Source organism: Streptomyces rhizosphaerihabitans (assembly GCF_025399795.1).
Classification (GTDB): Bacteria; Actinomycetota; Actinomycetes; order Streptomycetales; family Streptomycetaceae; genus Streptomyces; species Streptomyces rhizosphaerihabitans.
The window spans coordinates 1-115,343 of sequence record NZ_JAODTZ010000019.1; the positions used below are offsets into that span (position 1 = coordinate 1).

The window sequence follows — 115,343 nt, forward strand, 5'->3', positions numbered from 1 at the left end:
ACGCTCCCGAGCCGTCAGCTTGCCCTTGGCATGCTGCGCCTCGGTCGCCTTCTCACTGGGGCCGGCCAGCGCCCGGCCACGGATCGCGTGCAGCTCGGCCACACGTCCGCGCGCGTCCGTCGGTTCACCTGTGGAGCTCGTGGAGCTGGCGGTGTCGGCTTCGTCCAAAACGGTCATGTAGCGACCATACGAAGTCCACCAAGGAAAGAGGCCCGTCGACTCTGCACAGTCTCCGGACCGTTTTCCTGGTGCTCCTGAACAGAACCGCCATCACATGCAGGCGATCCGACTGCCCAGAGGGGCTTGGGCTTGTTGAGATCACACAAACCGTTGGACCGAGAGCCACCTCACATTCATGAGCGGCACATGCCGTCACCGGGGTGACGCGGACCCCCGTTCGGCGGTCCGCGCACCCCGCAGGCACCGGCTCAGCAGCCGCCGCAGTTGTAGTAGAGGACGTCCCAGTGGCTGCCCTCGTCGGCGTAGATGTTGCCGGCACCGGACTGATACTGCGGGGCACCGTCGCCGCGCAGACCTATGTAGCTGAAGGTGTTCTTGATGTACGCGGTGACGCAGGTGTTCTTGCCGTAGTCCAGCTTGTAGCCGTTCCAGTGCGAGTAGGTGCCGCTCGCGTGACCGGTCTCGGTGCCGCCGGTGATGTTGAGCGCGCAGCCGCTGGCCCCCTTGAGGGTCTGGGCGCCCTGCGCTGTGGCGAGGTTCAGCTGCTCGAACGACGTACAGGTGGAGTTGTTGCGGTCGGAGCAGTTGCCGGAGGAGGACCAGGTGATGCCGGACTGCCGGAACATCGAGGTCGCGGTGGCGTGACTGATCTTGCTGACGGCGAAGGCATCGGTGGCGGTGCCGACGACGGCGACACCGGGGGCCACGACAAGGGCGAGAGCGGTCAGCGCTGACCTGAGTCTCATCTGGGGGGACCTTTCCTGCGGAGGACCGTCGGACGGCCGTACGGGCATACGGCCGTGATTCCTGTGGGGCGGCTGTGCAGGGGGTGCATGCAGATGGTGCCCGAGTTCTACGCGCGTTCGCCAGAGGCCGGACACGTGCAACCCACCGTGACGCTGGAGCCACTCTCCGGATAATGTTGAAAGTTGAACGGAATAGGTCTACGGTTGCCCTTGTTGAGCTCGTTGAACGTTCAACAGATTTGAACATTCAAAGAACTGACGCCGTGGCTCCCCCGGAACCGCGGCCCGTCCCCCAAGGAGCACCTCATGGGCATCTTCGGCCGCAAGACCACCGACACCGCCGAGTCCGCGGGCACCGCGACGGCCACCGCCGTGAACCCGGACCTGGCCGCGCTGACCGGCGACTACACCATCGACCCGGCCCACTCGACGATCGGCTTCGTCGCCCGGCACGCGATGGTGACCAACGTCAAGGGCAAGTTCAACGACTTCGAGGGCACGCTGCACCTGGACGGCGGCGACCCGGCCAAGTCGACGGCCTCCCTCGACGTCAAGATGGACAGCATCGACACCGGGTCCGCGGACCGCGACGGCCACCTCAAGAGCGCCGACTTCTTCAAGACCGACGAGTTCCCGGCGATGACCTTCCGCTCCACCAAGGCGGAGGCCCTGGGCGGCGACAACTACCGGATCACCGGCGACCTGGAGATCCTCGGCACCACCCGGCAGCTCACCATCGACCTGGAGTTCAACGGCGCCGCGAAGGACCCGTTCGGCAACGAGCGCGTGGGCTTCGAGGGCAAGGCCGAGATCCTGCGCTCGGAGTGGGGCCTCACCTGGAACGCGGCCCTGGAGACCGGTGGCGTCCTCGTCTCCGACAAGATCAAGCTGAACTTCGACATCTCGGCGATCAAGAACGCCGGCTGAGTCACCGGCTTCCGCCGGGCCGCGTCGGCCGGCTCCGGCCGACCCGTTCGCCGCGGCGACACCCCGAGCGCGCCCGCCCGCCCTCCCCGTACGGAGGGGACGGGCGCTCCGGTTTCCTCGCTCCGGTTTCCACACGCGGTCACTTCACCCGCGCCTGGGCATTTCACCCGCCCGAGAAGGCGGGCGCCGACGCCGAGATCTCGTGGTGGGTGGTGGACGAACGGGTCGGTACGGCGCTGGAGCGGGACCTGGATCTGCTCGTGCCCCGGTGGATCGCCGAGGACTGGCCCTTCCGCCGACCACGGTTCATCGGGCGTGATCCGTCCTGGCGCGACTGGCCGGCCCTGCCGGACGCGTAGAACCGGACGCCGGAGCCGGAAGCCCGGAGCCGGACGACTGGAGCCGGACAGCTGGAGTGGATCCTCCCCAGGGACCGGGGCGGGGCTCCCGCGTCCTCGGAGTCCCCTCAGAAGCCGCCGCCGAAGTCGCCGCCGCCACCGAAGTCGCCGCCCCCGCCGTCCCCGAAGCCGCCGCCGAAGTCACCGGGGTCGAAGTCGGCACCGGAGACGTCGCCGCCGTCGTAACCGCCGCCGAAGTCGCCATAACCGGTGCCGTAGGCGGCCCCGTACCCGGGGCTCGCCATCATGCTGCCGAGCACGGTCCCGACGAGGAGGCCCGGCAGCACGCCGCCGCCGAAGTAGCCGCCGGCCCAGGGGCCGTACGCCGGGCCCGCGTCCCAGTACGGACGGCGGCCGTGGTCGGTCTCGACCTCGCGGATCGCCGGGTCCTCGCCGCCGACGAGGCGGATCCAGTCGGCTTTGCAGACCGGGACCTCGCGGGGTGCGCCGCCGGCGGGAGTCCAGGCCGCGTCGGCGACGGACGGGCCGTGGCGGGGGTCGAAGAAGCAGGGCGCCCGGCGTTCGGGGACCGGGCGGCCCTCGCGGCGCGCGGCGAGCACGGCCAGCGAGAAGCGGCCCTCCTCCAGGGACTGGGTGACGGCGCGTACGTCCTCGGGGCGCTCGGCCTTGGCCATGAAGGACTTCGCCTGTTCGTACGCGTCCAGCCCGCGTTCGTAGTCCGCGCGCATCGCGTCGTCGGCACCCGCCTCCGCGGGGTGGAAGTCGAGCCGGTCCAGCTCCTCGCCGAAGGCGGTGATGTCCTCGTCCACGACCACGCGGAGCCTGTCGAGCGCCGCCCGCTGTTCGTCCTCCTTGCGGCGCCGGTTGCGGCGCACGACCGTGTACGCGCCCGCGCCGCCGACGACGGCCACCGCGCCGACCGCGATGAGCGCTCCCACCGGGACGCCTGTGCCGTTCGTGCCGCCGCCCCAGCTCGCGGGCGCCGAACCGTGGATGTTGGCGAGCGCGCGGTCGGTGAACTCGTTCAGCTGGGTGTTCGCGTCCGACACGCCCTGGACGCTGGTGACGAGGTTCTGCACGGCCGAGCGGGACATCACCGAGGAGTCGGCGCGGGCGTCGAAGCGGTCGCCGAGCCTGATCTCGTAGAGGCCGGTGACACCGGTGGCGGTGCGCAGGTCCTGGAAGAGGTTCCGGGTGGGGAAGTTCGCGGGGAGCACGGCGACGAAGACCGGCTTGTCCGCCTTCTTGATCTTGGCGGCGAGGGCGTTCGCCTCCGCCCCGGAGAGCTGGGCGGAGGCGGCCGGGTCCACATAGACGGGGCCCTTCCGCAGGGCCGCAGCGACGGTGGAGACGTCGGTCGCCGCATGGGCCCGGGGCGCCGGGAACCACACCATCGCCAGGGCCGCGAGTGTCAGTGCGACCAACAGGCCTGGAAGTCCTCGGGTGCGTGCGGCCCTCATGCCTTTGAAGCTACCCGAACCGGAGCAAAACTGGACATCGGGAGGGTGGCTTCCCACTACGGTCGGGGCCCGGCCGAACCCATCGGCGCCGGGCCCGCCCGCCGTGGAGCACACCATCGGGCCGGCGCCCCGCAACGATCCGATTCCGCCTACCGGAACTATGGCCTCCATCACAGCAATTTCTGGCATGGACCTGATGAAGTAGCCGGATGGTCGGACTCATCCTTCGCGTTCTCCCGTTCTGAGTTCGCGAGCCGCTGCTCATCGCCGTCGGCTTCCCCTTCAGCGGCGCTCTCTTCTATGCCGCGGCGCGGGACGGGTCGGCCTTCGGCGCGTTCCTCGGTGTCGTGATGCTCCTGGTCTCCGTGTTCCGCGTCTACATCGTGATCAAGGCTCTGAAGGCCCGCAAGCTGGCCAAGGAACTCCGGAGCGCCGCCGCGGCGACGGCGGCCACGGCGGCGACTGCACCGACCGCGTCGTAAAGAGCAAGGACCGGAACGCGGGCCGACCGGGGCTGATGTCCAGCCCCGGCCGGCCCTCCACGCCCTTCCTCACCCTGCCCGGTACGCCTCCGTCAGCTTGGCCACCGCCTGCGCGTAGTGGCCGGTCAGCAGAAGATGGTCGGCGTCCGCGAAGGGCCCCGCGTTCGCCGCGGTGATCGACGAACCGATCTTCCGCTGGACGAGCAGGCGGGCCTTCGTCACGGCGGCGCGGCCGATCTTGTCGGCGCCGGACTGCTCCGCCGCCGAGGCGACCAGGGCGAGCGTCCGGAGTGCGGCCGTGCCGCCGCCCGGTACGTTCGTGAGCGTCGTGAGACCCCAGCCGTACGGGAACTGCGGGTCGTAGGAGGTGTCACCGACGTTGATCGGCACCTGGGCCGCCGACTTCGGCCAGGTGACCGGGAGCTGCCCGGTGAAGGCGCGCCTTCCGTAGAGGACGTCCGCGACACCGTCGCCCTCGGTGCCCGGCAACCAGGAGGCGACGAGGGCGTCGACGGCGCCGAGCCGGTCGCCGATGAGCTGCGGGCGGCCCGAGACGATCAGCACCGCGCACTTCATGGCCGCGCACACCTTGTCGACGGCGGCCTTGTCGGCCGCGGTCAGCTCCAGATCGTTGCCGTTGCCGACATCGCCGACACCCTCCGCGTACGGGGTCTCGCCGACGACGACCACACCGACGTCGTAGCCGCCGGTCGGTGCCGAGGCGTCCTTGGAGTAGGTGACGTCACCGCCGGCGTTCCGCATGCCCTGGAGGATCGTGGTGCCCTTGGTGATGGGGCCGGACGAGCCCTGCCACGTGAGGGTCCAGCCGCCGGTCTGGTTGCCGAGGTCATCGGCGTTCGAACCGGCGACGTACACCTTCTGGGACTTCTTCAGCGGCAGTACGCCGTCCGCGTTCTTCAGCAGGACCTGGGACTCGGCGGCCGCCTGCCGGGCCACGGCCCGGTGTGCGGCCGAGCCGATCTTCGACGCGCCGCTCGTGTCCGCGTACGGCTTCTCGAAGAGGCCCAGCTCGAACTTCTGGGTGAGGATGCGCGACACGGCGTCGTCGATCCGCCGCGCGCTGACGCGGCCGGCGTTCGCCTCGGCCGTGAGCGTCGTACGGAAGTCCTTGTACGAATACGGCACCATCATCATGTCGACGCCCGCGTTGACCGACGTGCGGACGTGCGAGGCGTAGTCGCCGGGGAGCTGGTCGATGGCGTTCCAGTCGCTGATGACGAAGCCGTCGAAGCCCATCCGGCCCTTGAGGACACCGTTGATCATGTCGGCGCGGGCGTGCATCTTCACCGGCCCCTGGCCGTCGCCGACGATGTCGAGCGAGGAGTAGGACGGCATGACCGAGCCGATACCGCGGTCGACCGCCGTCTGGAACGGGGCCAGGTGCACGGCCTCCAACTGCTGCCGGGTGACCGTGGTGACGCCCTGGTCGAGGGTGTACGAGCCCGTCGTGGACGTTCCGTAGCCGGTGCCGCCGTCGCCGACGAAGTGCTTGGCGGTGGCGAGGACCTTGTCGTCGTCCTTCAAGTCCTTGCCGCTGCGGGCGCCTTGGAGGCCCTGGACGATCGTCTCCATGGACTGGACGAGCGCCGGGTCCTCGCCGAACGACTCGTAGGAGCGGCCCCAGCGTTCGTCGCGGGACACGCACAGACAGGGGGCGAAGTCCCAGGGGATGCCGGTGGCGCGGACCTCGGAGGCGGTCACCGCGCCCGTCTTCTCGGCCAGTTGGGGATCACGGGTGGCGCCGATGCCGATGTTGTGGGGCATGACCGTCGCACCGGCGAGGTTGTTGTGGCCGTGCACCGCGTCCACTCCGTAGATCAGCGGGATCTGGAACCGCGTTGCCTGCGCCCGCAGTTGGTAGCCGTCGACCATCTTCGCCCAGGCCTCAGGGGTGTTGGGCGTCGGCGTGGATCCGCCACCGGAGAGCAGCGACCCGAGGTCGTAGGAGGCGATGTCGCCGCCCGCGCCGATCGCGCCGCGCTCGGCCTGGGTCATCTGTCCGGCCTTCTCCTCCAGTGACATCCGGGAGACGAGGTCGGCGACCCGCTTCTTCACGGGCAGTTTCGGGTCCAGGTACGGGAGTCCGTGGGCGTCGATGACGGCCTGCGGGGTCTCGGCGGGGGCCTTGGCACCCGTCACCGTGAGCTTGAGGGGGATCGTCTCGGCCGCTTCGGCGGACCGGTCCCGCAGGGTCGGGATCCTGATGATGCGGCTCGTGCCGGACGTCGTGCCCGCCGGGAAGGTGACCTCGCCCCGGACCTGGGTGTAGTCCTTGCCCGGCTCGGCGGTGCCGCCCGCGCTCTCGTATCCGACGGTCACGGGCTCGTCGATCGGGGCGGAGCCGGTGGTCGCGACGGAGACCTTCACGCTCGCGGTGCCGCCCTCCTTCACCGGGTAGACCGCGGCATCGGTCGTGACGGAGGCGCGCAGGGACTGGTCGGCCTTGCCGTACAGCTCGACGTCGTCCATGGCGAACTGCCCCTGGACACCGACCGGGAGGGTGAGGGCGTACCCCCACATCTGTGTCAGGCCGAGGACCTGGTCGATACCGCCGACCGGCTGGTAGTCCGTGCGATAAGTGAAGTCGGTGAAGGGGATCTCGATCTGTTTCCAGCCGGTGAAGTCATCGGTGAAGGAGGTCGTCCACAGCTCCGAGGCCTCGCCGTTCGCGCCGCCGTCCTTGATCTCGAAGGCGATCTTCTTGGCGTTGTCGTGGCCGTCCCACCAGAAGCGGATGCCCTTGTGCGCGGACCAGTCGTGGGCCGGCCGGCCGGCGTCGAAGTCGTGGGTGAACCCGCCGTAGCCGCTGATGTCGTAGTCGCCGGTGAGGACCTTGGCGCCCTCGGGCGCCTCCGACCGCGCGGTCAGGGCGAGCTTCGGCGGATCGTCGCTGTCGCCGCCCCAGGTGAAGATGCCCTCGGCGGGCTGGCTCGCGAAGGGCACCTCGCCCTCGAAGCGGTCGACCGGGACGGGAGCGGGATCATCGGCCGCCGCCGTTCCCGCCGAAGCGAGCGGAAGCAGTCCGGCGATCAGTGCGGCACCGGCCAGCAGAGCTGTTCTTCGTACGGAATTCCGATCGAGCCCTGTCAATGGGATCCCCCCTCGACTCTCACGTTCTTCTGACGACGTGCTTCTTCTGTTGACGTGCTTCTTGACGACGTACTTCTCGCGATCACTCACTCTTCTTACGACTTAGATCACGGCGTGAGTTAACTGACGTCCCGGCAACCCGTCAAGACTTCACGTCAGAACCGGTACACACTCAAGTCACGGCCGGATCAGGGCAGTTGTTCCTTCAAACTGTGAACGCGCGCCCCCTTGACGTGGCTCCGTAGTCGTCATTTACTCACGCCTCGCACGCCTTCCCCCCACCTCCAGAAGGGCGGCGCTCCATGAGGAGATCCACCAGAAGATCCACCCGGGCGGTCCGGCTGATCGTCGCGGGGCTGCTCGCCACCGCGGGATTCACGGCGGCAGCGCCCGCGCACGCCGCGGGCGAACAGGTCACCGCCTATCTGACGACGACCGACGACGACGGCGGACGCCATGTCGTGCGCGGGCTCCAGGCTCAGGCTCCGTTCGCCTTCCAGTCGGGCAGCGGCGGCAGCGGCGAGAACATCACCGTCGACGAGAACACCCGGTACCAGACCTTCACCGGCGGGGGCGCCTCCTTCACCGACACCGCGGCCTGGCTGATGAACAGCAGCGGCGCGCTGTCGCAGAGCACCCGCGACGCGACGATGCGCAAACTGTTCTCACCGACGGACGGGATCGGACTGTCCTTCCTGCGCAATCCGATGGGCGCCTCCGACCTCGCACGCTACGGCTACACCTACGACGACGTGCCGGCCGGGCAGAGCGACCCGAACCTGGCGCAGTTCTCCGTCGCGCACGACCTGGCCGACGTGGTACCGCTGACCAAGCAGGCGCTCCAGCTCGATCCCTCCCTGACGGTGATGGCCTCACCGTGGACGGCACCGGCCTGGATGAAGGACAGCGGGTCGCTCAACGGCGGCTGGCTGAAGTCCGAGGACTACGGCGCGTACGCCTCGTACTTCGTCAAGTACCTTCAGGCGTACAAGGACCAGGGCGTTCCCGTGTCGTACGTGACCGTCCAGAACGAGCCGACATGCTGCTCCGGCTATCCGTCGATGAGCTGGAACGCCTCGGGCCTCGCCTACTTCACGAAGAGCGAGCTGCTGCCGAAGCTCAACGCGTCCGGTCTGTCGACGAAGGTGCTGGCGCACGACTGGAACTGGGACGTGTACGACTCCTACGCCGCGGGGACCGTCGACGACGCCGCGGTCCGCTCGAACGCCAACTTCGGCGGGATCGCCTGGCACGGCTACGGCGGTGACGTCACCAAGCAGACGAGCGTGCACAACCAGTACCCGGGCCTCGACGCCTTCGGGACCGAGCACTCCGGCGGCACCTGGATCGCCAACCAGCAGCGCGAGGACATGCTCAACATCGTCGACTACACCCGCAACTGGGCGAAGTCGGTGACCAAGTGGTCGCTCGCCGTGGACCAGAACAAGGGCCCGCACAACGGGGGTTGTGGCACCTGCACCGGGCTCATCACCGTGCACAACGGGGACGGGGCGAGCGGGACGGTCGACTACACGGTCGAGTACTACACGATGGGGCATCTGACGAAGTTCGTCCGGCCCGGGGCGCAGCGGATCGCCTCCACGGCATCCTCGGCCGTCCCGAACGTCGCCTGGCGCAACCCTGACGGTTCGAAGGCGCTGATCGCCTACAACGACGGCTCGGCCGCCAAGTCGGTCACCATCAACTGGGGTGGCCAGCACGCGACTTATTCACTGCCGGGCAAGACCTCGGCGACGTTCACCTGGTCCGGGACGCAGTCGGGCGGGGGCAGCCGGTCGGGGGCGTTCGTCGGCCTGGCCGGCAAGTGCCTGGATGTGGCGGGCGGTTCGAGCGCCAACGGCACGGCGGTGCAGCTCTACGACTGCAACGGGTCCGCCGCACAGTCCTGGACGGTCCAGTCCGACGGATCGGTGCGCTCGCTCGGCAAGTGCCTCGACGTCACATCGGGGTCGACGGCCGACGGCGCGAAGGTGCAGTTGTACGACTGCAATGGAACCGCCGCACAGCAGTGGTCGTACAACTCCGCCACCGGTGATGTGGTGAATACGGCGGCCAACAAGTGTCTGGATGTCACGGACAACTCGTCGGCGAACGCCGCGCGGGCACAGATCTGGTCATGCACGGGGGCCGCCAACCAGAAGTGGCTGCTCCAGTAGGGCGGGCCCTGTCCCGCCGGTGAGGGGGACGGGCATGAGACGTGCGGGAACGGCGGCGGCCGGTGTCGTCGCCGGGGCACTGCTGCTCAGCGGATGCGGGGCGGTCGATCTGCCGCTCGCCGGGGTCCGGATGGGGGCGGACGGGGTGCCGTACGCCCTGATCCGGCCCTGTGGTGACGACACGTACCGCAAGCCGTCGCTCGACGGATGGGCCGGGGGCGACGGGAACGGACCGGCCACCACCGGCTGGGACGTACGGAAGGAGGAGCTGAGCGGGGACGCGGAGTTCCCGCTCTTCTCGCCGCCGGGCACCTGGCGGGCCCGGCACCGGGGTGCCCGGCGGCTGCTTCCCGGGCACCACTACTCGCTCGGCTTCGGCCACTACGTCACCGGCGACTCCTACAACGGGGTCGTCGACTTCTCCACCGGTGACATCGCCGCGCTGAAGCCCGGCCAGGTATGGGCCGACGACCGGGCGATGAGCCTCGGCGAGTTCGAGAAGCTCGCCGAGGACTCCTGCTGAGGCGGACCTACGCGGCCGGCTCGACGCCCGCGCGCAGCAGCCCGTAGGTGTACGCGTCCTCCAGGGCCTGCCAGGACGCGGCGATGACGTTCTCCGCCACGCCGACCGTGGACCACTCCCCCGTGCCGTCGGAGGTGGAGATGAGGACGCGGGTGGTGGAGGACGTGCCGTGCTTGCCCTCCAGGATGCGGACCTTGTAGTCGACCAGCTCCAGCTTGGCGAGCTGGGGGTAGAGCGTCTCCAGGGCCACCCGCAGGGCGCGGTCGAGGGCGTTGACGGGGCCGTTGCCCTCGGCGGTGGCGACGATGCGCTCGCCCTTGGCGAAGAGCTTGACCGTGGCCTCGTTGGCGTGGCTGCCGTCGGGGCGGTCCTCGACGATGGCCCGCCAGGACTCGACCTCGAAGTACGTGCGTGCCTTGCCCTCGGCCTCCTCGCGCAGCAGGAGCTCGAAGCTCGCGTCGGCCGCCTCGTACGTGTAGCCCTTGAGCTCGCGCTCCTTGACGCGCTCGACGACCCGGCCGACCAGTTCGCGGTCGTCGCTGATGTCGACGCCGAGTTCCTTGCCCTTGAGCTCGATGGAGGCGCGGCCCGCCATGTCGGAGACCAGCATCCGCATGGTGTTGCCGACCTGCTCGGGGTCGATGTGCTGGTACAGGTCGGGGTCGACCTTGATCGCGGAGGCGTGCAGGCCCGCCTTGTGGGCGAACGCCGAGACACCCACGTAGGGCTGGTGGGTGGAGGGGGTCAGGTTGACGACCTCGGCGATGGCGTGCGAGATCCGGGTCATCTCGCGGAGCGCGCCCTCCGGGAGCACCTTCTTGCCGTACTTCAGCTCCAGGGCGGCGACGACCGGGAACAGGTTGGAGTTGCCGACCCGCTCGCCGTAGCCGTTGGCGGTGCACTGGACGTGGGTGGCGCCCGCGTCGACGGCGGCCAGGGTGTTGGCGACGGCGCAGCCCGTGTCGTCCTGGGCGTGGATGCCGAGCCGGGCGCCGGTGTCCGCGAGGACGGTGGCGACCACGGCCTGGACCTGTGCCGGGAGCATGCCTCCGTTGGTGTCGCACAGGACGACGACATCGGCGCCGGCCTCCGCGGCGGCGCTGACGACCGCCTTGGCGTAACCGGGGTTGGCGCGGTAGCCGTCGAAGAAGTGCTCGCAGTCGACGAAGACGCGGCGGCCCTGGGCGACCAGGTGGGAGACGGTGTCGCGGACCATCTCCAGGTTCTCCTCCAGGGTGGTGCGCAGGGCGAGTTCGACATGCCGGTCGTGCGCCTTGGCGACCAGGGTGATCACCGGGGCCCCCGAGTCCAGGAGCGCCTTGACCTGGGGGTCCTCCGAGGCCTTGCCACCGGCCCTGCGGGTCGCTCCGAAGGCCACGAGCTGGGCGTGCTTGAAGTCGATCTCCTGCTGGGCGCGGGCGAAGAACTCGGTGTCGCGGGGGTTGGCGCCGGGCCAGCCGCCCTCGATGAAGCCCACCCCGAAGTCGTCCAGGTGCCGCGTGATGGTCAGCTTGTCCGCCACGGTGAGGCTGATGCCCTCGCGCTGCGCGCCGTCGCGCAGCGTCGTGTCGAAGACGTGGAACGCATCGTCGAGCTCGCTGGTTTCCGTCATGGTCTCAAGGCTCCTGTATTGAACTCGGTCTACCGGAATGACCGGCTCCACCGTCCCCCAATGATCCCTCGCGCTGCGCTCCCGGCTGAAGGTGGGCCAGAAATGCGAAAAACCCCTCGCGGGTGCGAGAGGTCTGCGCGCGGGTCGAGAACGACGGTGTCCGCCCGTACCTGGTCGTACGTGGCGGTCACTGCGGACCGGCGCGCCTGCTGCCAATAATCGTGGCGAACGAGAGCACGGGGGCAGTCTGGCACATACCGCCCCCGTGCTCACACGGTGTCTCAGGATGCGAGCACTGGGCTACGTGGTTGGTGCGGATGTACGACGAACACGTCCGCGCCCCGGAGGTACCGTCGGGCAGCGGATGCCCGGCGGGGACGAGCGCCGGGCCTGCCCAGGCGTCTGGCCGACTGTCCGCGAACGCCGTTCAGCCCAGCGACTCGTCGAGGAACTCCCGTACGTGGGAAAGGACTTGGTCACGCCCGGTGCCGCGCAGACCGATCGCCACATGGATCGAGAAGCCGTCGAGCAGGGCACGCAGCCGGGCGGCGAAGCGGTCCGGGTCGACGGCGCGGAACTCACCGCGCGAGACCCCCTCGGCGAGCAGTGCGACGAGGTCCCGGTGCCAGGCGCCCTCGATGGCCACCTGCCGTTCGCGGGCGTCGTCGTCCGCGTTCTGGGAGTGGTTCCAGACCTCCAGCCACAGCGTCCAGTGCGGGTCCCGGTGGCCGTCGGGGACGTACAGGGAGACGTAGGCGTCCAGGCGCTCGCGGGCGGTTCCGCGCGCGGCGAGCAGCCGGCCGCGCTCGGCGCCGAGGCGGCCCTCGCTCCACTCCAGGGTGCGCAGCAGCAGCTCGTCCTTGGACCGGAAGTAGTAGAGGAGGTGGCCGCTGCTCATGCCGACCTCGCGGCCGAGCGCCGCCATGGTGAGCTTCTCCAGACCGCGCTCGGCGATCATCTCCATGGCGACGGCGAGGACCTCCTCGCGCGGTGGCGCGTTCTTCCGCGCACCGGCCATCCGTGACTCCCGATTCTCAGACCTTCGGCTGCTGCTGGGTGATGCAGTGGATGCCACCGCCACCCGCGAAGATCGTACGTGCGTCCACCAGGGTCACGGTCCGCTCCGGGAAGAGCCGCCGGAAGATGCCCGCCGCGATCTCGTCGCGCGGGTCGTCGAAGCCGCACAGGACGACGCCGTCGTTGCAGAGGTAGTGGTTGATGTAGGAGTAGTCGGCCCAGTGGCCGTCGGCCTCCAGGACCGTCGGGGCCGGGACCTCGACGACCTCGATACGGCGTCCGCGCGCGTCGGTCTGCGCCTTGAGCAGCCCGATGACCTCCCGGCTCACCTCGTGGTCGGGGTGCGCCGGGTCCTGCTGGGAGTGCGCGACGATCACGCCGGGCCGGGCGAAGGCGGCGACGATGTCGACGTGGCCGAGCGTGCCGAAGCCGTACGGGGGGTAGTCGCCGGTCAGACCGCGCGGCAGCCAGATCGCCTTCCGGGTGCCGAGCTGGGCGTGGATCTCCGCCTCGACCTGCTCACGGGTCCAGCCGGGGTTGCGCTCGGGGCCGAGCTGAACGGTCTCGGTGAGCAGCACGGTGCCCTCGCCGTCGACATGGATCGCGCCGCCCTCGTTGACCAGCCGTGAGGCGTACGCCTTCGCCCCCGCCAGGTCCGCGACCTCGGCGCCGATCTTGGAGTCGTGCTCCCAGCGGGCCCACTCCTGGGCGCCCCAGCCGTTGAACGTCCAGTCCACGGCGGCGAGTTGCCCCTGCCCGTCAGTGAGGAAGGTGGGGCCGATGTCGCGCATCCAGGCGTCGTCCAGTTCCCGCTCGACGGTGTCGATGCCGGGGCCGAGGAGTTCGGCGGCCGGTGTGGACTGGCCCGGACCGCACACCACGGTGACCGGTTCGAAGCAGCGGACCGCGCGGGCCACCGCCGCCCAGGCCGCCCGCGACTCGGCGAGGTCCTCCGGGTTGTCGAAGGTGGGGTTGGGACCCGGCCACGCCATCCAGGTGCGCTCGTGCGGGGTCCACTCGGCGGGCATGCGGAAGCCGTCGGCGGCAGCAGACATGGGTGATCCTTAGAGGCTGTCGATTACAGGAAGTACAGGCGGTTGAGGGAGACCGAGTCGGCGGGATCGGAGCGCAGCGGTTCGCCGTCGAGGGTGACCAGGCCGGTGCGCCCGTCCACGTCGACCGCTCCGGTACGGGAGTTGAGGCGCAGGTCGGCGGGGCCGATGCCCCGGGTGCCGCGGACCGCGACACGGCGGCGGCGGGTCGGCATGCTGTCGTTGCCCTGGTCGAGCGCGGCCTGCGCGACGAAGGCCACCGAGATCTCGGCGGGGGTCGCGCCGTGCGCCCCGAACTGCGGCCCCAGGACCAGGGGTTCACAGGTGTCGGTGGCGGCGTTGGGGTCGCCGACGACACCGTAGGCCGGGAAGCCGGACTTCAGGACGAGCTGCGGTTTGGCGCCGAAGTACTCGGGGCGCCAGAGCACGATGTCGGCGAGCTTGCCGGTCTCGATGGAGCCGACCTCGTGGGCGAGGCCGTGCGCGATGGCCGGATTGATGGTCAGTTTGGCCATGTAGCGCAGGACGCGTTCGTTGTCGTGGTCCTCGGGGGCGCCGAACTGGGCCTTCATCTTCCCCGCCATGGCGAAGGTCCGGCGCACGGTCTCGCCGGCGCGGCCCATGCCCTGCGCGTCCGAGGAGGTGATGCCGATGGCGCCCAGGTCGTGCAGCACGTCCTCGGCGCCCATGGTCCCGGCGCGGATGCGGTCGCGGGCCATGGCGGCGTCGCCCGGCAGGTCGGTCTTCAGGTCGTGGACGGAGACGATCATGCCGTAGTGCTCGGCGACCGCGTCCCGGCCGAACGGCAGGGTCGGGTTGGTGGAGGAGCCGATGACGTTCGGGACGCCCGCCATCTTCAGCACGTTCGGGACGTGGCCGCCGCCGCAGCCCTCGATGTGGAAGGCGTGGATGGTGCGTCCTTCGAGCACCCTGAGGGTGTCCTCGACGGACAGGCATTCGTTCAACCCGTCGCTGTGCAGGGCGACTTGGACGTCGTGTTCCTCGGCGACCCGCAAGGCCGTGTCCAGGGCCCGGGTATGGGCGCCCATGTCCTCGTGGACCTTGAAGCCGCTCGCGCCGCCCTCGGCGAGCGCCTCGATCAGCGGCGCGCCGTCGGAGGACGAACCCCGGCCCAGGAAGCCGATGTTGACCGGCCAGGCGTCGAAGGCGCCGAAGGCGTGGCGCAGCGCCCAGGGCGAGTTGACGCCGACGCCCCACACCGGCCCGAACTCCTGGCCGATGATCGTGGTGACGCCGGAGGCGAGGGAGGCCTCCATGATGCGCGGCGAGAGCAGATGGACGTGCGTGTCGACCGCTCCGGCGGTGGCGATGAGTCCCTCGCCGGAGACGATGGACGTACCGGTACCGACGACGACGTCGACGCCGTCGAGCGTGTCGGGGTTGCCGGCCCTCCCGATCGAGCAGATCCGGCCCTCGCGGATGCCGATGGACACCTTGCGGATGCCCTGGACGGCGTCGATCACCACCACGTTGCTGATGACGACGTCGCAGGTGTCCCGGACGGCGGCGGCCTTGAGGTGCAGTCCGTCGCGGGCGGTCTTGCCGAATCCGGCGAGGAACTCGTCGCCGGGGAGCTGGGCGTCGGACTCGACACGGATGGTCAGCCCGGAGTCGCCGAGCCTGACCCGGTCACCGGCGCGGGGGCCGTGGGTGGCGGCGTAGGCGTAGGGATCGATACTCATCGGCCGGCTCCTTCGTCTCCGGGGTGTCCGTCGGCTTCTTCGACTCCGCGGTGCCCGGCGGCCTCTTCTGGTCCGGAGTGTCCGGCGGCCCCTTCCGCTCCGGAGTGTCCGGCGGCCCCTTCTGGTCCGGGGTGTGCGCCGGTTCCTTCCGCTCCGGAGTGTCCGGCGGCCCCTGCGGCTCCGGGGTGTCCGCCTGCTCCTACGGCTCCTTCTGCTCCGGAGTGTCCGCCTGCTCCATCCGCTCCGAGGTATCCGCAGGCGGCGGCCCTGCGCAGGGCCTCTTCCTTCGCTCCGGGCGCGTCCAGCGGGCCGTCGACCAGACCGGCGAAGCCGATCGCGATCCGCTCGCCGCCGATCGGCACGAAGCCGACCTCGGCGCTCTCGCCGGGGCCGAAGCGGACGGAGGACCCCGCGGGCACCGCGAGCCGCATCCCGTAGACGGCCGCCCGGTCGAAGGCGAGCCGCGGGTTGGCCTCGAAGAAGTGGAAGTGGGAGGTGACGGAGACCGGCACGCTCGCGGTGTTGGTGACCGTGAGCCGCAGGACGGCCGGGGGCTCGGCGTGGGCGGCCGCGGGCAGCAGCGCGCCGGGGGCCCGGTCGCCGAGTCCGCCGCCGATGGGGTCCGAGACGACCGCGAGCCGCGAGCCGTCGTCGAAGACGGCCTCGACGTGCACCTCGGTGACGACGTCCGCGACGCCGGGCAGGACGTCGTCGGGACCGAGGACGGACCGGGCCGCCTCGATGGCCTCGGCCAGCCGCCCGCCGTCGCGGGCGGTCTCGCAGACGGTGTCCGCGATCAGCGCGGTGGCCTCCGGCACGTTGAGCCGCAGTCCGCGCGCCCTGCGGGCACGGGCCAGCTCGGCGGCCGAGAACAGCAGCAGTCGGTCACGTTCCGTGGGGGTCAGTCTCACGCCACGACACCTCCTCGCCTTCCTCCAGTTAGAGCATCACTCTAAACGTCCGATTCATGGAAGGGAAACATTGACGGACAAGCATCGGAGACGCCACATTGAACGTCGCTCTAACTCTTGGTGCTTCCCGCACCACGCCAGGCGGCCGTCAAAGGAGACCAGCCATGCCGATCGAACAGCGCGGAGTCGACACCATCCCCGACGAGGAACGCACCAGCGGACCCCGCGACCTGGTGTCGATCCTGCTCGGTTCCAACCTCTGCCTCGGGGTGATCATCTTCGGCTGGCTGCCACCCTCGTTCGGGCTCGACTGGTGGTCCTCCGTGAGCTCGATCGTGGCAGGCACGGTCGTCGGAACGGCCCTCACCGCGCCGCTGGCCCTCGTCTCGCTGCGTACCGGCACGAACCTCTCCACCTCCTCCGGCGCGCAGTTCGGCGTACGCGGACGACTGGTCGGCTCGGTCGTCGGCCTGCTCCTCGCCCTCGGCTACACCGCGCTGACCGTGTGGATCGGCGGCGATGTGATGGTGGGCGTCCTCGGCCGCCTCTTCGGCCTGGAGGCGAACGGCCTGGCGTACGCCGTCGTCTACGCCCTGCTGGCCGCCGCCACCGTCGCGGGCGCCGTCTACGGCTACCGCGTGCTGCTCGCCATGTCCCGCGCCCTCGCGATCGGCATGACGGCCCTCCTGGTGGTCGGCGTGATCGCGTACGCCCCGCACTTCACCACCGCGGCGCTCCCGGAGACCGGCGGCTATCTGCTCGGCTCGTTCTGGCCCACCTGGCTGCTCGCGGCGGTGGCGGCCGGCCTGTCGGGCCCGATCGCGTTCATCACGCTGCTCGGCGACTACACCCGCTACATCTCCCCCGAGCGCCACTCCTCCCGCACGGTCCTGCACGGCACGTGGCTCGGTCTGATCGCCGGCCTGCTGGTCCCCCAGCTCTTCGGCACCTTCACGGCGTACGGGGCCCGCGCGGCCCTGGACTACGCGGGCCCGCTGGTCTCCACGTCCCCCGGCTGGTACCTGGTCCCGCTGCTGCTGGCCGCCTCCGCGGGCTCGGTGGGCAACGCCGGTCTGATGCTCTACTCGATGGGCCTCGACCTCGACGCGATCCTGCCCCGCGCCTCGCGTGCCCGCGCCACCTGCGCGGTCGCCGTCGTCGCCATGCTCTGTGTGTTCGTCGGCCACTACGCCTGGAACGCCCAGTCCGCGATGACGTCCTTCGTCCTGCTGCTGACCGCGATCGGCACCCCGTGGGCGGTCATCACGCTGATCGGCTTCGTCCGCTGCCGCGGCGTCTACGACCCCGACGCCCTCCAGGTCTTCAACCGCCGCTCCCGCGGCGGCGTCTACTGGTACAAGGCCGGCTGGAACCTCCGGGCCACGGCGGCCTGGGCGCTGGGCGCCTTCGTCGGTCTGCTGGCCGTGTCCCTGCCGTCGTACGAGGGGCCGCTGCTGTCCCTGACCGGCGGGGTCGACTGCAGCTTCGTCCTGTCGGGACTGGTCGGCGGCATCGTCCACCTGGCCCTCTCGCCGAAGCAGACGTCACACGGCGTCGAGTCCGGGCAGGAACCGGCTCGCGCCGAAAGCAGGCTTTAGATCGCTGAACCAGGTGGCGCGCTCGTCGTACGCCGCGAAGAACGGCCGCCCCACCAGGCCCGGATCGCGGGCCTGGATGAGGTGCAGCGCGAAGACCTTCTCACCGGCCACCTCCGCCGTCCCGTCCACGCAGACCTTGCCCGGCATCGCCGACATGACCGGGCCGCGCACGGTCCGCGCGAGGCCGGACACCTGGGCGTAGGCGTCTCGGAAGATCTGATGGCAGCGGGCCAGCGGCACCCCGAAGTAGCCCTGCGGGCCGGTGTCCCGCTCGACGAACTGGTAGTAGGGCACCGCGCCCAGCGCGGTCGTCTCGTTCCACAGCTCGGCCCACGCCCCGGCGCTGTCGTTGATGCCCCTGACCAGCGGCCCCTGGCAGCGGATCACGGCCCCCGTGTCACGCACCCTGCGCATCGCCGCGCGAACGGCCCGGGGCCGCAGCTCCTGGGGGTGGGTGAAGTGGGCCATCAGCGCGAGGTGACGGCCGCTCGCCACCACCTTCTCCAGCAGCCGCAGCAGTTCATCGGCGTCGCGGTCCGTGAGGAAACGGTACGGCCAGAAGGCGAGCGCCTTGGTGCCGATGCGGATCGAGCGGATCGTGTCGATCTCCAGGAGCGGTTCGACGTACCGGCGCAGCACCTCGGTGCTCATCACCATCGGGTCGCCGCCCGTGATGAGCGCGCTGGTGACCTCCGGGTGGGCGCGCAGATAGGCGGAGGTGGTGGCGATGTCGTCGGTGGCGATGCGCAGGTCGGACTCCCCGACGAACTGGGGCCAGCGGAAGCAGTACGTGCAGTAGGCGTGGCAGGTCTGGCCCTGGCGCGGAAAGATCAGCACCGTTTCCGGGTACTTGTGCTGGAGACCGGGAAGGCGACGGCCCTCGTGCACGGGGACGTTGGCGTCGAGCTGGCCGGAGGGATGCGGGTTGAGCTTCATCCGGATCTCGTGGGCCGCACGCAGCACATCTGCCTTCGGGGCCTCCTGGGCGAGCAGGTCCGCCATCTGCTTGAGGTCGGGCTCGGGCAGCATCTCGGCCTGCGGGAACGTCAGCCGGAAGATCGGGTCGTCGGGCACGGCCGCCCAGTCGATCAACTCGTCGACCACGTAGCTGTTCGTACGGAACGGCAGGACGGCCGCGACGGCCCGCAGGGCGAGTCGCCCGTCGGGCGGCAGTGACACGCGCTGGAGCAGGCCGTCCAGGTCACGCGGCGTGAAGGCACGGAAGCGGGGGCTCGTGCCGGAGGATCGGGGGCTCGCGTACGGAGCCGGGTGGAGCGCAGAACCCATTGGTGCCGGAGCCTCTATTCCGTGAACGAAGCCGCTGGCCGCAATTCGACGAAGGCGGTCGCCCGCGCATCGTACTTCTCCGCGAAGTGCTGGGTGAGCAGCGCGTGGAGGTGGCTTTCGTCGTCCACCACGACCAGTTCGTGCGCTCCGGGGGCGCTCAAGGCCTCGCTGTGCGCCGACAGTTGGTCCAACCGGTGACGGGCCATGTACGAAACGAGGTCGTGCCCGGCGACGTACAGGGCGTCGTCCGCGTAGACGAAGCGGCAGCTGAACTCCCGGCGTCCGTCGGTCGCGTCGACCAGGGTCACCGGCAGATGGGTGAACCGGTCCATCGGCTTGCTCTGCTGCCAGAGCTCGTCGAAGCGCTGTTCGACGAAGGTGCCGAGCGGGGAGCGGACGGCGACTTCGAGCTGGACGCCTTCGCCGGAGAGGCGGCCGACCGTGAGGAAGGAGACCAGGGAGCGGTCGTCCCAGCGGTAGAGGGTCACACCCGGGGACGTGGAACACAGGCGTACTTCGAGGAGTTGACGGCAGTCCTCGTCGAGCCGGAGCGCGAACCGGTCCAGGGTGCGCAGGTTGCGCATGATGTCGCGGCGGATGTCGGCGCTCTGTTCGCCCAGTTCACGGCCGCGCAGGATGACCGCCAGGGAGTCGGGGTCCAGAAGCAGGATCTGCACACGGGCGCCGTGCCCGGTGGCCGCCTTGATGCCACGGAACAGACGTTCGGAGAACTGCGGGCCGAACACGCTGGAGAACGTGTCGAGGACCTTGACGTTCGAGGTCGAGCCGTAGACCTGGGCACTGAACCACTCGTAGTCCAGCCGGGTGTGCTCGCGGACCCGGCCCTCCTGGGCGCGGCTGATCAGCGGACCGATCACGAAGACGGTGACGACGACACCGACGATGTCGGTGCCGAGGTTGAGGGCGAGGTTCTCCTCGTAGTTGTCCATCCGCGAGCTGCTCCAGAGCAGCAGTGCGGCGACGACGGCGAGCAGACCGAGAACCGTGAGGCTCTGGGGCCGGCGCGGGGTGCGCAGGGTGCGCAGCAGCCAGCGCGGTCGTGACAGCGGCGACCTCGCGCTCACCTGCGCTCCCTCCGTGGCCGTGCGGGCGCACAGGAGGACACGCTCCCCCCGTGGAATCTTTGGATACCCGTGTCGTCAGGACGCTACGCGTCGAACGAACAGCCGGTCCCCGTAACCCTGTTGGGGCGACGGGGACCGGCGGGGTGCCGCGGAGCCGCGGGCGGGGCGGAGTGTCGCCGACCTGGCGGGTCGGCCCGGCGGCTCGGCCCGGCAGGTTGATCCAGAGGGTCGGCCCGGCCCAGCGAGTCGGCCCGGCCCAGCGGGCCGACCCGTCGGGCTAGCCCGACGGGCTAGCCCAGCGGGTGCATCCAGCCGTGCTTGTCCTCGGTGATGCCGCGCTGGATGTCGAGCAGGGCCTCGCGGAGGCGGAGGGTGACCTTGCCGGGCTCACCGCCGGACTGGCGCCACTCGGTGCCGGCGCGCTTGACCGTGCCGACGGGGGTGATGACGGCGGCGGTGCCGCAGGCGAAGACCTCGGTGAGGGTGCCGTTCTCGGCGTCGGTCTGCCACTGGTCGATGGAGACGCGGCCCTCCTCGGCGGTGTAGCCGAGGTCGCGGGCGACGGTCAGCAGGGAGTCACGGGTGACGCCCTCCAGGATGGAGCCGGTGAGGGACGGGGTGACGATCTTGTCGCCGTACACGAAGTACAGGTTCATGCCGCCGAGTTCCTCGATCCACTTGTGCTCGACCGCGTCGAGGTAGCAGACCTGGTCGCAGCCCTTGGCGGCGGCCTCCTTCTGGGCGAGGAGCGAGGCGGCGTAGTTGCCGCCCGTCTTCGCGTCGCCCATGCCACCGGGGACGGCGCGGACGCGGTCCTCGGAGAGCCAGATCGACACCGGCTTCACACCGCCCGCGAAGTAGGCGCCGGCGGGCGAGGCGATCACGAGGAAGAGGTACTCGTTGGCGGGCTTCACCCCGAGGCCGACCTCGGTCGCGATCATGAAGGGGCGCAGATACAGGGACTCCTCGCCACCGTGCGCGGGAACCCAGTCCCGGTCCTGGTGGACCAGCGCGTCACAGGCCTCGATGAAGGTCTCCACCGGCAGCTCCGGCATGCCGAGCCGGCGGGCGGAGGCCTGGAAGCGCTTGGCGTTCTTGTCGGGGCGGAAGGTGGCGACGGAGCCGTCGGGCCGGCGGTAGGCCTTGAGGCCCTCGAAGATCTCCTGCGCGTAGTGCAGGGTCATGTTCGCCGGGTCGAGGGAGAGCGGACCGTACGGAACGAGCTGACCGTCGTGCCAGCCGCGGCCTTCGGTCCACTTGATGGTCACCATGTGATCGGTGAAGTGTCGGCCGAACCCGGGGTTGACCAGAATCGCCTCGCGCTCGGCGGCGGAGAGCGGACTGGCGGAGGGCTTGAGCTCGATCGTGGGCTGCGTCATGAGTGGTTTTGTCCTTCACCGGTTGTATGTGACGGGCCGCGCTCACGCCCGAACTGCCAGTGGCCAGTGTCAGGACGTCCGAGCATTCCCTCATTCCGCGGCTCCGCCTTCGATTATCGCGCGCGAAGAACCGTGGACGAAACGGTTTGACCCCTCCCTCGCCTGAAGGCGGGGGATTCCTGGATCAGGCGGCCTCCGGGAGCGGCGCTCCCGGAGGTCTTGGGCCCTCGACGCCAGCCGGGTTGAGACCAGCCCGGTGGAGCATCACGCGGGCGGAGTTCTTGTCCCTGGGGGACACGGCTCCGCACGCGGTGCAGTTGTAGGTGCGTTCGGACAGCGGGAGTGCGTGCTTGGTTCTCGCTCCGCACCGTGCGCAGTCCATAGTGGTGTGCGCGGGGTTGACCAGATGCACAATTCGGCCGTGCTTGCGGGCCATCTCGACCAGGGCCTTCTTGGTGGCGCCAATCGCCGCGTCAGCGGCCTTGCGGGCCATGCATGTCTTCGCCAGGAACTTCGGGCGGAAGTCCTCGACGGCGATCGCGTCATGGTCGCTCACGACAGACCTGGCCCACTTACGCGCCGTGTCCTGACGCTGCCGAGCGATCTTCGCGTAGGTCTTCGCCCGCCACCTCTTCGCCTCGCGGTAACCCTTCGAAGCGGCCCGCCCCTTCTTCGGTCTACGGCGGGCCACCATCCGGTCGTACCGGGTCAGCTTCGCCCGGGCCTTCATCCCGTGCTGCGGGTGCGGAAGGTCGTGGGCGTCCGAGGTGGTGGTCGCAATCTCCTTGACGCCCCAGTCGACCCCGAGCACCGCGCCAGTGGCCGGGAGCGGCTGGACTTCGGCCGGGACCACGAACGACGCCCACCAGTGCCCCACCGCGTCCCGGTGGACGCGGACGCTGGAGGGGTCGGCCGGAAGTTCACGGGACCACACCACCGTCAGCACGATGCCGCCCGCGAGGTGCAGCCGTCCGCCTTTCAGGCGGAACCCGCGCCGGGTGTAGTTCAGCGTCGGCAGGGCCTCGCGCTTCTTCTTGCACCCGGGCATCCCCGCGCGGCGGTGCACCGGCAGCCGGTCCTTGACGTCCTTCTGCGCTTTCGCGCGCGACGTACCGAAGTCCCGGATGATCTGCTGCTGCGGAACGCTTGCCCCGTCACGGAGCCACGGCGTGGTGCGGCGGGCCTCGGTCAGCATCCTGTCGAGCCGGGCCGGGCCGCACGTCAGCCTGTCGTCCGGATGTGCGTGGTTGTGGGCGTGCACGGCCCGGGACTTGGCCACACACTCGTTCCACACCCACCGGCAGCGGTCCCACTCCGCCATCAGCTCGGTGCGGGCCGTGGCCGAGACCCGCAGCCGGAACGTGTACCGGGCCTGCCCCAATCCCGCACCCCCTTCCCGCGCCGACATCTCCCACACCCCCGCCCGCATCCCGATAACTCCGCCCCACCTACTGGACGACCGTACGTACGAGCCCCGCACATCCGCACCCCATCCCCGCCACGACCACCCCCGCCAGCGAACACGGGCACACGCGTTCGCCCAGGCCTGGCCCCGCCGGGCAGACCGCAACGGCGCGCCGCACCCAGCCCCGGACACCTCGCAAGACATCTGGTGAATACGGCCAGAGGGGATGGCCCAGAGGACCGATGGTGGCACCCGGCGAGGGCACAGCAAAGCCGCCGAGTGCGGATGCGACCCGGCGGCTGCTACGGAACGTAGGTGGTGCGCCGGGTCAGCCGGCTACTCGCAGGGCCAGCGCGTCGCCGATTTCCTCGGTGCTGCGGGCGGGCTTGCCGACCCGCTCGGCGAGATCGACGGAGACCGCGTCCTCGATACGGGCGGCCTCGGCCTCGTAACCGAGGTGGCGCAGCAGCAGGGCGACGGACAGGACGGTGGCGCTGGGGTCGGCCTTGCCCTGGCCCGCGATGTCGGGCGCCGAGCCGTGCACGGGCTCGAACATCGAGGGGAACTCGCCGCTCGGGTTGATGTTGCCGGAGGCGGCGACGCCGATGCCGCCGGAGACGGCCGCGGCGAGGTCGGTGATGATGTCGCCGAAGAGGTTGTCGGTGACGATCACGTCGAAGCGCTCGGGCTGCGTGACGAGGAAGATCGTCGCCGCGTCCACGTGGATGTAGTCCGTGGTGACCTCGGGGAACTCCTCGGCCACCTTGTTGAAGACGTTGGTCCAGAGGTGGCCCGCGAAGGTCAGCACGTTGTTCTTGTGGACCAGCGTCAGCTTCTTGCGCGGGCGGGCCTGCGCGCGGGCGAACGCGTCGCGGACGACCCGCTCGACACCGAACGCCGTGTTGACGGAGACCTCGGTGGCGATCTCGTGCGGAGTGCCCTTGCGGATGGTGCCGCCGTTGCCGGTGTACGGACCCTCGGTGCCCTCGCGGACCACGACGAAGTCGATCTCGGGCTGACCGGCGAGCGGGGTCTCGACGCCGGGCAGGAGCTTCGACGGGCGCAGGTTGACGTGGTGGTCGAAGGCGAAGCGGAGCTTGAGCAGGAAGCCGCGCTCCAGGACGCCGGACGGGACCGAGGGGTCACCGATCGCGCCGAGCAGGATGGCGTCGTGCCCCTTCAGGGCGTCGAGGTCGGCGTCGGTGAGGGTCTCACCGGTGGCGTGGTAGCGCCGGGCGCCGAAGTCGAACTCCTTGGTCTCCAGCTTCACGTCCTGCGGAAGGGCGGCGGAGAGGACTTTGAGCCCCTGGGCCACGACTTCCTGGCCGATGCCGTCACCGGGGATCACTGCGAGATCGATGCTGCGAGACATGACGGCACCGTACTCCTTGTCCCATGGGATGACACGCGATGTCCGCCATACGGACAAGCGGTGTCGGAACACGTCTACCCTTCGACCGGTGTTCACCCGTACGCATGAACGCCGTTGGCGCGCGATGGGAACTTTCCAGACATGACCGCTCCCTCCAGGGGAACTCCCCCCGGACTCCCCGTTCCCGATGTCGGCATCCCGCACGAGCTCGCACGCAACATGAGCATGGCGGAGCAGTACGAGTACCTGAGGACGAGGCTCACGCGGCGCCGCGCGCTCGTGGCGGCGAGCGCGTTCGCGGGCGGCGGGCTGCTGGCCGGCTGCGCCACGGACACCAGGGCCCCCTCCCGGGTGACGTCCGGCTCCTCGCCGAACCCGGCCACCAGCCGGGTACCCGGCTCAGCCGTCGCGCCGTTCGGCCGCCACCTCGCCTTCGGCGCGGACCCGAAGACCCAGATGCGGATCTCCTGGCAGGTGCCGTTCGCGGTCAGGAAGCCGTACATCCGGGTGGGCCCGACGCCCTGGGCGCTGAGCCGCAGGATCGAGGCCGAGGTCCGCGATCTGCACACACCGGGCCTCGCCGGGCAGCGGGCGGCCCTGGACCAGTACTACCTGCACGCGGCACTCGACGGGCTGCGCCCCGGGACGACGTACTACTACGGGGTCGGCCACGAGGGCTTCGACCCGGCGAGCAAGGAGCGGCACTCCACGATCGGCCACTTCCGTACGGCGCCCGCGCACCCCGGGAAGTTCGTGTTCACCGCCTTCGGGGACCAGGGCGTCACACCCGACGCACTCGCCAACGACCACGTGCTCCTCGGCCGCGGTCCCGCCTTCCATCTGCACGCGGGCGACATCTGCTACGCGGACGGGATCGGGCTAGGCCTGGACTCGGACACCTACGACCCGGCGGCCTGGGACCTGTTCCTCAAGCAGACCGAGACGGTGGCGAAGACGGTGCCGTGGATGGTGACGACCGGCAACCACGACATGGAGGCCTGGTACTCGCCGAACGGCTACGGCGGCCAGTCGGCGCGCTGGACACTGCCCGGCAACGGCTTCGACGCCCGGCACGCGCCGGGGGTCTACTCGTTCGTCTACGGCAACGTAGGCATCGTCGCGCTGGACGCCAACGACGTGTCGTACGAGATCCCCGCCAACAAGGGCTACTCGGGCGGCAGGCAGACGGCCTGGCTCGACAAGAGGCTCGGGGAGCTGCGCGGGCAGGTCGATTTCATCGTCGTCTTCTTCCACCACTGCGCCTACTCGACGTCGACGCACGCCTCCGACGGCGGTGTGCGCGACGCCTGGGTGCCGCTGTTCGCCAAGCACCAGGTGGACCTGGTGATCAACGGACACAACCACGTGTACGAGCGCACCGACGCCGTCAAGGGCGGCAAGGTGGGCAAGCAGGTGCCGGTGGGTGCCTCGACCGATCCGACCCGGGACGGGATCGTCTACGTCACGGCGGGCGGGGCGGGCAAGAGCCTCTACCGCTTCCCCATCGGGGTGAAGGACAGTTACGAGGGCAAGGTCACGCGGAGCGAGTCCGTGGAGACCTTCCACTGGACGAAGTCGAAGCGGCAGAAGGCGGACACGGTGGAGTGGTCGCGGGTGCGGTACACCGGCTTCTCCTTCCTCTCGGTGGAGGCGGAGGCCGGTTCCTCACCCCGGCTCAAGGTGTCGGCGCTGGCCCAGAGCGGCGAGCGCATCGACCACTTCGAGGTGCGGCGCGGAACCTGATGCACCGCACGGCGGCCGGCACACACCGCTCGGCGCCCGGCGTCGGCGCACCGAGGTCACCCGGCGACGGCCAGGGCCGACGGGCGGCGCGGGCTGTCAGCAGGTCGAGGTGCGGCGCGGGGCACGACCCCGCGCCGCACCCCTGCGGGTGCGGCTCCCGGTCGAGAGGGCGGCGGGCCTCAGTGGCCCGTCGCTCCGCCGTTGTCCCTGCGGTCGAGGGCGCGCTGGAGCGCGGCGGCGGCGTTCTTGCGGTCGGACTCGCTGCTCGTGCGAGAGAGGTGACGGACTCGGCGGACGGTCGTCTCGGCCATGATGAATCGACTCCTTGCCTCCGGCGGGGCCCACACGGGCGGCCGGAAGTGCGGTGAGGGATTTACGAGACGCCGGAAGGGGCGGGGAGCGGTGCCGCAGGGGTTGCCTGCCAGGGGCTCCGGCTCACGACCGCCATTCGCTTGGTCGAGCGAGACGTTCGGCTCCTACAAAGCTAGGCGAGGACCGGGCATCTGTCTCCACAATTACTCGGACTTCCTACTATCTGAGACGGCGGATTACGTCACACCGCTCCGACCTGGGACTTCGGTCAGAGCACGTCGCCGTCCCGCCAGTCGAAGACCAGCGGGTACGCCGGGTCGAGGGGGCCCACGGCCGCGCCGGGACGGACGAAGGTGGTGCCCTCCTCGTCCGGGAGACGGACGGCTCCTTCCGGAGTGAGCACGCAGACGCGGCCCGGCCAGAGCTGCCAGCCCCGGACCGCGTACAGGGCAGCCCCGTCCTCACTCGCGGAGAGCGCGCCGAGCCCGTACGCGCCCTCGATGATCCGTTCCAGCTCGGCCATCACCCGTCCGCCGAGCCCCGTACGGCGCACGTCCTCGCGGACGCCGACCGCCTCCACGTATCCGACCCGCAGCGAGCGGCCCCGGTACAGGACGCGCCGCTGGATCACCGAGCCGTGTGCCGCGAGGCCCCGGCCGTCATGGACCAGGACGTGCAGGCCGCCGAGTCCGTGATCCCAGTCCTCGTCCCTGAAGTCCCCGTCGAAGGCGTCCTCCAACAGGGCGCGAGCGGAGCGGAGTTCGGCGGGGGCGAGGTCCGCCGTGTGGGCGGTCCGCAGTCGGATGGCCATCCGGCCAGTATTCACACGGGAGACAGGAATCCCAGCCCCCTCACGTCACCGCCCCGAAAAGGCGACGCCCACCCCGTACGGACATCGGGCATCCGGCACCCGATCCGAGCGCCTAACCGTTCAAAATAACTTGACCAGTTAGAGGCATGCATGGTGGACTAGCCCAACCATCAAAGACGCCTTCAGGGGTTAGGGGATCCGATCATGAGCAGTCGCCCGGTCCACCACGGCCACCCGGTGCACCACCGCACCACCACCGTCCGCGGTCACCGGATCGCCTACCGCGAGGCCGGCCCCGCGGACGCGCCCGTCCTGCTCCTCCTGCACGGCTTCCCGACCAGCTCGCACATGTTCCGGGACCTGCTGCCGCTGCTCGCCGACCGCTACCACCTGGTCGCCCCCGACCACCTGGGCTTCGGCCGCTCCGCCGCCCCGGCCGCCGCCGATTTCCCGTACTCCTTCGACCAACTGGCCGGGATCACCGACGAGTTCACCGAGCAGCTCGGCATCGAGGAGTACGCGCTCTACATCCAGGACTACGGCGCCCCGATAGGTCTGCGCCTGGCGCTCGCGCACCCCGAGCGGGTGACCGCGATCATCACGCAGAACGGCAACGCGTACGAGGAGGGGCTGGGCGCCGACGCCTGGGCGCCGGTGCTGGCGCTGATCGCGGAGCGCACGCCCGAGACCGAGGCGCCGGTCCGCGCGATCAGCAGCCCGGACGGGATCCGGTGGCAGTACCTGACCGGCGTGCCGGACCCGACACTGGTCAGCCCGGACGCCTACGAGCACGACGCCGCCCTGATGGCCCGTCCCGGCCAGCCGGAGATCCAGCTCGACCTGATCTCGGACTACGGCTCCAACTTCGCGCTCTACCCGGCGTTCCAGGAATACTTCCGCGCCGGCCAGGTCCCGCTCCTGGCGGTCTGGGGCGGCAACGACGAGATCTTCGTCCCGGAGGGCGCCCTCGCCTTCCGCCGGGACCTCCCGGACGCGGAGATCCATCTGCTCCCCACGGGGCACTTCGCCCTGGAGACGCACGCGGACCAGGCGGCCGCGCTGATCGGGGACTTCCTCGGCCGGCACGTGTGAGCCGGCGGCGCGGCGCACGGCCCCGACGCACCGCGGAAGCCCCGGCGCACCGAGGAACTGGAACCGCCCCCGCTCCACGGACGGGGGAGACCGTGGGGCGGGGGCGGAGTGGGTGACGGGCGGCCGGCCCGGGGGCCGGCCGCCGCGTTCGGCTGTCAGCCCATGTGCGGGTAGCCGTAGTCGGTCGGCGGAACCAGCGTCTCCTTGATGGCGCGGGTCAGCGTCCAGCGCATCAGGTTCTGCGGGGCGCCCGCCTTGTCGTTGGTGCCGGAGGCACGGCCGCCGCCGAAGGGCTGCTGGCCGACGACGGCGCCGGTCGACTTGTCGTTGATGTAGAAGTTGCCCGCCGCGTAGCGGAGCTTGTCCATCGTGTACGCGGCCGCCGCGCGGTCGCCGGAGATGACCGCGCCGGTGAGCGCGTAGTCGGACGCCGACTCCATCTGGGTCAGCATCTCGTCGTACTTGTCGTCCTCGTAGACGTGCACGGCGAGGAAGGGGCCGAAGTACTCGGTCGTGAAGACCTCGTTCTCCGGGTCCGAGCACTCGACGACGGTCGGGCGCACGAAGTAGCCGACGGAGTCGTCGTACGAGCCGCCCGCGACGATCGTGCAGGTCGGGTCGGCCTTCGCGCGGTCGATGGCCGCCTTGTTCTTGGCGAAGGACCGCTCGTCGATGACCGCGCCGATGAAGTTCGACAGGTCGGTGACGTCACCCATGGTCAGGTAGTCGACCTCGGCCGCGAACTCCTCCTTGAAACCGGAGTTCCAGATGGAGGCCGGGACGTAGGCGCGGGAGCTCGCCGAGCACTTCTGGCCCTGGTACTCGAAGGAGCCGCGGGTCAGGGCGGTCTTGAGGACCGCGCGGTCCGCCGACGGGTGGGCGACCACGAAGTCCTTGCCGCCGGTCTCGCCGACCAGACGCGGGTAGGAGCGGTACTTCTCGATGTTGTTGCCGACCGTCTTCCACAGGTACTGGAAGGTCTTGGTCGAGCCGGTGAAGTGGATGCCGGCGAGGTCGCGGTGCTCCAGGGCGACCTTGGAGACCTCGATGCCGTCACCGGTGACGAGGTTGATGACGCCCTTGGGCAGGCCCGCCTCCTCCAGGAGCTGCATCAGCAGCACGGCGGCGTGGGTCTGCGTCGGGGACGGCTTCCACACGACGACGTTGCCCATGAGCGCCGGAGCGGTGGGCAGGTTGCCCGCGATCGCCGTGAAGTTGAAGGGCGTGATCGCGTAGACGAAGCCCTCCAGCGGACGGTGGTCCATGCGGTTCCACACGCCCGGGGAGTTCGCCGGCGGCTGCTCGGCGAGGATCTGGCGGGCGTAGTGGACGTTGAAGCGCCAGAAGTCGACGAGCTCGCACGGGGTGTCGATCTCGGCCTGCTGGGCGGTCTTCGACTGGCCGAGCATGGTGGAGGCGGCCAGCGTCTCGCGCCAGGGACCGGCCAGCAGCTCGGCGGCGCGCAGGATGATCGCGGCGCGGTCGTCGAAGGCCATCGCGCGCCAGGCCGGAGCGGCGGCGAGGGCCGCGTCCACGGCGTCCTGGGCGTCCGCTTGCGTGGCGTTGGCGTAGGTGCCGATGCGCGCCTTGTGGTTGTGCGGCTGCACGACGTCGAAACGGTCGCCGCCGCCCATGCGCCGCTCGCCGCCGATGGTCATCGGCAGGTCGATCGGGTTCTCGGCCAGCTCCTTGAGCTTGACCTCCAGGCGGGCGCGCTCGGGCGAGCCGGGGGCGTAGCCGTGCACCGGCTCGTTGACGGGGGTGGGGACCTGGGTCACAGCGTCCATTTTTTCCGTAACTCCTTGAGTCGAGCGGGTGGTTCGGTCTCAGCCCTTGGTCAGGATCGAGCGGGCGAAGAAGAGCAGGTTGGCCGGCTTCTCCGCCAGGCGCCGCATGAAGTAGCCGTACCAGTCGGTGCCGTACGCGGTGTAGACGCGCATGCGGTGGCCCTCGGCGGCGAGCCGCACGTGCTCGTCGCTGCGGATGCCGTAGAGCATCTGGAACTCGTACTCGTCCAGTTTGCGCCCGGCCGTCCGCGCGAGCTCCTGGGCGATCGAGATGAGACGGGGGTCGTGGGACCCGATCATCGGGTAGCCCTCGCCCTCCATCAGGATCTTCAGGATGCGGACGTACGCCTTGTCGGTCTCGGCCTTCTGCTGGTACGCGACCTCGGCGGGCTCCTTGTAGGCGCCCTTCACCAGACGGACGCGGCTGCCGCTCCCGGCGAGGCGGCGGGCGTCGGCCTCGGTGCGGAACAGGTAGGCCTGGATCACACAGCCGGTCTGCGGGAAGTCCTTCCGCAGCTCCTCGTGGATGGCGAACATCGAGTCGAGGGTGGTGTGGTCCTCGGCGTCCAGCGTGACGGTGGTGCCGATGGCGGCGGCGGCCTCGACGACCGGGCGGACGTTGGCGAGGGCCAGCTCGTGACCGCCCTCCAGTGCCTGTCCGAACATGGAGAGCTTGATCGACATCTCGGCCTTGGTGCCGAGGCCGAGCTCTTCGAGGCGGCCGATCAGCTCCAGGTACGCGTCACGGGCGGCGTACGACTGCTCCGGGGTCGTGATGTCCTCGCCGACGACGTCCATCGTGACTTCCAGGCCCTTGCCCGTGAGGTCCTTGATGATCGGGACGACCTGGTCGACGGTCTCCCCGGGGATGAAACGGTCGACGACCGGCTTGGTCACCGGGGCGGCCGAGATCAGACGGCGCATCTTGTCGCTGCGCGAGGCGGCGAGAATCACGGGACCCAGCACGGGGCACCTCCACAACGAAGTCAGCAGGAGGCCGAATCCCGAGGACTCGGGTACGGCACGGAGAACCACCGTGAAACCTAGGGATCTCTCCGATCCTGGGCCATCGACAGCTGTCACGCATCCCTGCCCCAGATCTCAGACATTTGTATGAAGAGCCCTCGCAAATGCGCGAGAATGCCCGGGTGAGCGGTGAATACAGAGGCGACTACCAAGAGCTGGTCGACGAGATCTCGGCGCTCCTCGGCGTCCCCGCGACGCTGGAGAACCGTGATTTCGAGCTGATCGCCTTCGGCGCGTACGACAGCGAGGGCGACCTCGACCCGTCCGCCCTCGACCCGGTGCGCACCCGCTCGATCCTCACCCGCAGGTCCACCACGACGGTCCGCACCTGGTTCGAGGGCTTCGGCATCACCCGCGCGACCGGGCCCGTCCGTATCCCGCCGACCCCGGAGGCGGGCGTCTACCGGGGCCGGATCTGTCTCCCGGTCCGGCATCGGGGCGTCGTCCTCGGCTATGTCTGGCTGCTCGACGACGACCCGGGCCCCACCGACGCCCAGCTGGCCGGCGCCATGCAGGTGGCCTCCCGCATCGGCGCGCTGCTCGCGGACGAGGCCCAGGCCGGCGCGGATCTCACCCGCGAGCTGCGTGCCGTCCTGACCGCCGAGCGCGGCTGGCAGCGCGACATGGCGGTGGCCGAGCTGCGCACCGCGCTCGGCCCGCGCGGCGACGGCCTGCACACGGTGGTGTGCGTGGCTCCGTGGCCCTCGGCCGACCCGGACGACGCCCCTTCCGCCCGTACGGTGGCGGGGGCGACGGCGCTGTGCACCATCCCGTGGGGCGCCACCGGCCAGAGCCTGGCGCTGCTGGTCCGGCTGCGTTCGCCGGACGTCCTGACCCCGGCGCTGACGGCGGCCACCCGGTTCGTACGGGAGGCGGAGGGCGGGCGCGGCGAGGGCGGCCCCACCGGGTCCGGGCGTCCGGGCGGTGCGGCGGGAGCCGCCGCGAGGGGCGGCACTTCGGCGGCCACACCTCCGGGCGGCGCCTCGGGAACCTCCGCGGACGGGACGACGCCTGCCCCTTCCCCTCGCGGCACCCCGGGAGCGGCTTCGCCCGGTGGCACCTCGGGAGCGGCATCCCCTCGCGGGACCTCAAAAGCCGCTTCCCCCGGCGGGACGGTGGCTGCCGGGATCGCCGGGGCCCGGGTGGGGCTCGGGGAACTGGGTGCCGCCTGGCAGGAGGCGTCCGCCGCCGCGCGTGCCGTGCTGGCCGAGCCGCGGCTCGGCCCGGTCGCCGAGTGGGGGGCCATCGGCCCGTTCCGGCTTCTCACCGCGCTTCCTCCGGAGGCGGCCCACGATCCCGTCGTACGGGCCCTGTTGGCCCCCGCACACCGGGAACTCGCGCGCACCGCCGAGGCGTTCCTCGACCGGGCGGGCCAGGCCGGACGCACGGCGGCCGAGCTGGGCATCCACCGCCAGACGCTCTACTACCGCCTGTCCCGGGTGGAGCAGCTCACGGGCCTCGACCTGGACGACGGCGAGGACCGGCTGCTGCTGCACATGGCACTGAAGGGGGCGCGGCTCTAGGCGCCGTCAACAGCCCCTGGTTCCCGGGAGGTTCACTTGGCCTCGCGGACCCCTGCGATCACCCGTCGCAGACCCTCGGCGAGGTCGTCCGCGGTGGACGCGGTCGCCGGGTCGAAGAGCCACTGGACCATCAGGCCGTTGAGCAGCGCCTGGTAGAAGCCGCCGAGCGACTTCACGGTCTGCTCGTCGAGCGTCTCCTCGTCCTGCCCGGTGAACATCGCGACGAGTCCGGAGCGCCCTTCGATCTGTGCCTTGGCCATCAGATCCCGCAGCTCCGGTACACGCTCCCCCTGCGTCACGATCTCCATGCTGGCCGCCCAGACCGGCCGGTAGTCCTCGAAGGACTCCAGCATCCGGGCCCACACGCTGTGGAACCGCTCCATAGACCCCCCGGGCTCGACCTCGCGGGCCACGGGCGAGTCGAACTTCTCGCCCCATTCCTGGACCAGCTCCACGAAAGCCTGGGTCAGCAGCGCGTCCTTCGACCCGTAGTGGTAGCCGATGGACGCCAGGTTCGTCCCCGACTCCTTGACGATGTCGCGCGCCGTGGTGCGCACGAAGCCCTTCTCCAGCAGGCAGCGCTTCGCGCCTTCGAGCAGATCCTCACGGTGTCCCATGCCGGCCAGCCTACCGCGATTCAGACAACCGTCCTATACGGACGTCAAGTACGGACGTCTTACACGCTCGTACTAGACAAGCGTTTAAGACGTCCGTACAGTCCCTGCCATGACGAACCCGACGAGCACGACCACCTCCCCCGGCGCCCTGGCCGGCCGCCGCGAATGGACCGCCCTCGGCGTCCTGATGCTTCCGCTGCTCCTGGTCTCGATGGACGTCTCGGTCCTCTACTTCGCGATCCCCTCGATCAGCGCGGACCTGGAGCCGAGCGGCACCCAGCAACTGTGGATCTTCGACATCTACGCGTTCGTGCTCGCCGGACTGCTGATGACGATGGGCTCTCTCGGCGACCGCATCGGGCGCCGCAAGCTGCTCCTGTTCGGCGCCGCCGCCTTCGGCACCGCCTCGGTGCTGGCCGCCTACGCGAACAGCGCCGAGATGCTGATCGCGGCCCGCGCGGTCCTCGGTCTGGGCGGCGCGACCCTGATGCCGTCGACGATGGCGATCATCCGCACGATGTTCACGGACCCCGGACAGCGCGCCAAGGCGATCGGCCTGTGGTCCGGCGTCATGACCGGCGGCATCGCCCTCGGTTCGGTGATGAGCGGTGTCCTCGTCGAGTACTTCTGGTGGGGCTCGGTCTTCCTGGTCAACCTGCCCGCGATGGCGCTGCTGCTGATCCTCGGCCCGTTCCTGCTGCCCGAGTCGAAGAACCCGGAGCCCGGCCGCTTCGACCTGCTCAGCGTGCCGCTGTCGATGGCGGCCGTCCTGCCGGTGATCTACGGCGTCAAGGAGATCCCCTCCGAGGGCTGGAGGACCGAGTACGTCGCCTCGGTCCTCGTCGGCCTGGTCTTCGCCGCCCTGTTCGTCCACCGCCAGCGCACCGCGAAGTCCCCGCTGATCTCCCCCGCCCTGTTCCGCGGCCGCGGCTTCGCGCCCGCTGTCGTCCTCAACCTGATCTCGTCCTTCGGCATGATGGGCTCGGCGTACTTCACCACCCAGTACCTCCAGTCGGTGCTCGGCAAGAGCTCCATGGAGGCCGCCCTGTGGGCCCTTCTCCCCACGGTCCTGGTCGGTGTGGCCGCGCCGGTCTCCGCGCAACTCGTACAGAAGGGCGTGAACCGCGCCCATGTCGTCTCCGGCGGCTTCGTCATCGCCGCCTGCGGCTACGGCCTGCTGGCCTTCGCCGGCACCGACTCCCTGTGGCTCGTGCTGGCCGGAGCGGGTGTCCTCGCCTCCGGAATGGTCATCGTGATGTCTCAGATGATGGACCTGGCCCTCGGCACCGTCCCCGTCGGAAACGCGGGCTCGGCCTCCTCCCTGCTGGAGACCGGGGCCGAGTTCGGCGGCGCCCTCGGCATGGCCGTCCTGGGCTCCATCGGGACGGCGGTCTACCGCCACGACATCCCGGCCGGCGTCCCCGCCGCGGCCCACGAGACGCTGGGCGGCGCGCTGGCCGTGGCCGGACAACTGCCGGGCGACGCGGGCCGGGCCCTGGCGGGGGCCGCACGGGAGGCGTTCACCAACGGCATGCAGGCGGCGGCCGTCGCGGGCGCGATCCTGCTGCTGGGCGCCGCGGCACTGGCCACGGCGACCCTGCGCAAGGTGCCGGTCCGCGAGGCCGGCGGAGCCCCTGAGGCCGGGCCCGAGGGCCCCTTCGAGGCAGCGGCGTCCGAGCGGGCGACGGCCTGACATCCGCCTGGCACCCACCCTCCGTTCGGGCGACGGCCTGAACACCCGTCCGCCGGGCGGGCCGGACGACTCCGGCCCGCCCGGCACCGGCATGCGTACAGGGGGAGTCCGGCCACGCCGGGCATCCCCACCCGACGCCCCGCCCCGCGCGCGTGGGGCCGCCGCGGCTCGCGGATCTGCCCGGTGGCCGGGAACGGGCCGGAACGGGCCGGGATCGGAGCGGAGCCCCCAGGAGGCCGACGCCGGGGGGTTGTCGGCGGGGCATGCCAGGATGGGCTTGTGGCACAGACATTCGGTACGCCGTTCATCGGCCGGGGGGACGAACTCGCCCGGCTCACCGGCGTGCTGGAGCGCGCCAGGGACGGCGACCCGCGCGCGGTCCTGGTGGCCGGAGACGCCGGCGTCGGCAAGACCCGCACGCTCACGGAGGCCGCGGCGCGCGCGGCCGCCGCCGGGACGACGGTCCTGACCGGCCACTGCGTGGACCTCGGGGACGTGGGCCTGCCGTATCTCCCGTTCACGGAGATCCTCGGCGCGGCGGCGGCCGACGACCGCTTCGCCCCGGCCCTCGCGGCACACCCGGCGGTGGACCGGCTGACCGGCTCCGGTTCGGGAACCGGCACCGCACCGGACCCCGGCGGCCGGCTCCAGCTCTTCGAGGGCATCGCGGGTCTCCTCGCCGACCTGGCCGATGTCGCACCACTGCTGCTGGTCCTCGAAGACCTCCACTGGGCGGACCAGTCCTCCCGCGATCTGCTCCGCTTTCTGCTCAGCCGGGGCGTGCTCCAGCGGCCCGCGCCGGGCGGCCCCGCCCGCCGCCTCGCGGTCTTCGCCTCGTACCGCGCGGACGACCTGCACCGCCGCCACCCCCTGCGCCCGCTGCTCGCCGAGCTGATCCGGCTGCCCGCCGTCGACCGGCTGGAGCTGCGGCCGATGGCCGACGCCGATGTGGCCCGGCTCGTGCGCGCGCTCGGCACCGGCCCGGTCTCCGACACCACGGTCCGCCGCATCGTCGAGCGCGCCGAGGGAAACGCCTTCTACGCCGAGGAGTTGCTCGCCGCCCTGCCCGGCGAGGACGGCCCCGCCTCCCCCGCCATGCCCAGTGGACTGGCCGACGTCCTCCTCATCCGCGTCGAGCAACTCTCCGACACCGCCCAGCAGGTGCTGCGCACGGCGGCCGTCGCGGGGCGGCGTGTCGAGCACGAACTGCTGCGTGAGGCCGTACAACTGCCGGAGGACGAACTGGAGTCGGCGCTGCGCGAGGCCGTCGGCCACCAGCTGCTGGCGCCCGGGGACGAGGCGACGTACTCGTTCCGGCACGCGCTCACCCGCGAGGCCGTGTACGCGGACCTGCTGCCCGGCGAACGGGTCCGGCTGCACAGGCGGTTCGCCGAACTCCTCGCGGGGCACGCCCGTTCGGCACAGAACGCCGCTGAGCGCGCCCACCACTCACGCGAGAGCCACGACCTGGCCGACGCGCTCACCGCCTCCCTCGAAGCCGCCGACCACGCCCAGCACGTCGGCGCGCCCGCCGAGGAACTGCGCCATCTGGAGGCCGCGCTCGAACTGTGGGCGGCGGTGGACGCCTCCGCCCGCCCCGAGGACGGCGGCACAGTCACGCTCACGCTGCGCGCCTCGGCCGCCGCCGCCCGTGCCGGTGAACCCCATCGCGCGGTCCAGCTCACCCGCTCCGCACTGGCCCGGGCCGGCGCGGACGCCGACTCCGAACTCGCCGCGCGGGTGCGCTACACCCTCGCGGGCAACCTGATCCGGATCGACAGCCTGAAGGACGCGTTCACGTACAGCAGCGAGGCCCTCGCGCTGATCCCGGCCGAGCCGCCCTCGCACACCTGGGTGTGGGCGGCGGCGACCCACGTCATGGCCGCCCGGCAGGTGGGGCGCGAAGAGGACGCGGGGCGGATCGCCCGGCAGGCGCTGGAGATCGCCGAGCGGCTCCGACTCGGCGACGCCCAGGCCGACTTGATGATCTCGTTGGTCGGCATGGAGTCACACAACCGGCGGACCGCGCGGGGCCGGGACCGGCTGCGCCGGGCCCGCGAGCTGGCCCGCACCGCCGGGAACCTCCCGGTGGAGATGCGCGCCCTGTTCAACCTGGCCATCGGGTGCTACGAGTCCGGTGCCCTGGACGAGTGCCTGACCTGGATCGGCGACGGCCTCGACCGCGCCCGCCGCGCCGGACTCCTCTCCTCGCCGTACGCCCTGGAGCTGCGCTATCTGCAGTCCCTGCTGCTGTACACGCTGGGCCGCTGGGACGAGTGCGCGCGAGCGGCCGCCGAGGACGCCGAACTCCTCCCGTCCGCGGGCGGGTTCGCGACCGGACCCGCGCTGTACGTCGCCCTGGCGCGCGGCGAGCTGGACGCCGCCACCGCCGGGGCCCGCGCGCTGCTGGACCGCCCCTTCGACTGGATGGCGACGCTCGTCGCGAGCGTGGTGCTGACCGACGCCGCGGCACTGCGCGGTGACGGCGAGGAAGCCGTCCGCCGGATGAGCGCGTCGGTCGAGGCGCTCACGGACGCCTCGGTTTCCGAGCGGCCCGACGTGGTGGTGCGGCTCGCCGCGCTCACGCTGGCGGCGGTCGCGGACGCGGCGGAGGAGTCCCGCCTGTCCGGTGACTCGGCGGCCGCGAAGCGCTGGGCGGAGACCGCCGGGGACCTGGTGGAGCTGGCCCGGAGCACCGCCGCGCGCGGCGAGGACGGCACCGAACAGGGGCCCGAGGGACTGGCCTGGCTGGCCCGCGCCGAGGCCGAGGGCGTGCGCGCCGCCACCGGCCCGGAGGTCGACGCGTGGGACCGGGCGGTCACGGCGTTCGGCTACGGCGATCCCTACGAGCTGGCCCGGTGCCGCAGACGGCTGGCGGAGGCGCTGCTCACCGCCGACCGCCGTGAGGAGGCCGCCGAGCAGGCCCACACGGCCCGGGACACCGCCGTACGGCTGGGCGCGGTGCCGCTGCGCGAGGCGCTGGACGCCCTGGTCAGGCGCGGCCGCCTCTCCGGCGCACGGGCCGCCGGGGAGCGCATCGCCGCGCTGACCGCCCGGGAGAGCGATGTGCTGCGGCTGCTCGGCCGGGGGCGCACCAACCGCCAGATCGGCGAGGAGCTGTTCATCAGCGGCAAGACGGCGAGCGTTCATGTCTCGAACATCCTCGCCAAACTGGGCGCCGCGAGCCGCACCGAGGCCGTGGCCATCGCCTACCGCGAGGGCCTGATCGAGCCGGAGACGACACCGTCCGCGTGAGGTGCCGCAGGACGCGCGAGGGCCGGGACACCCTCGGGTGTCCCGGCCCTGTGCTCACTTGGCGGAAGCGTCGCGGGAGAACCTCAGACGAGGTTGACCGACCGCGCCGACGTCGCGCCGATCTCGTCGGAGAGCTCGGTAAGGACGCTCTGCGGCACCGTGTCGTCGACGGTGAGGACCGCGAGGGCCTCGCCACCGACCGCCGCGCGGGCGACCTGCATGCCGGCGATGTTGATGCCGGACTCGCCGAGGATGCGGCCGACGGTGCCGACGACACCGGGACGGTCCTCGTAGCTCAGCACGACCATGTGGTCGGCGAGTGCGAGGTCCACGTCGTACTCGCCGACGGCGACGATCTTCTGCAGGTGCTTCGGGCCGGCCAGCGTGCCGGAGACCGCGATCTCCTGGCCGTCGCTGAGCGTGCCGCGCACGGTGACGACGTTGCGGTGGTCGGGGGACTCCGAGCTCGTGGTCAGCCGGACCTCGACGCCGCGCTCCTGCGCGAACAGCGGGGCGTTGACGTACGACACGGTCTCGTCGACGACGTCCTCGAACACGCCCTTGAGCGCGGAGAGTTCGAGCACCTTGACGTCGTGCTGGGTGATCTCGCCGTACACCTCGACGTCGAGGCGGACCGCGACCTCGCCCGCGAGGGCGGTGAAGATGCGGCCGAGCTTCTCGGCGAGCGGCAGACCGGGCTTGACGTCCTCGGCGATGACACCGCCCTGGACGTTGACCGCGTCCGGGACGAGCTCACCGGCGAGGGCGAGGCGCACCGAGCGGGCGACGGAGATACCGGCCTTCTCCTGGGCCTCGTCCGTGGAAGCGCCGAGGTGCGGGGTGCAGACGACCTCGTCGAGCTCGAACAGCGGGGAGTCCGTGCAGGGCTCCTTCGCGTACACGTCGAGGCCGGCGCCGGCGACGCGGCCCTCCTTGAGCGCCGAGTACAGCGCCTCCTCGTCGACGATCCCGCCGCGCGCGGCGTTGACGATGCGGACCGTCGGCTTGACCTTGTGCAGTGCCTCGTCACCGATGAGACCGAGGGTCTCGGGGGTCTTCGGCAGGTGCACGGTGATGAAGTCCGAGACCTCGAGCAGCTCGTCGAGGGTGAGGATCTTGACGCCCATCTGCGCGGCCCGCGCGGGCTGGATGTAGGGGTCGTAGGCGACGACCTTCATGCCGAACGCGGACATGCGCTGCGCGACGAGCGCGCCGATGCGGCCGAGGCCGACGACACCGAGGGTCTTCTCGGCGAGCTCGACACCGGTGTACTTGCTGCGCTTCCACTCACCGTTCTTCAGTGCCGTGTTGGCCTGCGGGATGTGGCGCGCGGTGGCGAGGAGGAGACCACAGGCCAGCTCGGCCGCGGTCACGATGTTGGAGGTGGGGGCGTTGACGACCATCACGCCGGCCTTGGTGGCGGCGGAGACGTCGACGTTGTCCAGGCCGACACCGGCTCGTGCGACGACCTTCAGCTTCTTGGCGGCGGCGACGGCCTCGGCGTCGACCTTGGTGGCCGAGCGGATCAGAATGGCGTCGACGTCGGCGATGGCGGGCAGCAGCTCGGCGCGGTCTGCGCCGTTCACATGCCGGATCTCGAAGTCCGGGCCCAGGGCGTCCACAGTCGCGGGCGACAGCTCTTCAGCGATGAGTACGACAGGTTTCGAGCTCACGTGAGTCCTCACAAGTCCAATGCGGACGGCCGTCCCGACGGCCGCAGGCGGTGGAGGGTTTGTAGCGGCCCCGGGGCGTGCCTGCACTTCTTGGGGGGGGTCGCTTGAGCCGCGTGGAAGACGCACGACGCTGTGGGCCTGACGCGTTGTTGATGTGGAGCAGTGTAGTGGCGCCGCAGAGGTCGTCCTGCGCCTCCGCGGAAGGATCACCCGTCCGTGGCTGGACGGGATGTCCAAGACCGCGTCCACCGGTGTTACCCGGGGTTCGACGAAGGGGCCGGAGCATGCCGCCCCGGCCCCGCCGCGGGGCTTACGCCTCGTCGTCGTTCACCCACGACATGAGCTTGCGCAGCTCCTTGCCGGTGGTCTCCAGGAGGTGGTTCTCGTCCTGGGTCTTGTACTCGTTGTACTTCTTCAGACCCGAGTGGTACTCGTCCATCCAGTTACGGGCGAACGTGCCGTCCTGGATCTCGGCGAGGATCTGCTTCATCTCGGCCTTGGTGGCGTCCGTGATGATGCGCGGGCCGGTGATGTAGTCGCCCCACTCGGCGGTCTCGGAGACGGACCAGCGCATCTTCTCCAGGCCGCCCTCGTACATGAGGTCGACGATGAGCTTCAGCTCGTGCAGGCACTCGAAGTACGCGATCTCCGGCTGGTAGCCGGCCTCGGTCAGCGTCTCGAAACCGGCCTTGACCAGGGCGGCGGTGCCACCGCAGAGGACGGCCTGCTCACCGAACAGGTCGGTCTCGGTCTCCTCGGTGAAGGTCGTCTTGATGACGCCGGCGCGGGTGCCGCCGATGGCCTTGGCGTACGAGAGGGTGAGGGCGAAGGCGTTGCCGGTCGCGTCCTGCTCGACGGCCGCGATACACGGAACGCCGCGACCCTCCTCGTACTGGCGGCGCACGAGGTGGCCCGGGCCCTTGGGGGCGACCATGCAGACGTCGATGCCGACCGGGGGCTTGATGAAGCCGTAGCGGATGTTCAGGCCGTGGCCGAAGAACAGCGCGTCGCCGTCGTTGAGGTTGTCCTTGATGGACTCCTCGTAGACCTGGGACTGGATCGGGTCCGGCACCAGGACCATGATGACGTCGGCCTCGGCCGCGGCCTCCGACGGCGTGACCACGCGCAGGCCCTGCTCCTCGGCCTTCGCCTTGGACTTGGAGCCCTCGTGCAGACCGACGCGGACGTCGACACCCGAGTCACGCAGCGACAGCGCGTGGGCGTGGCCCTGGCTGCCGTAGCCGATGACCGCGACCTTGCGGCCCTGGATGATGGACAGGTCGGCGTCGTCGTCGTAGAACAGCTCGGCCACTGGGGTTCTCCTTGTTTTCCGGTGTTGCGTCCCACCGTACGGCGGGCGGGGGAAGTGAAGTTCTCGGGTCTCGGTATACGGGCGGACCTCGCGTACGGCCCGCCCGTGTACCGGCGTTTTCCTGGCCTAGGCGGACCGGTCCAGTGCGCGCAGCGACCGGTCGGTGATCGACCGCGCCCCGCGTCCGATCGCGATCGTGCCGGACTGGACCAGCTCCTTGATGCCGTACGGCTCCAGCATCTTGAGCATGGCCTCCAGCTTGTCGGCGCCGCCGGTGGCCTCGATGGTGACGGCCTCCGGGGAGACGTCGACGGTCTTGGCGCGGAACAGCTGAACGATCTCCACGATCTGGGAGCGCGTCTCGTTGTCGGCGCGCACCTTCACCAGAACGAGTTCCCGCTGAACGGCGGAACCGGGCTCCAGCTCGACGATCTTCAGGACGTTGACGAGCTTGTTGAGCTGCTTGGTGACCTGTTCGAGCGGAAGCTCCTCGATCACGTTCACCACGATGGTGATGCGCGAGATCTCGGGGTGCTCGGTGACACCGACCGCGAGCGAGTCGATGTTGAAGCCGCGCCGGGAGAACAGGGCGGTGATCCGGGCGAGGACACCGGGCTTGTTCTCGACGAGGACGGAGAGGGTGTGCTTGCTCATGGGTCTGACTCGGCTCTCTCTCAGTCGTCTTCGTTGTCGCCGAAGTCGGGGCGGACGTCCCGGGCGAACATGACCTCGTCGTTGGAGGTGCCGGCGGCGACCATCGGCCACACCATCGCGTCCTCGTGGACGATGAAGTCGACCACGACCGGGCGGTCGTTGATCGAGTTCGCCTCCTCGATCACCTTGTCGAGGTCCTCCGGGGACTCGCAGCGGATGGCGTAGCAGCCCATGGCCTCCGACAGCTTCACGAAGTCGGGGACGCGGGTGCCGGCGCTCGGCTGCTTGCCGTCGGCGTCCGGGCCGCTGTGCAGCACGGTGTTGGAGTAGCGCTGGTTGTAGAAGAGGGTCTGCCACTGGCGGACCATCCCGAGGGCACCGTTGTTGATGATGGCGACCTTGATCGGGATGTTGTTCAGGGCGCAGGTGGTGAGTTCCTGATTGGTCATCTGGAAGCAGCCGTCGCCGTCGACCGCCCAGACCGTGCGGTCCGGCCGGCCCGCCTTGGCACCCATCGCGGCCGGGACCGCGTAGCCCATCGTTCCGGCGCCGCCGGAGTTCAGCCAGGTCGAGGGCCGCTCGTACTGGATGTAGTGCGCGGCCCACATCTGGTGCTGGCCGACGCCCGCCGCGAAGATCGTGCCTTCCGGGGCGAGCTGTCCGATGCGCTCGATGACCTGCTGCGGGGAGAGCGAGCCGTTGTCCGGCTGCTCGTAGCCGAGCGGGTAGGTCTCGCGCCAGCGGTTGAGGTCGTTCCACCATGCGGTGTAGTCGCCGGTGATCCCCTCGCTGTGCTCCTTCTGCACCGCCTGCACCAGGTCGGCGATGACCTCGCGGGCGTCTCCGACGATCGGCACGTCGGCAGCGCGGTTCTTGCCGATCTCGGCCGGGTCGATGTCGGCGTGGACGATCTTGGCGAACGGGGCGAAGCTGTCCAGCTTGCCGGTGACGCGGTCGTCGAAGCGGGCTCCGAGGGCGACGATCAGGTCGGCCTTCTGCAGCGCGGTGACGGCGGTGACCGAACCGTGCATGCCCGGCATTCCCACGTGCAGCGGGTGGCTGTCGGGGAATGCGCCGAGCGCCATCAGGGTGGTGGTGACGGGCGCTCCGGTGAGTTCCGCGAGGACCTTCAGCTCGGCGGTGGCGTTCGCCTTGAGGACGCCGCCGCCGACGTACAGCACGGGCCGCTTGGCCTGGGTGAGCAGTTTGGCGGCCTCGCGGATCTGCTTGGCGTGCGGCTTGGTCACCGGACGGTAGCCGGGCAGGTCCATGGCGGGCGGCCACTGGAAGGTGGTCCGCGCCTGGAGGGCGTCCTTGGCGATGTCGACGAGGACCGGGCCGGGCCGGCCGGTGGAGGCGATGTGGAAGGCCTCCGCGATCGTCCGCGGGATGTCCTCGGCCTTGGTGACCAGGAAGTTGTGCTTGGTGATCGGCATGGTGATGCCGACGATGTCCGCCTCCTGGAAGGCGTCCGTGCCGATCGCCTTGGACGCGACCTGCCCGGTGATCGCCACGAGCGGCACCGAGTCCATGTGCGCGTCGGCGATCGGCGTGACCAGGTTGGTCGCGCCGGGTCCGCTGGTCGCCATGCAGACGCCGACCTTGCCGGTGGCCTGCGCGTAGCCGGTGGCCGCGTGGCCGGCACCCTGCTCGTGGCGCACGAGCACGTGCCGCACCCGGCGGGAGTCCATCAGCGGGTCGTAGGCCGGAAGGATCGCACCGCCGGGGATGCCGAATACGGTCTCGGCCCCGACCTCCTCGAGCGAGCGGATGAGGGACTGCGCACCCGTGACGTGCTCGGGGGCGGACTGGTGTCCTCCGGAACGGGGCCGCGGCTGCGGATGGTGGGCCCCGGTGGCCTGCTCGGTCATCGGCATTCTCTTCTCGATGCTGAGGGTTTTTGCGTCTTTTGTGCGATGTACGACTGGTGCCTGTGCAACAAAAAACCCCTCGTGCCGTGAGGCAAGCGAGGGGAGCGCGCCGGGTTCGGTCGCTGGGTGTTCCGGATATTTCCGGTGACCACCCAGCTTCAGCCGACGCGCTTTCCAAGTACGAGAATTCGGGTGCGCATGGCATTGACCCTCCCCCCGGCACGCACCGACTGTCAAGTGGGTGGGACGGGAGTCTCATTATGTGAGCGGAGGGCTGTTCCGCCCCCCAGGACAATGGGCACACCACTCGTATACACCCCCGAGCCGCCGCCACCGGCGAACACGGGCTCGACAGGTCCGTCGGGCACCGGATAGTGGCCGGAAGAGAGCGCTCTGCGCAGCCGGTACTCGTCCAGCGGCCCGGAGAACGCCATGCCCTGCCCATGGGTGCAGCCCATCGCGCGCAGGGCGACGACCTGCTCCGGAAGATCCACCCCGTCGGCCACGGACTGCAGCCCCAGATCGCCGGCGATCCGCAGCAGCCCGCTGGTGATCTTGTGCAGCCGGGCGGACTCGACGACTCCCTCGACCAGGCTCCTGTCGAGTCGCAGTACGTCGACGGGAAGCCGCCTCAGCGCCGTGATCGCCGCGTAGCCGCTGCCGAAGCCGTCCAGGGCGATCCGCACCCCGAGACGTCTGAGCGCGTTCAGCCGGCGCTCCAGCTCGTCCAGGGGGACGCGCGGATCGGTGTCGGACAGCTCGACGATCAGACCGCCCGAGGCCAGCCCGTGCCGGGTGAGCAGGGACTCCACGGAGCCCAGCGGCATCGAGCGGTCCAGCAGGCGCCGGGCGGTCATCCGGACCGCGACCGGCACCGCGACGCCCGCGGCGGTGCGCTCGGCGGCCTGCTCGACGGCCTCGTCGAGCATCCAGCGGCCCAGTTCGGCGGTCCGTTCGCTGTCCTCGGCCACCCGCAGGAACTCGGCCGGTGTGAAAAGCACCCCCTGCGAGGAACGCCAGCGCGCCTGTGCGGTGACCGAGGCGATCCGGCCGTTCTCCAGCGACACCACGGGCTGGTGCAACAGGGCGAACTCGCCGTCCTGGAGCGCGGAGCGCAGCCGGGTCGCCAGCTCCGCCTTGCGGACCACGTCCTGCTGCATCTGGGGCGCGTACAGCTCGACGCGGCCCTTTCCGGCCGCCTTCGCGCGGTACATGGCGAGGTCGGCGTTGCGCAGCAGCTCCCCGGCGCCCAGTCCGGGTTCGGCGAAGCCGACGCCGATGGACGCGGCGACCCGGACATCGTTGCCGTCGATGCAGTAGGGCTGCGAGAGCCTGATCCGCAGACGGTCGGCGAGCTCCAGTATCTGCTGCTCACGGGCGGTGCGGTCGCGGCCTCCGTCGCCGACGATGAGGGCCGCGAACTCGTCCCCGCCCAGCCGTGCGGCGGTGTCGCCGTGCCGGACGGAATCCTGGAGTCTGCGGGCGGCCTGGACGAGCAGCTCGTCGCCGGCCTGGTGTCCGATCGTGTCGTTGACGGCCTTGAAGCCGTCGAGGTCGATGAAGAGGACGGCGGTGCCCCGGTCCGAGGAGCGGCGCCCGGACAGAGCCTGCTGGACGCGCCGGGTGAACAGCGCGCGGTTGGGCAGGTCGGTGAGCGGATCGTGCTCGGCATTGTGCTGCAACTGGGCCTGGAGCCGCACGCGTTCGGTGACGTCACGGCTGTTGAAGATGAGGCCGCCGTGGTGCCTGTTGACGGTGGACTCCACGTTGAGCCAGCCGCCGTCGCCGGACCGGAACCGGCACTCGATGCGGGTGGTGGGCTCCTCGGCGTGGCTGGCCGCGAGGAAACGCCGCACTTCGTGGACCACGCAGCCGAGGTCCTCGGGGTGGATGAGGGAAGCGAGCTCGGAGCCGACGAGCTCCTCGGCGTCGCGGCCGTAGACCCCGGCGGCGGCGGGGCTGACGTATCTCAGGATGCCGTTCGGTGCGGCGATCATGATGACGTCGCTGGAACCCTGCACCAGGGAGCGGAAGTGGTTCTCCTTCTGGGCCAGCTCCTGGGTGAGGGTGATGTTGTCGAGCAGCATGATGCCCTGGCGCACCACGAGGGCGAGCACGACGAGGCCGGCGGTGACGAGCACCACGCGGTCCACATTGCGTCCGTTCAGAATGTTGTAGAGGATCCCCAAAGTGCAGACGGCGGCGGCCAGATAGGGCGTCAGCGCGGCCAGCGACCCGGTGATCGGACGTGTCGCCGGGTAGCGGCCCTGTCCGGGTCCCTGGGGGTTCGCGTGCGCGTGTCCGCCCTGCTGTCGCTCGTGCCGGTGCTCCGGCTCCCCCTGCCGCCCCGGGGATTCGTGGGACCCGGGGCCCTCCGGCGAGGCCGCCGGTGATCCGTACGGCGGGTGGGCCTCCTGTGATCCGTACGGCACACGGCTTCCCGGGGGTCCGTGCTGTCCTTCCCTGCGCTGCCCCGGGATGCGCTCGTGCACCACGCGCGCGTGCTCCTCCGGGCCCTGTCCGTCCGGGCCGCGCCGATCCGGACCGTGCTGCTGGTCCGGGCCGCGCTCGTCGGTGTCGTACTCGTCGATGTCGTGCCCGTCGGTGTCGTGTCCGTGCCGGGTGACGACCCAGGGGGCGTACGCGAGGAGCAGCGAGCCGGCGAACCAGCCCGCGTCCAGGAGCTGACCCGAGTGGTAGCTGTTGTGCAGGAGGGGCGAGGTGAACAGGGCGTCGCACATCACGGTCAGGGCGAGCGCCCCGATCGCGGTGTTCACCGCGGACCTGTTCACCGACGAGCGCCTGAAGTGCAACGCGAGAACCATGCTGACGAGCGCGATGTCCAGCAGCGGGTACGCGAGCGACAGCGCGGTGTGCGCGACGCTCGGCCCGTCGAACTTCGCGGCCTGGGCGAGCGCCAGGCTCCAGGACAGGGTGAGCAGCGATCCGCCGATCAGCCAGGCGTCCAGCGCGAGACACACCCAGCCCGCCTTGGTGACGGGCCGCTTGGCCAGCACCAGCAGTCCGACGATGGCGGGCGGCGCGAAGCAGAGGAAGAAGAGATCGGCGTAGCTCGGGGTGGGAACGGGGCGGTCGAGGGCGACCTCGTACCACCCCCAGACCAGGTTCCCGAGCGAGGCCATGGCCGAGGAGAGCGCGAACAGCAGCCACGCGGGTCGAAAGCGGCTGCGGCGGCTACGGGCGTACAGGAAGCAGGAGACCGCGGCGGTGCCCGCCGAGACGCTCAGTCCGAAGTCGCCCATGACCAACGCGAGACTCGTGGAGCCCCAGCCGAGCGCGGAACCGACGGCGTATCCCGCGCACACCAGGGCCAGCACGAGTTGCGAGAACAGGCCCGTCCCGCCGTCGAAGACCGTCCGACGGGTCAGCAGCACCCCTGGGGAGCTCACCGGGCCCACCCGGTCCGTGACCCGGGGTCCCGCTGATCCCGGTGTGCCGGGTGCGCATGCCTCCGGCGGCCTCCGTGCCTGCGGTGGTGATGGCCGCCGTGGCCGCGGCTGTGCGTGGCCGCGCGCCAGGGTCGTCGGCGGCGGCCCCGCCGCGTCGGATCGTTGGTCCATAGGCCGTGCATCGCCCGTCGCCCCCCTCGCAGTCTCAATGTCCGTCCCCGGCGCCGAACGGTGCGCGGCGCAGCCCCTGTCGGGACGATACACCAGTGTCGTCACTCAGGGACATAGTTCCTCTACGCTCCGTAACTACCAGGGACTATGCCGACACTGCCCGCGTTCGGGGAACTGCGGAGGGTGCCCGAAGCGGACTCGGAGCGAACGGGGAGTTGCTCAGGTGCCGGTGGTAAGGACCACGTTGCGCAGCGGCTCCCGGTTCACGAAAAGGGTGAGCTGATCCGCCAGCAGCCGCTTGGCACGCGGCCAGAACGCCGAGGTGGGCCCGCCGACATGGGGGCTGATGAGCACACCGGGCGCATGCCACAGCGGGTGCCCCGGGGGCAGCGGTTCGGGGTCGGTGACGTCGAGGGCGGCGGTGAGGCGGCCGCTCTCCAGCTCGGTGAGCAGCGCCGAGGTGTCGACGACGGGGCCGCGGGCCACGTTCACCAGGAGCGCGCCGTCCTTCATCCGGGACAGGAAGTCGGCGTTCACCAGGCCGCGGGTGGTGGCCGTGAGGGGCGTGGACAGCACGACGATGTCGGATTCGGGGAGCAGCGAGGGCAGTTCGGTGAGGGGGCGCACGGGACCGCGCGCCGTGGCACGGGAGGAGCGTGCGACGCGTGCAACCCGCGCGAGCTCGAACGGCGCGAGCCTGTCCTCGATGGCGGACCCGATCGACCCGTACCCCACGATGAGGACGGACTTGTCGGCCAGCGAGGGGCGGAAGCCCGAGGTCCACTCCTGCTTGTCCTGGCTCCGCACGAAGTCGGGGATGCCGCGCAGCGAGGCGAGGATCAGGGCGAGGGTGAGCTCCGCCGTGCTCGCCTCGTGCACTCCGCGGGCGTTGCACAACACCACGCCGGGGGGAAGGGACTTGAGGCTCGGCAGGACGTGGTCGACGCCGGCGGAGAGCGTCTGCACGACCCGGACCGACGTCATTTCGGACATCGGCCGCCGCGATACGGCGGGCGGCTTCATGTAGGGCACGACATAGAACGCGCAGTCGGCCGGATTCGCGGGAAAGTCCCGGCCGCCGTCCCAGAAGCGGTAGTTGAGGCCCTCGGGGAGTCCGTCGATCTCGTCGGCGTGAAAGGGAAGCCAGACATCGGAAGTCATGGTCAGGAGGTTATGCCAGGCGCCCATGCGCGCAGAGGTTAGGTTGGGGGGCCAATCGAGGGAGGATCACGGCCAGGTGGAGCGCAGAACGATCGGGGCCGCGGCGCTCGATGTGGGGGCGGTCGGGCTCGGATGCATGCCGATGAGCTGGGCTTACACCGGGTCGCAACAGCGCGGCGAGGAGTCGCTGCGCGCGGTGAACGCGGCCCTCGACCGGGGTTCGACGCTGCTCGACACGGCCGACATGTACGGCCCCTTCACCAATGAGCTGCTCGTCGGACGGATACTCAGGGAGCGGCGCTCCGAGGCCTTCGTGTCGACCAAGGTCGGCCTGCTGGTGGGCGATCAGCACATCGTGGCCAACGGCCGCCCCGGCTATGTGAAGCGGGCGTGCGACGCGTCGCTGCGCCGGCTCCAGACGGATGTGATCGATCTCTATCAGCTGCACCGCGCGGACCCGGAAGTGCCGGTGGAGGAGACCTGGGGCGCGATGGCCGAGCTCGTCTCGGCCGGAAAGGTGCGCTCGCTCGGGCTGTGCGCGGTGGGTGCCCGGTCCGCCCGCCGGGCGGGCGCGCGGTTGCACGACGGAACGATCCGGCAACTGGAGCGGGTGCAGCAGGTCTTCCCGGTGAGTACCGTGCAGGCCGAGCTGTCGGTGTGGTCGACGGAGGCGCTGGACGCGCTGCTGCCGTGGTGCGCGGCGCGCGGGGTCGGGTTCCTCGCCGCGATGCCGCTCGGCAACGGCTTCCTGACCGGCACGCTGACCCCCGGCGAGGGCTTCGAGCCCGACGACCTGCGGGCCCGCCATCCGCGCTTCACCGCCGAGATGATGGCCTCGAACCAGCCCGTCGTGGTCGGTCTGCGGCGCATCGCGCGGCGGCACGGGGGCGGCGGCCGTCCCGTCACGCCCGCGCAGGTGGCACTGGCGTGGGTGCTGGCGCAGGGTCCGCACGTGGTCCCGGTGCCGGGGGCCAAGCGCGAGCGCTGGGTGACCGAGAACGCGGGGGCGGCCGGGCTGCGGCTGACAGCGGAGGATCTGGCCGAGGTGGCGGGGCTGCCGGGGGCGCTGGGATCCTGGGACTGAGCGGCACTTCCGGATCTCGGTGCGGATTGCCCGTCCGTGATCGGGAACCCGTGGAACGCGAGCGGTGTATGAACAGGAGGACCGCCGCGTCGAAGGGACACTGATGGTGCAAGTACGAGCAGTGACAGTCGTGTTGGCCACGGCCGCGCTTCTGGGGACCGCCGGCTGCTCCTCCGGAGGCGGAGGGGGCTCGGCCGGTCCGCGCACGCTCCCGGGCTCCGGGAGTACGGCGCCGCACGCGTCGTCCTCCCGGAGCGCCGCCCCCGAGGAGACACCGCCGGCGAAGGGCTCGGTGAAGGTCCTGCGCACCGTCACCGAGGATCTCGACACTCCCTGGGGTCTGGCACCGCTGCCCGGGGGCGGGCTGCTGGTCTCCTCGCGGGACAAGGGGACGATCACCCGCATCGACGAGAAGACCGGCAAGAAGACGTTGCTGGGTGAGGTCCCCGGGGTGGCCCCGGCCGGCGAGGGCGGTCTCCTGGGGATCGCGCTCTCCCCCGGCTACGCCTCCGACCACATGATCTACGCGTACCTGACCACGGCGTCCGACAATCGCATCGTCCGCATGCTGTACGACGAGCGGAAGCCGTCCGACGAACAACTGGGCGCACCGGACACGATCTTCAAGGGGATCCCCAAGGGCGTGATCCACAACGGCGGCCGGATCGCGTTCGGTCCGGACAGGATGCTGTACGCGGGCGCGGGCGAGACGGGTGACCGGGGCCTGGCCCAGGACAAGAAGTCGCTGGGCGGGAAAATCCTGCGGATGACGCCGGAGGGCGAGCCCGCGCCGGGCAATCCGTTCCCCGACTCGGTCGTGTACTCGTACGGGCACCGCAATGTCCAGGGCCTCGCCTGGGACGACAAACAGCGGCTGTGGGCCTCGGAATTCGGCCAGGACACCTGGGACGAGCTGAACCAGATCAAGCCGGGCGACAACTACGGCTGGCCGGTGGTGGAAGGGATCAGCGACAACACCAAGTACCACAACCCGATCGCCCAGTGGCACACCGACGAGGCCTCCCCGAGCGGGATCGCCTACGCCGGGGGGTCCATATGGATGGCGTCCCTCAAGGGCCAGCGCCTGTGGCGCGTCCCGTTGAACGGCACCAAGGCGTCCGCGGCGCCCGAGGCCTTCCTGAAGGGCACGTACGGCCGTCTCCGCACGGTCGTCTCCGCCGGCGGCGACAAGCTCTGGCTGACCACGAGCGAGACGGACGGCCGCGGCACCCCCGTGAAGGGCGACGACCGGCTCCTGGAGCTGGAGGTGAAGTAGGGAGGCGGGGGGCTAAGGGGCCCGCGCGGACTCCGGGTCCGGTTCAGGACCCGGCCGGCCCTCGGGCTGGTCCTCAGGTCGGCTCTCGGGCTGATCCTCGGGCCGGTGCTCGGGCTGATCCTCGGGCCGGTGCTCAGGACTGATCCTCGGCCCGCTCTCGGGCCGGTCCTCCGGCCCGCGCTCCTGCCGTGGCACCCGTACGACCACCTTGCCCGAGGTCAGGTCTATCGGGCCGCGGCCCGGGTCGCCGTCGTTCAGGTCGACGCGGGTCAGTTCCAGTCGCTTGCGTTCGTCGTCGGTGTGCTTGCGCCCTGGTGCGAAAAGCTCCTCGAACATGTTGAACACGGCGCTCCTTCGGCCCGGATCCCTCGCGGCGTGGCCCTCAGCCGGCCGCTCGGGCGGCCGGGGCCTCCGGCGGGAAGAGCCGCAGTCTGTGGGCCACTGCCGCCGCCTCCCCCCGTCCTGAGACGTCCAGCTTGGCCAGAATGTTCGATACGTGGACGCTGGCCGTCTTCGGGGAGATGAAGAGTTCCTCGGCGATCTGGCGGTTGCTGCGGCCAACGGCGACGAGACGCAGGACGTCGCGCTCGCGGCTGGTGAGGCCGAGCGCGGCCGCGGGGTCGGCGGGAGCGGTCCGGGACCGTTCGGGGACGTGCTCCAGGGTGAGGCGGGCGCGCTGGGCGAGCAGGGCGACGGCGTCGGAGAGGGGGCGGGCGCCGAGATGGTCGGCGGTGGCGCGGGCCAGCCGGAGGAGTTCCGTGGCGCGGGCGCGCTCGTCGTCGTCCGTGCCCGTGAGCAGCAGGGCCTCGGCGAGGCGGAGGCGGACCCGGGCGAGGTCGTAGGGGCGCTCCAGGGGTTCGAGGGCCGCGAGCACCTCGAACCACTGCTCCGGGGTGCTCGCGCCGTCGGCCCGCTGGAGTTCGGCGCGGACCCAGTCGGCGTGGGCGAGCCAGATGGGCGCTCCGGTCGCCAGGGTCTTCGCGGCCGTACGGATGTGTTCCAGGGTCGGGGCGCGGCCTGGTTCGGCGACGGGCAGGCCGCGGGCATCGGCCTCCGCGGTCGCGGCGGCCAGCAGCAGGGGCCAGGCATAACGCTGGGTGCCGGGCGGAAAGCCCGCTTCCAGGGCCTGTTCCAGGACGGCGCGGGCGTCGAGGAAGCGGCCCTCGCCGGCGGCGATGCCGATGGTGGTGCACACCAGCGGCAGGGAATGCTGGGGCATCGGGTCGTGGGTGCCGAAGTGACCTCGGGCGGCGGCCAGTTGGCGTCCCGCCTCGATGAGGTCACCGCGGGCGAGGGCGACGGGAGCGAGGCGGGACGCGCCCACGCCGGAGGCCTTGCCGCCGAGTCCGATGGCCAGGGCGTTGCGCGCGGCTTCGGCGGCCTCGTCCCACCGGCCGAGTGCGTACAGCGACTCGGACAGATTTCCCCACACCCAGGCCTGGGTGTCCAACAGGCCGTTCCCGCAGGCGAGTTCGATGCCCTCGCGCAGGATCGTGACGGCCTCGCGGGAGCGGCCGACGGATTCCAGATGGGAGGGCAGGTTGATGTGCAGACGGCCGACGACATAGGCGGCGCCCTGTCGGTTCGCCCGCTCCCTGACCCCGTACATCTCCGCGAGCCCGGCCTCGACGTCCCCCGCGTCGACCATCAGGCCGCCGAGGGTGAGCCGGGCGTTCAGCTCCGTGTCCCGGGCGCCCACCATGTGCGCGTACTCCACGGCGCGTTCGGCCGCGGAGAGGGCGCCGTGGCCCGGCTGGTGCACCATGCACCAGGCGGCGACCATGGACAGGACCTCGGCGTGCACCTGGGAGGGCGGCAGACCGCGCACCAGGTCCTGGGCGGTGGCGAGTTCCTTCCAGCCGTCACCGCGGACCTGTGCCTGGACGAGCCGGGAGCGCTGGATCCAGAACCACGCGGCGCGCAGCGGGTCGCCCTCGTCCTCCAGGAGGTGCAGCGCCCGCTTGGTCGTCTTCAGGGCGCGCTCGCGCTCACCGCACAGCCGGCCGGCGACGGCGGCCTCGGCCATCAGGTCGAGGTATCGCAGGGGTGTGGTCGCGGGGCCGCAGCCGCCGGGGGTCCCCCCGTGCACTTCGGGCAGTGGGGGTGGATAGGCCTCCACGTAGTCGATGGGGCGCAGTTCGGCCCGTACGGCGTCGGGGACCGCCTCCCACAGTTCCATCGCCCGTTCCAGGAGCCGCAGTTGCTCGGAGTGGGCGTGCCGGCGGCGGGCCTCGACCGAGGCGTCGAGGACGGCGGGCAGGGCCTTGGCGGCGTCATGGGCGTGGTACCAGTAGCTGGCCAGGCGGGTGACGCGCTCGTCGGCCGGTACGAGTGCCGGGTCGGCCTCCAGGGCCTCGGCGTAGCGGCGGTTGAAGCGGGAGCGCTCGCCGGGCAGCAGGTCGTCGCTGACGGCCTCGCGGACCAGGGAGTGGCGGAAGCGGTAGCCGTCGCCGCCGGGCGAGGCGATCAGGATGTTCGCGCCGACGCAGGCGCGCAGGGCCTCGATGAGGTCGTCCTCGGCGAGCTGTGCCACGGCGGCGAGCAGCGGGTACTCGAGGGTGCTGCCGCCCTCGGCGACGATCCGGGCGACCCGCTGGGCGCTCTCCGGCAGTCCCTCGACGCGGACGAGGAGCAGGTCGCGCAGCGTGTCCGTGAGTCCTGTGCGACAGCCTTCGCGGGCGGCCACGGCGAGTTCCTCGACGAAGAACGCGTTGCCGTCGGAGCGGGCGAAGATCTCGTCGACCTGGGCGGTGTCGGGTTCACGGGCGAGGATCCCGGCGATCTGGCGGCCGACCTCGACCCGGCTGAAGCGGCCCAGTTCGATGCGGCGGACCGTGCGGAGGCGGTCGAGCTCGGCGAGCAGCGGGCGCAGCGGGTGGCGGCGGTGGATGTCGTCGGCGCGGTAGGTGGCGATCACGACGAGGCGGCCGCTGCGCAGCGTACGGAAGAGATAGGCGAGCAGATGGCGGGTCGAGGCGTCGGCCCAGTGCAGGTCTTCGAGGACGACGACGACCGTGCGGTCCGCGGCGACGCGCTCCAGGAGTCGGGCGGTGAGCTCGAAGAGGCGGGCCATGCCGTCCTCCTCGTACTGCCGTCCCCGGGGTGTCTGCGCGAGTTCGGGGAGCAGTCGGGCGAGTTCCTCCTCCTGTCCGGCGGCCGCGGCGGCGAGCTCGTCGGGCAGGGTGCGGCGCAGGGCGCGCAGGGCGGTGGAGAACGGTGCGAAGGGGAGGCCGTCCGCGCCGATCTCGACGCAGCCGCCACAGGCGACGACGGCACCCTCGCGGGCGGCGGCGGTGCCGAACTCCTCCAGGAAGCGGGTCTTCCCGACGCCGGCCTCGCCGCCGAGCAGCAACGCCTGCGGCTCCCCCGCGGCGGCGCGGGCGAGCGCTTCGTTCAGCACCCCCAGTTCGTCGGCGCGTCCGACGAACACCGGGCTGACGGACCTGGTCTCCACGGGCCCGAGCATGGCACAGGGGTCCGACAGGGCGGCAGCGGTTATCGGGACGGCGGGCAGTGCCCCGTCCGTCGGCGGGCCGCCGACGGACGGGAGACGGCCGACCGCCGTACGGCCGCGTTCCCGCACACCCTGTGGACGGCCTGGTGTCGAGCGGCCGTCCACAGGAGCCCCGGCGCTCATACGGCTCGGGCGAACCGGTGCCGGCGGGGACGGTCGCTATGGGACTGCCCCTCCGTGTCGTCCTGTGCGGACCGGTGGGCGGCCTCGCGGCGGGCGGCCCGGCGGCCGCTCGCGGCCTCCTTGGCGAGCCGGTAGGTCTGGGCCCTGCGGATCAGTTCCGCGGACCGGGTCTGATGAAGGTCGTACTCGAACATCTCGTACCCCTGGTGAAGAGTCGGTTTCGGCCTCGCTTGTTCGCGATGCCTCAACCCTCGTCTCCCAGGGGGGTGCGCCACATCGGGAGAGTTCCGCATCTTGGGAACGCGAAGGGCCTTAGGGCGGCGGTCGGTTTCCCGCGCCGGCCCTAAGGCCCCTCAGAGTTGTCGGGGTTCAGCCGGCGGAGGGCAGTCCGAGGATGACGTCGGAGTACTTGGCGACCGCGAGCACCAGTCCGACGACGCCGAGCGAGACGCCCGCCCAGGCGACGGACTTGATCCAGGCGGCCTGCGGCTTGCCGGGGGCGCCGAACGCGGGCCGGACCAGCACGACGACGCCGACGATCAGCGCGGCCAGCGCGAAGAGGCCGCCGATCAGCGCGGTGGTCGCCCAGGCATCGCCGTAGACCTCCTTGACCTGCGTGGCGACGCTCGCGTTCGACGAGGTCTGGAGCTGGAGCTGGCCGTCCAGGGACTCGCGGGCGGCGGCCACGGTGGCGACCCAGCTGCCGGTCAGCGAGACCACGCCGAGTCCGGCGGACACCACGGCGGCGGCACCCTGGCCGACACCGGTGTCCTGTCCCGCGTCGGCGGAGTCGGTGCCGTCCGCGAGGTCCTCGTCGGCCTCGTCCGGCTCCTCGACGTCGGCCGCGTTCCCGGCGGCCTCGGTCTCGTTGTCCGTGGACGCCTCGGCCTTGTCGGTCTTGGTGACGTCCACCGTCTGCTCGTCGCGCTTCGCCTCGGTACCGGTCTCGGCCCCGGCCTCGTCAACTGTCTTGGTTCCCATGAAGCGCACCGTACGGACGCTGTCTGAGAAGTTCCTTAATGGTCTCTGTGGGCGCCGTCCGCGCGTGCGGCACGCCACTCGGACGCGAGTACGGACCACACCTCGAGGTCGTGCCGGACCCCGCGATGGGGGTGCTTCTCCCGGAGTACCCCGTCCCGGCTCAGTCCCAGCCGCCGGGCCACGTTCAGGCTCGGGACGTTGCCCGCCGCGGCGACCCACTCCACGCGCTGGATGCCGCGCTCCTCGACCGCCCAGTCGATGAGGATCCTCATCGCCCGGGTGACCAGACCCCGCCCGGAAGCGGCGGGTTCCAGCCAGCAGCCGACCTCGCAGTTGCCCTGTTCCGCGTCGAAGTTCAGGAAGAGGACCCCGCCCACGAGCTTCCCCTCCAGCCACAGGCCGTGCAGGGAGCCCGTACCGGCGGCGCGCATGTCGGCGTACCTCTGCAGGTGCGCCCGCGCGGACGGCACGTCCGTGGACTTGGACCCGAAGGGGATGAACCGCCCGATGAACTCGCGCCCCCGGTCCAGGTGCGCGAGGAACTCCTCGGCGTGCCACGGCTCCAGAGGCCGCAGTTCCGCTCCGTCGTCACCCAGAGGTATCGCGTACATCCCGCTCCTTCGTCAGTACGTCCGTCACCTCGGCGTCCGCTGCCGCGCGGCCCAGTACGTCCGCAGCCTCTGCGTCCGTGGCCTCGGCCAGCCTCTCATGGGCGGCCCGGCACTCGGGCGGCTCGATGCTGATGCGCGGCAGCCTCCGGTCGAGCCAGCGGGGCAGCCACCAGTTGGCATCGCCGAGCAGGTGCATGAGGGCGGGGACGAGGAGCGTCCGCAGGATGAAGGCGTCCAGGGCGACGGCGGCGGCGAGGGCGATGCCGAACATCGCGATGACGCGGTCGCCGCTGAGCACGAAGGCGAGGAAGACCGAGATCATGATGACGGCGGCGGAGTTGATCACCCGGCTGGTCTCGGCGAGGCCGACCCGGACGGCGCGCCGGTTGTCACCGGTCTCCAGCCACTCCTCGTACATCCGGCTGACCAGGAAGACCTGGTAGTCCATGGAGAGCCCGAAGAGCACCGACACCATGATCACGGGCAGGAAGGGCTCGATGGGACCCGCGGCTCCGAGGCCGAGCAGTTCACTCCCCCAGCCCCACTGGAAGATCGCGACGACGACCCCGAAGGCGGCGGCGACGGCGGCGACGTTCATGACCGCGGCCTTGAGCGGGATGCCGATCGAACGGAACGCGAGCAGCAGCAGGACGCAGCCGAGGCTGATCACGACGCCGACGAAGAGCGGGAGCTTGCCGACGATGACGTCCGCGAAGTCGTCGTAGCTCGCCGTCACACCGCCGACCTGCACATCGAGGGAGGTGCCCGACTCGGCGCGCGGCAGGACGTCGGTGCGCAGCCGGTCGACGAGGTCGCTGGTCTTCTGGGACTGGGGCGCGGAGGCCGGGACGACGGTGAGGAAGGCGGTGTCACCGGCGCCGTTGTACGTCACCGGGGTCGCCGAGGCGACACCCGCCGTGGACTGCAGCGTGGCGTCCAGGTTGTCCAGGGCGAGCCTGTCCTCGGCGCCGCCGACCTTGGTGACGAGGGTCAGGGGCCCGTTCACGCCGGGACCGAAGCCCTCTCCGATGAGGTCGTACGCCTGCCGGGTGGTCGTCGCCTTCGGGTCGTTGCCCTGGTCGGAGGTGCCCAGGTGGAGCGAGAACGTCGGCAGTGCCAGCAGGGCCATCACGACGACGGCCACGGCGCCGAGCAGCTTGGGGTGGCGTTCCACGAAGGCGGACCAGCGGGCGGCGAACCCGGTGGCCATCTCCGGCTCGGGCCCGTGCTCCTCCAGTCGCCGCCGCTCGCGGCGGCTCAGTGCGCGTGGGCCGATGAGGGAGAGCAGCGCGGGCAGCAGGGTCACGGAGGCCGCGACGGTGAGGACGACGGTCAGGGAGGCGGCGATGGCGACGCCGTTGAGGAAGCTGAGCCTCAGGATGAGCATGCCGAGCAGGGCGATGCAGACGGTGGCGCCGGCGAAGACGACCGCGCGTCCGGTGGTGGCGACGGCGTTCTGCGCCGCCTCGGCCACCGGCAGCCCGCGTTTGAGGCCGCGCCGGTGTCTGGTCACGATGAAGAGCGCGTAGTCGATACCGACGCCGAGGCCCACCAGCATGCCGAGCATGGGGGCGAAGTCGGCGACGGTCATGGCGTGCCCGAGAAGCACGATGCCGAAGTACGCCGTGCCCACGCCGACCAGGGCGGTGGCGATGGGCAGCATGGAGGCGGCCAGCGAGCCGAAGGCGAGGAAGAGGACCACGGCGGCGACGGCCACGCCGACGATCTCGGCGAGGTGCCCGCCGGACGGTTTGGTGAGGGCGATGGCGGTGCCGCCCAGCTCGACGTCGAGTCCCTTGGTCTCGGCCGCCTTCGCGGCGCCGACGACGGCCTGGACCTCGCCCTTGTCGAGGTTCTCGGCGCGGTCGGCGAAGGTGATGGTCGCGTACGCCGTCCGGCCGTCCGGGCTGATCCGGCTGTCCGAGTTGATCCGGCCCGGCCCCTGGTGCGCGTACGGGCTGTCGACGGAGGCCACTCCGGGGAGCTTCTCGATCTTGTCCAGGGCGCTGGTCATCGACTGTTCGACGTCGGCGGAGCGCACGGTGCCCGAGCCGGTGTGCCAGACGACGGTGTCGCTGTCGCCGCCGAGGCCCCGGAAGCCGGTGTTCAGGAGCTGTGTCGCGTGGCCCGATTCGGTGCCGGGGACCTCGTAGTCGTTCGAGTACGCGGAACCCGTCACGGCAGCGGCGGCGGTCACGCCGCCGAAGGCCAGAAGCCAGAGCAGAACGGCGACGAGGCGATGCTGGACACACCAACGTGCGAGGGCTGCCACGAACGAGCTCCCTGGGGATATATGGATCTTTATCGGGAACTGCCCGCAAAGAACGCATGACTAATGCGTCATCACTCTTACAGCCGCAAATGATCCTTTGTCCCATTCGTGGGCTTACTCACAGGGCTGCGACGCACGTCACAGGGCATTCCCGGTGACTCTGCCGCCCCGCTCGTCGTCGCTGCAGCCCTGCCCGCCGTCGCTCAGTCGAGCTGGTCGCCCACGGCCATGACCATCACGCCGACGATCATCAGCCACAGCGCCCGCCGGGTGCGGCCCTTGGCGCCGAGCGCCGACGCGCCGGCGCACAGGACGGCCCCCGAGGCGTAGGAGAGGGGTATGAGGGCGGTCGTGGAGCCGCTGGAGCGCATCGCCGACGCGGCGAGCCCTGCGACGGTCAGCAGGACTCCCGTCCCTACCGCGGTCCAGCGGGCCCGGCACACGTCCGGGTCCTGAACCTCGCCGTCGGGATCCTCCGCGTGCTGGTCCTCGGCCGGGTTCTGAACCTCGGCCGGGTCCTCGTCGTCCGGGTCCTCCGCGTGCTGGTCCTCGCTGCCCGGGTCCTTCGGGTTCCGGTCCTCGCGGTCGCCCGTCTCGCGGCCCTGGATTTCTTCGCCTTGAACCTCTTGGTCCTGAACCTCGCGGGCGGGTGTCTCGCAGGCGGGTGTCTCGCGGCCCTGCTCCGCCTGGTCGTGAACCTCCGGGGCCTGATCCCCGCGGCCCTGCTCCTCCGGAGCCTGAATCTCCAGGTCCTGAACCTCGCGGGCGCGTGTCTCGCGGGCGTGCTCCTCTTGGTCCTGAACCCCGCCGTCACGCGTCTCGCGGTCGTGCGTTCTGTGTTCGTGCGTCTCGGAGTCGGTGCTTCCACTCATGGCGCGGGAGCGTAGCGCGTTGACCTGAGCACGCCGACACAGACCCCAGGGGGCGCGTCGATCGCGACGCACCCCCTGGGATGTGGGAAAACCCGGATCTCAGCCTTCGCCGACGCCCAGCTTCTCCAGGATGAGCTCCTTGACGCGCGCCGCGTCGGCCTGGCCGCGGGTGGCCTTCATGACCGCGCCGACGAGCGCGCCGACGGCCTGGACCTTGCCGCCGCGGATCTTGTCGGCGATGCCCGGGTTCCCGGCGATCGCCTCGTCGACGGCGGCGGTCAGCGCGCCCTCGTCCGAGACGACCTTCAGACCGCGCTTGTCGACGACCTCGTCCGGGGTGCCCTCGCCGGCGAGGACGCCTTCGATGACCTGACGGGCGAGCTTGTCGTTCAGATCACCGGAGGTGACCAGCTCGGCCACCCGGGCGACCTGCGCCGGGGTGATCGGCAGATCCTCCAGTGCCTTGCCCGACTCGTTGGCGCTGCGCGCCAGCTCGCCCATCCACCACTTGCGGGCGGAGGCGGAGTCGGCACCGGCCTCGATCGTCGCGACGATCGAGTCGATCGCGCCGGCGTTGAGCATCGACTGCATGTCGTGGGCGTTGACTCCCCACTCCTCGCGCAGCCGGTTGCGGCGGGCCAGCGGCTGCTCGGGCAGCGTGGCGCGCAGCTCCTCGACCCAGTCACGGGACGGGGCGACGGGGACGAGGTCGGGCTCCGGGAAGTACCGGTAGTCCTCGGCCTCCTCCTTCACGCGGCCCGAGGTCGTGGACCCGGTGTCCTCGTGGAAGTGGCGGGTCTCCTGGATGATCGTGCCGCCGGAGTTCAGCACCGCTGCGTGGCGCTGGATCTCGAAGCGGGCGGCACGCTCGACGGAACGCAGGGAGTTGACGTTCTTCGTCTCGGAGCGCGTGCCGAACTTGTCGCGGCCGTGCGGGCGCAGCGAGAGGTTCACGTCGCAGCGCATCTGGCCCTGCTCCATACGGGCCTCGGAGACACCGAGCGCCTTGATGAGCTCGCGCAGCTCGGCGACGTACGCCTTGGCGACCTCGGGGGCCCGCTCGCCCGCGCCCTCGATCGGCTTGGTGACGATCTCGATGAGCGGGATGCCTGCCCGGTTGTAGTCGAGCAGCGAGTGGGACGCGCCGTGGATACGGCCGGTGGCGCCGCCGACGTGCAGCGACTTGCCGGTGTCCTCCTCCATGTGGGCGCGCTCGATCTGCACGCGGAAGATTTCGCCGTCCTCCAGCTGGACGTCCAGATAGCCGTTGAAGGCGATCGGCTCGTCGTACTGGGAGGTCTGGAAGTTCTTCGGCATGTCCGGATAGAAGTAGTTCTTCCGGGCGAAGCGGCACCACTCGGCGATCTCGCAGTGCAGCGCGAGGCCGATCTTGATGGCGGACTCGACACCGGTCGCGTTGACGACCGGGAGGGCGCCGGGCATGCCGAGGCAGGTCGGGCAGGTCTGCGAGTTGGGCTCGGCGCCCAGCTCGGTCGAACAGCCGCAGAACATCTTCGTCTTGGTGCCGAGTTCGACATGGACTTCGAGGCCCATGACGGGGTCGTACGTAGCGAGTGCGTCCTCGTACGACACCAGGTCGGTCGTGGTGGTCACGGTGAAAACTTCCCTCTCAGCCCAGCAGGACGTCGTCGTCGCCCAGGCGCTTGAGCTCCCGGTAGAGGATGGCGAGGCCTGTGACGATGGCGGCGGCGGACACGGCCGCGTCGATGAGGCGCAGCGTGTCGTGTTCTTGGCGGGCCTTCTTGACCTGCTTCGCGACACCGAAGGCACCGAACGCCGTGCCGGCGATGGACAGATACGTGCCGGACTTGGACTTCTTGAAGCCCTTGGCCTTGGACATTGCCTTGCTCACAGCGACGGAGCCTCCTCAAGCAGCGGGTGCCCCCACTTTTCCACGAAGGCGGCCTCGACGGCGGCGCCGACCTTGTAAAGGCGGTCGTCCTTCAGCGCCGGGGCGATGATCTGCAGACCGACCGGGAGGTTGTCCTCCGGGGCGAGACCGCAGGGCAGCGACATGGCGGAGTTGCCGGCCAGGTTGGTCGGGATGGTGCACAGGTCCGCGAGGTACATCGCCATCGGGTCGTCGGCGCGCTCGCCGATCGGGAAGGCGGTGGTGGGCGTGGTCGGGGAGACGATCACGTCGACCTGCTCGAACGCCTTCTCGAAGTCGCGCGTGATGAGCGTACGGACCTTCTGGGCGCTGCCGTAGTACGCGTCGTAGTAGCCGGAGCTGAGCGCGTACGTGCCGAGGATGATGCGGCGCTTGACCTCGGGGCCGAAGCCGGCCTCACGGGTGAGGGCGGTGACCTCCTCGGCGGAGCGCGTGCCGTCGTCACCCGTACGGAGGCCGTAGCGCAGGCCGTCGAAGCGGGCGAGGTTGCTGGAGCACTCGGACGGGGCGATCAGGTAGTACGCGGAGAGCGCCAGGTCGAAGGACGGGCAGTCCAGTTCGACGATCTCGGCGCCCAGTCCCCTCAGCAGCTCGACGGCCTCGTCGAAGCGCTGCACGACACCGGCCTGGTAGCCCTCGCCGCGGAACTGCTTGACGACACCGACACGCATGCCCGTCACGCTGCCGTTGCGGGCGGCCTCGACGACCGGCGGGACCGGGGCGTCGATGGAGGTCGAGTCGAGCGGGTCGTGCCCGGCGATGACCTCGTGCAGGAGGGCCGCGTCGAGGACCGTACGGGCGCAGGGGCCGCCCTGGTCGAGGGAGCTGGAGAACGCCACCATGCCGAAGCGGGAGACCGCGCCGTACGTCGGCTTGACGCCGACCGTGCCGGTGACGGCGGCCGGCTGGCGGATGGAACCGCCGGTGTCGGTGCCGATCGCGAGGGGCGCCTGGTAGGAGGCGAGGGCCGCGGAGGAGCCGCCGCCCGAGCCGCCGGGGATCCGGGTGAGGTCCCAGGGGTTGCCGGTCGGACCGTACGCGCTGTTCTCGGTGGAGGACCCCATGGCGAACTCGTCCATGTTGGTCTTGCCGAGGATGACGACGTCGGCGGCCTTCAGCTTCTTGGTGAGGGTCGCGTCGTACGGCGGGATCCAGCCTTCGAGGATCTTCGAGCCGACGGTGGTCGGGATCCCCTCGGTGGTGAAGATGTCCTTGAGCGCGAGCGGCACACCGGCGAGCGGGCCGAGCTTCTCGCCGGCCGCGCGCTTGGCGTCCACGGCACGCGCCTGGGCGAGGGCGCCCTCGCGGTCGACGTGCAGGAAGGCGTGCACCTTCTCGTCGACGGCCTCGATACGGGCGAGGTGGGCCTCGGTGACCTCGACGGCGGTCAGTTCGCCCGTCGCGATCTTCTCGGCGATCTCGGCCGCGGTGAGCTTGATGATGTTGACGTTGGTGTCCGTCATGGTGATTAGTCCTCCCCCAGGATCTGCGGCACCTTGAAACGCCGCTGCTCCTGGGCCGGGGCGCCGGAGAGCGCCTGCTCGGGGGTGAGCGACGGACGGACCTCGTCCACGCGCATGACGTTCGTCAGCGGCAGCGGATGAGAGGTCGGCGGTACGTCTTGGTCGGCGACCTCGCTGACGCGGGCGACCGCGCCGATGATGTCGTCGAGCTGGCCGGCGAAGTGGTCGAGCTCTTCGCCCTTCAGCTCCAGACGCGCCAGCCGTGCGAGGTGGGCGACCTCCTCGCGCGTGATGCCAGGCATGCAGCGATCCTCTGGGGTGAGTGTGTGTGGTTTGGCCCAATCCTATGGGGCCGGGCACCGTGCCCGCGCCCGGGTTTACTCCCGGCACGCTCCGGAACACACCCTGCGGGACGGTTGGCGCCCTGAAAGAGCACGGTCAACCACGTGACCGACCACGGACGGAGACCGTGAGCGGGGCGGGGCCAACGGTGGGCGGGGCCGGCGACGGGTGCAGCCCGCGGGCGGGCCGGTAACCCACGGCGGAACCGACGCCGACGGCGGGTCGGCCCCGCGGGAGAGCTGGGCCTGTCGGGTGAGGGTCACGGGTGGTGCGTGGGCGGGAGACATTCGGCCGGAGGCCGGAATGTCTCCCCCTGAAAAGGGGACTACTCCGCCGCGGGCAACGCGGCGCGGGGCCGCTGCCATCCCCGGGACCCCCGGGCCAGCAGCCACGCGGTGGCCTCGTCGGGCGGCATCGCCGCGGCGACCAGCCACCCCTGCACGGCGTCGCAGCCGAGATCCCGCAGCCGCTCCCACGTCTCGTCGTCCTCGACGCCCTCCGCCACGACGAGCAGACCCAGCGAATGCGCGAGGTCGACGGTGCAGCGCACGATCTCGGCGTCCTCGGTGTCCACGGCGAGCCGTGCGACGAACGAGCGGTCGATCTTCAGCTCGCTGACCGGGAGCCGGCGCAGATGGACGAGCGAGGAGTACCCGGTGCCGAAGTCGTCCAGCGACATCTTCACGCCGTGCGCGGTGAGAGCCGCGAGGGTGTCGGCGGCCCGCTGCGGGTCCTCCAGGAGCACGTGCTCCGTTATCTCCAGTTGGAGCGCTCCCGCGGGGACTCCGTGCCGGGCGAGGCGGGCGGCGACGGCGCCGGCGAACCCCGGCGTATGCACGTCGCGCGGCGACACGTTCACCGCGACCGGCACGTACAGGCCCTGGGCCCGCCAGCGCGCGACCTGCCCGAGGGCGGTCTCCAGGACGTACTCGGTGAGGTGGGGCATCAGCCCGGACGACTCGGCGATGGCGATGAACTCGTCCGGCGGTACCTTGCCGCGCTCGGGATGCACCCAGCGGACCAGTGCCTCCAGTCCGGCCACCTGTCCGTCGAAGCGGACCTTGGGCTGGTAGTGCAGTTCGACGTCGCCGGTGTCCAGGGCCCGGCGCAGGTCGCCCAGCAGACCCAGCCGGTCGGGAGTGTTGGAGTCCCGCTTCGACTCGTACACCTCCACACCCGTCCGGTCCCGCTTCGCCTGGTACATCGCGATGTCCGCCCGGCGCAGCAGCCCCTCCGCGTCGAGCGCGTGGTCGGGGAAGACGGCGAGCCCGGCGCTGGCCTCCAGGACGAGGGTGAGTCCGTCGAGGTCGAGCGGCGAACCGAGGGCGGCGACCAGATTGCGGGCGACCCGAGTGGCCGACGTGGTGGAGTCCGCGACCGGCAGTAAGACGGCGAACTCGTCACCGCCGAGCCGCGCGGCCTCCGCCCCGCGTGGCAGTGCGAGCCGCAGCCTGTCGGCTATCTGGAGGAGCAGCCGGTCACCGGCGAGATGCCCCAGGGTGTCGTTCACCGAACGGAAGCGGTCCAGGTCGATCAGCATCAGGGCGGAGCGTGCGCCGATACGCTCGGCGTCGTCCAGCGCGGTCCAGGTGCGCTCCAGCAGCCACTGACGGTTGGGCAGCCCGGTGAGCGGGTCGCGCAGTTGCTCCTCGGCCCGTGCGCGGGCTATCCACAGAGTGGAGTCGAGGGCGATCAGCGGGATCGAGAACAGGGGCAGCAGCATCGGCTGGGCCACCGCGACGACGCAGATCAGCGGCGCGATGCCGAGCAGCGCCACCGCGACGAGTCCCTGTCTCACCAGGGCCGTACGGGCGACGGTGGGCAGACCGCCGCCGCGCGGTGCGTTCAGGTACCAGAGCAGGGCGCGGGTGACCGCGAGGTAGGCGCCCGCCACCAGCACCACCTGAGGGGCGGCGTACAACGTCCAGGCCAAGGGGTCCCAGGGCGCCTCGACGCTCGGGAACCGTCCGAACGACGCGAGGACCAGGGCTCCGGCCCCGATGCCGAGGATGTCGACCGCGCCGTGCAGCACTCCTTGGCGCCAGCGGTTGCGGCGGGCGGTGCCGACCAGGACGACGACGGTCAGGCTGACCATGCCGGCGGCAACCCAGCCGTAGAGCAGCAGGACGGCGAGGGTGAGTGCCGCGCCGGAGCCGGTGCCGCCCCACCAGCGGGCACGGCCGAGCGCGACCAGGTGGCCGACGATGACGCCGGTCAGCAGTGCCAGCGACCAGCCGACTGCGCCGCACGGAAAGAGCGCGTGGTGACCGGTGAACGCCCGGTAGAAGCCCGCGCCCAGGACGAACGCGGCGGTGGCCACGACCACCGACGGCAGTGCGGGCCAGGACATGTGGCGTTCGGGATCGTGGCCGGGCAGGCCGGCGCCGCGCTCGGCGGTGAGACGGCCGACGCCGGGGACGACGGGGGCGGCGAGCGGTGCGGCGCCGAACCCGCTCGGGGCGGGGCGCCCCGAAGGCCGTCCCGTCCGCAGGCCTGCCAGCCATGTGCCGGTCATCCGGCGCAGGCGCAGCCGCGAGTCGGGAGCGGCGCTCTCGGTCGGTTCCATTCCCGTCCCTCTCACTGCCGGCGGTGCCCACGCCACGCGGTCCGTTGCCGGCGACAACTGCCAACGGCGCCGCGGCGGAAAGCCCTTCCCCCGGCTCGTGCGGAGCTGGGGATGCGCCAACCGCAGCCGGGCACGGCAGGCGCACACGTCAACAGTAGGCCGCAGAAGGCTTCCACGGGCAGCGGTCGACCACGGTTGCCCGAATTCGACCTAGTCACCCGCATACAGCCGATATACGCCGAACGGGTGGCCTTCAACCGCTATTCCTCGATCGGAAGCGCGACCTCCGCCGCCGCGTCCGGTCCTTGTCCGAGCAGGACTGCGAAGCCCTCCTCGTTCAGGACCGGAACCTTCAACTGCATCGCCTTGTCGTACTTCGAGCCAGGATTGTCGCCCACCACGACGAAGGATGTCTTCTTCGAAACAGAACCGGTCACTTTTGCTCCACGGCTCTGGAGTTCCTCCTTCGCCCCGTCCCGCGTGTGGTGTTCGAGCGTGCCCGTGACCACGACGGTGAGTCCTTCGAGCGGACGGGGCCCTTCGTCCTCGCCCGCTCCCTCGTCCTCCATCCGGACTCCGGCGGCCTTCCACTTGCGGATGATCTCGCGGTGCCAGTCCTCGGCGAACCACTCCTTGAGCGAGGCGGCGATGATCGACCCGACGCCCTCGGTGGTGGCGAGCTCCTCCTCGGTGGCCTCCTCGATCCGGTCCACCGAGCGGAACTCGCGGGCCAGCGCCTCGGCCGCGACCGGGCCGACATGCCGGATCGACAGACCGGTGAGGAAGCGCGCGAGCGGGCGGTCCTTGGCGGCCGCGATGTTCTCCAGCATGGCAAGGGCGTTCTTCTTGGGCTCGCCCTGCTGGTTGGCGAAGACCGTGGCGATCTTCTCCTCGCCGGTCTTCGGGTCGCGCTTGGGCAGACCGCTGTCCTGGTCGAGGACGTACGCCCTGATGGGCAGCAGCCGCTCGATGGTGAGGTCGAAGAGGTCGCTCTCGTCCTTCAGCGGGGGCTCGGACGGCTCCAGCGGCTTGGTGAGGGCCGCCGCGGCGACGTACCCGAAGTGCTCGATGTCCAGCGCCTTGCGGCCCGCGAGGTAGAACAGCCGCTCGCGCAACTGGGCAGGGCAGGCCCGCGCGTTCGGGCAGCGCAGGTCGACGTCGCCCTCCTTCATGGGCCGCAGCGCCGTGCCGCACTCGGGGCACTCGGCCGGCATCACGAACTCCCGCTCGCTGCCGTCGCGCAGGTCGGCGACCGGTCCGAGGATCTCCGGAATGACGTCCCCGGCCTTGCGCAGCACCACCGTGTCCCCGATGAGAACGCCCTTGGCCTTCACCACGTCCTGGTTGTGCAGGGTGGCGAACTCGACCTCGGAACCCGCGACCGTGACCGGCTCGACCTGTGCGTACGGCGTGACCCGGCCCGTACGGCCCACGCCGACACGGATGTTGACGAGCTTGGTGTTGACCTCCTCGGGCGCGTACTTCCAGGCGATCGCCCAGCGCGGTGCGCGCGCGGTGGAGCCGAGCCGCCCCTGCAGGGGGATCTCGTCGAGCTTGACGACCACCCCGTCGATCTCGTGCTCCACGGAATGGCGGTTCTCGTCGTAGTACGCGATGAACTCCCGTACGCCGTCGAGGTCGTCGACCACCTTGGCGTAGCGCGTGGTCGGCAGCCCCCAGGTGTGCAGCAGGCCGTAGGCCTCGGAGAGCCTGCCGAGGCCCTCGAAACTCTCCAGGGCGCCGATGCCGTGGACGACCATGTGGAGCGGACGGGTCGCGGTGACGCGCGGGTCCTTCTGGCGCAGCGAACCGGCCGCCGCGTTGCGCGGGTTGGCGAAGGGCTTGTCGCCCGCCTCCACCAGCCGGGCGTTGAGCTCCTCGAACTTCTCCATCGGGAAGTAGACCTCGCCGCGGATCTCCACGAGGTCCGGGACACGGTCGCCCGTCAGACGGTCCGGAATCTCCTCGATCGTACGGACGTTGGGCGTGATGTCCTCGCCCGTACGGCCGTCGCCGCGGGTCGCCGCGCGCGTGAGGCGGCCGTGCTCGTACGTCAGGTTGACGGCGAGGCCGTCGACCTTCAGCTCGCACAGGAAGTGGTGTTCGGAGGCGCCCACGTCCTTGGCGACGCGCTCGGCCCAGGCGGCCAGCTCCAGATCGGAGAAGGCGTTGTCGAGCGACAGCATGCGCTGGCGGTGCTGGACCGAGGTGAACTCCGTGGCGTACGCTCCCGCGACCTTCTGGGTCGGCGAGTCCGGCGTCCGCAGCTCGGAATACTCCCCCTCCAGCGCCTCCAGGGAGCGCAGGAGCGTGTCGAACTCCGCGTCGCTGACGACCGGGGCGTCCTTCACGTAGTACCGGAAGCGGTGCTCCTCGATCTGCTCGGCGAGCTGCGCGTGCCTCTCCCGTGCCTCGGCGGGTACCGATGTGGGCTCTGCGTGCTTTTCGCCGGCCACCGTTGTGTCCTCCCGTTACTCTGGGTTGTCCGCGAGGGATCTCGCCGCCCGGACGCAGTGGGCCAGCGCCTTGCGCGCGAAGTCGGGGGAAGCCCCCGCGAGTCCGCACGACGGAGTGAGCGTGACCGCCTCCGCGAGAAGACCCGGCCGCAGCCCCAGCCTGCGCCACAGCGTCCTGACACCCATGACGCTACCGGCAGGGTCCGACAATGGGACGTCCGCGCCGGGGACGACACCGGCGAACAGACGCGTACCGCCCTCGACCGCTTCCCCGATCGCGTCGTCGTCACGATCTGTGAGGAGCGAGAAGTCGAAGGAGATGGCCGAAACGCCCGCCCTGCGCAACAGGGCGAAGGGGACGTCGGGCGCGCAGGAGTGGACCACGACGGGCCCGCCGCCGTGTACCCCGACGACGTCCCGGAGCCTGGCCTCGGCGACCTGACGGTCCACGGCGCGGTTGGTGCGGTAGCCGCTGGCGGTCGGTACCTGGCCGCGGAGCACGGCGACGAGGGAGGGTTCGTCGAGCTGCAGAACGATCTGGGCGCCGGGAATCCGTCGGCGTACCTCTTCGAGGTGCAGGCGCAGTCCCTCGGCGAGCGATCCCGCGAGGTCGCGGCAGGCGCCCGGGTCGGAGAGGGCGGACTCGCCGTTCCTCAGCTCCAGTCCGGCGGCGAGGGTCCAGGGACCGACGGCCTGCACCTTCAGCGGGCCCTCGTAGCCCTGGGTGAACTCCTCCAGGGCGTCGAGGTCCTCCCCCAGCCACGACCTGGCCCGCTTGGTGTCCCGGCCCGGCCGGTCCCCGAACCGCCAGCCGCTGGGCTCCACGCGCGCGTACAGCTCGACGAGCATTCCGGCGGTCCGGCCGATCATGTCCGCCCCGGGCCCCCGTGCGGGCAGTTCGGCGAGGAACGGGAAGTCGTCGAGGGAACCGGTGACGGTCTTCGCGGCCTCCCGCGCGTCACCGCCCGGCATGGACCCGACCCCGGTGGCGGAACCGAACCTGAACTCGCTGTTTTCGCTCACCCCGGAAGCGTACGTAATCCCCGGGGGCGGATCAGCCGCCCGGCGTCCCCGGGGAAGGTCAGCCGCCCGGCCGCACCGTCAGGTCGTTGACCTCGGCGTCCCGGGGCAGGTCGAGTGCCATCAGGATCGTCGTCGCCACCGACTCGGGGTCGATCCACCTCGCCGCGTCGTACTCCTTGCCCTCCTGCTGGTGGACCTTGGCCTGCATGGGACTGGCGGTACGGCCCGGGTAGACGGAGGTCACCCGGACCCCGGCCGCGTGCTCCTCGTGGCGCAGGGAGTCGGCGAGGGCCTTCAGTCCGTGCTTGGACGCGGCGTAGGCGGACCAGTCGGCGTGGGCGTTCAGGCCGGCGCCGGAGTTCACGAAGAGCACGTGTCCCTGGGCGAGGCGGAGCTGGGGCAGGAAGTGCCGGGTCAGCTCGGCGGGGGCGATCAGGTTGACGTTGAGCTGATGGCGCCAGGACTTCGGGGTCAGTTCGCCGACCGGGCCGAGGTCGACCACACCCGCGATGTGCAGCAGGGAGTCGACGCTGCCGGGGAGCGTCTGGTGCGAGAACGCCCAGGAGAGCTTGTCGGGGTCCGCCAGATCGCCGACCAGGGTCTTCGCCCCGGGGAACGCGGCGGCCAGTTCCTTCGCGCGGCCGGCGTCGCGCGCGTGGAGCACGAGTTCGTCCCCGCGCGCGTGAAGACGGCGGGCGACGGCCGCGCCGATGCCGGAACCGGCCCCGGTGATCACATGTGTAGCCATGGACGCCATGCTCGCATCACCGGGTACCGGCCTCGAACCGGGTTCCGGCACCTCAGCCGGTGCCGACGCGTCACGGACGCGGACGCCTCGGCGGGTATCGGCGCCTCAGCGGATGCCGGCGCTCTCCTCCAGGTAGGCCAGCGCCCCCACCGGCTCCTCGGCGAAGAACACCAGATCGGTGAGCGGGCGCGGCAGGAAGCCCTCGGCGTCCATCCGGCGGAACTGCTCCTTGAGGCCGTCGTAGAAGCCTGCCGTGTTGAGCAGGACCACCGGCTTCTCGGTCTTCCCGTGCTTCTTCAGCTCCAGGATCTCGGTCGCCTCGTCCAGGGTCCCGGTGCCGCCGACCATGACGACCACCGCGTCGGCCTTCGCCAGGAGCAGTGCCTTGCGCTCGGCCAGGTCACGGGCGATGACCATCTCGTCGGCGCCGGGCCGGGCCTTGGCTGCCAGGAAGTCCACGGAGACGCCCACGAGCCGTCCGCCCGCCTCCTGGACGCCGTCGGCGACCACCTTCATCAGCCCGACGTCGGAGCCGCCCCACACCAGGGTGTGGCCGCCCTTGCCGAGGAGTTCGGCGAACTCCCGCGCGGGGCGCGTGTAGCGGTCGTCGAGGTCGGCGGCGGAGAGGAAGACACAGATGTTCATGTCTTCACGGTACGCGGGAACGATTCGGGGCTCGCGAGCGCTTTCCCGGTATGGCTGAAGGACACACGATCACCATCGAGCAGGGCGCACAGCACGTCCGCGTCGTGCACGGCGGCCAGGTCCTGGCGGAGAGCGACCGCCCCCTGGTGCTGCGCGAGACCGGCTGTCCGGTGCGTTACTACCTACCGCCCGAGGACGTCCGCCTGGACCTGCTGACGCCCTCCGACACCCACACGTACTGCCCCTTCAAGGGCACCGCGTCCTACTGGTCGCGCCCCGACGCGGCGGATCTGGTGTGGGCCTATCCCGACCCCAAGCCCGATGTCTCCGAGATCAGGGACCATCTCTGCTTCTACGAGGCGGACGTGTCCTGAGTTCCGGGCGGACCTGGGCCGACGCGGGCGTGGTGACGCGATGAGTTCCCCCTCGCCCGGCAGTCTCTACCGACATGGACAAGAAGACGATCTCGCGCGACGGGACCCCCATCGCGTACGAACGCTACGGTGACGGCCCGACGGTCGTCCTGGTCGGCGGCGCCATGTGCACGGGTGCCACGCTGGCGCCCCTGGCCGAGGCCCTCTCGGACCGCTTCGGTGCCGTCACCTACGACCGGCGGGGCCGCGGCGCCAGCGGCGACACCGCGCCCTTCGCGGTGGCGCGGGAGGTCGAGGACATCGCGGCGCTGATCGAGGCCTCCGGGGGCAGCGCGGCGCTCTACGGCATCTCGTCGGGCGGCGCGCTGGCCCTGGCGGCGACGGCGATCGGGCTGCCCGTCCGCGAAGTCGCCGTCTACGAGACGCCGTTCGCCCTCGACGAGGGGGCCGGCAAGGAGCGGGCCGAGTACACCGAGCGGCTGACCGAGCTGCTCGGCCAGGACCGGCGCGGGGACGCGGTCGAACTGTTCCTGTCCCTGGTCGGCACACCGCCGGAGATGATCGCCGGAGTGCGCATGTCGCACGCCTGGCCCGGCATGGAGGCCATCGCGCCGACCCTGGCGTACGACAACGCCGCGATGGGCGACAGCCGGGTTCCCCGCGAGCGGCTGGCCGCCCTGTCCGTGCCCCTGCTGTCGATCGCCGGCGACGCGAGCCCCGCGTGGATGCGCGAGGCGACACGAGCCGTCGCGGAGGCGGCGCCGAACGGGTCGTACCGCACGCTGGAGGGACAGACCCACATGGTGGATCCCCTCGTGCTCGCGCCGGTGCTGGCGGAGTTCTTCCGTACGAACGGTTAGACGCGGGACGGCGGACGGTGCCCGATCACGGTCGACCGGTCGCGGAACGTGTCCGGTGCCGCAGTCCCCTTCACCGTGATCGACCGGATCAGCAGTGATCGACCGGATCCGTCGTGACCGAACGGACAGGTCCTAGACGTCCGCCGTCGCGCGCGTGGTCGTCGCGATCGTCGCCGACCCCACCACGCGGGTGCCCTCGTACAGGACGATCGCCTGGCCGGGGGCCACGCCGCGGACCGGCTCGGTGAAGCGGACGTCCAGGGAGCCGTCGATCAGTTCGGCGCTCACCTCGGTCTCGCCGCCGTGGGCGCGGAGCTGGGCGGTGTAGGTGCCGGGGCCCGTCGGGGCAGCGCCGCACCAGCGGGGCTTGACGGCGGTCAGCGCGGACACGTCCAGGGAGGCGGCCGGGCCGACCGTCACCGTGTTGTTCACGGGCGAGATGTCGAGCACGTAGCGCGGCTTGCCGTCGGATGCCGGAGTGCCGATGCGCAGCCCCTTGCGCTGGCCGATCGTGAAGCCGAACGCGCCCTCGTGGGTGCCGAGCTTGGCACCGGACTCGTCCACGATGTCGCCCTCGGACTTGCCGAGCCGGCCCGCGAGGAAGCCCTGGGTGTCGCCGTCGGCGATGAAGCAGATGTCGTGCGAGTCCGGCTTCTTGGCGACGGCCAGGCCCCGGCGCTCGGCCTCGGCGCGGATCTCGTCCTTCGTGGTGACCGTGTCGCCGAGCGGGAACAGCGCGTGGGCGAGCTGGCGGTCGTCGAGGACACCGAGGACGTACGACTGGTCCTTGGCCATGTCGGAGGCGCGGTGCAGCTCGCGCGTGCCGTCCTCGCGGACGATCACCTGCGCGTAGTGCCCGGTGGCTACCGCGTCGAAGCCGAGCGCGAGCGCCTTGTCGAGCAGGGCGGCGAACTTGATCTTCTCGTTGCAGCGCAGGCACGGGTTCGGGGTGCGGCCGGCCTCGTACTCCGCGATGAAGTCCTCGACCACGTCCTCCCGGAAGCGCTCGGCGAGGTCCCAGACGTAGAACGGGATGCCGATGACGTCGGCGGCCCGGCGGGCGTCGCGCGAGTCCTCGATGGTGCAGCAGCCGCGCGCGCCGGTCCTGAACGATTGCGGGTTCGCCGAGAGGGCGAGGTGCACGCCCGTCACGTCGTGCCCGGCCTCGGCGGCACGGGCGGCGGCTACGGCGGAGTCCACTCCGCCCGACATGGCGGCGAGGACGCGGAGGGGGCGCTGCGAGGTGTCAGTCATAACCCCTCCAGAGTACGGGGCCGTGGGAACCGGAGCCCGCGAGTATCCGTTGAAGATCGCATGGGGGCGAAAAAGGGGAAGCCGGGGAAGCCGCGGAGCCGTGGTGCCGGGGCGGGGGCCAAGGACGCGGACCAGCCGGTCGGGCGGCGGGTGCTGCTCATCGGCGGCGCGCTGGCCACCCTGAGCGCGGCCGGGCTCGCCCGGGAGAAGCTGTCGCACCTGTGGTGGCGGCTGCCGGGCGTGGAGAAGGCGCGGGTCGCGGGAGCGGTGGACTTCCGGGGCGCGCGGTGGGTGGCCGCCTCGGCGGCGAACTGGCGGCGGGCCGACCGCCCCGACGACTACCCGATAGACCGGGTGGTCGTGCATGTCACGCAGGGCGGCTTCGCGAGCGCGGTGAGGGCCTTCCAGGACCCGCGGCACGGAGCGGCCGCGCACTACGTCGTCCGCAAGGACGGTCATGTCACCCAGATGATCCGCGAGCTGGACGTGGCGTTCCACGCGGGCAACCGCGCATACAACGAACGCAGCGTCGGCATCGAGCACGAGGGTTTCATCGATCACGCCTCGTCGTTCACGGACGCGATGTACGAGGCCTCGGCACGGCTGACGGCCGGGATATGCGGGCGGTACGGCATACCCGTGGACCGAGAGCACATCATCGGACACGTCGAGGTCCCTGGCACGGACCACACGGATCCCGGACGGTACTGGGACTGGAACCGGTACATCCGGCTCGTACGGCGGGCACGCACAACCCTCGCGTAGTCCTCGTCCGGCGGGCGCACAACCGTCACGCAGGTCCTCGTCCGGCGGTCGCGCACAACCGTCGCGCAGGTATGGGAGGGCGTGGTCGCAGCGGGGGCACAGACAGCGGCGCCGAGGGCTCAGGGCGCCGAATCGTGATGCTGTGAGATACGTCCGGGAAGCGCGTGTCCGTTGCGTCCCGCGCCGTCGCCGTGACCAGCGCGAGACCAACTCGTCTCACTCTCAGGGGAGTTGAACCTGAATTTAAGTCATCGCTTTTCACAGCGCAGAGGGCGTTCTCCTAAGTCGGCCCCATACACCGCACAGCCCCCGGGTCGAGAGTCCACCGCCATGACGCACTCCACACAGCCCGCCTCCGGCGCGGGCAACGACAAGGGCCGGTCCAGGACCAAGGGCACGCACCGCCGCGCGTTCCTCGGCGGAATGGCGGGGACGGCCCTCGCGGCGGTGACCGCCGGCGGCACCGCCATCGCTCTGCTCACGAACGCGACGCAGACCAAGGCGCACGCGGCGGGCACCACGCTGACCATCCCCGACCTCCTGGAGGGGACCGCCTCGGGCGGCACCACGACGTACACCCTGGAGGCCAAGACGGGCACCAGCGAGGTGCTCAGCGGCGTGACCAGCACGACCGCGGGCTACAACCAGTCGTTCCTCGGCCCCACCCTGAAGTGGACCTCCGGCGACACCGTCCTGCTGAACATCACCAACAGCCTCACCGAGGACACCACCGTCCACTTCCACGGCGCGCACGTTCCGCCGAGCATGGACGGCGGCCCGCAGAACGCCTTCGCCTCCGGGAAGACCTGGTCCCCCACCTTCACGGTCAAGGACGAGGCCAAGACGCTCTGGTACCACCCGCACGCCCTGGGCACCACGGCCGAGCAGGCCACCCACGGGCTGGCAGGCATGATCATCGTCGAGGACGACTCCGCCGCGACCGCGGCCCTGCCCAGCACCTACGGAACCGACGACATCCCGATCATCCTGCAGTGTCTGGCCACCGACACCGCCGGAGAGATCAAGTACAACCTGACCGGCTACCTCGCCAACGGCCTGAGCTTCCCTCTTCTGTGCAACGGCACGAACGTCGACGCCACCACGCTCACCTTCACCGCCACCAAGAAGCGCACCCGCTTCCGGCTGCTCAACGCCTCACCGTCGGACATCATCACCGTCCAGCGCGGCGACGGCGGGACGCTCACCCAGATAGCCACCGACCAGGGGTATCTGACCGAGGCCACCGAGGTGAAGTCGATCCGGCTCGTGGCGGGCGCGCGCGCCGAGTTCGTGATGGAGCTCAGCGACGCGGTCACCCTGGAGGCGGTGGTGACGACGGGCTGGGTGCGCGGCGGGAGCGGCACCTACGAGTTCCTGACCGTCACTCCGGACGCCTCGGACACCCCGGAGGACCTGCCGGCCCTCAACACCATCACCCGGTACGACACCAGCGGCTTCACCGCCCGGACGATCACACTCGGCCAGAGCGGCACCTCGATGACGGTCAACGGCTCCGTGGGGACGAGCATGTCCTCGATGGCGATGATCAGCACCACGTTGGGCGCCGAGGAGGTCTGGACGGTCAAGAACAGCACGCAGCTGGAGCACTCGTTCCATCTGCACGACGTGCCGTTCCAGCTGATCTCGATCAACGGGGCGGATCCGACGGGCGTCCAGTTGGGCTGGTACGACACGTTCGAGGTGGTCGGCGGCGGCACCATCAAGATCGCCATGAAGTTCACCGACTTCGCGGACGACACCTACATGTACATGCTCCATTGTCATCTGCTCCAGCACGAGGACGAGGGCATGATGGCCGCCCTCATGGTGACGGAGAGCTAGGGCCTGTCCGGTACGGCGGGTGGGCGCGGCGGTGTCAGGTGAGGCCCGCCATGCGCGCCCGCTCCACCGCCGGGCCGATCGCCCGCGTCACGGCCGCGACGTCCGCCTCCGTGGAGGTGTGGCCGAGCGAGAATCGCAGGGTGCCCCGGGCGAGGTCCGGGTCGGTGCCGGTGGCGAGGAGGACATGGCTCGGCTGGGCCACACCCGCCGTGCACGCCGAGCCGGTGGAGCACTCGATGCCCTGCGCGTCGAGCAGCAGGAGCAGCGAGTCTCCCTCGCAGCCGGGGAACGTGAAGTGCGCGTTGGCGGGCAGCCGGCCGCCGGGTGCCGGGTCGCCGCCGAGGATCGCGTCGGGCACGGCCTTGACGACGGCGTCGGCCAGGTTGTCGCGCAGGGCGCCGATCTCGCGGGCGAACCACTCCCGCCGCTCGGCGGCCAGCCGTCCGGCGACCGCGAAGGACGCGATCGCGGGCGCGTCGAGCGTGCCGGAGCGGACATGGCGCTCCTGACCGCCGCCGTGCAGCACGGGTACGGGGCTGTACTCGCGGCCGAGAAGCAGCGCGCCGATCCCGTAGGGACCGCCGATCTTGTGACCGGACACCGTCATCGCGGCGAGGCCCGAGGCGGCGAAGTCGACGGGGATCTGACCGAAGGCCTGGACGGCGTCGGCGTGCAGCGGAATGCCGAACTCGGCCGCGACGTCCGCCAGTTCACGGACCGGCATGACGGTGCCGATCTCGTTGTTGGCCCACATGACCGTGGCGAGGGCGACATCGTCGGGGTTGCGGACGACGGCCTCGCGCAGGGCGTCGGGGTGGACGCGGCCGTACGCGTCGACGGGCAGGTACTCGACCGTGGCGCCCTCGTGCTCGCCGAGCCAGTGGACCGCGTCGAGGACGGCATGGTGCTCGACGGGGCTCGCGAGAACGCGGGTACGGGCCGGGTCGGCGTCTCTGCGGGACCAGTACAGGCCCTTCACCGCGAGGTTGTCGGCCTCGGTGCCGCCGGAGGTGAAGACCACCTCGCTGGGCCGGGCGCCGAGGGCGTCCGCCAGGGTCTCGCGGGCTTCCTCGACCGTCCGCCGGGCAGCGCGGCCGGCGGCGTGGAGGGAGGAGGCGTTGCCCGTGACGCCCAGTTGGGCGGTCAGAGCCTCTACTGCCTCGGGAAGCATGGGGGTGGTCGCGGCGTGGTCGAGGTAAGCCATGGTGGGCTCGATTCTACGGGCCCGCTCTCCCCTCGCCTCGGCCCCCACCGGTGTGGCCGTCCACCCCGGTCGGCGCAAGAGGTCGTAGTGCGCTCCCCGGCGTCGCGCCGGGACCCTTGTGCGGTGCGTCCGGCTGCGCCGCGGCCCGCAGCGGAGCCCCGGCCGTCGCGAGGGCCTCAGAAGCTCCAGGACACGGTGCTGTCGAACTGCATGAAGGCGATCAGGACGACCAGGTCGGCGATTCCCAGGCCGAGACCGAGGAAGGCGCGGCCCCGGCGGGCCGTGCCGCGCCAGAGGGCGACAGAGGCGAGGACGATGGCGATGGGGCCCAGGAAGACGTTCAGCACCAGGAGCCCGAGGAGGCCGAGGATGAAGGCGGCCACGGCCATGCCGTCCGCGTCCTGGACGACGGTCCGGCGCGTGGCACGGACGGGCTCCGTGGTGCCGGCGGTACGGGCGGCCTCGGCTGTGCGATCGATGCCAAGGGTGCGGGTCGTGTCGGCGGTACGGGTGGTGCCGGTGGTGCGCGTGGTGAGTTCCATGACGTGAGTCAGCTCCCAACGGTCAGTTGGTGAAGGTGTGGGACCAGCGGCCGGTCGGCAAAGGTGCGGGACCACCGGTCAGTTGGCGGAGGGGTGGCGCCGCCGGGCGCTGCGCTCACGCAGCGCGAAGACGACCAGCCAGACGCCGATGACGGCCGCGGCGACGAGGCTGACGGGCAGCGGGGCGTGCGCCACGGAGCCCATGACGACGCCGAGCAGCAGGAGTGCGGCCACGAGGAACAGCATGAGATGCCTCTCGAAGAAGTCTCGAAGTCCTGTCCCGGAACGTCCGGGACCTCAACGGTGAGGCCCCGATGTTTCCGGGACTTGACGGCTCAGTGAACGGTTGTAGTAACAGTTGTTCACTGACTCTTGAGTCTAGCGCGCTCCTCGGCTTTAAAATTCCAGAGAACAGTTGTTAACTGCATGGCATGAGTCACACTCTCGGCATCCGCCAGGCGCAGAAGCAGAAGACCCGGCAGGCGCTGCTGGACGCGGCGTTGGGGCTTCTGGAGGAACAGAGCCTGAGCAGCCTGGGTCTGCGCGAGGTCACCCGCGCCGTCGGAGTCGCTCCGACCGCCTTCTACCGGCATTTCCGCTCGACGGCGGACCTCGGCGTGGCGCTGGTCGAGGAGGCACTCGGCAGCCTGCACCCGATGATCGAGGACACGGTGTCCGCGGCCGGCGACACCGACGAACGCATCGCGCGTGCCGTGGAACTGATCGCCCACCACGTCGGGACGCACCCGGCACACGTCCGCTTCATCGCGCGCGAGCGGCACGGCGGGGTCCAGCCGGTGCGGGACGAGATCCGCGAGCAACTGGCCCGGTTCGCCGAGGAGGTCAAGGACGCGCTGGCCGAGCACCCCGAGTCGGCGGGGTGGAGCGACGACGATCTGCTGATGCTCGCGGGTCTGTATGTCGACCACATGCTGATGGCGGCCTCGGCGTTCCTGGAGGCGCTGGACGGCTCCGAGGCGGAGCGCGAGCGGGTCGCCCGGGTGGCGAGCCGTCAGATGCGGCTGATCAGCATCGGCCGCCGCCACTGGCTCGGCTGACCGCCCCGGCAGGCCGACGGACGGCCGCGCGCAGCACGCAGCACCGCCGTACGTCGTACGCCCTATGAGGGCGGGCCTTCCTGTCCGTCAGCCCTGAGCGGCCGCCGACTGACCCTGCCCCTGGCCCGTCCGGCCGCCGCCGGGGCCGCCCCCGCAGCCGCCCTGGCCGCCACCCATGCCGCCGCCGGGAGCGCCGCTCGGCATGCCCGAGGGATTGCCGGAGGGGCCTTCCCGGTGGGCATGCCCGAAGGGGCACCCGACCGCGTGGGCATGCCCGAGGGTGCACCGCTGGGGCGTCCGGAGGCGCCGCCCGGCATCCCGGAGGGACGCGTGCAGTTCTGCCCGCCGGAGGTCTTGCCGTCCGAGGACGACGTGTCGCCGGAGCCGCAGGCCGCCAGCAGGGGCGAGAGAGCGAGGAGGGCGACGAAGGGAACGAGTCGTGCACGACGGTTCATGGGGCAACTCCCAGTCAAGTCACGTGGGCCGGTTGACGAAAAGCCGGACGAGCGGGAGCCAGAGCACCAGATCCACGTAGGGCCGCGCTGTGCCGAACCTGTGCCTTGCTGTGCGGCGCGGCCCCGTCGCCGGGCTCAACCCCCCTCGTACACCGCGCTGATGGCGGCGGCCGTCGCGGCCAGCTCCTCCCGCGCCTCGGCCGGCGCGAGGACCTCCAGCGCATCGCCGAAGGCCAGCAGCGTGCGGGTCTCGCGCACCGAGCCGAGGGAGAGACGCGCGGTCACCCACTCACCGGCGCCGTCGTCCTCGGGCAGCTCCACGAGGGAGGCGGTGTTGAGGCGTACGAACATGTCGAGGCGGGAGCGCCGTACCCGAACCGTGACATCGACACCCCCCGGCCGCTCCTCGACCTGGCGGCGCAACACCTCCCAGGCGTCGGCCAGTTCGACGCCCGGACGGCGCCGCACCGGGTCCGGCAGAAGGGTGGCCCCGCGGACCCGGTCGGCCCGGAACAGCCGTGGCCTGCCGCGCCGGTCGGCGACCAGGTACCAGACGCCGGCCTTGGAGACGAGCCCGTACGGGTCGACGGTGTAGGTGCGCGGTTCGGTGTCCCCGCCGTGCCGGTAGCGCAGCCGCAGTCGGCGGTCGGTGAAGACGGCGTCCTGCAACACGTCCAGATCGACGGCCCGTTGGGGCCCGCCCTTCCAGCGGGTGGCGTCGACGAGGACCCGTCGGCTGGTGACCTCGGCGGCCGGCCGGAAGGGCGCGGGCAGCGCGGCCATCACCTTGCGCAGCGCGGAGCCGAGCGCCGCGTCGAGACCGAGGGCGGCGTGGGCGCCCTGCGCGGCCAGGATGAACAGCGAGCGGGACTCGTCCGCGGTCAGGCCCGTGACGTCCGTACGGAATCCGGCGAGCAGTTCGATGCCGCCGTGCCGCCCGCGTTCGGCGTAGACCGGGACGCCGGAGGCGGACAACGCCTCGATGTCCCGGTAGATGGTGCGCACGGACACCTCCAGCCGGTCGGCGAGTTCGTGCGCCGGAACGCGGCCGCGGGTCTGGAGCAGCAGCAGGATCGAGAGCAGCCGGTCGGACTTCACGGACCCAGGATCGCGCCCGCGGGAGGCCGTCCGCAAATGTTGACGGAAACTGTCAGGTTATGCGGCGAAAGTGAGGGCACACCGACACACGGAAGAGGTAGTCATGAACGCCATGGACCCCCGCCCCCTGTACACCCGAGCCGCCGAGCAGATCGCGTCGCTGATCGGAACCGTGCGGCCGGAGCAGCTGGACGGTGCCACTCCGTGCGCCGGGTTCGACGTACGCCTGTTGCTGTCGCACATGGTCGGCGGCACCCGGCGGATCGCCGTGATCGGGGCGGGCGGCGACGGGCTCGCGGTGCGGCCGTTCGCCGACGGTGTGCCGGACGACGGCTGGAACGCCGCGTACGACGAGGTCCGGGCGCAGGTCCGCGCGGGATGGGCGGACGAGGCCCGGCTGGACGCGCCGGTGCGGGTGCCGTGGGGCGAGGCTCCCGGGCGCATCGCCCTCGCCGGGTACGTCATGGAGGCCGTCACGCACACCTGGGACCTCTCCGAGGCGCTTGGCCGACCGCTCGAACTCGATCCGGAACTGGCCGAGTTCGCGCTCGCGATCGCCGGCCGTGTGCTGCCCGACGAGGGGCGCGAGGACCCCGAGCTGCCCTTCGGCCCGGTGGTGCCGGTCCCCGAAGGCGCCGATGCCTACGAGCGACTGGCCGCCTGGACGGGCCGCCGTCCACTGGTGACCGCCTGACGGCCCTGGACGTCGCTACTGAGCGCAGGCCGCGGGCACCCGACGGGGTGCCCCGAGCCCGCGACCGGGACACCGGCCGCGGGCACCGCAGGCACCACGCCAGCGGCACGGACCGCGGGTGCCGCCGAAGACCGGACCAGGGCACAAGGAACCCCGAGTCGCCCCTTGGACGCGGCGGTGCCGATCCCCGAAGGAGCCGGCCCCTGCCTGCGGACGGCAGCCCCGACCGGCCGTCGTCCGCAGGTGAAAGGTCCGTCGGTTTCCCGACGGAGGTGTGACGGGGTCACGGACGGCCGCGGGGGCAGCCGGGGAGCGCCGGAGGAAGCCGGCGGCGGGTCAGCGCAGCCGGGCCCGCGCGAGCTGCCGGGACTGGGCGACCAGGCGGTCCGCGCTGTCCCAGACTTCCGCGTCCTCCTCCAGGAAGCCCCCGGCGAGGTTGCGGGTGGTGATCGACACCCGCAGCGGGCCGGGTGCCGGGCGGCACCGCACATGCACGGTCAGCTCGACGGTCGGCACCCAGCCGGACAGACCGATCTCGAAGGCGGTCGGCGGCAGCGCGTCCACCGCGAGGAGCAGCGAGAGCGGGTCCGCGTCACGGCCGTCGGCGAGCCCGAACCAGGACCGCATCTCGCCCTTCCCGGACGGCGCGCCGAGCGCCCAGCCCAGGGTCGCGGGGTCGAGCTTGAGGAACAGCCGGTCGGTGATCGCCGAGCTGCCGGGGATGGGGGCGGGCGCGTCCTGCGGACCGAAGCACTGGTCCATGGGCGGGATCTCGGGCGGCCGCGCGGTCGTCCGGACGTCGTCGGGCAGGGTGTCGAGATCGCCGTACGAGGCGAGCACGCGGATCCGCTCGGTCTCGCGGCCCTCGTCGTCGTACTGGAAGAGGGACGCCTGTCCGGTCGACAGGGTCCGGCCGGTGCGTACGACGTCCGTGCGGATGACCGCGGGGCCCGGCTGGGACGCGGTCAGATAGTGCGCGGAGACCGTGAACGGGTCGGAGTGCGGGAGGGCGTCGGCGAGCGCGCGGCCGAGGACGGCCAGCAGATAGCCGCCGTTGACGGCGTTGATGATCGTCCACCCGGCGGAGAGGTCGACGTCGTAGACGCCGGCCTCGCGCGGGGTGACGGCCGTGTCCCGGTCGAACTCACTGTCGCCGATCGTGGCCCGTACGGCCTGTACCGAAGCTGCTTCTGGCATACGTGAACGGTACAACAGGAAATTACTAAGCGGTAGCTTTCACTGTTTCGGGCGTATGAACCCCGCGCCATCCAGCCATTCAGGTGAGGATTCGGCAATTTCTTGTCAAGTGTCCGCAATCACCCGTGACCAATCGGTCCGGCTTCTCCTCTGAAGGGGCATGAGCCTCACCGGGACACCTTTCCTCCTGACCTCGTTCGTGCTGTGCGCCGTCGCCCTCCTGCTGCCCCTGGCCCTGTGGTCCCGGGTGCGCGGACCGGCACCGGTGCGCGGGGCGGCGCGGCTCCTGATGCTGCTGTTCGCCCAGGGGACGGCGATCAGTCTGGTGTTCGTCCTCGTGAACAACGCCAACAACCTGTACGACAACTGGGCCGACCTCCTCGGCACCGGCAACCATGTCCAGCAGGCCGCCGACCTCGGCGTGGACGGCACCGGAGGGATCTCGCTGGAGAACCTGCCCAGGATGCGGCAGACCTTCCGGCCGGCCGACGGGCATCGCATGCGCCAGGCCGGCGGGGTGCTCTCCACCGACCTGAGGGGGCGGGTGTCGGGGGTGAACGCGGAGGTCTACGTCTGGCTGCCGCCGCAGTACAACGAACCCGCCTACCGGCACCGGAAGTTTCCCGTCGTGGAACTGTTCTCGGGATATCCGGGCTCCGCGAAGGCGTGGTTCGGATCGGCCAGGGTGCACGAGCAGCTGCGGCCGATGATGCTCGACGGACGCATCGCGCCGTTCATCCTGGTCGCGCCCCGCACCAACCTGCTGGCCCGCGCGGACACCGGCTGCGCGAACATCCCGGGAACGGTGAACGCGGACAGCTGGCTCAGCATCGACGTACCGCGGATGGTCATGGACAACTTCCGCGCCGAGTCCGCCCCGAACGGCTGGGCCACGGCCGGATACTCGGCCGGGGCGCACTGCGCCACCAAGCTGGCCGTCGCCCACCCCGACCGCTACCGGGCGGCGGTGAGCATGTCCGGCTACAACGACCCCAAGGGCGAACGCAGTTCACTCGCGGGGCAGAACCCTGAACTGCGCCGGCGGAACAATCCCTATCTTGAACTGCTCGCCGACCGCGTCCCGCCCCGGATCGCCCTCTACTTCTCCGGCGAGTCCGGTGACGGCTACCAGGCGGGCGCGGCGATCCGGGCGATCGCCAAGCCGCCGACGAGCGTGGACGTGGTGCTGCTGCCGCGCAGCGCGGGCGGCCACGACATGGGGCTGTGGCGACCCCAGCTGCCGGAGGTGTTCCGCTGGCTGACCGCGCAGCTCGACGCAGGGACGGGAGGTACCGGAAGTACGGGAGGCACGGCCGGCACGCCCGGCTCCGGCGGCGCTCCCGGAAGCGACGGCAAGGACGGCCCCCGAGACGCCGGCGGCACGGCCGGCGCCGACCGGGTCAGGAGTTCTCTTCCTCACGCACCGTCGAGCGGCGGTTCCACGCGCGCGGAGCTCGCCAGTGGTACCGCATCGCGAACAGGCGCAGCACGAAGGCCGTGACGATGGCGAGGCCGCTGGTGAACGGGGTGAGCGCGTCGTAGCGGATGCAGAGCACCACCATCGTGGCGCCGACGATCGCCGGGACGGCGTAGAGGTCACGGTCCCAGCGCAGCAGGGAGGGGACCTCGTTGGCGAGGACGTCTCGCAGCACACCGCCGCCCACGGCGGTCGCGAGGCCGAGGGCGGCGGAGGCGGTCAGGCCGAGCCCGTAGTCGTACGCCTTCACGGTGCCGGTGACGGAGAACAGTCCGAGCCCGGCCGCGTCGAAGACGTTCACGCCGGCCTGGATGCGCTCCACCTGGGGGTGCAGGAAGAACACGAGCAGGGCGGCGATGAGCGGTGTGGTGAAGTACCCCAGGTCGGTGAAGGCCGCCGGGGGTACCGCGCCGATGATGATGTCGCGCAGCAGCCCTCCGCCCAGCGCGGTGATCTCCGCGAGGACGGCGATGCCGAAGACGTCGAAGTTCTTTCGGACGGCCAGCAGAGCGCCGGAGATCGCGAAGACGAAGATGCCGATCAAGTCGAGCGTGTGCTGGACGGAGGGGTTGAACAGATGCTGGAACACCCCCACATTCTCACCTGTCGTGGGGAGTGCACCTTACAAAGGAAGGCTTAGACGGTGGGCTTGCCTGTGGTGAACAGCCACGTCTGGAAGAGGTCGTCGAGCTGCCGGCCGGAGATCCGCTCCGCGAGGGCGATGAAGTCGGCGGTACTGGCGTTGCCGTACCTGTGGAGCTTCGTCCACGCGGGCAGGAGCTTGAAGAAGGCTGTGTCGCCGATGCGCTCGCGCAGCATCTGGAGCGTCATCGCGCCCCGCTGGTAGACCGCCGAGGCGAACATCGTGTCCCGCTGCGGGTCGCCGACCGTGGTCTGCCAGAAGGCGGAGTCCGCGGGCCGCTGGTTGTACCCGGCGACGAACGAGTCGTGCGCCGAGCGGACGCCCTTGTGCTCGGCCCACAGCCACTGGGCGTAGGTCGCGAAGCCCTCGTTGAGCCAGATGTCCTTCCAGTGCGCCACCGAGACGGAGTCGCCGAACCACTGGTGGGCCAGCTCGTGCACGATGGTCGACTCCGAACGCACCGCCGAGTACGCGGGCTTCGACTGGACCTCCAGCGAGAATCCCGCCTCGGGCATGTCGTCGACGATGGCGCCGGTCTCCTCGAAGGGGTACGGGCCGAACACCTGCGACCAGTAGTCGGTGGCCTCCGCGGTGACGGCGTACACGTCGACGCTGTTGCTGTTGGCGAGCACCGGGTCGATGGCGACGTAGATCGGTGTCCCGGCCGGGGTCGTGCCGGTCCTCACGTCGAACTTCCCGATGGTCGCCGTCGCGAGATAGGTGGCCATGGGGCGGCTCTCGCGCCAGTGCGTGACCGTGACGGCGCCCTTGTCGCGGGTCGACACCAGGCGTCCGTTGGACACCCCCGTCAGGCCCTTGGGGGCCGTGATGCGGATGTCGTAGGTCGCCTTGTCGGACGGGTGGTCGCTGGAGGGGAACCAGGTGGAGGCGGCGTTGGGCTCGCAGGCGACGAACACGCCGTCCGTGGTCTTCATCCACCCGTAGTCGGAGCCGAACACGATCGGGCCGTTGAGGGCTTCGGGGATGCCGCCGTAGGTGACGGTCACCGTGAACGTCTTGCCTTTGGCCAGCGGGCCGCGGGGGGTGATGTGGATCTCGTCGCCCTCCCGCGTGAAGTGGGCCGCTCTGCCGTTCACTTCGACCCTCGTGACGTCCAGCTTCTGGAGGTCCAGGTCGAAGGCGGAGAGGTTCTGGGTGGCGCGGGCGGTGAGGGTCGTACGACCGTCGAGGCGGTCGGTGTCCGGGTTGTACGCCACGTCGAGGGCGTAGTGGCGGGCGTCGAAGCCGCCGTTGCCCAGCTGGGGGAAGTAAGCGTCACCGATGCCGTCGGCGCCCGGGGTGGGGGCGGAGGAGGCGGCGATGAGGAAGAAGGAGGCCGTCGCGGTCGCGAGAGCCCCTAAACGTGCCGAACGGGAGAGTGCCATGAGCGTCCCTTTCGTACGTGTGCCGATCATTTCCGATCAGACGGACACGCAGGACTCTGCACTCTCCCGTTCGAGCATGTTCATGACTTTGCCAAGTCGTCACGGCCTACTTGCCGGTTGACTCCTGACGATCGGCTTCCGCACCGCCGACGGCCGGTACCGATGGGTTCCGTCGGCCGGAAGCTCCAGGAGACCGGTTCCCGATCGACGAATGCCCCGCAAAAGGCGCAACCGCCGGCTTCGGCAACCGGTCCCGAGCACACCAAAACGTATGCCCCGGCAGCCGGTTACCCGGCTGCCGGGGCATACGTTCCGGCACACTCGCACCATCTTCGATGCCGCGTCCGACTACTTCTCGGGGTCGCTCGCCGACTCGTCGGAACCGGACGCGGCGGAGGGCTCCTCGGCCACGGTCTCCGTGGATCCCTCGGCGTCGGTCTCGCCGGTCCGCCGTTCCGCGGCCACCGCCGCCGACGTCTGCGCGGACTCCGCCAGCACCTCGTCGGCCACGAGTTCGGCCGCCCGCTTCGCAACCGTCAGCAGCACCGTGTCCTGCGGAGCCTGGTCCTCGAAGTTCTCCGGGTGGTGGCAGGCGACCTGCTGGCCGGGCCTCAGCTCCAGGAGCGGCGGCTCGGTCGTCTTGCAGATCTCCGTGGCCTTCCAGCACCGCGTGTGGAAGCGGCAGCCGCTCGGCGGGGAGATCGGCGAGGGCACGTCGCCCTGGAGCAGGATGCGCTCGCTCTTCTCGTTCTTGCGCCGCGGGTCCGGGATCGGCACCGCCGACATCAGAGCCTTGGTGTACGGGTGCATCGGCGCCTTGTACAGCGACTCGCGGTCCGCCAGCTCGACGATCTTGCCGAGGTACATCACCGCGATCCGGTCCGAGACGTGCCGGACGACCGAGAGGTCGTGCGCGATGATCACGTACGTCAGGCCGAGCTCCTGCTGGAGGTCGTCCAGCAGGTTGACGACCTGGGCCTGGATCGACACGTCCAGCGCCGAGACCGGCTCGTCCGCCACGACCAGCTTGGGGTTGAGCGCGAGCGCGCGGGCGATGCCGATGCGCTGGCGCTGACCGCCGGAGAACTCGTGCGGATAGCGGTTGTAGTGCTCGGGGTTCAGACCGACCACCGACAGCAGTCGCTGTACTTCCTTCTTGACTCCGCCCTTGGGCTCGACGCCCTGGAGCTTGAAGGGAGCACCGACGATCGTGCCGATGGTGTGACGCGGGTTCAGCGACGAGTACGGGTCCTGGAAGATCATCTGCACGTCCCGGCGCAGCGGACGCATGGCGCCCACGCCGAGGTGCGTGATGTCCCTCCCCTCGAACTCGACCTTGCCGCCGGTCGGTTCGAGCAGCCGGGTGATCAGTCGGCCCATCGTCGACTTGCCGCAGCCCGACTCGCCCACGACACCGAGCGTCTCGCCGGCCTTGACCTCGAAGTCGATCCCGTCGACGGCGTGCACGGCGCCGACCTGCCGCTGGAGCAGGCCCTTCTTGATCGGGAAGTGCTTCTGGAGCCCGGTCACCTTCAGCAGGGTCTCACCGGAACCGGCGAGCCGGGGGCCTGTGCTCTGCGCGGGGATGCTCACTGCTTTGTTCTCGCTCACAGCTTCGGCGCAATCTCTTCGGTCCAGATACGCTCCCGCTGCTCCTGCGTCATGTGGCAGGCGGCCCAGTGCTGGCTGCCGACCTCGGTCAGCTCGGGGCGGACCGTGCGGGTGACGTTGTCCTTCGGCAGGTCCGCGTACGTGCAACGCGGGTTGAAGGCGCAGCCGGACGGGATGTTGATGAGGGAGGGCGGCGAGCCCTTGACCGGGATGAGGCGCTCCTGCTGATCACGGTCGAGCCGCGGCATCGAGCCGAGCAGGCCCCACGTGTAGGGGTGGCGCGGCTCGTAGAACACCTTCTCCGCCGGACCGCGCTCGATGCAACGGCCGCCGTACATCACCAGGATGTCGTCGGCGAGCTCGGCGACGACACCCAGGTCGTGGGTGATGACGATGACCGCGGAGCCGAACTCCTTCTGCAGATCGCGGATGAGGTCGAGGATCTGCGCCTGGACGGTGACGTCCAGGGCGGTCGTCGGCTCGTCGGCGATGAGCAGCTCGGGGTTGTTGACCAGCGACATCGCGATCATCGCGCGCTGGCGCATACCGCCGGAGAACTCGTGCGGGTAGTTGTCCACCCGCTTGTCCGGCTGCGGGATGCCCACCCGGTCGAGCATCTCGACGGCCCGGCGCTTGGCGGTCTTCTTGTCGACCTTGTGGTGGATCCGGTACGCCTCCACGATCTGATGACCGATCGTGAAGTACGGGTGCAGCGCGGACAGCGGATCCTGGAAGATCATCGCCATCTCGCGGCCGCGCAGCTTGCGCACGTGGTCCGGATCGGCGGAGAGCAGCTCGGTGCCGTCCAGCCAGATCTCACCGGAGATCTGAGCCTTGCGCTTGCCGTACTGGCCGGCGGTGTGCAGCCCCATGATGCCGAGCGAGGTGACCGACTTGCCGGAACCCGACTCGCCCACGATGCCGAGCGTCTTGCCCTTCTCCAGCTTGAAGCTGAGACCGTCGACGGACTTGACCAGACCGTCGTCGGTCGGGAAGTGCACCTTCAGGTCACGCACTTCGAGGAAGGCGGTCGGAGAGGGCGAGGCGGCCACGGGCTCGCCCACGACCGCTCCGCTCTTGCTGAGTTCCGTCATGAGAGCCTCACTCGGGGGTCGATCACCGCGTACAGGACGTCCACCACGAGGTTGGCGATCAGTACCGCGAGAGAAGTGATCAGGGTGACGCCCAGAATGATGGGCAGATCCTGGTTCTTGATGCCGTTGAGCACGGCCTGGCCGAGACCGGGCAGGCTGAACGTCGTCTCGGTCAGGATCGCGCCGCCGATGAGGGCGCCGAGGTCCATGCCGAGCATGGTGAGGATGGGCGTCATCGTGGAGCGCATGGCGTGCTTGCCGATGACGACCGGCTCACCCAGGCCCTTCGCGCGGGCGGTGCGGATGTAGTCCTCGCCGAGGATCTCCAGCATGTTGGCGCGGGTGATCCGGGCGTACATCGCCGCGTACAGGAAGGCGAGGGTGATCCAGGGAAGGATCATGCCGCCGAACCAGCCGGTGAAGCTCTCGTCGAGAGGCACGTACTGCGCGTCGATCCATTTCAGACCGAAGGCGAAGACCGCCAGGCTGAGCAGACCGGTGAAGTAGATGGGAAGGGAGACACCCGCCAGGGCGACGACCATGGCACCGCGGTCCCACAGGCTGCCCCGCTTGAGCGCGGAGAGCACGCCCGCGGCGACACCGAAGACCAGCCACAGCACGGCGGCACCGAGCGCGAGTCCCAGGGTCACCGGGAAGCGGTCGGTCAGCACCGGCCAGACGGCCTGCTCGCTGCGGAAGGAGTAGCCGAAGCACGGCGCGGCACAGTGGGTGACGTCACCGCCGCCCGCATAGGTGCGACCCGCGAAGATGCCCTTGAAGAACGCCCAGACCTGCTGGTAGATCGGGTCACCCAGACCCAGCTTCTGCCGGACGGCCTCTACGGCGGCAGGGTCGGCCTGCTTGCCCACGAAGCTTGTGGCGACGTCGACGCCCGCCCACTTCGGGACGAGGAAGAAGATGCAGAAGACCACCATGATGATGACCGCGAGCATCACTGCGGCGGCGAACAGCCGCCTGATGAGATAAGCGAGCACAGCTTACGGCCCGCTGCGGGACCGCGGGCCATCGGAGGTCGTCCGATGGCCCGCGATCCACGCCGCGCCGGCCTTCACCTGCCTTTCGTGCCGTACGGCGGGTGTGCCGGGTTTACTTCGCGGACTTCAGGCCGAGGTTGACGAAGTCGTACGTACCGCTGTAGCCATCGGTGGTGTACACGTTCGCCAGGTTGTTCCCGCGCCAGTTGATGAACTTCTCGAAGGTGAAGGGCAGGTAGTACGCGCCCTCCATGACCTTGTGGTTGATCTCGGAGGAGATCTTGGTCTTGCCGGCGGCGTCGAGGGTCGTGACGTAGTCGTCGAACAGACCGTCGATCGCCTTGTCCTTGATCAGCGAGTAGTTCGAGTTACCGCTGTCGAGGATGTACTTGCTGTCCCACAGGGGGAGACCGAAGCCCTGCACGGACGGGAAGTCCGGGCCCCAGCCCATGATGATGATGCCGTAGCCCTTCTTCTTCACGTTGGCGGGGCTACCGATGATGCCGGTGGTCTGCGAACCGTCGTACTGGTCGATCTGCGCGGTGATGCCGATCTTCTTCAGCGACGCCTGCAGCGACTGGGCGGTGGCCACCTCGACCGGCTTGTTGTTACGCACGGCGATGGTGGTCGAGAAGCCGTTCGGCTTACCGCAGGCCTTCAGGGCTTCCTTGGCCTTGGCGGCGTTGCCGGTCTTGTTCTCGCCCGAGATGCCGTAGGGGTCGTACTGCTGGCCCTCGGCACCCGCGACGGACGGCGGCAGCATGTTGGTGCCGATGTCGCCACCGGCGACCGGGCCACCGCGAGCGGTCTGCAGCGACACGTGGTCGGCGCCGTAGATGACGGCCTTGCGGCACTCGACGTTGTCGAACGGCGCAACGCTCTGCGGGAAGGCGGCGTAACGGACGTAGCCGGAGACCGGGTTGTCCAGGTTGGCCTTGTGCTGCTTCAGGGCGGTGGTGCGGCCCTGCGGCGACATGCCGGTCTGGTTGATGTCCAGGTCCAGGTCATTGTTGATCAGACGCTGGTCCAGGTCGTTGGCGTTCGAGAAGAACTTGACCGTGATCTTGTCCGGGTAGGCCTTGCGGATCGGGTCCGAGGACGCCTTCCACGAGGGGTTGCGGACCAGGGTCAGGTCCTTGCCCGGGCTGTACGAGTCGAACTTGTACGGGCCCGAGGAGAACGGGTGCAGGCCGTACTTGGACTTGGTGTCCTTGTCCTGGCGGACCGGCGAGGCCGAGACCAGGGCCAGCATCTCCTCGAAGTCCGAGTTGGCCTTCGGGATGTGGAAGACGATGGTCTTGTCGTCCGGCGTGTCGATCGACTTCAGACCGAGCTTGTCCTTGGAGGTGTCCTTGTAGGGACCCTTGTACTCGCCCTTGGGGTCGAGGACGTCCTTCAGGTACACCGGACCGCCGGACAGAACGTCCTGCGCCCAGACGCGCTCGATGCCGTACTTGACGTCCTTGGACGTGATCGCCTGGCCGTCCTCCCACGTCACACCGTCACGCAGGGTGTACGTGTAGGTCTTGCCACCGTCGGTGACCTTGGCGACACCGGTCGCGAGGTCCGGGGTGATCTCGGCGCCCGCCTTGCCCGGCTCCGTCTTGTTCGTGACGAGCTGGCGGCTGTAGTAGCGGGCGAAGTCCCACATGAAGCCGTAGTAGCCACGCGTGGTGTCCCACGAGTCGGCGTCCTGGGCGCCACCGAACCGGAGCGTCCCGCCCTTCTTGACGAGCGAGGCCTGGGCGACCTTGTTGTTGGCGGCGTCGAAGCCGGCCGCGCCGTTCTTGGAGCCGCCGTCCTTGGTGTCGTCGCCGCCGCCGCACGCAGCCGTGGTCAGCAGCGCGGCGACCGCGACAGCGGCGGCCAGCGCCTGCTTACGCCGCCCTGAGGTGCGTTGGGTAGTCACGATCTCGGATCCTCCGGTTTTGATGAGAGACCCCGTGTAGGTGCCACGGGAGGCTTGGGGTACGGCAGTTCAGCGGGAACCCTTCGGGTCCAGCGCGTCCCGCACGCCGTCGCCGAAGAGATTGAAGGCAAGAACGGTGATGAAGATCGCCACACCCGGGACCACCATGTACATGGGGTCCGAGTCGTAGTAATCGATCGCGTTCGAGAGCATCTGGCCCCAGGAAGCCGTGGGCGGCTTGACGCCCACGCCCAGGAAGCTGAGCGCCGCCTCGGTGAGAATGTTGGTGGGGATCATCATCGTCGTGTAGACGATGATCGGGGCGACCAGGTTCGGCAGCAGTTCCTTGAAGAGGATGTACAGCCGCCCGGCGCCCAGGGATCGGGCTGCCTCGACGTACTCGCGCTCACGCATCGAAAGCGTCTGGCCGCGCACCACGCGCCCGATGTAGGGCCATCCGAAGAAGCCGATGACCAGGATCATCACGAACACCCGCACGCTGGAGCCGGTCAGGCCGAGCATCTCGTTCGGCATGACGGAGACCAGCGCGATGATGAACAGGAGCTGCGGGAAGGCCAGCAGGCCGTCCATGACGCGGCTGATGAGCGAGTCGACCCAGCCACCGAAGAAACCGGCCAGGATTCCGAGGACGGTGCCGAAGATGACGGCGACGACCGCGGACAGGAAGCCGACGAGCAGGGAGATCTGAGCGCCGTAGAGGATGCGCGCGAAGATGTCACGGCCGTTGACGGGCTCGACACCCAGCAGGTGGTCACCGCTGACGCCGCCCAACGATCCCGTGGGGGTACCGAAGAGCGGATCGATCAGGTTCTCGTGATAGGCGTCCGGGTCCTGCCCGACCAGGTTGGTGAGCACCGGCGCGAGCAGGGCGATCACAATGAGGACGAGCACGACCACGCCGCCCGTCAGGGCGAGCTTGTCCCGCTTCAGGCGCTCCCAGGCGATCCGGCCCAGGGAACGTCCCTGTACGGCCTTTTCGCCGGCGGTGGCAACCGCCGCTTCCTCGGCCGCGCTCGGGGCCGCTTCCGCGGTCGGCTCGTGCAGTGGTGCCGTCATCTGGCAGGGACCCCTCTCAACCGGCGGTAGCCGGCCCGCGCTTGCCGCTGTAGCGGCGTGATCAGTCCGTAGTACTCAGGAGTTAAACCCCTGGAGACCGGAAGTCTTCAATGCTTAGGTGATCCGTTGCCAGACTTGGCGGTGAATGGATGCGCAAACGTGACGCCATCTGGAAGGTTCCGTTATTCGGACGGCGGATATCAAGGAGCGAACTGTCGCAACCGGGACATCCCCGTGCACCGACGGACGATACCGGTCACGTTTACACCAAATCGCCACAAGGTCTCTTCCGGCCACCCACGGATCAGGATCGGCCACCTTCGTCATTCGAGGGCCCTCGAAGCCACGAAAGAGACGGAACTCACCATCGCGACTCGATCCGGACAAGTAGGGCTAAAGCGGGCTTCACCCGTCCGCGAACAGTTACTGAACCCACCCTTGACCCTGCTTCTCAAGGTGCAGATCCGGCCGGAGGATTCGCTCACGTCACCGACAGCGGTGGCAGCGTCGTGGGCGGGCTGACGTTCAACGACGACACGGACGTCGTCTTCGTCCTGGACGGGTACGCCGGCATCGAGGACCGGCACGCCGACATCGAGGAGGAGACGGAGGCGTTCTTGTGCCGACGTCGGACCGATCGCGTCGAGGGGTCCGCCTCGGGCTCGGTCCGGTCAGTACGCGGCACCGTGCGGCGAGGGGCCACCGTAACCGCGGACCGGGGCCGCGTGCGCCTCCCGGTCGTAGAACGGCCGGGCGTTGGCGCGCAGCCACATCGCCACCGGGTCGAACTCGTCCGACATCGCGACGGTGGAGACGGGCAGCCCGTCCGGGACCGCGCCGATGGACTGCTGCATCATCGCCCGCACCGAGTCCACGGCGGGCGGCGAAGTGTCGTACACGTCAAGGCCGATGGCGAGATACGGCGCCCCGAGCGCGGGCTGGACCCAGGCGCGGCGCAGTGAGCGCACGGCCGGGGTCAGATGGGCGTTCTGGGTCAACAGGGCGTAGAACTGCGGGATTTCGATGCCGGGTTCGGAGAGCCGGAGCGGGCCCGCGGGCTGCCGCTCCAGGCCCGTGGTGATCCGGCGCAGATCCAGCCAGGGGATGCCGAGGCCGCCGCCCGGGGCGTGCGGATTGAGCCAGAGGCCGAACTGGTCGGGGTACAGGGTGCGGGCGACGTCCAGCCCGTCCACGACCTCGTACGAGCGGTTCCAGCCGCTGGCCGAGAGTTCCTGGGCCGAGGTGACGCAGGGCGCGTAACCGAAGCCTTCCACCTGCATGTTCCCGTACTGGGCGTCCGGGGAGCCGGCCTGGCCGTGCCAGAGCAGCATCCACACCTGGCCGGACGACGGGGTCGCGAGCGCGCGAAGGAGCGCCTCGTAGGCGTCATAACGCCCGGGTGTCACCTGGCGCAGCATGTGCTCGACCTGCCCGGCCGCGGCCGTGCCCGACGCGCTCACCCTCAACCGCCCCTTCGCGAACAATTCACGACGAACTCATCCCTTACGCCCGAGGTGCCCGTTACGCACGGGCGTCAACACCTCGACCAGGCCATGAAACCAGCTTATGCGGCGATCGCGCTCCGCCGGGGGAAGCAGTCGAGAGCCGCGGCCCACCGCAGGAGGGGACCCACGGGCCGTGCGGGGCCGGGCGCACGGGTTCCCGGGCGCCCCCGAAGCGGGCGCCGTTCAATGACCGTGCTGGTAGAAGGGGCGCACCTGGGCCCGCATCCAGTCGCCGACCGGGTCCTGCGTCACATCGAGGAGAACCAGGTTCACCGCAATGTTCATCGGGACGCGGCCGAGGGCACGGCCCAGGGCGTCGAGGGGCAGGGTGCGGGCCTCGCCCTCCCACTGCGAGAGCTCGACGCCGATGAACATGACCGGATCGTCGCCCTCGATGCTGGCCAGACAGCGGCGGGCGCTCAGGACGACGCCGGTCCCGGCGAACTCGGCCGAGGCCGCGGCGAGGAAGTCCATCGGCTCCTCCTGCCAGTCGGGCTCGAAGAGCCGCACCCGGCCACCACTGGCCGACCCGTCCAGCGGGGTCCGCCCCGCCCGGCACAGCTCGGCGACGGCCATCGGCGGCAGCGGCACGCCGACCACGCCGTCCGGGTTGACCGCGATGCCCACCTGCGGCGGAAGTCCTCGGGCGAACTCCACGGCGGGCGCGATCGTGTACGACATGTGGCCACCGGTGACCTGGCGGAACTGCTCCTCGGAGCTGAAGACGGGGACGTACACCTGGCCCCCGAGATCCATCGTGGGCAGATCGAGCGGGCCGCTCTGCGGGCCGCCGCCGCTGGGCAGCGGCACCCATACGAAGCTGCGGCCGAGCACCTCGACGATCCGGGCGGCCGACGAGGGCCCCGCGGGCATGCCGAGGGAGGAGGACAACACCTCCTCCAACTCGTTGCCGGGCCAACCGCCGTGCGGATGGGGGTGCGCCTGTGCCGGAAAGTCCATCTGTCTACCGCCCGCTTCGAACCACTGTTCCGGCTGGAAAGGTTAGTGGGCCACCGCAACCGGTCAGTGGCCGAAGTCGATCCTGCGCAGTACGTCCGCCGCGTCCCGGTCGATGAGCACCGCCGAGCCGCACCCCTCGGGCAGGTCTCCCTTCTCGGCGGAGCGCAGCAGCCGGGCGACCGCGCCGCGATGACGGGCGAAGGCGTAGCGCGAGACGCCCCGGCCGCGCTCGCGCTGGCCGTCCAGCGCGGTGCCCGGCGTGACGTCGAGCAGCAGCAGGTGCAGCGCGCCGCCCCGGCGCCGGGCCTCGCGGGCGAGCCAGCGGCGCACCCAGGTCTGCGTACCGCAGTCGTGCACGACGAGTCCGCCGCCCGCGCGCAGCGCGCGGCGCAGGCCGGCGTAGTGCGCGAGACGGACGAGGGGACGGTAGAGGGCGTACGGCAGCAGGCGGGCCATCCGGCCGTCCCAGCGCTCGCGGGTGTCCTGCGAGTCGACGCGCGCGCCCCGCACGGCCCGCCGCATCAGCGTCGACTTGCCGCTGCCGGGCAGTCCGGTGACCACGACGAGGTCGTGCGCCCCGAAGCGGAGACCGTGCGGGCTGTGGCCGACCCGGTCGCGGAGATCCCGGACGACGGCCGCCGGACGCGGGCCGCGCGCCTTCCGGGCCGGTGCGCCGGGCTGCTCGGGCAGTGCGAGACCAGAGGTCGTCGCGTACACCGTGGTCCTGTTCACCGTGACCGTCCTCCCCTTGGACGTGGAGTCCCATCCCCGTCGAGTGTAAAGAGAAGGTAATGCCCCGCGCTTCTCTTTTCCGTGCTCGGACTGCCACAGCCCGGTTACAGATGCCGGACTGCCGGGATCGGACCGCGCGTGCGATGATGGCCGCGCCAACTGCATACCGGCCGCTTGAATCCGCGCGGGAGAGTCCTGGGTACGTGTACCCGGGCGCCGAAGGAGCAAGTCCCTCCCTTGAATCTCTCAGGCCCCGTTACCGCGCGGGCGAGGCACATCTGAAAAGCGGGCCGCTCACCGGCGGCTCCACCCAAGGTGCAAATCAGGACCACCATTTCGTGGGGTCGTGATGAACCTCTCAGGTTCCGATGACAGATGGGGAGGAACGACCTCGCCGTCATGCCTTGGGAGCCAGACCGATGAGCAGCACCGCACCCCGTCACACCGCGCTCGATGCCCTGCATCGCTCGCTCGGCGCGACGATGACCGACTTCGCAGGCTGGGACATGCCCCTGCGCTACGGCTCCGAGCGCGACGAGCACCTCGCCGTCCGCACGAAGGCCGGCCTCTTCGACCTCTCCCACATGGGTGAGATCACCGTCACCGGCCCAGAGGCGGCCGCTCTCCTGAACCACGCGCTGGTCGGCAACATCGCCACCGTCGGCGTCGGCCGCGCCCGCTACACCATGATCTGCCAGGAGGACGGCGGCATCCTGGACGACCTGATCGTCTACCGGCTCGCCGACGACGAATACATGGTGGTCGCGAACGCCTCCAACGCCCAGGTGGTGCTGGACGCGCTGACCGGGCGCGCCGCCGGTTTCGACGCAGTGGTGCGCGACGACCGTGACGCGTACGCGCTGATCGCCGTGCAGGGACCCGAGTCCCCCGGCATCCTCAAGTCGGTCACCGACGCGGACCTGGACGGCCTGAAGTACTACGCGGGCCTGCCGGGCACGGTGGCCGGCGTTCCGGCCCTGATCGCCCGTACCGGCTACACCGGTGAGGACGGCTTCGAGCTGTTCGTCGCCCCCGCCGACGCCGAGAAGGTGTGGCAGGCGCTGACCGACGCGGGCACCCCGGCCGGACTGGTCCCCTGCGGTCTTTCCTGCCGCGACACGCTGCGCCTGGAGGCGGGCATGCCGCTGTACGGGCACGAGCTGACCACCTCGCTGACCCCCTTCGACGCCGGTCTCGGCCGGGTCGTGAAGTTCGAGAAGGAGGGCGACTTCGTGGGGCGCGAGGCCCTGACCGAAGCCGCCGAGCGTGCCGCTTCCGAGCCGCCGCGCGTCCTCGTCGGACTGATCGCCGAGGGCCGTCGCGTGCCGCGCGCCGGGTTCCCGGTCGTCTCCGACGGCAAGGTGATCGGTGAGGTCACCTCCGGCGCCCCGTCCCCGACCCTGGGCAAGCCGATCGCGATGGCGTACGTCGACGCCGCGCACGCCGCGCCGGGCACCGCCGGTGTCGGCGTGGACATCCGGGGCAGCCACGAACCGTACGAGGTCGTGGCACTGCCGTTCTACAAGCGCCAGAAGTGACACTGGTCCGCACGGGCCGGAAGTGACACCGGCCCGCAAGGGCCGGACATGACACGGATGCCCGTCGGGCGCCGGCGCTGACGGGTGAGCCCGTCGGGCGCCGGACGTGACCCTGGGCACATCCGCCCGGGTCACCCACGCTTCCCTCCATCAGCACTCCACCGCGTACAGGAGAATTCAGGCCATGAGCAACCCCCAGCAGCTGCGCTACAGCAAGGAGCACGAGTGGCTGTCCGTCGCCGAGGACGGCGTCGCGACGGTCGGCATCACCGAGTTCGCGGCCAACGCGCTCGGCGATGTCGTCTACGCCCAGCTCCCGGAGGTCGGTGACACGGTCACCGCGGGCGAGTCCTGCGGCGAGCTGGAGTCGACCAAGTCGGTCAGCGACCTGTACTCCCCGGTCGACGGCGAGGTCGTCGAGGCCAACCAGGACGTGGTGGACGACCCGTCGCTGGTGAACTCCGCGCCCTTCGAGGGCGGCTGGCTGTTCAAGGTGCGCGTCGCGGACCAGCCCGAGGACCTGATGTCCGCCGACGAGTACACCGCCTTCACCGCCGGCTGAGGAGTCACCGCATGTCGCTTCTGAACACCCCCCTTCACGAGCTGGACCCGGACGTCGCGGCCGCCGTCGACGCCGAGCTGCACCGCCAGCAGTCCACCCTGGAGATGATCGCCTCGGAGAACTTCGCTCCGGTCGCGGTCATGGAGGCCCAGGGCTCGGTCCTGACCAACAAGTACGCCGAGGGTTACCCCGGCCGCCGCTACTACGGCGGCTGCGAGCACGTCGACGTGGTCGAGCAGATCGCCATCGACCGTGTGAAGGCGCTGTTCGGCGCCGAGCACGCGAATGTGCAGCCGCACTCGGGCGCCCAGGCCAACGCGGCGGCGATGTTCGCGCTGCTCAAGCCGGGCGACACGATCATGGGTCTGAACCTCGCGCACGGCGGGCACCTCACCCACGGCATGAAGATCAACTTCTCGGGCAAGCTCTACAACGTGGTCGCGTACCACGTGAGCGACGAGACCGGACAGGTCGACATGGCCGAGGTCGAGCGCCTCGCCAAGGAGTCCCGGCCGAAGCTGATCGTGGCCGGCTGGTCGGCCTACCCGCGGCAGCTGGACTTCGCCGAGTTCCGCCGCATCGCCGACGAGGTCGGCGCGTACCTCATGGTCGACATGGCGCACTTCGCCGGCCTGGTGGCCGCGGGGCTGCACCCGAACCCGGTGCCGCACGCCCACGTCGTCACGACGACCACCCACAAGACCCTCGGCGGCCCCCGCGGCGGCGTGATCCTCTCGACGGCCGAGCTGGCCAAGAAGATCAACTCCGCGGTCTTCCCCGGTCAGCAGGGCGGTCCGCTGGAGCATGTGATCGCCGCCAAGGCCGTCTCCTTCAAGGTCGCCGCCACCGACGACTTCAAGGAGCGCCAGCAGCGCACGCTGGACGGCGCGCGCATCCTGGCCGAGCGTCTGGTCCAGGACGACGTGAAGGCCGTCGGTGTGGACGTCCTGTCCGGGGGCACGGACGTGCACCTGGTCCTGGTCGACCTGCGCAACTCCGAGCTGGACGGGCAGCAGGCCGAGGACCGCCTCCACGAGGTCGGCATCACGGTCAACCGCAACGCCATCCCGAACGACCCCCGCCCGCCGATGGTCACCTCCGGCCTGCGCATCGGCACGCCCGCCCTCGCCACCCGCGGGTTCACGACCGAGGACTTCACCGAGGTCGCGGACATCATCGCCGAGGCGCTGAAGCCGTCCTACGACGTGGAGGGCCTGAAGGTCCGTGTGTCCGCTCTGGCCGACAAGCACCCGTTGTACCCCGGCCTGAAGTAGTTCCGTAGGCTTTCTGCCATACGTTGTATTCACCCGTACGGTTCCTTTCGTACGGACATCCGGGGCACCGCGCACACTGGAAGAGCGCGGTGCCCCGTTCCATGCGGTCCCGCACCACCTCCGCCGGACAACGGCGTCCGGCGAAACCACCAAGGAGTTCCCGTGGCCATCTCGGTCTTCGACCTGTTCTCGATCGGCATCGGCCCGTCCAGCTCCCACACGGTGGGCCCGATGCGCGCCGCGCGCATGTTCGCCCGGCGGCTTCGCAACGAAGAGCTGCTCGCCCCCGTCACCGCGATACGCGCCGAGCTGTACGGCTCGCTGGGCGCGACCGGCCACGGCCACGGCACCCCCAAGGCGGTGCTGCTCGGCCTGGAGGGCGCCTCGCCCCGGACGGTGGACGTGGAGGGCGCCGACGAGCGGGTCGAGCAGATCAAGGCCTCGGGCCGGCTCAACCTGCTCGGCGAGCACGAGATCGGCTTCTCCTTCGACGACGACCTGGTCCTGCACCGCCGCAAGGCCCTGCCGTACCACGCGAACGGCATGACGATCTTCGCGTACGACGCCTCGGGCGAGCTCGTCCTGGAGAAGACGTACTACTCGGTCGGCGGCGGCTTCGTGGTCGACGAGGACGCGGTCGGCGAGGACCGCATCAAGCTCGACGACACGATCCTGAAGTACCCGTTCCGCACGGGCGACGAGCTGCTGCGGCTCACCAAGGAGACCGGCCTGTCGATCTCCGCCCTGATGCTGGAGAACGAGCGGGCCTGGCGCACCGAGGAGGAGATCCGCGAGGGACTCATCGGCATCTGGCGCGTGATGCAGGCGTGCGTCTCGCGCGGCATGGCCCGCGAGGGCATCCTGCCGGGCGGCCTCAAGGTCCGCCGCCGCGCCGCCCACTCGGCCCGCCAGCTGCGCGCCGAGGGTGATCCGCTGGCCCACGCGATGGAGTGGATCACCCTCTACGCGATGGCGGTCAACGAGGAGAACGCGGCGGGCGGCCGAGTGGTCACCGCCCCCACCAACGGCGCGGCGGGCATCATCCCGGCGGTGCTGCACTACTACATCAACTTCGTGCCGGGCGCCGACGAGGAGGGCGTCGTACGGTTCCTGCTCGCGGCCGGAGCCATCGGCATGCTCTTCAAGGAGAACGCCTCCATCTCGGGCGCCGAGGTCGGCTGCCAGGGCGAGGTCGGCTCGGCCTGCTCGATGGCGGCCGGCGCGCTCGCCGAGGTGCTCGGCGGCAGCCCCGAGCAGGTCGAGAACGCCGCCGAGATCGGCATGGAGCACAACCTCGGCCTGACCTGCGACCCGGTCGGCGGCCTGGTCCAGATCCCCTGCATCGAGCGCAACGGCATGGCCGCGGTGAAGGCCGTGACGGCGGCCCGGATGGCCATGCGCGGCGACGGCTCCCACATGGTCTCCCTCGACAAGGTCATCAAGACCATGAAGGAGACCGGCGCCGACATGAGCGTCAAGTACAAGGAGACGGCCCGGGGCGGGCTGGCGGTCAACATCATCGAGTGCTGAGGAAGAGGGGCTGACCGGTCGGGCCCCGCCCGGACCGGTCCGCCCGGTCGGTCGGCGCCGCCCGTCCCGGTCAGCCCGGCCGCTCGCTCTCGGGGGCGGGCGCCGGGCCCGAGCCGACCAGGACGTCGCTGTGCGGGGAACGGGCCTTGGCCGGCGGGGGGACGGCCGGTCCCGGGGGGCCCGCGGGATCCGGGTACAGCAGACCGTGGCGTCGGCGGGCCTCGGCCGCGGCGTCGGAGCGCGGTACCAGGGTGTGTTCGGCCCGGCCGTCCGCCCGCAGGGTGGTGACCAGGCACAGGTCGCCGAGGCGGCGTGCGGTCCGCAGGTGCGGGGCCGCGCCGCGCGCTCCGGCCGGCACCGTCAGACACGCCTCGCTCGCGGTGTCGAACTCGGTGACCGCCAGGCCCTCGGCCCGCAGCCGTCCCCCGGCCGCCCGGCGTTCCCGGCCGGACCGGAAGCGCCAGACCTCGCTGTCCTTGTGCACGACGACCGCGGCCGCCTCCGGACCCGTCCCGACGGCGGTCCCGCCTCCCGGGCCCTCGCTCCAGGGAAAGGGACGGCACAGCAGCCGCACCCCGCCGCGCTCCGCCCAGTCCACGGCACCCTCGTGGACGACCTTGGCGCCGTGCCGGGACATCCGGCGCACTCCCTCGTAGCTGATCCGCGAGAGGGTGCGCGCCTCCGGCACGAGATAGGGGTCGGCGGTGCACACCCCGGGCACGTCGGAGAAGAGCTCGCACGACTCGGCGCCCAGCGTCACGGCCGTCGCCACCGCCGAGAGGTCCGAGCTGTTGCGGCCCAGCATGACGGTCCTCCCGGCCGTGTCGACCGCCTGGCCGCCGGGGACGACAGCGATCGGGCATTCGGCCAGAGCCCTGGACAGCGCCTCGGGACGGGCCGAGACGAGTTCCGCCCGATCACCGGGCCCCTGGGCGAGGAGCCCGGTGCCCGCCGCCGGCAGCGGGCACGCGGGCACGCCCTGGGCGTCGAGCGCGGCCGCGAGCAGGGCGACGCTCACCGTCTCGCCGGCGGTCAGGAGCATCGCCGCGGCGTGGGCGGGCGGATCGGCGGCCAGGGCGTCCAGCGTCTGCTGGAGTCTGCCCGTCGTACCGGACATCGCGCTCACCACGACGACCAGCGGGCGCCTGTCCTCGGTGCTGCGGCGCACCGCGTACCGGGCCACGCGGTGGTAGCCGTCGAGATCGGCGAAGGCGGAGCCGCCGAACTTCAGCACCAGCGGACGGCTGTCCGGCAGGGGGCGGCCCGTCATCCCAGCCACCCGTTCTTCGCGGCGAGTTCCACGATCTGCAACGCGTTCAGCGCGGCCCCCACCCACAGGTTGTCGGCGACCACCCAGAGCGCCACCGCCCGGTCGTCCTCCGGCTCGACGCGTATGCGGCCGACATGGACCAGGGCCCGGTCCTCGGGCCGGGCGAAGACCCTGCGGGGCATGGGGTACGAGGGGTTCTCCGAGCGGCGGTAGACCCGCAGGCCGGGCGTCGCGGCCAGGGCGGCCTCGACGGACGCGGTCGTGACCGGCTCGCGCAGCCGCAGGTGCGCGGCCTCGGAGTGGCAGTCGAAGACCGGCACCCGCACCGCGGTGGCACTCACCCGCAGGTCCGGCAGACCGAGGATCCTGCGTGGTTCGCGGACGAGTTTGCGTTCCTCGTGCGTGAACCCGGTGTCGTCCTGCAGCCCTATCTCGGGGACGAGGTTGAAGGACAGCGGCTGCCCGAAGCGCCCGCCGGGGACGCCCTGCGCATGGGGGTCGTCCAGGACGGCCCTGGACCCTTCCGCCAGTTCCCGCAGACCGCGCACCCCGCCGCCGGACGCCGCCTGGTAGGTGGCCACCACGACACTCTCCAGACCCGCCAGTTCGTGCACCGGGTGCAGGGCGCGCACCAGCTGGATGGTCGAACAGTTGGGGTTGGCCACGAGGTTGGACGCCGGCCGGTCGTCGAGCGCGCCCGGGTTGACCTGGGGCACGACGAGCGGGACGTCCGGTCTCATCCGGAAGGCGGAGCTGTTGTCGACGACCAGTACCCCCGCAGAGGCCAGTCGCTCCGCCTCCCGGCCGCTCACCTCCGCACCCGCGGAGAAGACGGCGACATCCAGACCCCGGAGGTCCAGGTCGTCGAGAGTGACCAGGTCCGCCATGGGCAGGGACAGCGCCAGCTCGGTGCCCAGGTCCCGGCCGACGCTGCGCGCCGATCCCACGGGCACCACCTGTTCCACGGGTACGATCCCGCCGTCGAGCAGGGCCAGGCACTCCCGGCCCACCGCTCCGGTGGCGCCCACTACAGCGATGCGCAGCATTCCCGTCCTCCTGTCGCCCCGCGCGGGGGCTCAGTGCGTGGTTGTGCCGGGTAACCGGCCCCGGAAGGCACGGCGGTACGCGTTGGGCGTGGTGTTGAGGAAGTGCACGAACTGGTACCGCAGGGCGGCCGCGTTGGCGAATCCCGTACGGGCCGCCACCGCCTCCATCGTCTCGTCGGTGTTCTCCAGCAGCCGCTGGGCACTCAGCACCCGCTGGGCCAGCAGCCACCGGTAGGGGGTGGTCCCCGTCTCCGCCCGGAAGCGGCGGGCGAAGGTGCGCGGCGACATGCAGGCCCGCGCCGACAGCTGCTCCACGCTGATCTCCTGGTCCAGGTGACGCTCGGCCCAGGTCAGCACCTCGCGCACACCGTCCTCCCCGTACTGCGCCACCGGCCGTTCGATGTACTGGGCCTGGCCGCCCTCACGGTGCGGGGGCACCACCATGCGCCGGGCGATGGCGTTGGCGACGTCGCTGCCCTGGAGCTTGCGCACCAGGTGAAGGCAGGCGTCGATCCCCGCGGAGGTGCCGGCCGAGGTGAGGATCGGGTCCTCGTCGACGTAGAGCACTCCCGGTTCGACCTGGGCCTTGGGGTAGCGCTCGGCCAGCGCGTCGGCGTACCGCCAGTGGGTGGTGCAACGCCGTCCGTCCAGCAGCCCCGCGGCGCCCAGGACGAAGGCGCCGACACAGACGCTGACCACCCGGGCCCCGCGGGCCACCGCCTGGCGCAGGGCCTCCAGAAGAGCGGGCGGAAAGTCCCGGGTGTGGAAGTCGTCCCCCACCGGGATGGCGATGAGATCGGCCTCCTCCAGCCGGTCGAGCCCGTAGGGCGTGCTGATGGTGAACCCCGGCACCGCCCGGACCGACGGGAATTCCGCGGCGACGAGCGCGAAGTCGTACGCGGGCAGCCCCTCCTCCCGGCGGTCGATCCCGAATACCTCACATACGACACCCAGCTCGAAGGGATGGACGTTGTCGAGCAGGACCGCGGCTACGTTCTTCAGCATGTTTTCCAATGTGGCAGTAATACATGGTGTTCTGACAGTCCCTCCGCTGTCCCCTGGCCGAATCAGCCCTCATACTCACGGCATGGACCCTGAAGCGGTTGGGATTCACTCACTCGCGCTCATGGGTGGAGACACACCGTTGACAGGCCCGCCGATGGACACGATCCCGCTGCGGATGCCCATGACGACGGCTTGCGTCCGATCGGACGCGCCGACCTTCATGAAGACCGCGGACAAATGGTTCTTCACCGTCTTCTCGGATATGCCAAGCGCCTTGGCCACGCGCCGATTCGAATTCCCCTGGGCGATAAGCACCAGAATTTGCCGTTCACGGGCCGTCAGCAGGGAGAGGGCCTCCCGTGTCGCGAGCGCTTCCTCGGAGGGCGGCGGGGCGGCGTCGGCCGTCCGTCGGCCGTCGGCCCGTAAGTCCTCGATCAACTGCTCCTGTGCCTCCAGGGCGTCCTGCGCCTCGCCCAGGGCCTTGTGCACCTTGGCGACGCCTTCGGCCAAGGCCGTCACGGGCTCCTTCGGCGCCCCGCAGACCTCGCAGCACTGCCGACCCCTCAGCTCCTCGACCGACCCGCGCGCAACAGGCGACATCAGATGAACTCCCTCCACCGATGTGAATTGACCGAACCGCTCTTCTCCGTAGGGCCGAGGGCTTGCGGGAAAATCGACGCACCGGGTCAGGAAGGAAGCTCCGCATGGATCGCCACCGTCTTGCACCGCGTGTATTCGCGCAGTGCCTCCAGCCCTTTCTCCACTCCGATTCCCGAGCGCCGGTAACCGCCGAACGGCAGCTCCACTCCCCCGGCCGCGCTGTAGTTGTTCACGAACACCTGCCCCACCCGCAGCCGCTGGGCGAGCCAGTGGGCGGTGGTCACGTCGGACGTCCACACTCCGGCGGCCAGTCCGTACGTGGTGTGTTCCGCGAGTCCGACCGCTTCCTCCAGCGAGTCGAAGACCGATACACACAGGACCGGACCGAATATCTCCTCGTTGAACACCCGGTGTTCCGGGGTGACCTGATCGAGGATGGTGGGCTCCACATAGAAGCCCTCGCCGTACGCGTCCCCTTCGGGTACTCCACCGCCCACGCGGACCACGGCGTCCCGTCGGCCCTCGGCCAGGTAGCCGAGCACCCGGTCGCGCTGTCTCGCGGAGATGAGCGGTCCCATGTCGGGATCGCTCGCCCCCGGCCCGATGGTCAGGGCGCGGAACCGTTCGACGAGCGCGTCCACCAGTTCGTCGTGAACGGACCGGTGGACGAGCAGCCGGCTGCCGGCCGAGCAGTTCTGTCCCGCATGCTCGGTGATCGACTCCACGATCTGCGGCACCGCGCGGGCGGCGTCGAAGTCGGGGAGCACGAGGTGCGGGGACTTCCCGCCGAGCTCCAGGGTGACCGGGACGATGGTGCGCGCCGCCGCGGTCATCACGGCTTCGCCCACCTCCCGCGAACCGGTGAAGGCCAGGCGGTCGAGGTCGGGATGCGCGGCGAGTGCGGCGCCCGCTTCCGCTCCGTAGCCCGGCACGATGTTCAGGGCCCCCGTCGGGAGTCCCGCTTCCTCGACGATGTCGGCCAGCCGGAGCGAGGTCAACGGCGCGTCCTCGGCTGGCTTGAGGACACAGCAGTTTCCGGCCGCGAGGGCGGGTGCCAGGGTTCTGGCCGCGATCTGCAGCGGGTAGTTCCACGGAATGATGTGGCCGCACACGCCGTAGGGTTCGCGCAGGGTGAAGGCCAGCCGGCCCGGCTGCTGCTGGATCGTTTCGCCGCCGAGCGCCTCGACGGCGTTGGCGTAGAAGTCGAAGTACCGGGCGGCGACGTCGGCGTCGACCAGTGACTGACTGAGCGGCTTGCCGGTGTCGAGCGTCTCCAGTGCGGCGAGCTCCTCGCGCCGGGCGCGCAGGACCTCGGCGATGCGATGGCAGACCCGGGAGCGGTCCACCGGTGTGGCGAACCGCCACACCGTCTCGTAGGTGTGACGGGCCGCCTCCACGGCCGCCCGGACCTCCTCCGGGCCGCAGCGGGCGACGCGGGCGACGCGGCGGGCGTTCGACGGATCGAGGACGTCGATCCACCGGGCCGTGGGAACCTGCTTCCCCGCGATGACAGCCGTGTACTCCGGTATTGATGCATCACTCACGGGTGCATCCAGCTCCTTGGCGTGGGGGGGCGCACTGCTTCGGTGTCAGGTGGTCATCGAACCGGCGATCACCCTTCCGAGATCGCGTGAGGCGACGTCACGCGGGCAGCACACCAGCAGCCGCCGCTGTTTGAGCGCGCCTTCGACGAGTTCGGGGAGATCCTTCGTGGAGTAGCCGAAGTCCCGCAGCCCGGCGGGTCCTCCGGTGTCCGCCACGATGCTCAGCAGCGTGGCCGGGAGCACGTCCGAACCGTTCGCCCCGGTCACGCCGTTGAGATTCGCTCCGAGCAACTCGGCGGCGCGCAGGTGACGTTCGGGGGACGTCGGGTACGTGAACTCGAAGGCCGCCGCCGCCGTGGAGACGACCGCCGCCCCGTGCGGCACCATGGCGTGGTCGACCTCGTACCCGTCCGGCCGGTAGTCACGCACCATCCCGGCTATGGGATAGGCGCAGGCGTGCGGAATGTGGGTTCCGGCATTGCCGAAGCCCATTCCCGCGAAGCTCGCCGCCCGGCTCATTCCGGTACGGGCCTCCAGATCGGCGGAGTTGAGCACGGCACGCCTGAGGTAGCGGCCGACCAGCTCCAGGGCCTGCTCCGCCCACACGTCGCTGATCGGATTGGCGCCGATGTACAACGGCCGGTCCCCGGGCGTGGGGTACGGGGGGCGCCGGTCGTAGGCGCGGGCCGTGTACGACTCACAGGCGTGCGTCAGGACGTCGTACCCCGAGGAGGCGGTGACGGCCGGGGGCAGCGTCAGGGTGTTCGCCGGGTCGACGAGCGCCAGGGAGGGCATCAGCCGCAGGTCGCTGATGCCCGTCTTCACGTTCAGGCCCGTGACACCGAGGGCGACCATGGCGGTGCACTCGCTGCCGCTGCCGGCCGTGGTGGGCACCGCCACCAGGGGCTTGAGCGGGCCGGGAATCGGGGCTCCGGCGCCGATCGGCGCGTTCAGGTAGTCGCGTACCGGGCGGCCGGGGTAACTGAGCAGCAGGTTCAGCATCTTGGCGGTGTCGATCGAGCTGCCACCGCCGAGACCGACGTAGCCGTCCACCTGCAGTGCTTCCAGTTCACGGGCCGCCTCGGCGCAGCTCTCGTCGGTGGGTTCCACCCGGGCCCGGTCGAACAGCGTGACCGAGATCCCCTCCTGCTCGATCTGCTTGGCGACGCGGGCCGGCAGGCCGAGACCGGCCAGGACGGGATCGGTCACCAACAGCACCGACGCGATACCGGCCCTGCGCAGTTCATGGCCGATTTCCCGGGTGGCGCCGACACCGAATTTCAGCGGTGGGGCCTGCCAGCTGACTATTCGTTCATGCTCCGGCGCATCTCCGCCCCACCCGAGCGATTCCACAGTCCGTCCCCGCCTTCATTGGCTTGACCTGGAAATCCGACCGAGAAACTGACATGGCGAACGGCGACGCGCACCCAGACGTCTCGGCCGATTCGGCGAATCGACGTCGCCTTCACACAATTTTCGACCGGGCGAGGGCCACAGTAGCCAGTCGTCCTGGGTCCCGCCATAGGTCCCTTGCCCTATGACTTAAACCCACCAACCGGCAGCACTGGCGCACATCGGGAAACAACGGACCAACACCCCGGTTCCCACCTCGGTACAGGACCGGTGTCACACTCGCCCCTGGAGCACCGGCTGGCAGTAAATCGTGGTTGCGTGTCCGTTCCGCCACTGTCGCCGCGGGCGCTCCGGCCAGCAGAGTTGAGTCATGAAGTCCACTGGGCGGCGGCACGTGATCGTCGTAGACGGCTACCACATCAGGGACGGCGACGACCGGGGCTTCGCCAGCGCCTTCCGGGCCCGGGGCATACTGCCGGTCACCGTCATGAGCACCCCACAGCCTCTGGCGAAATTCGTCAAGAAGAACATCTGGTACCCCGACGACTTCGAGGCCGTGCACTATTACGACGGCGACTTCGAGGCCATGGTGAAACTCGTCGAATCCTACGACCCGGTGGGCATCGTCACCGGCAACGAGAGCGGCGTGGAATTCGCCGCCCTGCTCGTCGAACGCCTCATGCCACAGTTCCAGAACGTTCCCGGCAGCGCCAAGTGCCAACGTCACAAAGGAGAAATGGCACTCGCCCTGGAACGCGCCGGAATTCCGGGGCCGCGCACCCTGTCGACCGCCGACCCCGCCGAGGCCGCCGCCTGGATCGAGGCCAACGGGCTCTCCGGCCGGCCGCTCATCCTGAAGCCGCCGCACAGTGCCGGGACCGACAATGTGCACTTCGTGCCGGCCGGCGGCGAGTGGCTCGGCTACTTCACCCACATACTCGGCCAGGTCAACGGGTTCGAACTCACCAACGACACCGTCATCGTGCAGGAGTTCCTGGAGGGGCCCGAATACATCGTCGACCTGTACTCGGTGGACGGGCGGCACGGCCTGGTCGACACCTGCGTCTACGCCAAGCACGACCGGGGCCCCCGCATCGGCATCTACGACGTCGCCGACTTCCTGGCCCCCGACCACCCCGACGTGGCGGCCCTCGCCCCCTATGTGATGAGTGCCGCCGACGCGGTCGGCATCCGCAACGGCTCCACCCACGCCGAAGCGATCATGACGGCGGACGGGCCCCGCCTGGTGGAGCTGGCCGCCCGCTACTCGGGCAGCTGCATGATGATCTCCGGGTCCCTCGCCACCGGCGACAACCAGATCGAGCGCACCGTACGGCACGTCCTGGACGGGGAGTTCGTACCGTCCTTCGAGCTCGTCAAGGAGGTCCGCACGCTCTGGCTCTGCTCGGACCTGGCCGGCCCCGTGCGGAACATGGAGATCCTTCAGGCGATCGCCGACCTGCCCACCACGTTCTCCATGTCGATCCCGCCCGAGGGCCGGGACATGCCGGTCACCAACGACGTGACCACCAGCCTGGGCTGGGTCATCCAGGGCGCCGACGACTGGGACGCCATCGAGAAGGACTCGGCTCGCATCCGCGAGCTGGAACGAGTGTGGAACGCGGCCGCGCAGGACGCGGCCGGCACCGGGGGGACCGCCTGACATGCCGGGCCAGCACTACGGGAACCATGTGCCCCACCTTCTGCTCATCTGTCCGCGCCACGACATCCTGGGCAAGTTCGTCGGCCTGCCCGTCGCCCTCACCGTGGTCCACCGTCCGGGCGGGGACCGGGAGTTGGAGGAGTCGCTCGCCCTCGCGGTGGTCGACGCCGACTTCACCGACCCGCACGCGCTGCTCACCGTCGCCCGCGAGGTGCACGCCCGCCGCCCCGTGGACGCGGTGCTCGGGCTCACCGAGCTCTCCCTGCGTCCGGCGAGCGTGGTGGCCGAGGCGCTGGGCGCGCGCGGCAACTCGCCCGCCACGCTCGCCCTGACCCAGGACAAGGCCGCCATGCGCGAGCACCTGCGGGACCGCGGCCTGGGGGCGGTCGCCCACCGGGTGTGCGCCACCGTGGACGAGGCCCGCGCGCTGCTCCGCCGCTGCCCGACCGGCGTGATCCTCAAGCCGGTCGACGGCAACGGCGGAACAGGCGTGCATCTCGTGCGTACGGAGGAGGAGCTGGCAAAGGCGTGGGCCTGGACCAGCGGCGCCCGAACCGGTTTCGCCTGGCCGCAGGGCGAGTCCGCGTCCACCGTGCTGGCCGAGGAGTTCCTCACCGGCCAGGAGTTCAGCGTCGAGTCGCTGTCGGCCGCCGGGCGCCACCAGGTCCTGGCGGTCACCCGTAAACACACCTCGGGCGGCCCGCACTTCGTGGAGACCGGCCACGACCTGCCCGCGACGCTGCCGGCCGACCGGTACGGGACGATCGTCGACGCCGCGCTGAACGCCCTGGACGCCGTCGGTTACGCCTGGGGCCCCTGCCACACCGAGGTGATGCTCGCCGAGGACGGCGAGCGCGCCACCGTCGTCGAGATCAACGCCCGGCAGGGCGGCGACCAGATCTGGGAGCTGGTCCACCACGTCACCGGCATCGACATGCTGCAGGGCGCCGTCCTCGCCCTCGCCCACGGCGTGCTGCCGGGGCCCGGTGCGGGCCACGCGGGCGGCGCCTCGATCCGCTACCTCACCCCCCGGCCCGGCCGGGTCACCGAGGTGACGGGCACGGCCGAGGCCCGGGCCATGGAGGGCGTGATCCGAATCAGTGAACTACCCAAGGCAGGGGACGAGTTGGTGTCGCTCGGCGACTCCTGGAACCGCGCCGGGCATGTCGTCGCCGCGGGTCCCGACCCCAAGGCCGCCGCCGACGCGGCCGACGCGGCGGCCGCCCGGATCGTCATACGCACCGATGAAGAGGTGGCGCGGTGACACCCGAGAAAGGAGACGGGGTGACACTCGCCGGGACCTCCGGAGCGGAGGCGGAGCGCACCCCGAAGGCGAGGACCGGCCGTTTCGTCACGGGCCGGGGTCCGGCGTACGTCGTCATCCTCGGCCGCTTCACCACCAACATCGGCTTCTTCATGGTCGTGCCGTTCCTCGCGGTGCACCTGACCAAGGACGAGGGGCTGAGCAGTTTCCAGACCGGTCTGCTCTTCGCCGTCATGGAATTCACCCGGCGCGGCCTGGGCATCCCGTCCGGCTGGGTCAGCGACCGCTTCGGTGCCGCCCGGATCCTCACCCTGGGTCTCGCCGTCGAGGCGGGCGCGTACGTCGTGTTCACCGTCGCGGGCGGCAGCTTCGTCGCCTGGGGCGCGGCGGTCGCGCTGCTGGGCATCGGCGGCTCCCTCAACAACAACGGCGCCCGCAGCGTCCTCGCCTCCAGCAAGTCCGGCGGGGTCGCGGCCAACCTCAGCCGCTACTACGTGTCCATCAACGGGGCTGCCCTGATCGGCCCGCTGATCGGCACCGCGCTGATGGCGGCCGGCGCGATGAAGGCCGGGTTCCTGATCGCGGCCGGGCTGCACCTGGTGTTCGCCGTGACCTCCGCGGTGCTGCTGCGCGGCCTGCACGCCACGAACGCGGCGCCCATCAAGGCCGCCGCCATGGCCGAGGCGCTGCGCGACCGCCCGCTGATGATCTTCTGCTCGCTCGCGGTCGGCGGCTGGTTCCTCATCACCCAGTACCGGGTCGCGCTGCCGCTGACCGTCGTCCACCAGAAGCTCTCCTCCGACCTGGTCGGTCCCCTCACCGCGGGCAACGCCGTGGTGGTGATGCTGACCGTGTGGCTGCTCGGCTCACGTATCGAGAAGCGCTCCACGATCGGCCGCCTCGACATGTTCATCGCGTCCGGGGTGCTGCTCGGCGGCGGCTGGCTGCTGTGCTCGGTCGACGGGATCAGCCCGATCGTCGCCGCCGTCATCGTCACCTCGATCGGCGAGTCACTGTTCTGCGGCGTGGTCGACGCGGTTGTCGCGGGCCTCGCGACCGAGGGCCGTACAGGCCTCTATCTGGGCTACTCCACGATGGCCTGGGGCGTCGGCGGCATGCTGGGCGGCTTCGTCGGCGGCGGCTTCGACCTGGCAGCCGGCCACGGCGCGCTGCCCGTGTTCTGGCTGGTGCTGGCCCTCGTGGGCATCGGGTACGGGGCGGGCACCCGAGTGGTGCGCCGCTCGCTCGCCGACGCGGTGGAACGGCGCCGGACCCCCGAGCCCGCCCCGGCCGACACGCCGGCCCCCGCCGACACGCCGTCCGCGTCCGGCTGACAGCCCCCGCCGGACCCAGGTCCGCGCGCCTCGGGCGCTCTACGCAACGACCCGGAACACCCCGGAACCACCGACCGAGAAGGAGGCCGCATGCCGCCCAAGGCGTTGCGCGCACGGGTGCACGAACTGATGGGCCGGGCTCAGGAGGACCTGCGGGACCTGGTCGCGCACCGGTCCGTCGCCGACCCCCGGCAGTACCCCGTGGAGGAGTGCGAGCGTGCCGCCGTGCTGGTCGCACGGCTGTTCACCGAGGCCGGCATCCCCGACATGCGCCTGCTGGACACGCCGGACGGCAGCCAGGCCGTGTTCGGTCATCTGCCGGCCGCCCCCGGCTTCCCCACCGTCCTCCTCTACAGCCACTACGACGTGCAGCCGCCGCTCGACGAGCCCGCCTGGACCACTCCGGTCTGGACCCTCACCGAGCGCGCCGACGGCCGCTGGTACGGGCGCGGGGCCGCCGACTGCAAGGGCAACATCGTCATGCAGCTCACCGCCCTGCGGGCGCTCGGCGACCTGACCCGGCTCGGCGTCGGCATCAAGGTCATCTCGGAGGGCGCCGAGGAGCAGAGCACCGGTGGCCTCGCCGCGCTGATCCGCGAGAACCCCAAACTCCTTTACGCCGACACCGTACTGGTGTGCGACACGGGCAACTCCGAGGCCGGGGTGCCCACGGCCACCACCGACCTGCGGGGCGTGGTGCACGCCACCGTCACCGTTCGCTCGCTGGCCGGTCCTGTCCACTCCGGCTCCTTCGGCGGGCCCGCCCCCGACCCGCTCAACGCCCTGATCGCGATGCTCGCCACCCTGCACGACGCGGACGGCAACACCACCGTCAACGGCCTCGACAGCAGCGGGCGTTGGCAGGGCGCGGAATATCCCGCCGAGCGCTACCGCCGTGACATCGGGGTGCGCGACGGCGTCCGCCTGGTGGGCGACGGCAGCGTCGCGGACATGCTGTGGGCCAGGCCCGCCCTGACCGTCGTCGGCATCGACTGCCCGCCGGTGGTCGGTTCCGCCCCCGCCGTACTCGGCGAGGTCACCGCCAAGCTCAATCTGCGCATCCCCTACGGCACCGAACCGGACGCCGCCTGGCAGGCGCTCGGAGCGCACCTCGCGCAGAGCGCCCCCTGGCAGGTCGAGGTGGAGACCGTCCGGCTCTCCTCCAGCCGCCCCTTCCGCGCCCGCACCGACGGCCCCGCCTACGCGAGGCTGGCCGAGGCGATGCGGGAGGCGTTCGGGCGAGAGCTGACGACCGCCGGGCAGGGCGGCTCGATTCCCACCTGCGACGCGCTGCAGGAGACCTTCCCGGACGCCGAGATCGCCCTGATCGGCGTCGAGGAGCCCCAGTGCCTCATCCACGCGCCCGACGAGAGCGTGGACCCCGAGGAGATCGAACGCATGGCGCTCACCCTCGCGCTCTTCCTGGAGCCCGAGGAGGAGCGGTCGTGACCGACCTGACGGAACGTCATGTACGGTTCGGCGAGGCCGACATGGCGGATCATCTGAGCCGCCTGGGCCGGGCGGCACCCGACCTGCACGCGTGCGTCGACCCGGCACGGGCCCGGGCCTGGGCTCGCCGGCTGGCCCAGGCCGCCGACCTCAAGGACGACTTCGGCGAGGACGAGGACGGCGGCAGGGGTGCCTCCTACATCCGCGCGCAGTCCCGCAACCTCACCGCACGCGCGCAGGGCATCCAGCACCTGCTCTCCCTGGTGCCGGCCCGGGCCGACCGCCGGCCCGCCGTCGTCGTGGACGTGCTCGGCGGCGACGGCCTGGTCCGCAGGGTCGCGAACGCCCGACGCCTCACCGGCCTGTCCTTGCTGACCTGCGACGCGTCCCCGTACATGGTGCGCGCCGCCTGGGCGGCGAACTGCCCGGCGCTGGTGCAGCGCGCCGACCGGCTGCTCATGCGGGACGGCAGTGTCGACGCGGTCCTCGTCGCCTACGGATCCCACCACATCGCCGCCGAGGACCGCGCCGAACTCGTCCACGAGGCGTACCGGGTACTGCGGCCCGGCGGAGTACTGCTGCTCCACGACTTCCTCGTCGGGTCCCCGATGGACACCTGGTTCCGGGACGTCGTCGACCCGTACTCGCGAACCGGCCACGCCTTCGATCACTTCACCCGCGAGGAGATCCGGGGCTACCTGACCAAAGCGGGCTTCGAGTCGGGTGAGGTGACCGAGATGGCCGATCCCTATGTCGCGACCGCGGCCACCGCCCGGGAGGCCGAACTGGAGCTGGGAAGCTACCTGTTGGACATGTACGGCCTCACCGGGATCGCGCGGGAACACCCGTCGGACGCCTCTCGTCACACCGTCGAGCGGGCCAAGACGATCTTCCGCGACGAGCGCGCGGACGGCTCCCTGGAAACGTTCTCCGTCGCGTACGACGCCTCCGCCCGGACATGGACGTGCACGGTGCCGAGAACGGCCGTGCTCGGGATCGGCCGAAAGGACCCCTGAGTCCGGGTCCGAACCCCGGCACGGGCCGACGCGGGCCGGCACGTGCCGCGAGCCGGGCAAGTTCTCCGGCACGCGGCACGCCGTCGGCGACCACCCCGGGGGGGTGGTCGCCGACGGCGGTTACCGGCGCGGTGCCTGTCGGGTCACCCGGCTTCCCACGGCTTGGCGTCGGCGAGGCCGGCGAGGGCCTGGTCGAAGACCTCACGCGCCCGCCGGAGGACCTGCTCGCGCCAGCAGGCGTCCTCCACGGGGCAGAAGGCGTCGCGGATCAGCCGCTTGAGGTCGGAGCGGACCGCGTCGGCCGGCTGATGGTGCCGGTGCAGCCAGGTGTCGGCGCACAGCGCCAGCAGCACCTCGGGGCCCGGCCGGGTGCCGAACTCCAGGGTGATCGCGGTCAGTCGGCCGCCTGCGCCGAGGCCGTCCGCCACCGCGGTCGCCGTATTGCCCACGATCGGCGTGGAGGAGGAGGTGCCCTGCTCCGAGGCGGTGAGCGCGTCGCCGTACCACCGGCGGGCCCGCTGGTGGGCGTCGGCGTCACGGCCGCCGCGGAAGATGGGTTCGCCGACGCCGCGCTCGCCGAGCCCCGTGTGCAGGTCGATGTAGCCGACGTGACCGGCGCCGGCGATCTGCTCGGCCACCACCGTCTCGAACACCCGCCGGGACCAGGTCGGAGCGTGTCCGCCGTAGAACAGTCCGTCGGGGTGGCGGTACTGGCCGCGGGTCACGGCCTCCTGGAGGCGCTGCGGGCCGAGCCGGTCGCGCAGTGCTGTGAGGTTCGCGACCAGCTCGCCGGGTGCGAACCCGGTGGCGTCCGCCGGCACCAGCGTGCGGTGCACGGCGTCGTAGGCGTCGTTGTGCGGCGGGACGGCGTGGTCGACGAAGTTCCGGTTGAGGTCGATGTTGTCCTCGTTGACGCGCCGCAGATAGGCGAAGCCGTACGGGTTGAGGGAATGGACGAGCAGCACACCGGTGGTGGGCCCGGCGGCCGCCTTCGCGACGCCTTCCCGCAGCAGGACGCCGGTCTGGCAGGCCGAGCCGCAGAAGCCCTCGATGCCATGGGTCCCGGACACCGTCACCAGGAGCTTCGCCGGGTCGGGCGGTCCCAGGTAGGCGGTGTCGACACAGAGTTCGCCGCCGTCGGGTCCGCGGTGCCCCGGCAGGGTGAAGGTCCTCAGGCGTGCGCCCGCCTCCTCGGCGGCGCCCAGGAAGGCGGCGCGGGCCCGGGAGTAGTCGAGGGGAAATGTGTCCGCCATGCTGCCTCGCGTTCCTGGAGTGCCTGGAGTGCCTTGAGTGCTTCCTGGAGTGCTTCGTGGAGTGCCCTGAGCGCCTGGACTTCCCGCAGGGGTGGCCACGGGCGGCGGGCCCGGAGCCCCGTAGGGGGCGCCGGACCCGGCCGGTCGAGCGGGTTCAGCTCCGCCCGGAGGGCAACGGCACGCCCAGGGCGGTGAGGATCGCGTGCGCCCCCGCCTGCGTGGGTACGTGCAGCAGGCACAGCACCCGGTCGCCGGGCTCCGTGTGCTCGGCGAAGTACCGGTTGGCCTCGGGCACATGGCTCAGCGGCCGTTCCCGGTAGAGGTCGAGCGGACGGCCGATGCCCGGGACGACTCCGCGCACTGGGTCGAACGCGGCCCGGGGGGCGAGCGCCCCGGCCACCTCGGCGGCCAGGGCTTCCTGGCTGTCGTCCTTGCCCGCGAGGTCCGGGTACATGCTGATGTCCGGATGGCCGCTGAACGCCGACATCGCGCAGTGCACCACGGGGTTGTACGTCTTGAGCGCGAT

Annotated in this window: 91 protein-coding genes, 3 pseudogenes and 2 riboswitches (1 of these 96 running past the window's edge); of the genes and pseudogenes, 29 read left to right on the forward strand and 65 right to left on the reverse strand. The window is 70.7% G+C overall.

The annotated features are described in order from the left end of the window. Positions 1 to 177: pseudogene (locus N4G66_RS20215) on the reverse strand (methylmalonyl-CoA carboxyltransferase); the annotation flags it as partial. Positions 178 to 428: 251 nt separating this feature from the next. Beyond that, complete coding sequence (locus N4G66_RS20220) at positions 429 to 926, reverse strand: hypothetical protein (RefSeq protein WP_261705533.1); 498 nt, start codon at positions 924 to 926, stop codon at positions 429 to 431. Positions 927 to 1,232: 306 nt separating this feature from the next. On the opposite strand from N4G66_RS20220, the gene N4G66_RS20225 reads away from it, so the two are divergent. Both N4G66_RS20225 and N4G66_RS20230 read left to right on the forward strand, forming a co-directional pair. Further along, a complete protein-coding gene (locus N4G66_RS20225; protein WP_261705534.1) occupies positions 1,233 to 1,853 on the forward strand; it encodes a YceI family protein in 621 nt (206 codons plus the stop codon). A 167-nt stretch (positions 1,854 to 2,020) separates the two neighbouring features. Next, positions 2,021 to 2,212 (forward strand): annotated as a pseudogene (locus N4G66_RS20230) (N-acetyltransferase); the annotation flags it as partial. A 107-nt stretch (positions 2,213 to 2,319) separates the two neighbouring features. Here N4G66_RS20230 and N4G66_RS20235 read toward each other — a convergent pair. Continuing rightward, on the reverse strand, positions 2,320 to 3,672 hold the full coding sequence (locus N4G66_RS20235; protein ID WP_261705535.1) for a hypothetical protein: 1,353 nt from the start codon (positions 3,670 to 3,672) through the stop codon (positions 2,320 to 2,322). A gap of 350 nt (positions 3,673 to 4,022) precedes the next feature. On the opposite strand from N4G66_RS20235, the gene N4G66_RS20240 reads away from it, so the two are divergent. Then, complete coding sequence (locus N4G66_RS20240; RefSeq protein WP_261705536.1) at positions 4,023 to 4,154, forward strand: hypothetical protein; 132 nt, start codon at positions 4,023 to 4,025, stop codon at positions 4,152 to 4,154. A 69-nt stretch (positions 4,155 to 4,223) separates the two neighbouring features. Here N4G66_RS20240 and N4G66_RS20245 read toward each other — a convergent pair whose 3' ends face one another. Next, positions 4,224 to 7,265: a glycoside hydrolase family 3 protein gene (locus tag N4G66_RS20245; RefSeq protein WP_261705537.1), complete on the reverse strand. Its 3,042-nt coding sequence runs from the start codon at positions 7,263 to 7,265 to the stop codon at positions 4,224 to 4,226. A gap of 302 nt (positions 7,266 to 7,567) precedes the next feature. Between N4G66_RS20245 and N4G66_RS20250 the strand changes: the two genes are divergently transcribed. Continuing rightward, positions 7,568 to 9,442: a ricin-type beta-trefoil lectin domain protein gene (locus N4G66_RS20250; protein WP_261705538.1), complete on the forward strand. Its 1,875-nt coding sequence runs from the start codon at positions 7,568 to 7,570 to the stop codon at positions 9,440 to 9,442. A 34-nt stretch (positions 9,443 to 9,476) separates the two neighbouring features. Further along, positions 9,477 to 9,965 carry a hypothetical protein gene (locus N4G66_RS20255; RefSeq protein WP_261705539.1) on the forward strand — a complete coding sequence of 163 codons (489 nt, stop codon included), beginning with the start codon at positions 9,477 to 9,479 and terminating at the stop codon, positions 9,963 to 9,965. A gap of 7 nt (positions 9,966 to 9,972) precedes the next feature. Here the strand turns inward: N4G66_RS20255 and cimA are convergent, their stop codons facing one another. From cimA to ureA, 5 genes and pseudogenes are all read right to left on the reverse strand, one after another. Next, a complete protein-coding gene (cimA, locus tag N4G66_RS20260; protein ID WP_261705540.1) occupies positions 9,973 to 11,577 on the reverse strand; it encodes a citramalate synthase in 1,605 nt (534 codons plus the stop codon). 427 nt (positions 11,578 to 12,004) lie between these two features. After that, positions 12,005 to 12,595, reverse strand: coding sequence for a TetR/AcrR family transcriptional regulator (locus tag N4G66_RS20265; RefSeq protein WP_261705541.1), 591 nt, complete (start codon positions 12,593 to 12,595; stop codon positions 12,005 to 12,007). Between the two features lie 16 nt (positions 12,596 to 12,611). Beyond that, positions 12,612 to 13,649 carry an agmatine deiminase family protein gene (locus N4G66_RS20270; protein WP_261705542.1) on the reverse strand — a complete coding sequence of 346 codons (1,038 nt, stop codon included), beginning with the start codon at positions 13,647 to 13,649 and terminating at the stop codon, positions 12,612 to 12,614. Between the two features lie 23 nt (positions 13,650 to 13,672). Continuing rightward, the gene (locus N4G66_RS20275) at positions 13,673 to 15,349 is read right to left on the reverse strand and encodes an urease subunit alpha (RefSeq protein ID WP_261705543.1); all 1,677 of its coding nucleotides are present in this window, start codon (positions 15,347 to 15,349) and stop codon (positions 13,673 to 13,675) included. A 236-nt stretch (positions 15,350 to 15,585) separates the two neighbouring features. Further along, positions 15,586 to 16,260, reverse strand: a pseudogene (ureA, locus tag N4G66_RS20280) (urease subunit gamma); the annotation flags it as partial. Between the two features lie 164 nt (positions 16,261 to 16,424). Between ureA and N4G66_RS20285 the strand changes: the two are divergent. Further along, the gene (locus tag N4G66_RS20285) at positions 16,425 to 17,858 is read left to right on the forward strand and encodes a cytosine permease (RefSeq protein WP_261705544.1); all 1,434 of its coding nucleotides are present in this window, start codon (positions 16,425 to 16,427) and stop codon (positions 17,856 to 17,858) included. Here the strand turns inward: N4G66_RS20285 and N4G66_RS20290 are convergent. The 5 genes from N4G66_RS20290 to N4G66_RS20310 all read right to left on the reverse strand — a co-directional run bounded on the left by N4G66_RS20290 (position 17,805) and on the right by N4G66_RS20310 (position 24,386). Beyond that, the gene (locus tag N4G66_RS20290) at positions 17,805 to 19,145 is read right to left on the reverse strand and encodes a KamA family radical SAM protein (RefSeq protein WP_261705545.1); all 1,341 of its coding nucleotides are present in this window, start codon (positions 19,143 to 19,145) and stop codon (positions 17,805 to 17,807) included. The two genes, N4G66_RS20285 and N4G66_RS20290, sit on opposite strands and share 54 nt — an antisense overlap. A 14-nt stretch (positions 19,146 to 19,159) precedes the next feature. Beyond that, on the reverse strand, positions 19,160 to 20,230 hold the full coding sequence (locus N4G66_RS20295; protein WP_261705546.1) for a hypothetical protein: 1,071 nt from the start codon (positions 20,228 to 20,230) through the stop codon (positions 19,160 to 19,162). Between the two features lie 290 nt (positions 20,231 to 20,520). Further along, a complete protein-coding gene (locus tag N4G66_RS20300; protein WP_261705547.1) occupies positions 20,521 to 21,609 on the reverse strand; it encodes a branched-chain amino acid aminotransferase in 1,089 nt (362 codons plus the stop codon). Between the two features lie 184 nt (positions 21,610 to 21,793). Further along, positions 21,794 to 23,017, reverse strand: a complete 1,224-nt coding sequence (locus N4G66_RS20305; RefSeq protein WP_261705651.1) for an RNA-guided endonuclease InsQ/TnpB family protein — start codon at positions 23,015 to 23,017, stop codon at positions 21,794 to 21,796. A gap of 325 nt (positions 23,018 to 23,342) precedes the next feature. Further along, on the reverse strand, positions 23,343 to 24,386 hold the full coding sequence (locus N4G66_RS20310) for a 3-isopropylmalate dehydrogenase (protein ID WP_261705548.1): 1,044 nt from the start codon (positions 24,384 to 24,386) through the stop codon (positions 23,343 to 23,345). A 141-nt stretch (positions 24,387 to 24,527) separates the two neighbouring features. Here N4G66_RS20310 and N4G66_RS20315 point away from each other — a divergent pair, with 141 nt between their 5' ends. Next, the gene (locus N4G66_RS20315; RefSeq protein WP_261705549.1) at positions 24,528 to 26,129 is read left to right on the forward strand and encodes a purple acid phosphatase family protein; all 1,602 of its coding nucleotides are present in this window, start codon (positions 24,528 to 24,530) and stop codon (positions 26,127 to 26,129) included. A 179-nt stretch (positions 26,130 to 26,308) separates the two neighbouring features. Here N4G66_RS20315 and N4G66_RS20320 read toward each other — a convergent pair whose 3' ends face one another. Together N4G66_RS20320 and N4G66_RS20325 are read right to left on the reverse strand one after the other, a co-directional pair. After that, entirely contained in the window at positions 26,309 to 26,440 is a 132-nt protein-coding gene (locus tag N4G66_RS20320; RefSeq protein WP_103550476.1) for a hypothetical protein, read from the reverse strand. Between the two features lie 269 nt (positions 26,441 to 26,709). Next, positions 26,710 to 27,252, reverse strand: coding sequence for a GNAT family N-acetyltransferase (locus tag N4G66_RS20325; protein WP_261705550.1), 543 nt, complete (start codon positions 27,250 to 27,252; stop codon positions 26,710 to 26,712). 204 nt (positions 27,253 to 27,456) lie between these two features. Here N4G66_RS20325 and N4G66_RS20330 point away from each other — a divergent pair, with 204 nt between their 5' ends. Then, positions 27,457 to 28,344, forward strand: coding sequence for an alpha/beta fold hydrolase (locus tag N4G66_RS20330; protein WP_261705551.1), 888 nt, complete (start codon positions 27,457 to 27,459; stop codon positions 28,342 to 28,344). A 155-nt stretch (positions 28,345 to 28,499) separates the two neighbouring features. On the opposite strand, the gene pruA is transcribed toward N4G66_RS20330, so the two are convergent. Next, the gene (gene pruA, locus N4G66_RS20335) at positions 28,500 to 30,131 is read right to left on the reverse strand and encodes an L-glutamate gamma-semialdehyde dehydrogenase (RefSeq protein WP_261705552.1); all 1,632 of its coding nucleotides are present in this window, start codon (positions 30,129 to 30,131) and stop codon (positions 28,500 to 28,502) included. 39 nt (positions 30,132 to 30,170) lie between these two features. Continuing rightward, positions 30,171 to 31,097, reverse strand: a complete 927-nt coding sequence (locus tag N4G66_RS20340) for a proline dehydrogenase family protein (protein WP_261705553.1) — start codon at positions 31,095 to 31,097, stop codon at positions 30,171 to 30,173. Positions 31,098 to 31,261: 164 nt separating this feature from the next. Here N4G66_RS20340 and N4G66_RS20345 point away from each other — a divergent pair, with 164 nt between their 5' ends. Continuing rightward, positions 31,262 to 32,680: a PucR family transcriptional regulator gene (locus N4G66_RS20345; protein WP_391858839.1), complete on the forward strand. Its 1,419-nt coding sequence runs from the start codon at positions 31,262 to 31,264 to the stop codon at positions 32,678 to 32,680. A 32-nt stretch (positions 32,681 to 32,712) separates the two neighbouring features. On the opposite strand, the gene N4G66_RS20350 is transcribed toward N4G66_RS20345, so the two are convergent. Then, a complete protein-coding gene (locus N4G66_RS20350; RefSeq protein WP_261705555.1) occupies positions 32,713 to 33,297 on the reverse strand; it encodes a TetR/AcrR family transcriptional regulator in 585 nt (194 codons plus the stop codon). Between the two features lie 109 nt (positions 33,298 to 33,406). On the opposite strand from N4G66_RS20350, the gene N4G66_RS20355 reads away from it, so the two are divergent. Further along, the gene (locus tag N4G66_RS20355) at positions 33,407 to 34,990 is read left to right on the forward strand and encodes an MFS transporter (protein WP_261705556.1); all 1,584 of its coding nucleotides are present in this window, start codon (positions 33,407 to 33,409) and stop codon (positions 34,988 to 34,990) included. Positions 34,991 to 35,269: 279 nt separating this feature from the next. Beyond that, positions 35,270 to 38,245: a helix-turn-helix transcriptional regulator gene (locus N4G66_RS20360; RefSeq protein ID WP_261705557.1), complete on the forward strand. Its 2,976-nt coding sequence runs from the start codon at positions 35,270 to 35,272 to the stop codon at positions 38,243 to 38,245. Between the two features lie 83 nt (positions 38,246 to 38,328). Here the strand turns inward: N4G66_RS20360 and serA are convergent, their stop codons facing one another. The 6 genes from serA to N4G66_RS20390 form a co-directional block, all read right to left on the reverse strand. Then, entirely contained in the window at positions 38,329 to 39,918 is a 1,590-nt protein-coding gene (gene serA, locus N4G66_RS20365) for a phosphoglycerate dehydrogenase (protein WP_261705558.1), read from the reverse strand. 310 nt (positions 39,919 to 40,228) lie between these two features. Next, positions 40,229 to 41,230 (reverse strand): ketol-acid reductoisomerase, encoded by a 1,002-nt coding sequence (gene ilvC, locus N4G66_RS20370; RefSeq protein WP_261705559.1) that lies wholly within the window; start codon positions 41,228 to 41,230, stop codon positions 40,229 to 40,231. A gap of 126 nt (positions 41,231 to 41,356) precedes the next feature. Continuing rightward, positions 41,357 to 41,884 carry an acetolactate synthase small subunit gene (ilvN, locus tag N4G66_RS20375; protein ID WP_261705560.1) on the reverse strand — a complete coding sequence of 176 codons (528 nt, stop codon included), beginning with the start codon at positions 41,882 to 41,884 and terminating at the stop codon, positions 41,357 to 41,359. Positions 41,885 to 41,904: 20 nt separating this feature from the next. Next, positions 41,905 to 43,761 carry an acetolactate synthase large subunit gene (locus tag N4G66_RS20380; protein WP_261705561.1) on the reverse strand — a complete coding sequence of 619 codons (1,857 nt, stop codon included), beginning with the start codon at positions 43,759 to 43,761 and terminating at the stop codon, positions 41,905 to 41,907. A gap of 227 nt (positions 43,762 to 43,988) precedes the next feature. Continuing rightward, positions 43,989 to 47,336, reverse strand: coding sequence for an EAL domain-containing protein (locus N4G66_RS20385; protein ID WP_261705562.1), 3,348 nt, complete (start codon positions 47,334 to 47,336; stop codon positions 43,989 to 43,991). Positions 47,337 to 47,555: 219 nt separating this feature from the next. After that, the gene (locus tag N4G66_RS20390; RefSeq protein ID WP_261705563.1) at positions 47,556 to 48,497 is read right to left on the reverse strand and encodes a 2-hydroxyacid dehydrogenase; all 942 of its coding nucleotides are present in this window, start codon (positions 48,495 to 48,497) and stop codon (positions 47,556 to 47,558) included. A 76-nt stretch (positions 48,498 to 48,573) separates the two neighbouring features. Between N4G66_RS20390 and N4G66_RS20395 the strand changes: the two genes are divergently transcribed. Continuing rightward, on the forward strand, positions 48,574 to 49,581 hold the full coding sequence (locus N4G66_RS20395) for an aldo/keto reductase (protein WP_261705564.1): 1,008 nt from the start codon (positions 48,574 to 48,576) through the stop codon (positions 49,579 to 49,581). A 103-nt stretch (positions 49,582 to 49,684) separates the two neighbouring features. Further along, on the forward strand, positions 49,685 to 50,857 hold the full coding sequence (locus N4G66_RS20400) for a PQQ-dependent sugar dehydrogenase (protein ID WP_261705565.1): 1,173 nt from the start codon (positions 49,685 to 49,687) through the stop codon (positions 50,855 to 50,857). A gap of 12 nt (positions 50,858 to 50,869) precedes the next feature. Here N4G66_RS20400 and N4G66_RS20405 read toward each other — a convergent pair whose 3' ends face one another. The 16 genes from N4G66_RS20405 to N4G66_RS20480 form a co-directional block, all read right to left on the reverse strand. Further along, positions 50,870 to 51,193: a DUF6191 domain-containing protein gene (locus N4G66_RS20405; RefSeq protein WP_391858840.1), complete on the reverse strand. Its 324-nt coding sequence runs from the start codon at positions 51,191 to 51,193 to the stop codon at positions 50,870 to 50,872. Between the two features lie 46 nt (positions 51,194 to 51,239). Continuing rightward, positions 51,240 to 54,323, reverse strand: a complete 3,084-nt coding sequence (locus tag N4G66_RS20410; protein WP_261705567.1) for a helix-turn-helix transcriptional regulator — start codon at positions 54,321 to 54,323, stop codon at positions 51,240 to 51,242. 167 nt (positions 54,324 to 54,490) lie between these two features. Beyond that, a complete protein-coding gene (locus N4G66_RS20415) occupies positions 54,491 to 54,688 on the reverse strand; it encodes a hypothetical protein (protein WP_261705568.1) in 198 nt (65 codons plus the stop codon). A gap of 175 nt (positions 54,689 to 54,863) precedes the next feature. Then, positions 54,864 to 55,475, reverse strand: coding sequence for a hypothetical protein (locus N4G66_RS20420; RefSeq protein WP_261705569.1), 612 nt, complete (start codon positions 55,473 to 55,475; stop codon positions 54,864 to 54,866). A gap of 35 nt (positions 55,476 to 55,510) precedes the next feature. After that, positions 55,511 to 56,086, reverse strand: a complete 576-nt coding sequence (locus N4G66_RS20425; RefSeq protein WP_261705570.1) for a GNAT family N-acetyltransferase — start codon at positions 56,084 to 56,086, stop codon at positions 55,511 to 55,513. Next, positions 56,064 to 58,358 (reverse strand): MMPL family transporter, encoded by a 2,295-nt coding sequence (locus tag N4G66_RS20430; protein ID WP_261705571.1) that lies wholly within the window; start codon positions 58,356 to 58,358, stop codon positions 56,064 to 56,066. The genes N4G66_RS20425 and N4G66_RS20430 overlap by 23 nt, the downstream gene beginning before the upstream one ends. 203 nt (positions 58,359 to 58,561) lie before the next feature. After that, a complete protein-coding gene (locus N4G66_RS45925; RefSeq protein ID WP_391858841.1) occupies positions 58,562 to 59,230 on the reverse strand; it encodes a hypothetical protein in 669 nt (222 codons plus the stop codon). A gap of 99 nt (positions 59,231 to 59,329) precedes the next feature. Further along, entirely contained in the window at positions 59,330 to 60,844 is a 1,515-nt protein-coding gene (gatB, locus tag N4G66_RS20440) for an Asp-tRNA(Asn)/Glu-tRNA(Gln) amidotransferase subunit GatB (protein WP_261705572.1), read from the reverse strand. A gap of 16 nt (positions 60,845 to 60,860) precedes the next feature. Then, on the reverse strand, positions 60,861 to 61,091 hold the full coding sequence (locus tag N4G66_RS20445; protein ID WP_389086236.1) for a hypothetical protein: 231 nt from the start codon (positions 61,089 to 61,091) through the stop codon (positions 60,861 to 60,863). Between the two features lie 8 nt (positions 61,092 to 61,099). Further along, on the reverse strand, positions 61,100 to 62,605 hold the full coding sequence (gene gatA, locus N4G66_RS20450) for an Asp-tRNA(Asn)/Glu-tRNA(Gln) amidotransferase subunit GatA (protein WP_261705574.1): 1,506 nt from the start codon (positions 62,603 to 62,605) through the stop codon (positions 61,100 to 61,102). 5 nt (positions 62,606 to 62,610) lie between these two features. Beyond that, positions 62,611 to 62,907, reverse strand: a complete 297-nt coding sequence (gene gatC, locus N4G66_RS20455) for an Asp-tRNA(Asn)/Glu-tRNA(Gln) amidotransferase subunit GatC (protein WP_261705575.1) — start codon at positions 62,905 to 62,907, stop codon at positions 62,611 to 62,613. A 365-nt stretch (positions 62,908 to 63,272) separates the two neighbouring features. Further along, positions 63,273 to 65,513, reverse strand: coding sequence for a putative bifunctional diguanylate cyclase/phosphodiesterase (locus N4G66_RS20460; protein WP_261705576.1), 2,241 nt, complete (start codon positions 65,511 to 65,513; stop codon positions 63,273 to 63,275). Positions 65,514 to 65,773: 260 nt separating this feature from the next. Beyond that, complete coding sequence (gene ligA, locus N4G66_RS20465; protein ID WP_261705577.1) at positions 65,774 to 67,969, reverse strand: NAD-dependent DNA ligase LigA; 2,196 nt, start codon at positions 67,967 to 67,969, stop codon at positions 65,774 to 65,776. 15 nt (positions 67,970 to 67,984) lie between these two features. Continuing rightward, complete coding sequence (locus N4G66_RS20470) at positions 67,985 to 68,992, reverse strand: methionine synthase (RefSeq protein WP_261705578.1); 1,008 nt, start codon at positions 68,990 to 68,992, stop codon at positions 67,985 to 67,987. 58 nt (positions 68,993 to 69,050) lie between these two features. Continuing rightward, positions 69,051 to 69,749, reverse strand: coding sequence for an SDR family oxidoreductase (locus N4G66_RS20475; RefSeq protein WP_261705579.1), 699 nt, complete (start codon positions 69,747 to 69,749; stop codon positions 69,051 to 69,053). 96 nt (positions 69,750 to 69,845) lie between these two features. After that, positions 69,846 to 70,385: an LOG family protein gene (locus N4G66_RS20480; protein WP_261705580.1), complete on the reverse strand. Its 540-nt coding sequence runs from the start codon at positions 70,383 to 70,385 to the stop codon at positions 69,846 to 69,848. Positions 70,386 to 70,435: 50 nt separating this feature from the next. Here N4G66_RS20480 and N4G66_RS20485 point away from each other — a divergent pair, with 50 nt between their 5' ends. Continuing rightward, positions 70,436 to 70,759 carry a DUF427 domain-containing protein gene (locus N4G66_RS20485; RefSeq protein ID WP_261705581.1) on the forward strand — a complete coding sequence of 108 codons (324 nt, stop codon included), beginning with the start codon at positions 70,436 to 70,438 and terminating at the stop codon, positions 70,757 to 70,759. A gap of 74 nt (positions 70,760 to 70,833) precedes the next feature. After that, positions 70,834 to 71,619: an alpha/beta fold hydrolase gene (locus N4G66_RS20490; RefSeq protein ID WP_261705582.1), complete on the forward strand. Its 786-nt coding sequence runs from the start codon at positions 70,834 to 70,836 to the stop codon at positions 71,617 to 71,619. 132 nt (positions 71,620 to 71,751) lie between these two features. Here the strand turns inward: N4G66_RS20490 and mnmA are convergent, their stop codons facing one another. Next, positions 71,752 to 72,873, reverse strand: a complete 1,122-nt coding sequence (gene mnmA / locus N4G66_RS20495) for a tRNA 2-thiouridine(34) synthase MnmA (protein WP_261705583.1) — start codon at positions 72,871 to 72,873, stop codon at positions 71,752 to 71,754. A 60-nt stretch (positions 72,874 to 72,933) separates the two neighbouring features. Here mnmA and N4G66_RS20500 point away from each other — a divergent pair, with 60 nt between their 5' ends. Next, positions 72,934 to 73,638, forward strand: a complete 705-nt coding sequence (locus tag N4G66_RS20500) for an N-acetylmuramoyl-L-alanine amidase (RefSeq protein ID WP_261705584.1) — start codon at positions 72,934 to 72,936, stop codon at positions 73,636 to 73,638. 330 nt (positions 73,639 to 73,968) lie between these two features. Continuing rightward, the gene (locus N4G66_RS20505; protein ID WP_261705585.1) at positions 73,969 to 75,480 is read left to right on the forward strand and encodes a multicopper oxidase family protein; all 1,512 of its coding nucleotides are present in this window, start codon (positions 73,969 to 73,971) and stop codon (positions 75,478 to 75,480) included. Between the two features lie 34 nt (positions 75,481 to 75,514). On the opposite strand, the gene N4G66_RS20510 is transcribed toward N4G66_RS20505, so the two are convergent. From N4G66_RS20510 to N4G66_RS20520, 3 genes are all read right to left on the reverse strand, one after another. Next, a complete protein-coding gene (locus tag N4G66_RS20510; RefSeq protein ID WP_261705586.1) occupies positions 75,515 to 76,684 on the reverse strand; it encodes a cysteine desulfurase family protein in 1,170 nt (389 codons plus the stop codon). Between the two features lie 176 nt (positions 76,685 to 76,860). Further along, positions 76,861 to 77,073 carry a DUF4190 domain-containing protein gene (locus N4G66_RS45670; protein ID WP_315903663.1) on the reverse strand — a complete coding sequence of 71 codons (213 nt, stop codon included), beginning with the start codon at positions 77,071 to 77,073 and terminating at the stop codon, positions 76,861 to 76,863. Between the two features lie 231 nt (positions 77,074 to 77,304). Further along, positions 77,305 to 77,460 carry a hypothetical protein gene (locus N4G66_RS20520; protein ID WP_261705655.1) on the reverse strand — a complete coding sequence of 52 codons (156 nt, stop codon included), beginning with the start codon at positions 77,458 to 77,460 and terminating at the stop codon, positions 77,305 to 77,307. Positions 77,461 to 77,657: 197 nt separating this feature from the next. Here N4G66_RS20520 and N4G66_RS20525 point away from each other — a divergent pair, with 197 nt between their 5' ends. Next, the gene (locus N4G66_RS20525) at positions 77,658 to 78,284 is read left to right on the forward strand and encodes a TetR family transcriptional regulator (protein WP_261705588.1); all 627 of its coding nucleotides are present in this window, start codon (positions 77,658 to 77,660) and stop codon (positions 78,282 to 78,284) included. Between the two features lie 590 nt (positions 78,285 to 78,874). On the opposite strand, the gene N4G66_RS20530 is transcribed toward N4G66_RS20525, so the two are convergent. Then, complete coding sequence (locus N4G66_RS20530; protein WP_261705589.1) at positions 78,875 to 79,837, reverse strand: helix-turn-helix transcriptional regulator; 963 nt, start codon at positions 79,835 to 79,837, stop codon at positions 78,875 to 78,877. A 103-nt stretch (positions 79,838 to 79,940) separates the two neighbouring features. On the opposite strand from N4G66_RS20530, the gene N4G66_RS20535 reads away from it, so the two are divergent. Beyond that, on the forward strand, positions 79,941 to 80,531 hold the full coding sequence (locus N4G66_RS20535) for a TIGR03086 family metal-binding protein (RefSeq protein WP_261705590.1): 591 nt from the start codon (positions 79,941 to 79,943) through the stop codon (positions 80,529 to 80,531). A gap of 336 nt (positions 80,532 to 80,867) precedes the next feature. Here N4G66_RS20535 and N4G66_RS20540 read toward each other — a convergent pair whose 3' ends face one another. Then, positions 80,868 to 81,728 (reverse strand): thioesterase family protein, encoded by an 861-nt coding sequence (locus N4G66_RS20540; protein WP_261705591.1) that lies wholly within the window; start codon positions 81,726 to 81,728, stop codon positions 80,868 to 80,870. A 160-nt stretch (positions 81,729 to 81,888) separates the two neighbouring features. On the opposite strand from N4G66_RS20540, the gene N4G66_RS20545 reads away from it, so the two are divergent. Then, positions 81,889 to 83,229, forward strand: a complete 1,341-nt coding sequence (locus N4G66_RS20545; RefSeq protein ID WP_261705592.1) for an alpha/beta hydrolase — start codon at positions 81,889 to 81,891, stop codon at positions 83,227 to 83,229. Here N4G66_RS20545 and N4G66_RS20550 read toward each other — a convergent pair. The 10 genes from N4G66_RS20550 to N4G66_RS20595 all read right to left on the reverse strand — a co-directional run bounded on the left by N4G66_RS20550 (position 83,129) and on the right by N4G66_RS20595 (position 95,116). Further along, the gene (locus N4G66_RS20550) at positions 83,129 to 83,794 is read right to left on the reverse strand and encodes a trimeric intracellular cation channel family protein (protein WP_261705593.1); all 666 of its coding nucleotides are present in this window, start codon (positions 83,792 to 83,794) and stop codon (positions 83,129 to 83,131) included. The genes N4G66_RS20545 and N4G66_RS20550 overlap by 101 nt on opposite strands. A gap of 47 nt (positions 83,795 to 83,841) precedes the next feature. Beyond that, complete coding sequence (locus N4G66_RS20555) at positions 83,842 to 85,233, reverse strand: M1 family metallopeptidase (RefSeq protein ID WP_261705594.1); 1,392 nt, start codon at positions 85,231 to 85,233, stop codon at positions 83,842 to 83,844. 348 nt (positions 85,234 to 85,581) lie between these two features. Beyond that, on the reverse strand, positions 85,582 to 86,844 hold the full coding sequence (locus N4G66_RS20560) for an ABC transporter ATP-binding protein (protein ID WP_261705595.1): 1,263 nt from the start codon (positions 86,842 to 86,844) through the stop codon (positions 85,582 to 85,584). Beyond that, positions 86,841 to 87,938 carry an ABC transporter ATP-binding protein gene (locus tag N4G66_RS20565; RefSeq protein ID WP_261705596.1) on the reverse strand — a complete coding sequence of 366 codons (1,098 nt, stop codon included), beginning with the start codon at positions 87,936 to 87,938 and terminating at the stop codon, positions 86,841 to 86,843. Before N4G66_RS20565 ends, N4G66_RS20560 begins: the two co-directional genes overlap by 4 nt. Continuing rightward, positions 87,935 to 88,933 (reverse strand): ABC transporter permease, encoded by a 999-nt coding sequence (locus tag N4G66_RS20570; RefSeq protein WP_261705597.1) that lies wholly within the window; start codon positions 88,931 to 88,933, stop codon positions 87,935 to 87,937. Before N4G66_RS20570 ends, N4G66_RS20565 begins: the two co-directional genes overlap by 4 nt. A gap of 112 nt (positions 88,934 to 89,045) precedes the next feature. Beyond that, positions 89,046 to 90,842 carry an ABC transporter substrate-binding protein gene (locus N4G66_RS20575; protein WP_261705598.1) on the reverse strand — a complete coding sequence of 599 codons (1,797 nt, stop codon included), beginning with the start codon at positions 90,840 to 90,842 and terminating at the stop codon, positions 89,046 to 89,048. A 69-nt stretch (positions 90,843 to 90,911) separates the two neighbouring features. Beyond that, positions 90,912 to 91,919 (reverse strand): ABC transporter permease, encoded by a 1,008-nt coding sequence (locus tag N4G66_RS20580; protein ID WP_261705599.1) that lies wholly within the window; start codon positions 91,917 to 91,919, stop codon positions 90,912 to 90,914. Positions 91,920 to 92,590: 671 nt separating this feature from the next. Then, positions 92,591 to 93,379, reverse strand: a complete 789-nt coding sequence (locus tag N4G66_RS20585; protein ID WP_261705600.1) for an enhanced serine sensitivity protein SseB C-terminal domain-containing protein — start codon at positions 93,377 to 93,379, stop codon at positions 92,591 to 92,593. 228 nt (positions 93,380 to 93,607) lie between these two features. After that, complete coding sequence (locus N4G66_RS20590) at positions 93,608 to 94,384, reverse strand: enhanced serine sensitivity protein SseB (protein ID WP_261705601.1); 777 nt, start codon at positions 94,382 to 94,384, stop codon at positions 93,608 to 93,610. Positions 94,385 to 94,447: 63 nt separating this feature from the next. Next, positions 94,448 to 95,116 carry an ATP-binding protein gene (locus N4G66_RS20595; RefSeq protein WP_261705602.1) on the reverse strand — a complete coding sequence of 223 codons (669 nt, stop codon included), beginning with the start codon at positions 95,114 to 95,116 and terminating at the stop codon, positions 94,448 to 94,450. A 175-nt stretch (positions 95,117 to 95,291) separates the two neighbouring features. Next, positions 95,292 to 95,388: riboswitch (glycine riboswitch) on the forward strand. Beyond that, positions 95,389 to 95,501, forward strand: a riboswitch (glycine riboswitch). Between the two features lie 34 nt (positions 95,502 to 95,535). Here N4G66_RS20595 and gcvT point away from each other — a divergent pair. The 4 genes from gcvT to N4G66_RS20615 all read left to right on the forward strand — a co-directional run bounded on the left by gcvT (position 95,536) and on the right by N4G66_RS20615 (position 100,020). Further along, positions 95,536 to 96,654: a glycine cleavage system aminomethyltransferase GcvT gene (gcvT, locus tag N4G66_RS20600; protein WP_261705603.1), complete on the forward strand. Its 1,119-nt coding sequence runs from the start codon at positions 95,536 to 95,538 to the stop codon at positions 96,652 to 96,654. 184 nt (positions 96,655 to 96,838) lie between these two features. After that, positions 96,839 to 97,216 (forward strand): glycine cleavage system protein GcvH, encoded by a 378-nt coding sequence (gene gcvH / locus N4G66_RS20605; protein WP_261705604.1) that lies wholly within the window; start codon positions 96,839 to 96,841, stop codon positions 97,214 to 97,216. Positions 97,217 to 97,227: 11 nt separating this feature from the next. Then, positions 97,228 to 98,490: a serine hydroxymethyltransferase gene (gene glyA, locus N4G66_RS20610; protein ID WP_261705605.1), complete on the forward strand. Its 1,263-nt coding sequence runs from the start codon at positions 97,228 to 97,230 to the stop codon at positions 98,488 to 98,490. Between the two features lie 162 nt (positions 98,491 to 98,652). Next, positions 98,653 to 100,020, forward strand: coding sequence for an L-serine ammonia-lyase (locus N4G66_RS20615; RefSeq protein WP_261705606.1), 1,368 nt, complete (start codon positions 98,653 to 98,655; stop codon positions 100,018 to 100,020). A 70-nt stretch (positions 100,021 to 100,090) separates the two neighbouring features. Here the strand turns inward: N4G66_RS20615 and N4G66_RS20620 are convergent, their stop codons facing one another. The 6 genes from N4G66_RS20620 to N4G66_RS20645 all read right to left on the reverse strand — a co-directional run bounded on the left by N4G66_RS20620 (position 100,091) and on the right by N4G66_RS20645 (position 106,838). Beyond that, the gene (locus N4G66_RS20620; protein WP_261705607.1) at positions 100,091 to 101,290 is read right to left on the reverse strand and encodes an amino acid kinase family protein; all 1,200 of its coding nucleotides are present in this window, start codon (positions 101,288 to 101,290) and stop codon (positions 100,091 to 100,093) included. Further along, positions 101,287 to 102,336 (reverse strand): aspartate-semialdehyde dehydrogenase, encoded by a 1,050-nt coding sequence (locus N4G66_RS20625; RefSeq protein ID WP_261705608.1) that lies wholly within the window; start codon positions 102,334 to 102,336, stop codon positions 101,287 to 101,289. Before N4G66_RS20625 ends, N4G66_RS20620 begins: the two co-directional genes overlap by 4 nt. Positions 102,337 to 102,366: 30 nt before the next feature. Next, entirely contained in the window at positions 102,367 to 103,341 is a 975-nt protein-coding gene (locus N4G66_RS20630) for a GlxA family transcriptional regulator (RefSeq protein WP_261705609.1), read from the reverse strand. 105 nt (positions 103,342 to 103,446) lie between these two features. Further along, entirely contained in the window at positions 103,447 to 103,860 is a 414-nt protein-coding gene (locus tag N4G66_RS20635; protein ID WP_261705610.1) for a response regulator transcription factor, read from the reverse strand. Between the two features lie 167 nt (positions 103,861 to 104,027). Further along, a complete protein-coding gene (locus N4G66_RS20640) occupies positions 104,028 to 105,485 on the reverse strand; it encodes an aldehyde dehydrogenase family protein (RefSeq protein WP_261705611.1) in 1,458 nt (485 codons plus the stop codon). Between the two features lie 45 nt (positions 105,486 to 105,530). Further along, complete coding sequence (locus N4G66_RS20645; RefSeq protein ID WP_261705612.1) at positions 105,531 to 106,838, reverse strand: hydroxyacid-oxoacid transhydrogenase; 1,308 nt, start codon at positions 106,836 to 106,838, stop codon at positions 105,531 to 105,533. 370 nt (positions 106,839 to 107,208) lie between these two features. On the opposite strand from N4G66_RS20645, the gene N4G66_RS20650 reads away from it, so the two are divergent. The 5 genes from N4G66_RS20650 (at position 107,209) to N4G66_RS20670 (ending at position 113,564) form a co-directional block, all read left to right on the forward strand. Next, positions 107,209 to 108,501, forward strand: a complete 1,293-nt coding sequence (locus N4G66_RS20650; RefSeq protein WP_261705613.1) for an ATP-grasp domain-containing protein — start codon at positions 107,209 to 107,211, stop codon at positions 108,499 to 108,501. Position 108,502: 1 nt separating this feature from the next. Further along, positions 108,503 to 109,765, forward strand: coding sequence for an ATP-grasp domain-containing protein (locus N4G66_RS20655; protein ID WP_261705614.1), 1,263 nt, complete (start codon positions 108,503 to 108,505; stop codon positions 109,763 to 109,765). 20 nt (positions 109,766 to 109,785) lie between these two features. After that, entirely contained in the window at positions 109,786 to 111,099 is a 1,314-nt protein-coding gene (locus N4G66_RS20660) for an MFS transporter (RefSeq protein WP_261705615.1), read from the forward strand. Positions 111,100 to 111,189: 90 nt separating this feature from the next. Beyond that, a complete protein-coding gene (locus N4G66_RS20665) occupies positions 111,190 to 112,548 on the forward strand; it encodes a dipeptidase (protein ID WP_261705616.1) in 1,359 nt (452 codons plus the stop codon). Further along, the gene (locus N4G66_RS20670; RefSeq protein ID WP_261705617.1) at positions 112,545 to 113,564 is read left to right on the forward strand and encodes a class I SAM-dependent methyltransferase; all 1,020 of its coding nucleotides are present in this window, start codon (positions 112,545 to 112,547) and stop codon (positions 113,562 to 113,564) included. Before N4G66_RS20665 ends, N4G66_RS20670 begins: the two co-directional genes overlap by 4 nt. A gap of 143 nt (positions 113,565 to 113,707) precedes the next feature. Here N4G66_RS20670 and N4G66_RS20675 read toward each other — a convergent pair whose 3' ends face one another. Then, on the reverse strand, positions 113,708 to 114,817 hold the full coding sequence (locus N4G66_RS20675; RefSeq protein WP_261705618.1) for a M14 family metallopeptidase: 1,110 nt from the start codon (positions 114,815 to 114,817) through the stop codon (positions 113,708 to 113,710). Positions 114,818 to 114,971: 154 nt separating this feature from the next. Continuing rightward, positions 114,972 to 115,343, reverse strand: the 3' portion of a protein-coding gene (locus N4G66_RS20680; protein WP_261705619.1) for a hypothetical protein. The gene runs 396 nt beyond the window's last position; only the last 372 of its 768 coding nucleotides appear in the window; its start codon lies off the right edge, out of view; it ends in the stop codon at positions 114,972 to 114,974.

Coding starts and splice junctions, on each gene's coding strand:
- pruA (WP_261705552.1), bottom strand. CDS start 30,131: ATGGACGCTGTGACCCAGGTCCCCACCCCCGTCAACGAGCCGGTGCAC.
- gcvT (WP_261705603.1), top strand. CDS start 95,536: ATGAGCAGCACCGCACCCCGTCACACCGCGCTCGATGCCCTGCATCGC.
- N4G66_RS20290 (WP_261705545.1), bottom strand. CDS start 19,145: ATGGGTTCTGCGCTCCACCCGGCTCCGTACGCGAGCCCCCGATCCTCC.
- N4G66_RS20445 (WP_389086236.1), bottom strand. CDS start 61,091: ATGTCCAAGGCCAAGGGCTTCAAGAAGTCCAAGTCCGGCACGTATCTG.
- N4G66_RS20425 (WP_261705570.1), bottom strand. CDS start 56,086: ATGTACGCGATACCTCTGGGTGACGACGGAGCGGAACTGCGGCCTCTG.
- N4G66_RS20220 (WP_261705533.1), bottom strand. CDS start 926: ATGAGACTCAGGTCAGCGCTGACCGCTCTCGCCCTTGTCGTGGCCCCC.
- N4G66_RS20350 (WP_261705555.1), bottom strand. CDS start 33,297: ATGGGACACCGTGAGGATCTGCTCGAAGGCGCGAAGCGCTGCCTGCTG.
- N4G66_RS20410 (WP_261705567.1), bottom strand. CDS start 54,323: ATGCTCGGGCCCGTGGAGACCAGGTCCGTCAGCCCGGTGTTCGTCGGA.
- N4G66_RS20625 (WP_261705608.1), bottom strand. CDS start 102,336: ATGCTGCGCATCGCTGTAGTGGGCGCCACCGGAGCGGTGGGCCGGGAG.
- N4G66_RS20510 (WP_261705586.1), bottom strand. CDS start 76,684: ATGGCTTACCTCGACCACGCCGCGACCACCCCCATGCTTCCCGAGGCA.
- N4G66_RS20665 (WP_261705616.1), top strand. CDS start 111,190: ATGCCGCCCAAGGCGTTGCGCGCACGGGTGCACGAACTGATGGGCCGG.
- N4G66_RS20235 (WP_261705535.1), bottom strand. CDS start 3,672: ATGAGGGCCGCACGCACCCGAGGACTTCCAGGCCTGTTGGTCGCACTG.
- N4G66_RS20565 (WP_261705596.1), bottom strand. CDS start 87,938: ATGACGGAACTCAGCAAGAGCGGAGCGGTCGTGGGCGAGCCCGTGGCC.
- N4G66_RS20330 (WP_261705551.1), top strand. CDS start 27,457: ATGAGCAGTCGCCCGGTCCACCACGGCCACCCGGTGCACCACCGCACC.
- N4G66_RS20225 (WP_261705534.1), top strand. CDS start 1,233: ATGGGCATCTTCGGCCGCAAGACCACCGACACCGCCGAGTCCGCGGGC.
- N4G66_RS20345 (WP_391858839.1), top strand. CDS start 31,262: ATGCGCGAGAATGCCCGGGTGAGCGGTGAATACAGAGGCGACTACCAA.
- N4G66_RS20460 (WP_261705576.1), bottom strand. CDS start 65,513: ATGGAACCGACCGAGAGCGCCGCTCCCGACTCGCGGCTGCGCCTGCGC.
- N4G66_RS20285 (WP_261705544.1), top strand. CDS start 16,425: ATGCCGATCGAACAGCGCGGAGTCGACACCATCCCCGACGAGGAACGC.
- gcvH (WP_261705604.1), top strand. CDS start 96,839: ATGAGCAACCCCCAGCAGCTGCGCTACAGCAAGGAGCACGAGTGGCTG.
- ilvN (WP_261705560.1), bottom strand. CDS start 41,884: ATGAGCAAGCACACCCTCTCCGTCCTCGTCGAGAACAAGCCCGGTGTC.
- N4G66_RS20320 (WP_103550476.1), bottom strand. CDS start 26,440: ATGGCCGAGACGACCGTCCGCCGAGTCCGTCACCTCTCTCGCACGAGC.
- glyA (WP_261705605.1), top strand. CDS start 97,228: ATGTCGCTTCTGAACACCCCCCTTCACGAGCTGGACCCGGACGTCGCG.
- N4G66_RS20305 (WP_261705651.1), bottom strand. CDS start 23,017: ATGTCGGCGCGGGAAGGGGGTGCGGGATTGGGGCAGGCCCGGTACACG.
- N4G66_RS20400 (WP_261705565.1), top strand. CDS start 49,685: ATGGTGCAAGTACGAGCAGTGACAGTCGTGTTGGCCACGGCCGCGCTT.
- N4G66_RS20545 (WP_261705592.1), top strand. CDS start 81,889: ATGAGCCTCACCGGGACACCTTTCCTCCTGACCTCGTTCGTGCTGTGC.
- N4G66_RS20355 (WP_261705556.1), top strand. CDS start 33,407: ATGACGAACCCGACGAGCACGACCACCTCCCCCGGCGCCCTGGCCGGC.
- N4G66_RS20315 (WP_261705549.1), top strand. CDS start 24,528: ATGACCGCTCCCTCCAGGGGAACTCCCCCCGGACTCCCCGTTCCCGAT.
- N4G66_RS20385 (WP_261705562.1), bottom strand. CDS start 47,336: ATGGACCAACGATCCGACGCGGCGGGGCCGCCGCCGACGACCCTGGCG.
- N4G66_RS20675 (WP_261705618.1), bottom strand. CDS start 114,817: ATGGCGGACACATTTCCCCTCGACTACTCCCGGGCCCGCGCCGCCTTC.
- N4G66_RS20485 (WP_261705581.1), top strand. CDS start 70,436: ATGGCTGAAGGACACACGATCACCATCGAGCAGGGCGCACAGCACGTC.
- N4G66_RS20540 (WP_261705591.1), bottom strand. CDS start 81,728: ATGCCAGAAGCAGCTTCGGTACAGGCCGTACGGGCCACGATCGGCGAC.
- N4G66_RS20525 (WP_261705588.1), top strand. CDS start 77,658: ATGAGTCACACTCTCGGCATCCGCCAGGCGCAGAAGCAGAAGACCCGG.
- N4G66_RS45925 (WP_391858841.1), bottom strand. CDS start 59,230: ATGAGTGGAAGCACCGACTCCGAGACGCACGAACACAGAACGCACGAC.
- N4G66_RS20380 (WP_261705561.1), bottom strand. CDS start 43,761: ATGCCGATGACCGAGCAGGCCACCGGGGCCCACCATCCGCAGCCGCGG.
- N4G66_RS20405 (WP_391858840.1), bottom strand. CDS start 51,193: ATGTTCGAGGAGCTTTTCGCACCAGGGCGCAAGCACACCGACGACGAA.
- N4G66_RS20490 (WP_261705582.1), top strand. CDS start 70,834: ATGGACAAGAAGACGATCTCGCGCGACGGGACCCCCATCGCGTACGAA.
- N4G66_RS20240 (WP_261705536.1), top strand. CDS start 4,023: ATGCTCCTGGTCTCCGTGTTCCGCGTCTACATCGTGATCAAGGCTCTG.
- N4G66_RS20655 (WP_261705614.1), top strand. CDS start 108,503: ATGCCGGGCCAGCACTACGGGAACCATGTGCCCCACCTTCTGCTCATC.
- N4G66_RS20420 (WP_261705569.1), bottom strand. CDS start 55,475: ATGGGAACCAAGACAGTTGACGAGGCCGGGGCCGAGACCGGTACCGAG.
- N4G66_RS20415 (WP_261705568.1), bottom strand. CDS start 54,688: ATGTTCGAGTACGACCTTCATCAGACCCGGTCCGCGGAACTGATCCGC.
- mnmA (WP_261705583.1), bottom strand. CDS start 72,873: ATGACTGACACCTCGCAGCGCCCCCTCCGCGTCCTCGCCGCCATGTCG.
- N4G66_RS20650 (WP_261705613.1), top strand. CDS start 107,209: ATGAAGTCCACTGGGCGGCGGCACGTGATCGTCGTAGACGGCTACCAC.
- N4G66_RS20310 (WP_261705548.1), bottom strand. CDS start 24,386: ATGTCTCGCAGCATCGATCTCGCAGTGATCCCCGGTGACGGCATCGGC.
- N4G66_RS20580 (WP_261705599.1), bottom strand. CDS start 91,919: ATGACGGCACCACTGCACGAGCCGACCGCGGAAGCGGCCCCGAGCGCG.
- N4G66_RS20275 (WP_261705543.1), bottom strand. CDS start 15,349: ATGAGTATCGATCCCTACGCCTACGCCGCCACCCACGGCCCCCGCGCC.
- N4G66_RS20250 (WP_261705538.1), top strand. CDS start 7,568: ATGAGGAGATCCACCAGAAGATCCACCCGGGCGGTCCGGCTGATCGTC.
- N4G66_RS20475 (WP_261705579.1), bottom strand. CDS start 69,749: ATGGCGTCCATGGCTACACATGTGATCACCGGGGCCGGTTCCGGCATC.
- N4G66_RS20270 (WP_261705542.1), bottom strand. CDS start 13,649: ATGTCTGCTGCCGCCGACGGCTTCCGCATGCCCGCCGAGTGGACCCCG.
- N4G66_RS45670 (WP_315903663.1), bottom strand. CDS start 77,073: ATGGCCGTGGCCGCCTTCATCCTCGGCCTCCTCGGGCTCCTGGTGCTG.
- N4G66_RS20630 (WP_261705609.1), bottom strand. CDS start 103,341: ATGCTGAAGAACGTAGCCGCGGTCCTGCTCGACAACGTCCATCCCTTC.
- cimA (WP_261705540.1), bottom strand. CDS start 11,577: ATGACGGAAACCAGCGAGCTCGACGATGCGTTCCACGTCTTCGACACG.
- N4G66_RS20590 (WP_261705601.1), bottom strand. CDS start 94,384: ATGGACTTTCCGGCACAGGCGCACCCCCATCCGCACGGCGGTTGGCCC.
- N4G66_RS20535 (WP_261705590.1), top strand. CDS start 79,941: ATGAACGCCATGGACCCCCGCCCCCTGTACACCCGAGCCGCCGAGCAG.
- gatA (WP_261705574.1), bottom strand. CDS start 62,605: ATGACGGACACCAACGTCAACATCATCAAGCTCACCGCGGCCGAGATC.
- N4G66_RS20620 (WP_261705607.1), bottom strand. CDS start 101,290: ATGACGGGCCGCCCCCTGCCGGACAGCCGTCCGCTGGTGCTGAAGTTC.
- N4G66_RS20255 (WP_261705539.1), top strand. CDS start 9,477: ATGAGACGTGCGGGAACGGCGGCGGCCGGTGTCGTCGCCGGGGCACTG.
- gatC (WP_261705575.1), bottom strand. CDS start 62,907: ATGCCTGGCATCACGCGCGAGGAGGTCGCCCACCTCGCACGGCTGGCG.
- N4G66_RS20555 (WP_261705594.1), bottom strand. CDS start 85,233: ATGGCACTCTCCCGTTCGGCACGTTTAGGGGCTCTCGCGACCGCGACG.
- N4G66_RS20390 (WP_261705563.1), bottom strand. CDS start 48,497: ATGACTTCCGATGTCTGGCTTCCCTTTCACGCCGACGAGATCGACGGA.
- N4G66_RS20265 (WP_261705541.1), bottom strand. CDS start 12,595: ATGGCCGGTGCGCGGAAGAACGCGCCACCGCGCGAGGAGGTCCTCGCC.
- N4G66_RS20505 (WP_261705585.1), top strand. CDS start 73,969: ATGACGCACTCCACACAGCCCGCCTCCGGCGCGGGCAACGACAAGGGC.
- N4G66_RS20500 (WP_261705584.1), top strand. CDS start 72,934: ATGGGGGCGAAAAAGGGGAAGCCGGGGAAGCCGCGGAGCCGTGGTGCC.
- N4G66_RS20300 (WP_261705547.1), bottom strand. CDS start 21,609: ATGACGCAGCCCACGATCGAGCTCAAGCCCTCCGCCAGTCCGCTCTCC.
- N4G66_RS20325 (WP_261705550.1), bottom strand. CDS start 27,252: ATGGCCATCCGACTGCGGACCGCCCACACGGCGGACCTCGCCCCCGCC.
- N4G66_RS20480 (WP_261705580.1), bottom strand. CDS start 70,385: ATGAACATCTGTGTCTTCCTCTCCGCCGCCGACCTCGACGACCGCTAC.